102 protein-coding genes, 1 pseudogene and 1 riboswitch (2 of these 104 only partly in view) are annotated in these 114,236 nt (G+C 71.1%); of the genes and pseudogenes, 70 read left to right on the top strand and 33 right to left on the bottom strand.

Translation table 11 applies throughout. The features are described from left to right. The 9 genes from ACZ4Z4_RS15495 to ACZ4Z4_RS15455 all read left to right on the top strand — a co-directional run. On the top strand, nt 1-391 hold the 3' portion of the coding sequence (locus tag ACZ4Z4_RS15495; protein ID WP_362999325.1) for a YebC/PmpR family DNA-binding transcriptional regulator. 362 nt of this gene lie to the left of the window's left edge; only the last 391 of its 753 coding nucleotides appear in the window; its start codon lies off the left edge, out of view; its stop codon occupies nt 389-391. Between the two features lie 127 nt (nt 392-518). Beyond that, nucleotides 519-1,094 carry a crossover junction endodeoxyribonuclease RuvC gene (ruvC, locus tag ACZ4Z4_RS15490; RefSeq protein ID WP_468327116.1) on the top strand — a complete coding sequence of 192 codons (576 nt, stop codon included), beginning with the start codon at nt 519-521 and terminating at the stop codon, nt 1,092-1,094. Continuing rightward, nucleotides 1,091-1,702 (top strand): Holliday junction branch migration protein RuvA, encoded by a 612-nt coding sequence (ruvA, locus tag ACZ4Z4_RS15485; protein ID WP_362999323.1) that lies wholly within the window; start codon nt 1,091-1,093, stop codon nt 1,700-1,702. The genes ruvC and ruvA overlap by 4 nt, the downstream gene beginning before the upstream one ends. 74 nt (nt 1,703-1,776) lie before the next feature. After that, a complete protein-coding gene (gene ruvB, locus ACZ4Z4_RS15480) occupies nt 1,777-2,874 on the top strand; it encodes a Holliday junction branch migration DNA helicase RuvB (protein ID WP_468327114.1) in 1,098 nt (365 codons plus the stop codon). Nucleotides 2,875-3,070: 196 nt separating this feature from the next. Then, complete coding sequence (yajC, locus tag ACZ4Z4_RS15475) at nt 3,071-3,538, top strand: preprotein translocase subunit YajC (RefSeq protein WP_468327112.1); 468 nt, start codon at nt 3,071-3,073, stop codon at nt 3,536-3,538. Between the two features lie 164 nt (nt 3,539-3,702). Continuing rightward, the gene (secD, locus tag ACZ4Z4_RS15470) at nt 3,703-5,460 is read left to right on the top strand and encodes a protein translocase subunit SecD (RefSeq protein ID WP_468327110.1); all 1,758 of its coding nucleotides are present in this window, start codon (nt 3,703-3,705) and stop codon (nt 5,458-5,460) included. 1 nt (nt 5,461) lies between these two features. After that, nucleotides 5,462-6,586, top strand: coding sequence for a protein translocase subunit SecF (gene secF, locus ACZ4Z4_RS15465; protein ID WP_468327108.1), 1,125 nt, complete (start codon nt 5,462-5,464; stop codon nt 6,584-6,586). Continuing rightward, nucleotides 6,583-7,131, top strand: a complete 549-nt coding sequence (locus ACZ4Z4_RS15460) for an adenine phosphoribosyltransferase (RefSeq protein WP_468327106.1) — start codon at nt 6,583-6,585, stop codon at nt 7,129-7,131. Before secF ends, ACZ4Z4_RS15460 begins: the two co-directional genes overlap by 4 nt. A 227-nt stretch (nt 7,132-7,358) precedes the next feature. Further along, nucleotides 7,359-9,899 (top strand): RelA/SpoT family protein, encoded by a 2,541-nt coding sequence (locus ACZ4Z4_RS15455; RefSeq protein ID WP_398310860.1) that lies wholly within the window; start codon nt 7,359-7,361, stop codon nt 9,897-9,899. A gap of 69 nt (nt 9,900-9,968) precedes the next feature. Here ACZ4Z4_RS15455 and ACZ4Z4_RS15450 read toward each other — a convergent pair whose 3' ends face one another. Together ACZ4Z4_RS15450 and ACZ4Z4_RS15445 are read right to left on the bottom strand one after the other, a co-directional pair. Continuing rightward, complete coding sequence (locus ACZ4Z4_RS15450) at nt 9,969-11,201, bottom strand: DUF349 domain-containing protein (protein ID WP_468327104.1); 1,233 nt, start codon at nt 11,199-11,201, stop codon at nt 9,969-9,971. A gap of 134 nt (nt 11,202-11,335) precedes the next feature. Then, the gene (locus tag ACZ4Z4_RS15445) at nt 11,336-12,157 is read right to left on the bottom strand and encodes a peptidylprolyl isomerase (protein WP_468327102.1); all 822 of its coding nucleotides are present in this window, start codon (nt 12,155-12,157) and stop codon (nt 11,336-11,338) included. A gap of 168 nt (nt 12,158-12,325) precedes the next feature. Here ACZ4Z4_RS15445 and ACZ4Z4_RS15440 point away from each other — a divergent pair, with 168 nt between their 5' ends. The 5 genes from ACZ4Z4_RS15440 (at nt 12,326) to rpsD (ending at nt 17,466) form a co-directional block, all read left to right on the top strand. Then, entirely contained in the window at nt 12,326-13,039 is a 714-nt protein-coding gene (locus ACZ4Z4_RS15440; RefSeq protein WP_468327100.1) for an MBL fold metallo-hydrolase, read from the top strand. Between the two features lie 13 nt (nt 13,040-13,052). Continuing rightward, nucleotides 13,053-14,315, top strand: a complete 1,263-nt coding sequence (gene hisS, locus ACZ4Z4_RS15435) for a histidine--tRNA ligase (RefSeq protein ID WP_468327098.1) — start codon at nt 13,053-13,055, stop codon at nt 14,313-14,315. Nucleotides 14,316-14,445: 130 nt separating this feature from the next. Then, the gene (locus tag ACZ4Z4_RS15430) at nt 14,446-15,087 is read left to right on the top strand and encodes a vitamin K epoxide reductase family protein (RefSeq protein ID WP_468327096.1); all 642 of its coding nucleotides are present in this window, start codon (nt 14,446-14,448) and stop codon (nt 15,085-15,087) included. A 46-nt stretch (nt 15,088-15,133) separates the two neighbouring features. Beyond that, the gene (locus ACZ4Z4_RS15425; protein ID WP_468327094.1) at nt 15,134-16,495 is read left to right on the top strand and encodes a replication-associated recombination protein A; all 1,362 of its coding nucleotides are present in this window, start codon (nt 15,134-15,136) and stop codon (nt 16,493-16,495) included. Nucleotides 16,496-16,851: 356 nt separating this feature from the next. Further along, nucleotides 16,852-17,466 carry a 30S ribosomal protein S4 gene (gene rpsD / locus ACZ4Z4_RS15420; RefSeq protein ID WP_125511570.1) on the top strand — a complete coding sequence of 205 codons (615 nt, stop codon included), beginning with the start codon at nt 16,852-16,854 and terminating at the stop codon, nt 17,464-17,466. A gap of 22 nt (nt 17,467-17,488) precedes the next feature. Here rpsD and ACZ4Z4_RS15415 read toward each other — a convergent pair. Continuing rightward, a pseudogene (locus ACZ4Z4_RS15415) lies at nt 17,489-19,586 on the bottom strand (ATP-binding protein). Nucleotides 19,587-19,759: 173 nt separating this feature from the next. Here ACZ4Z4_RS15415 and ACZ4Z4_RS15410 point away from each other — a divergent pair. From ACZ4Z4_RS15410 to nusB, 14 genes are all read left to right on the top strand, one after another. Beyond that, on the top strand, nt 19,760-20,218 hold the full coding sequence (locus tag ACZ4Z4_RS15410) for a DUF948 domain-containing protein (protein ID WP_468327092.1): 459 nt from the start codon (nt 19,760-19,762) through the stop codon (nt 20,216-20,218). Nucleotides 20,219-20,225: 7 nt separating this feature from the next. After that, complete coding sequence (locus ACZ4Z4_RS15405; protein WP_468327090.1) at nt 20,226-20,558, top strand: DUF6167 family protein; 333 nt, start codon at nt 20,226-20,228, stop codon at nt 20,556-20,558. Next, complete coding sequence (alaS, locus tag ACZ4Z4_RS15400; protein WP_468327088.1) at nt 20,558-23,227, top strand: alanine--tRNA ligase; 2,670 nt, start codon at nt 20,558-20,560, stop codon at nt 23,225-23,227. The genes ACZ4Z4_RS15405 and alaS overlap by 1 nt, the downstream gene beginning before the upstream one ends. Beyond that, nucleotides 23,227-23,712 carry a Holliday junction resolvase RuvX gene (gene ruvX, locus ACZ4Z4_RS15395; protein ID WP_468327086.1) on the top strand — a complete coding sequence of 162 codons (486 nt, stop codon included), beginning with the start codon at nt 23,227-23,229 and terminating at the stop codon, nt 23,710-23,712. Before alaS ends, ruvX begins: the two co-directional genes overlap by 1 nt. Before the next feature lie 124 nt (nt 23,713-23,836). Beyond that, entirely contained in the window at nt 23,837-25,552 is a 1,716-nt protein-coding gene (mltG, locus tag ACZ4Z4_RS15390; protein ID WP_468327084.1) for an endolytic transglycosylase MltG, read from the top strand. Next, complete coding sequence (locus tag ACZ4Z4_RS15385; protein WP_468327082.1) at nt 25,549-26,379, top strand: shikimate dehydrogenase; 831 nt, start codon at nt 25,549-25,551, stop codon at nt 26,377-26,379. The genes mltG and ACZ4Z4_RS15385 overlap by 4 nt, the downstream gene beginning before the upstream one ends. A gap of 192 nt (nt 26,380-26,571) precedes the next feature. Continuing rightward, a complete protein-coding gene (gene aroC, locus ACZ4Z4_RS15380; protein WP_468327080.1) occupies nt 26,572-27,756 on the top strand; it encodes a chorismate synthase in 1,185 nt (394 codons plus the stop codon). A 29-nt stretch (nt 27,757-27,785) separates the two neighbouring features. Then, the gene (locus ACZ4Z4_RS15375) at nt 27,786-28,268 is read left to right on the top strand and encodes a shikimate kinase (protein ID WP_468327666.1); all 483 of its coding nucleotides are present in this window, start codon (nt 27,786-27,788) and stop codon (nt 28,266-28,268) included. Then, nucleotides 28,265-29,362: a 3-dehydroquinate synthase gene (aroB, locus tag ACZ4Z4_RS15370; protein ID WP_468327078.1), complete on the top strand. Its 1,098-nt coding sequence runs from the start codon at nt 28,265-28,267 to the stop codon at nt 29,360-29,362. Before ACZ4Z4_RS15375 ends, aroB begins: the two co-directional genes overlap by 4 nt. 151 nt (nt 29,363-29,513) lie before the next feature. Continuing rightward, nucleotides 29,514-30,473, top strand: a complete 960-nt coding sequence (locus ACZ4Z4_RS15365) for a Pro-rich N-terminal domain-containing protein (RefSeq protein WP_468327076.1) — start codon at nt 29,514-29,516, stop codon at nt 30,471-30,473. A 106-nt stretch (nt 30,474-30,579) separates the two neighbouring features. Next, nucleotides 30,580-31,053, top strand: coding sequence for an excalibur calcium-binding domain-containing protein (locus ACZ4Z4_RS15360; protein WP_468327074.1), 474 nt, complete (start codon nt 30,580-30,582; stop codon nt 31,051-31,053). Nucleotides 31,054-31,143: 90 nt separating this feature from the next. After that, complete coding sequence (locus tag ACZ4Z4_RS15355; protein WP_468327072.1) at nt 31,144-32,250, top strand: M24 family metallopeptidase; 1,107 nt, start codon at nt 31,144-31,146, stop codon at nt 32,248-32,250. Between the two features lie 57 nt (nt 32,251-32,307). Then, complete coding sequence (efp, locus tag ACZ4Z4_RS15350) at nt 32,308-32,874, top strand: elongation factor P (RefSeq protein WP_468327070.1); 567 nt, start codon at nt 32,308-32,310, stop codon at nt 32,872-32,874. 2 nt (nt 32,875-32,876) lie between these two features. Then, a complete protein-coding gene (gene nusB / locus ACZ4Z4_RS15345; protein ID WP_468327068.1) occupies nt 32,877-33,311 on the top strand; it encodes a transcription antitermination factor NusB in 435 nt (144 codons plus the stop codon). Nucleotides 33,312-33,501: 190 nt separating this feature from the next. Here nusB and bldD read toward each other — a convergent pair whose 3' ends face one another. Next, the gene (gene bldD / locus ACZ4Z4_RS15340) at nt 33,502-34,002 is read right to left on the bottom strand and encodes a transcriptional regulator BldD (protein ID WP_030787240.1); all 501 of its coding nucleotides are present in this window, start codon (nt 34,000-34,002) and stop codon (nt 33,502-33,504) included. Between the two features lie 224 nt (nt 34,003-34,226). On the opposite strand from bldD, the gene pyrR reads away from it, so the two are divergent. The 13 genes from pyrR to metK all read left to right on the top strand — a co-directional run bounded on the left by pyrR (nt 34,227) and on the right by metK (nt 48,593). Continuing rightward, on the top strand, nt 34,227-34,799 hold the full coding sequence (gene pyrR / locus ACZ4Z4_RS15335; RefSeq protein WP_468327066.1) for a bifunctional pyr operon transcriptional regulator/uracil phosphoribosyltransferase PyrR: 573 nt from the start codon (nt 34,227-34,229) through the stop codon (nt 34,797-34,799). A gap of 85 nt (nt 34,800-34,884) precedes the next feature. Then, nucleotides 34,885-35,871, top strand: coding sequence for an aspartate carbamoyltransferase catalytic subunit (locus tag ACZ4Z4_RS15330; protein WP_362994754.1), 987 nt, complete (start codon nt 34,885-34,887; stop codon nt 35,869-35,871). 5 nt (nt 35,872-35,876) lie between these two features. Beyond that, on the top strand, nt 35,877-37,163 hold the full coding sequence (locus ACZ4Z4_RS15325; RefSeq protein ID WP_468327065.1) for a dihydroorotase: 1,287 nt from the start codon (nt 35,877-35,879) through the stop codon (nt 37,161-37,163). Nucleotides 37,164-37,168: 5 nt separating this feature from the next. Then, nucleotides 37,169-37,768, top strand: coding sequence for a PH-like domain-containing protein (locus tag ACZ4Z4_RS15320; RefSeq protein WP_468327664.1), 600 nt, complete (start codon nt 37,169-37,171; stop codon nt 37,766-37,768). Further along, nucleotides 37,765-38,907 carry a glutamine-hydrolyzing carbamoyl-phosphate synthase small subunit gene (gene carA / locus ACZ4Z4_RS15315; RefSeq protein WP_468327063.1) on the top strand — a complete coding sequence of 381 codons (1,143 nt, stop codon included), beginning with the start codon at nt 37,765-37,767 and terminating at the stop codon, nt 38,905-38,907. Before ACZ4Z4_RS15320 ends, carA begins: the two co-directional genes overlap by 4 nt. Beyond that, nucleotides 38,900-42,208, top strand: coding sequence for a carbamoyl-phosphate synthase large subunit (gene carB, locus ACZ4Z4_RS15310; protein WP_468327061.1), 3,309 nt, complete (start codon nt 38,900-38,902; stop codon nt 42,206-42,208). Before carA ends, carB begins: the two co-directional genes overlap by 8 nt. A 55-nt stretch (nt 42,209-42,263) precedes the next feature. Then, on the top strand, nt 42,264-43,379 hold the full coding sequence (locus ACZ4Z4_RS15305; RefSeq protein ID WP_468327059.1) for a quinone-dependent dihydroorotate dehydrogenase: 1,116 nt from the start codon (nt 42,264-42,266) through the stop codon (nt 43,377-43,379). Next, entirely contained in the window at nt 43,376-44,221 is an 846-nt protein-coding gene (pyrF, locus tag ACZ4Z4_RS15300) for an orotidine-5'-phosphate decarboxylase (RefSeq protein ID WP_468327057.1), read from the top strand. The genes ACZ4Z4_RS15305 and pyrF overlap by 4 nt, the downstream gene beginning before the upstream one ends. A gap of 223 nt (nt 44,222-44,444) precedes the next feature. Then, nucleotides 44,445-44,771: an integration host factor gene (locus ACZ4Z4_RS15295; protein WP_055564204.1), complete on the top strand. Its 327-nt coding sequence runs from the start codon at nt 44,445-44,447 to the stop codon at nt 44,769-44,771. A 38-nt stretch (nt 44,772-44,809) separates the two neighbouring features. Beyond that, nucleotides 44,810-45,403: a guanylate kinase gene (gene gmk, locus ACZ4Z4_RS15290; RefSeq protein WP_468327056.1), complete on the top strand. Its 594-nt coding sequence runs from the start codon at nt 44,810-44,812 to the stop codon at nt 45,401-45,403. 52 nt (nt 45,404-45,455) lie between these two features. Beyond that, nucleotides 45,456-45,728, top strand: a complete 273-nt coding sequence (gene rpoZ / locus ACZ4Z4_RS15285; RefSeq protein WP_005319902.1) for a DNA-directed RNA polymerase subunit omega — start codon at nt 45,456-45,458, stop codon at nt 45,726-45,728. A 72-nt stretch (nt 45,729-45,800) separates the two neighbouring features. Continuing rightward, a complete protein-coding gene (gene coaBC / locus ACZ4Z4_RS15280; protein WP_468327054.1) occupies nt 45,801-47,057 on the top strand; it encodes a bifunctional phosphopantothenoylcysteine decarboxylase/phosphopantothenate--cysteine ligase CoaBC in 1,257 nt (418 codons plus the stop codon). Nucleotides 47,058-47,384: 327 nt separating this feature from the next. Then, nucleotides 47,385-48,593 (top strand): methionine adenosyltransferase, encoded by a 1,209-nt coding sequence (gene metK / locus ACZ4Z4_RS15275; protein WP_468327053.1) that lies wholly within the window; start codon nt 47,385-47,387, stop codon nt 48,591-48,593. A gap of 56 nt (nt 48,594-48,649) precedes the next feature. On the opposite strand, the gene ACZ4Z4_RS15270 is transcribed toward metK, so the two are convergent. From ACZ4Z4_RS15270 to ACZ4Z4_RS15255, 4 genes are read right to left on the bottom strand one after another with little or no spacing between them, the layout of a single operon-like run. Next, nucleotides 48,650-49,729: a hypothetical protein gene (locus ACZ4Z4_RS15270; RefSeq protein ID WP_468327051.1), complete on the bottom strand. Its 1,080-nt coding sequence runs from the start codon at nt 49,727-49,729 to the stop codon at nt 48,650-48,652. 41 nt (nt 49,730-49,770) lie between these two features. Beyond that, on the bottom strand, nt 49,771-51,720 hold the full coding sequence (locus tag ACZ4Z4_RS15265) for a hypothetical protein (RefSeq protein ID WP_468327049.1): 1,950 nt from the start codon (nt 51,718-51,720) through the stop codon (nt 49,771-49,773). Next, nucleotides 51,717-52,469, bottom strand: coding sequence for a TIR domain-containing protein (locus ACZ4Z4_RS15260; RefSeq protein ID WP_468327048.1), 753 nt, complete (start codon nt 52,467-52,469; stop codon nt 51,717-51,719). The genes ACZ4Z4_RS15265 and ACZ4Z4_RS15260 overlap by 4 nt, the downstream gene beginning before the upstream one ends. A 27-nt stretch (nt 52,470-52,496) precedes the next feature. Continuing rightward, complete coding sequence (locus tag ACZ4Z4_RS15255; RefSeq protein ID WP_468327047.1) at nt 52,497-53,771, bottom strand: helix-turn-helix domain-containing protein; 1,275 nt, start codon at nt 53,769-53,771, stop codon at nt 52,497-52,499. Between the two features lie 225 nt (nt 53,772-53,996). Between ACZ4Z4_RS15255 and ACZ4Z4_RS15250 the strand changes: the two genes are divergently transcribed. Next, the gene (locus ACZ4Z4_RS15250) at nt 53,997-56,192 is read left to right on the top strand and encodes a primosomal protein N' (RefSeq protein WP_468327046.1); all 2,196 of its coding nucleotides are present in this window, start codon (nt 53,997-53,999) and stop codon (nt 56,190-56,192) included. Between the two features lie 238 nt (nt 56,193-56,430). Here the strand turns inward: ACZ4Z4_RS15250 and ACZ4Z4_RS15245 are convergent, their stop codons facing one another. Further along, complete coding sequence (locus tag ACZ4Z4_RS15245) at nt 56,431-56,997, bottom strand: hypothetical protein (protein WP_468327044.1); 567 nt, start codon at nt 56,995-56,997, stop codon at nt 56,431-56,433. Nucleotides 56,998-57,361: 364 nt separating this feature from the next. Here ACZ4Z4_RS15245 and fmt point away from each other — a divergent pair, with 364 nt between their 5' ends. Both fmt and ACZ4Z4_RS15235 read left to right on the top strand, forming a co-directional pair. Further along, on the top strand, nt 57,362-58,306 hold the full coding sequence (gene fmt, locus ACZ4Z4_RS15240) for a methionyl-tRNA formyltransferase (protein WP_468327043.1): 945 nt from the start codon (nt 57,362-57,364) through the stop codon (nt 58,304-58,306). Nucleotides 58,307-58,340: 34 nt separating this feature from the next. Then, nucleotides 58,341-59,804 (top strand): RsmB/NOP family class I SAM-dependent RNA methyltransferase, encoded by a 1,464-nt coding sequence (locus tag ACZ4Z4_RS15235; RefSeq protein WP_468327042.1) that lies wholly within the window; start codon nt 58,341-58,343, stop codon nt 59,802-59,804. Between the two features lie 4 nt (nt 59,805-59,808). Here the strand turns inward: ACZ4Z4_RS15235 and ACZ4Z4_RS15230 are convergent, their stop codons facing one another. Then, on the bottom strand, nt 59,809-62,529 hold the full coding sequence (locus tag ACZ4Z4_RS15230; RefSeq protein ID WP_468327041.1) for an ATP-binding protein: 2,721 nt from the start codon (nt 62,527-62,529) through the stop codon (nt 59,809-59,811). Nucleotides 62,530-62,640: 111 nt separating this feature from the next. Further along, nucleotides 62,641-64,806, bottom strand: coding sequence for an MMPL family transporter (locus tag ACZ4Z4_RS15225; RefSeq protein WP_468327040.1), 2,166 nt, complete (start codon nt 64,804-64,806; stop codon nt 62,641-62,643). A 134-nt stretch (nt 64,807-64,940) separates the two neighbouring features. Between ACZ4Z4_RS15225 and rpe the strand changes: the two genes are divergently transcribed. The 5 genes from rpe to ACZ4Z4_RS15200 all read left to right on the top strand — a co-directional run bounded on the left by rpe (nt 64,941) and on the right by ACZ4Z4_RS15200 (nt 69,273). After that, nucleotides 64,941-65,627: a ribulose-phosphate 3-epimerase gene (gene rpe, locus ACZ4Z4_RS15220; protein ID WP_468327038.1), complete on the top strand. Its 687-nt coding sequence runs from the start codon at nt 64,941-64,943 to the stop codon at nt 65,625-65,627. A 78-nt stretch (nt 65,628-65,705) separates the two neighbouring features. Next, entirely contained in the window at nt 65,706-66,758 is a 1,053-nt protein-coding gene (locus tag ACZ4Z4_RS15215; protein WP_468327037.1) for a sugar-binding transcriptional regulator, read from the top strand. A gap of 98 nt (nt 66,759-66,856) precedes the next feature. Next, the gene (locus ACZ4Z4_RS15210) at nt 66,857-67,249 is read left to right on the top strand and encodes a guanyl-specific ribonuclease (protein WP_468327036.1); all 393 of its coding nucleotides are present in this window, start codon (nt 66,857-66,859) and stop codon (nt 67,247-67,249) included. Next, nucleotides 67,249-67,656 carry a barstar family protein gene (locus tag ACZ4Z4_RS15205; protein ID WP_468327034.1) on the top strand — a complete coding sequence of 136 codons (408 nt, stop codon included), beginning with the start codon at nt 67,249-67,251 and terminating at the stop codon, nt 67,654-67,656. Before ACZ4Z4_RS15210 ends, ACZ4Z4_RS15205 begins: the two co-directional genes overlap by 1 nt. A gap of 174 nt (nt 67,657-67,830) precedes the next feature. Continuing rightward, nucleotides 67,831-69,273: a GuaB1 family IMP dehydrogenase-related protein gene (locus ACZ4Z4_RS15200; RefSeq protein WP_468327032.1), complete on the top strand. Its 1,443-nt coding sequence runs from the start codon at nt 67,831-67,833 to the stop codon at nt 69,271-69,273. An 85-nt stretch (nt 69,274-69,358) separates the two neighbouring features. Here ACZ4Z4_RS15200 and ACZ4Z4_RS15195 read toward each other — a convergent pair whose 3' ends face one another. Then, nucleotides 69,359-70,171, bottom strand: coding sequence for an NAD(P)H-binding protein (locus tag ACZ4Z4_RS15195; RefSeq protein ID WP_468327031.1), 813 nt, complete (start codon nt 70,169-70,171; stop codon nt 69,359-69,361). A gap of 110 nt (nt 70,172-70,281) precedes the next feature. Between ACZ4Z4_RS15195 and ACZ4Z4_RS15190 the strand changes: the two genes are divergently transcribed. Beyond that, complete coding sequence (locus tag ACZ4Z4_RS15190; RefSeq protein ID WP_468327030.1) at nt 70,282-70,710, top strand: winged helix-turn-helix transcriptional regulator; 429 nt, start codon at nt 70,282-70,284, stop codon at nt 70,708-70,710. Here the strand turns inward: ACZ4Z4_RS15190 and ACZ4Z4_RS15185 are convergent. From ACZ4Z4_RS15185 to ACZ4Z4_RS15175, 3 genes are read right to left on the bottom strand one after another with little or no spacing between them, the layout of a single operon-like run. After that, on the bottom strand, nt 70,686-71,663 hold the full coding sequence (locus ACZ4Z4_RS15185; protein ID WP_468327028.1) for a GDSL-type esterase/lipase family protein: 978 nt from the start codon (nt 71,661-71,663) through the stop codon (nt 70,686-70,688). The two genes, ACZ4Z4_RS15190 and ACZ4Z4_RS15185, sit on opposite strands and share 25 nt — an antisense overlap. Beyond that, nucleotides 71,660-72,487: an SDR family NAD(P)-dependent oxidoreductase gene (locus ACZ4Z4_RS15180; RefSeq protein ID WP_468327026.1), complete on the bottom strand. Its 828-nt coding sequence runs from the start codon at nt 72,485-72,487 to the stop codon at nt 71,660-71,662. The genes ACZ4Z4_RS15185 and ACZ4Z4_RS15180 overlap by 4 nt, the downstream gene beginning before the upstream one ends. Beyond that, on the bottom strand, nt 72,484-73,599 hold the full coding sequence (locus tag ACZ4Z4_RS15175) for an LLM class flavin-dependent oxidoreductase (RefSeq protein ID WP_468327024.1): 1,116 nt from the start codon (nt 73,597-73,599) through the stop codon (nt 72,484-72,486). Before ACZ4Z4_RS15175 ends, ACZ4Z4_RS15180 begins: the two co-directional genes overlap by 4 nt. Before the next feature lie 310 nt (nt 73,600-73,909). Between ACZ4Z4_RS15175 and ACZ4Z4_RS15170 the strand changes: the two genes are divergently transcribed. The 4 genes from ACZ4Z4_RS15170 to ACZ4Z4_RS15155 all read left to right on the top strand — a co-directional run bounded on the left by ACZ4Z4_RS15170 (nt 73,910) and on the right by ACZ4Z4_RS15155 (nt 78,695). Then, entirely contained in the window at nt 73,910-75,379 is a 1,470-nt protein-coding gene (locus ACZ4Z4_RS15170; RefSeq protein WP_468327023.1) for an amino acid permease, read from the top strand. Nucleotides 75,380-75,389: 10 nt separating this feature from the next. Beyond that, complete coding sequence (locus ACZ4Z4_RS15165) at nt 75,390-75,845, top strand: Lrp/AsnC family transcriptional regulator (protein ID WP_268770070.1); 456 nt, start codon at nt 75,390-75,392, stop codon at nt 75,843-75,845. Nucleotides 75,846-76,153: 308 nt separating this feature from the next. Then, a complete protein-coding gene (locus ACZ4Z4_RS15160) occupies nt 76,154-76,942 on the top strand; it encodes a carbon-nitrogen hydrolase family protein (RefSeq protein WP_468327662.1) in 789 nt (262 codons plus the stop codon). A gap of 61 nt (nt 76,943-77,003) precedes the next feature. Continuing rightward, entirely contained in the window at nt 77,004-78,695 is a 1,692-nt protein-coding gene (locus tag ACZ4Z4_RS15155) for a flavin monoamine oxidase family protein (protein WP_468327021.1), read from the top strand. Between the two features lie 116 nt (nt 78,696-78,811). On the opposite strand, the gene ACZ4Z4_RS15150 is transcribed toward ACZ4Z4_RS15155, so the two are convergent. The 5 genes from ACZ4Z4_RS15150 to ACZ4Z4_RS15130 all read right to left on the bottom strand — a co-directional run bounded on the left by ACZ4Z4_RS15150 (nt 78,812) and on the right by ACZ4Z4_RS15130 (nt 84,609). After that, nucleotides 78,812-79,741 (bottom strand): LLM class F420-dependent oxidoreductase, encoded by a 930-nt coding sequence (locus ACZ4Z4_RS15150; protein ID WP_468327020.1) that lies wholly within the window; start codon nt 79,739-79,741, stop codon nt 78,812-78,814. Between the two features lie 48 nt (nt 79,742-79,789). After that, entirely contained in the window at nt 79,790-80,494 is a 705-nt protein-coding gene (locus tag ACZ4Z4_RS15145) for a DUF5995 family protein (RefSeq protein WP_468327018.1), read from the bottom strand. 35 nt (nt 80,495-80,529) lie between these two features. Further along, entirely contained in the window at nt 80,530-81,723 is a 1,194-nt protein-coding gene (locus ACZ4Z4_RS15140) for a Cmx/CmrA family chloramphenicol efflux MFS transporter (protein ID WP_468327016.1), read from the bottom strand. Nucleotides 81,724-81,922: 199 nt separating this feature from the next. Beyond that, nucleotides 81,923-83,302, bottom strand: a complete 1,380-nt coding sequence (locus ACZ4Z4_RS15135; protein ID WP_468327014.1) for a uracil-xanthine permease family protein — start codon at nt 83,300-83,302, stop codon at nt 81,923-81,925. Between the two features lie 98 nt (nt 83,303-83,400). Continuing rightward, the gene (locus ACZ4Z4_RS15130; RefSeq protein ID WP_468327012.1) at nt 83,401-84,609 is read right to left on the bottom strand and encodes an MFS transporter; all 1,209 of its coding nucleotides are present in this window, start codon (nt 84,607-84,609) and stop codon (nt 83,401-83,403) included. 98 nt (nt 84,610-84,707) lie between these two features. Between ACZ4Z4_RS15130 and ACZ4Z4_RS15125 the strand changes: the two genes are divergently transcribed. Further along, the gene (locus ACZ4Z4_RS15125) at nt 84,708-85,877 is read left to right on the top strand and encodes an ROK family transcriptional regulator (RefSeq protein WP_468327010.1); all 1,170 of its coding nucleotides are present in this window, start codon (nt 84,708-84,710) and stop codon (nt 85,875-85,877) included. Nucleotides 85,878-85,932: 55 nt separating this feature from the next. Here the strand turns inward: ACZ4Z4_RS15125 and ACZ4Z4_RS15120 are convergent, their stop codons facing one another. Together ACZ4Z4_RS15120 and ACZ4Z4_RS15115 are read right to left on the bottom strand one after the other, a co-directional pair. After that, nucleotides 85,933-86,823, bottom strand: coding sequence for an RNA polymerase sigma-70 factor (locus ACZ4Z4_RS15120; RefSeq protein WP_468327008.1), 891 nt, complete (start codon nt 86,821-86,823; stop codon nt 85,933-85,935). A gap of 44 nt (nt 86,824-86,867) precedes the next feature. After that, nucleotides 86,868-89,204 (bottom strand): chitinase C-terminal domain-containing protein, encoded by a 2,337-nt coding sequence (locus tag ACZ4Z4_RS15115; protein ID WP_468327006.1) that lies wholly within the window; start codon nt 89,202-89,204, stop codon nt 86,868-86,870. A 274-nt stretch (nt 89,205-89,478) separates the two neighbouring features. Beyond that, nucleotides 89,479-89,609, top strand: a riboswitch (FMN riboswitch). Nucleotides 89,610-89,819: 210 nt separating this feature from the next. On the opposite strand from ACZ4Z4_RS15115, the gene ribD reads away from it, so the two are divergent. The 10 genes from ribD (at nt 89,820) to ACZ4Z4_RS15065 (ending at nt 98,297) form a co-directional block, all read left to right on the top strand. Next, nucleotides 89,820-90,878: a bifunctional diaminohydroxyphosphoribosylaminopyrimidine deaminase/5-amino-6-(5-phosphoribosylamino)uracil reductase RibD gene (ribD, locus tag ACZ4Z4_RS15110; protein WP_468327661.1), complete on the top strand. Its 1,059-nt coding sequence runs from the start codon at nt 89,820-89,822 to the stop codon at nt 90,876-90,878. Nucleotide 90,879: 1 nt separating this feature from the next. Continuing rightward, nucleotides 90,880-91,500, top strand: a complete 621-nt coding sequence (locus ACZ4Z4_RS15105; protein WP_468327004.1) for a riboflavin synthase — start codon at nt 90,880-90,882, stop codon at nt 91,498-91,500. 56 nt (nt 91,501-91,556) lie between these two features. Then, nucleotides 91,557-92,144 (top strand): nicotinamide mononucleotide transporter family protein, encoded by a 588-nt coding sequence (locus ACZ4Z4_RS15100; RefSeq protein ID WP_468327659.1) that lies wholly within the window; start codon nt 91,557-91,559, stop codon nt 92,142-92,144. Continuing rightward, complete coding sequence (locus ACZ4Z4_RS15095) at nt 92,141-93,439, top strand: bifunctional 3,4-dihydroxy-2-butanone-4-phosphate synthase/GTP cyclohydrolase II (protein WP_468327002.1); 1,299 nt, start codon at nt 92,141-92,143, stop codon at nt 93,437-93,439. Before ACZ4Z4_RS15100 ends, ACZ4Z4_RS15095 begins: the two co-directional genes overlap by 4 nt. 27 nt (nt 93,440-93,466) lie before the next feature. After that, complete coding sequence (ribH, locus tag ACZ4Z4_RS15090; protein WP_223773483.1) at nt 93,467-93,952, top strand: 6,7-dimethyl-8-ribityllumazine synthase; 486 nt, start codon at nt 93,467-93,469, stop codon at nt 93,950-93,952. A gap of 35 nt (nt 93,953-93,987) precedes the next feature. Continuing rightward, nucleotides 93,988-94,260: a phosphoribosyl-ATP diphosphatase gene (locus ACZ4Z4_RS15085; protein ID WP_030951748.1), complete on the top strand. Its 273-nt coding sequence runs from the start codon at nt 93,988-93,990 to the stop codon at nt 94,258-94,260. Nucleotides 94,261-94,309: 49 nt separating this feature from the next. Beyond that, entirely contained in the window at nt 94,310-95,158 is an 849-nt protein-coding gene (gene hisG, locus ACZ4Z4_RS15080; RefSeq protein ID WP_468327000.1) for an ATP phosphoribosyltransferase, read from the top strand. A gap of 31 nt (nt 95,159-95,189) precedes the next feature. After that, entirely contained in the window at nt 95,190-95,657 is a 468-nt protein-coding gene (locus tag ACZ4Z4_RS15075) for a PH domain-containing protein (RefSeq protein WP_468326998.1), read from the top strand. 205 nt (nt 95,658-95,862) lie between these two features. Beyond that, complete coding sequence (locus ACZ4Z4_RS15070) at nt 95,863-97,206, top strand: hemolysin family protein (RefSeq protein ID WP_468326996.1); 1,344 nt, start codon at nt 95,863-95,865, stop codon at nt 97,204-97,206. After that, nucleotides 97,203-98,297: a hemolysin family protein gene (locus ACZ4Z4_RS15065; protein WP_468326994.1), complete on the top strand. Its 1,095-nt coding sequence runs from the start codon at nt 97,203-97,205 to the stop codon at nt 98,295-98,297. Before ACZ4Z4_RS15070 ends, ACZ4Z4_RS15065 begins: the two co-directional genes overlap by 4 nt. Before the next feature lie 37 nt (nt 98,298-98,334). On the opposite strand, the gene ACZ4Z4_RS15060 is transcribed toward ACZ4Z4_RS15065, so the two are convergent. After that, nucleotides 98,335-100,359, bottom strand: a complete 2,025-nt coding sequence (locus ACZ4Z4_RS15060) for an AAA family ATPase (protein ID WP_468326992.1) — start codon at nt 100,357-100,359, stop codon at nt 98,335-98,337. A gap of 507 nt (nt 100,360-100,866) precedes the next feature. After that, on the bottom strand, nt 100,867-101,475 hold the full coding sequence (locus ACZ4Z4_RS15055) for a uridine kinase family protein (RefSeq protein ID WP_468326990.1): 609 nt from the start codon (nt 101,473-101,475) through the stop codon (nt 100,867-100,869). A 322-nt stretch (nt 101,476-101,797) separates the two neighbouring features. Here ACZ4Z4_RS15055 and ACZ4Z4_RS15050 point away from each other — a divergent pair, with 322 nt between their 5' ends. Then, a complete protein-coding gene (locus ACZ4Z4_RS15050; RefSeq protein WP_468326989.1) occupies nt 101,798-103,162 on the top strand; it encodes a peptidase C39 family protein in 1,365 nt (454 codons plus the stop codon). A 26-nt stretch (nt 103,163-103,188) separates the two neighbouring features. On the opposite strand, the gene ACZ4Z4_RS15045 is transcribed toward ACZ4Z4_RS15050, so the two are convergent. The 4 genes from ACZ4Z4_RS15045 to ACZ4Z4_RS15030 all read right to left on the bottom strand — a co-directional run bounded on the left by ACZ4Z4_RS15045 (nt 103,189) and on the right by ACZ4Z4_RS15030 (nt 106,237). Next, complete coding sequence (locus ACZ4Z4_RS15045) at nt 103,189-103,746, bottom strand: MmyB family transcriptional regulator (protein ID WP_468326987.1); 558 nt, start codon at nt 103,744-103,746, stop codon at nt 103,189-103,191. 218 nt (nt 103,747-103,964) lie between these two features. Continuing rightward, nucleotides 103,965-104,150 (bottom strand): CsbD family protein, encoded by a 186-nt coding sequence (locus ACZ4Z4_RS15040; protein WP_468326986.1) that lies wholly within the window; start codon nt 104,148-104,150, stop codon nt 103,965-103,967. Between the two features lie 82 nt (nt 104,151-104,232). After that, the gene (locus ACZ4Z4_RS15035; protein WP_468326984.1) at nt 104,233-104,604 is read right to left on the bottom strand and encodes a hypothetical protein; all 372 of its coding nucleotides are present in this window, start codon (nt 104,602-104,604) and stop codon (nt 104,233-104,235) included. Between the two features lie 91 nt (nt 104,605-104,695). Beyond that, the gene (locus ACZ4Z4_RS15030) at nt 104,696-106,237 is read right to left on the bottom strand and encodes a M1 family metallopeptidase (RefSeq protein WP_468326982.1); all 1,542 of its coding nucleotides are present in this window, start codon (nt 106,235-106,237) and stop codon (nt 104,696-104,698) included. A gap of 221 nt (nt 106,238-106,458) precedes the next feature. Between ACZ4Z4_RS15030 and ACZ4Z4_RS15025 the strand changes: the two genes are divergently transcribed. After that, nucleotides 106,459-106,605: an SCO1431 family membrane protein gene (locus tag ACZ4Z4_RS15025; RefSeq protein WP_362994854.1), complete on the top strand. Its 147-nt coding sequence runs from the start codon at nt 106,459-106,461 to the stop codon at nt 106,603-106,605. Here the strand turns inward: ACZ4Z4_RS15025 and ACZ4Z4_RS15020 are convergent. The 3 genes from ACZ4Z4_RS15020 to ACZ4Z4_RS15010 are packed head-to-tail and all read right to left on the bottom strand — an operon-like array spanning nt 106,583 to nt 109,028. Beyond that, entirely contained in the window at nt 106,583-107,542 is a 960-nt protein-coding gene (locus tag ACZ4Z4_RS15020) for a hypothetical protein (protein ID WP_468326980.1), read from the bottom strand. The two genes, ACZ4Z4_RS15025 and ACZ4Z4_RS15020, sit on opposite strands and share 23 nt — an antisense overlap. After that, nucleotides 107,539-108,516: a DUF6114 domain-containing protein gene (locus tag ACZ4Z4_RS15015; RefSeq protein ID WP_468326979.1), complete on the bottom strand. Its 978-nt coding sequence runs from the start codon at nt 108,514-108,516 to the stop codon at nt 107,539-107,541. The genes ACZ4Z4_RS15020 and ACZ4Z4_RS15015 overlap by 4 nt, the downstream gene beginning before the upstream one ends. Further along, nucleotides 108,507-109,028 (bottom strand): DUF6230 family protein, encoded by a 522-nt coding sequence (locus ACZ4Z4_RS15010; RefSeq protein ID WP_468327657.1) that lies wholly within the window; start codon nt 109,026-109,028, stop codon nt 108,507-108,509. The genes ACZ4Z4_RS15015 and ACZ4Z4_RS15010 overlap by 10 nt, the downstream gene beginning before the upstream one ends. Before the next feature lie 232 nt (nt 109,029-109,260). Between ACZ4Z4_RS15010 and ACZ4Z4_RS15005 the strand changes: the two genes are divergently transcribed. Further along, a complete protein-coding gene (locus tag ACZ4Z4_RS15005) occupies nt 109,261-109,884 on the top strand; it encodes a TetR/AcrR family transcriptional regulator (RefSeq protein ID WP_468326977.1) in 624 nt (207 codons plus the stop codon). Nucleotides 109,885-109,950: 66 nt separating this feature from the next. On the opposite strand, the gene ACZ4Z4_RS15000 is transcribed toward ACZ4Z4_RS15005, so the two are convergent. Continuing rightward, nucleotides 109,951-111,213, bottom strand: coding sequence for a glycoside hydrolase family 18 protein (locus ACZ4Z4_RS15000; protein ID WP_468326975.1), 1,263 nt, complete (start codon nt 111,211-111,213; stop codon nt 109,951-109,953). A 348-nt stretch (nt 111,214-111,561) separates the two neighbouring features. Here ACZ4Z4_RS15000 and ACZ4Z4_RS14995 point away from each other — a divergent pair, with 348 nt between their 5' ends. Continuing rightward, complete coding sequence (locus ACZ4Z4_RS14995) at nt 111,562-112,734, top strand: acyl-CoA dehydrogenase family protein (RefSeq protein WP_468326974.1); 1,173 nt, start codon at nt 111,562-111,564, stop codon at nt 112,732-112,734. Here ACZ4Z4_RS14995 and ACZ4Z4_RS14990 read toward each other — a convergent pair. Continuing rightward, nucleotides 112,697-112,933, bottom strand: coding sequence for a hypothetical protein (locus ACZ4Z4_RS14990; RefSeq protein ID WP_468326972.1), 237 nt, complete (start codon nt 112,931-112,933; stop codon nt 112,697-112,699). The two genes, ACZ4Z4_RS14995 and ACZ4Z4_RS14990, sit on opposite strands and share 38 nt — an antisense overlap. A 484-nt stretch (nt 112,934-113,417) precedes the next feature. Between ACZ4Z4_RS14990 and ACZ4Z4_RS14985 the strand changes: the two genes are divergently transcribed. After that, nucleotides 113,418-114,236: the 5' portion of an Rv3169 family protein gene (locus ACZ4Z4_RS14985; RefSeq protein ID WP_468326970.1), read on the top strand. The gene runs 309 nt beyond the window's last position; 819 of the gene's 1,128 nt are visible here — the first part of the coding sequence; it begins with the start codon at nt 113,418-113,420; its stop codon lies off the right edge, out of view.

The following is a 114,236-nucleotide window of genomic DNA, read 5'->3' as shown; positions in this document are numbered from 1 at the left end:
CGGCGGCTCGATGGCCGACCCGGGCTCCGTGTCGTACCTCTTCAACCGCAAGGGCGTCGTCATCGTCCCCAAGGGCGAGCTGAGCGAGGACGACGTTCTCGGCGCCGTCCTCGACGCGGGCGCCGAGGAGGTCAACGACCTCGGCGAGACCTTCGAGGTGCTCAGCGAGGCCACCGACCTGGTCGCGGTCCGCACCGCGCTCCAGGAGGCCGGCATCGACTACGACTCGGCCGACGCCAACTTCGTCCCGACCATGCAGGTCGAGCTGGACGAGGACGGCGCCCGGAAGATCTTCAAGCTGATCGACGCCCTGGAGGACAGCGACGACGTGCAGAACGTCTTCGCCAACTTCGACGTCTCGGACGAGGTCATGGCGAAGGTCGACGCGTAAGCGGCACCTCGCGCAGTTCCCCGCGCCCCCATGGGGCGCGCCTGGGCCGACGGGACACGCCCCGTCGGCCCATCGCGTTGTCAGAGGGACCCGATAACCTGCACGGACAGGCAATGGGAGGGGCTACGTGCGCGTGTTGGGGGTCGACCCGGGACTCACCCGGTGCGGTGTCGGTGTCGTCGAGGGCGTCGCCGGACGGCCGTTGACCATGCGCGGTGTCGGGGTCGTGAGGACCCCGGCCGACGCGGAGCTCGGCCACCGCCTCGTCGCCATCGAGCAGGGCATCGAGCAGTGGCTCGACGAGCACAGCCCCGAAGTCCTCGCCGTGGAGCGCGTCTTCAGCCAGCACAATGTGCGCACGGTCATGGGCACCGCCCAGGCCAGCGCCGTCGCCATGCTCTGCGCCTCCCGCCGCGGCATCCCCGTCGCCCTGCACACCCCCAGCGAGGTCAAGGCCGCCGTCACCGGCAGCGGCCGCGCCGACAAGGCGCAGGTCGGGGCGATGGTCACCCGCCTCCTGCGGCTCGACGCACCGCCCAAGCCAGCGGACGCCGCCGACGCCCTCGCCCTCGCCATCTGCCACATCTGGCGCGCCCCCGCGCAGAACCGCCTGCAACAGGCCGTCGCCCAGAACCGGCTCCAGCAGGCCGCCGCCCAGCACGCCGCCAGGACCCCCGCACCCCAGAAAGGCCGTACCGCATGATCGCCTTCGTCAGCGGCCCCGTCGCCGCCCTCGCCCCCGATACCGCGGTGGTCGAGGTCGGCGGCATCGGCATGGCCGTCCAGTGCACGCCCAACACCCTCTCCACGCTCCGGGTGGGCCAGCAGACCAAGCTCGCCACCTCCCTGGTCGTCCGCGAGGACTCCCTCACCCTGTACGGCTTCGCGGACGACGACGAGCGCCAGACCTTCGAGCTGCTCCAGACCGCGAGCGGCGTCGGCCCGCGCCTCGCCCAGGCCATGCTCGCCGTGCACAGCCCCGACGCCCTGCGCCGCGCCGTCTCCACCGGCGACGAGAAGGCGCTCACCGCCGTCCCCGGCATCGGCAAGAAGGGCGCCCAGAAGCTCCTCCTGGAGTACAAGGACCGCCTCGGCGAGCCCCTCGGCACCGGCGGCCCGGCGATCGGCAAGGCCGTCACCGCGGGCTGGCGCGACCAGCTCCACGCAGCCCTCATCGGCCTCGGATACGCCACGCGCGAGGCCGACGAAGCCGTCGCCGCCGTCACCCCGCAGGCCGAGGCCACCGAGGGCACGCCCCAGGTCGGACAGCTCCTCAAGGCCGCACTCCAGACCCTGAACCGCACCCGCTAGCCCTGTCCGTACGCAGAGCCACATCCGTACGCACCCGACGGCCACCCCTAGAACCGCATCGCGAGGCACACCGCATGAACTGGGACGACACGACCGACGAAGCTGCCGGAGCGGCCGAGCGGCTCGTCGGGTCCGCCGCGGAGCGGCTGGTGGACTCCGGCGCCGACGGCGAGGACCAGGCGGTCGAGGCCGCACTGCGCCCCAAGGACCTGGGCGAGTTCATCGGGCAGGAGAAGGTCCGAGAGCAGCTCGACCTGGTCCTGCGGGCGGCACGCGCGCGTGGCGCCACCGCCGACCACGTGCTGCTCTCCGGCGCCCCCGGCCTCGGCAAGACCACCCTCTCGATGATCATCGCCGCCGAGATGGGCGCCCCCATCCGCATCACCAGCGGCCCCGCCATCCAGCACGCGGGCGACCTCGCCGCGATCCTCTCCTCCCTCCAGGAGGGCGAGGTCCTCTTCCTCGACGAGATCCACCGGATGTCGCGGCCCGCCGAGGAGATGCTCTACATGGCCATGGAGGACTTCCGCGTCGACGTCATCGTCGGCAAGGGCCCCGGCGCCACCGCCATCCCCCTCGAACTGCCGCCCTTCACCCTCGTCGGCGCCACCACGCGCGCGGGCCTGCTGCCGCCGCCGCTGCGCGACCGCTTCGGCTTCACCGCGCACATGGAGTTCTACGAACCCGCGGAGCTCGAGCGCGTCGTCCACCGCTCCGCCCAGCTCCTCGACGTGGAGATCGACCCGGCCGGCGCCGCCGAGATCGCGGGCCGCTCACGCGGCACGCCCCGTATCGCCAACCGCCTGCTGCGCCGCGTCCGGGACTACGCCCAGGTCAAGGCCGACGGCCGGATCGACCGCGAGATCGCCGGCGCGGCCCTCGCGGTCTACGAGGTGGACGGACGGGGCCTCGACCGCCTCGACCGGGCGGTCCTGGAAGCGCTGCTCAAGCTGTTCGGCGGCGGCCCCGTCGGCCTGTCGACGCTCGCGGTCGCGGTGGGGGAGGAGCGGGAGACGGTCGAGGAGGTGGCCGAGCCCTTCCTCGTACGCGAGGGACTGCTCGCCCGCACCCCGCGCGGCCGCGTCGCGACGCCCGCGGCCTGGGCGCACCTCGGCCTGGTGCCCCCGCGCCAGACGGGCGGAAAGGGACAACAGGACCTGTTCGGGGCGTGATGCCGGTGAGACGGCACCGCGGCCGGAGGACAACGGCGCGGATAGTCGACCCGTCAGGAACTGCGGTGCCATGCTGAGCGTTGTTCGTTAGGTGCGGACTCGCTTAGACTCCGCCGATGCCGCCCTTGTGGGCGGTGTGCCCACCCCCATCCCCATGGCCGCTCAACCGCGCGGTCCGCGAAGGAAACTCCGTCCCGTGAATATCGTGACCCTCCTCCCGTTCATCGTGCTCATCGGGGCCATGTTCCTGATGACCCGGTCTGCGAAGAAGAAGCAGCAGGCCGCCGCGCAGATGCGTAACGAGATGCAGCCCGGCACCGGCATCCGCACGATCGGTGGCATGTACGCCACCGTCAAGGAGGTTCACGACGAAGCCGTCCTCCTTGAGGTGGCTCCCGGTGTCCACGCGGTTTACGCGAAGAACTCGATCGGCGCCGTTCTCGCCGACGACGAGTACAACCGCATCGTGCACGGCACCGAGGACGACCTGAACGAGGACGACGACGCCCCCGTCGTTCCGGACGACGCCTCCTCCCTGACCGAGACCGACGAGCCCGCCGACGCCTCCGCCGACTCGCCCATCGACCTCGGCAAGAAGGACACGGCCGCCGGGGCCGACGACGCGCAGCCGAAGAAGACCGACGGCGAGTCCGACGCGAAGTAGCCACGGCCGGGGCCCGCGGGGCGCGCCGCTCGCGCGCCACGGGCCCCGGATCACGTGCATTTCGCGCCGAATCCCGACACCACTTCATGGCCGCCCGCCCGGGCCTCCCCGCACCGCAAGGGGGCAGACCGGACGCCGGGCGGTTGGACAGGGAGAACGAGAAGGTGGCAGCACCCAAGAAGGGCCGAAGGCAGAGCGCTCCGGGCAAGCCGGGACGCGCACTGGTCTTCATCCTGATCGCCCTCGTGGCGCTGACCGGGGGAATGTTCCTTTCGGGGCACACCACGCCCCGCCTGGGCATCGACCTCGCCGGCGGCACGAGCATCACGCTCGAGGCGAAGAACGAGCCCGGTCAGAAGAACGCGATCAACCAGACCAACATGAACACCGCGGTTGACATCATCAACAACCGTGTCAACGGCCTGGGTGTCTCCGAGGCCGAGGTTCAGACCCAGGGCGACAAGAACATCATTGTCAACATCCCCAAGGGTTCGAACGAGAAGCAGGCGCGTCAGCAGGTCGGCACGACCGCTCAGCTCTACTTCCGTCCGGTGATCACGCAGACCAGCGGCGCCCCGACGCCCGAGCCGTCCCCCAGCTCCTCCTCCGGGACGGACAAGGAGAAGGACAAGGACAAGGCGACGGACAAGGCCACCGACAAGGCGACCTCTCCCGCCGGCACCCCGTCGACCCAGGGCCGCGCCGTCAGCGAGGCCCTGAAGGCGGACCCGACGCCGTCGGACAAGGCCAAGGACGGTGACGACGGCAAGAAGCAGGACAAGACGCCGACTCCCGACCCGGCCACCGCCAAGCTCCAGGAGCAGTTCACCAAGCTGGACTGCACCGACAAGAAGGCCCGCGTCGAGGCCGGCCGGGGCATCAAGCCCTCCGAGCCGACCATCGCGTGCGGCAAGAGCCCCGACGGCAAGTCCTGGGACAAGTTCATCCTCGGCCCGGCCGAGGTGAACGGCAAGGACGTCAAGAAGGCTCAGGCGGTCATCAGGCCGGAGACCGGTTCCTGGGTCGTCAACATGGACTTCACCAAGGGCGGCTCGAAGAAGTTCTCCGCGGTCACCAGCAAGCTCTCGCAGCAGCAGCCCCCGCAGAACCAGTTCGCGATCGTCCTCGACGGTGACGTCGTCTCCGCCCCCAGCGTCAACACGACCCTGAGCGCCAACGCCGAGATCTCCGGCAGCTTCACCCAGCAGTCCGCGAAGGACCTGGCGAACGTCCTCTCGTACGGCGCGCTGCCGCTCACCTTCCACGAGCAGAGCGTCACCACGGTCAGCCCGGCCCTCGGTGGCGAGCAGCTGGAGGCGGGCCTCATCGCGGGCGCCATCGGCCTCGCGCTGGTCGTCATCTACCTGGTGGCCTACTACCGCGGCCTCTCGCTCATCGCCATCGCGAGCCTCGTGGTCTCCGCGGCGCTGACGTACACGATCATGACGCTGCTCGGCCCGACCATCAAGTTCGCGCTGAACCTGCCGGCCGTCTGCGGTGCGATCGTCGCGATCGGCATCACGGCGGACTCGTTCATCGTGTTCTTCGAGCGTGTACGGGACGAGATCCGCGAGGGCCGCACGCTGCGTCCCGCCGTCGAGCGGGGCTGGCCGCGCGCCCGGCGCACCATCCTGGTCTCCGACTTCGTGTCGTTCCTCGCCGCCGCCGTCCTCTTCGTCGTCACGGTCGGCAAGGTGCAGGGCTTCGCGTTCACGCTCGGCCTGACCACGCTGCTCGACGTCGTCGTCGTCTTCTTCTTCACGAAGCCGCTGATGACACTCATGGCCCGCAAGAAGTTCTTCGCCGATGGCCACAAGTGGTCCGGCCTCGACCCGGAGCGGCTCGGCGCCAAGCCCCCGCTGCGCCGGTCCCGCCGCGTCACCGCTCCCCCCGCCGGCCCTGTCGACCCGAAGGAGGCGTGAGATGTCGAAGCTCGGCAATCTCGGCGCCAGGCTCTACCGCGGTGAGGTCGGCTACGACTTCGTCGGCAAGCGCAAGATCTGGTACGGCATCTCGATACTGATCACCATCACGGCCATCGTCGGCCTGGCGGTGCGCGGCCTGAACATGGGCATCGAGTTCGAGGGCGGCGCCGTCTTCAACACCCCGAAGACGAGCGTCTCGGTCTCCCAGGCCGAGGAGGCCGCGGAGAAGGCGTCCGGCCACGACGCGATCGTCCAGAAGCTGGGCGACGACGCGATGCGCATCCAGATCGCGGGCGTGGACATCAAGAAGTCCGACCAGATCAAGCAGGCGCTCGCCGAGGATCTGGACGTCAAGGCCGGCGACATCAACGCCGACCTGGTGGGCCCGAGTTGGGGTGAGCAGATCGCCAACAAGGCCTGGCAGGGCCTGGCGATCTTCATGGTGCTCGTGGTGGTCTACCTGGCCATCGCCTTCGAGTGGCGCATGGCCCTCGCGGCGCTGATCGCGCTGATCCACGACATCACCATCACCGTGGGTGTGTACGCACTGGTCGGCTTCGAGGTCACACCGGGCACGGTGATCGGTCTGCTGACCATCCTCGGTTACTCGCTCTACGACACAGTGGTGGTCTTCGACAGCTTGAAGGAGCAGTCGAAGGACATCACCAAGCAGACGAGGTACACCTACAGCGAGCTCGCCAACCGCAGCATCAACGGCACGCTGGTGCGCTCGATCAACACCACGGTCGTCGCGCTGCTCCCGGTGGCGGGTCTGCTCTTCATCGGTGGCGGTGTCCTGGGCGCCGGCATGCTCAACGACATCTCGCTGTCTCTGTTCGTCGGCCTCGCGGCCGGCGCGTACTCCTCGATCTTCATCGCCACGCCGCTCGTCGCCGACTTCAAGGAGCGCGAGCCGCAGATGAAGGCCCTCAAGAAGCGGGTGCTCGCCAAGCGCGCGGCAGCTGCGGCCAAGGGGGAGTCCGCCGAGGCGCAGGAGCCTGCCGGTGACGAGGAGCCCCGGGACGCCGTGCTCGGTGAGGCCACCCCGGCCGTCGTCGGTCCCCGCACGCAGCCCGCGTCGCGCGGCCGCGGCAAGGGCCGTCCTTCCGGGAAGCGCCGATGACCGAGCTCGCAGGCGTCACGGAGCTGCTGCTCAGCCGCATCCGTGACGTTCCGGACTACCCGGTGCCGGGCGTGATGTTCAAGGACATCACGCCGCTGCTCGCCGACCCGGTGGCGTTCTCCGCGCTCACGGAGACGCTCGCCGACCTCAGCGTGCGGCACGGCGCCACGAAGATCGTCGGCCTGGAGGCCCGCGGCTTCATCCTCGGCGCCCCGGTCGCGGTCCGCGCCGGGCTCGGCTTCGTCCCCGTACGCAAGGCGGGCAAGCTCCCCGGAGCGACGCTGAAGCAGAGCTACGACCTGGAGTACGGCAGCGCTGAGATCGAGGTGCACGCCGAGGACCTGGACGCGGGCGACCGCGTCATGGTCATCGACGACGTCCTCGCCACCGGTGGCACCGCGGCGGCGTCGCTCGACCTGATCCGCCGCTCGGGCGCCGAGGTGGCCGGTGTCGCGGTCCTCATGGAGCTCGGCTTCCTCGACGGCCGCCGCAAGCTGGCGCAGGCCTTGGGCGGGGCACCGCTGGAGGCGCTGATCACCGTCTGACAGGCGGTCCGCAGGACGGCACGACGGGCGTTCCGGTACCCACCGGGGCGCCCGTCGTCGTCCCGGCCGGGCACCGCCCGGACAGCCCGGGAATCGGACCCACGCCTCGCGCGTTTCTCCAGTACAGAGCTGTCTCACCGGCCCAGGGCGAGCCATCGGTCCAGGATCGATACCATGGACTCTTCGGGGCCTGACCGGGGGACCCCGATCGCGCACAGGGAGCGCTCTTGCCAGACGAGTCCCAGCCACTCACCGCCGCCAAGGCCGCGCAGCAGGCCCAGCAGGCCTCGGCGGGGTCAGCCGCGCCCGCGAAGAAGGCAGAAGGCGGGCAGGGCGGCACGTCCGCGCAGCGCGCCCAGGCAGAGGTCGCCCGGGGCGACAAACCGGCCGAGCAGCCCCGCCCGAAGCCGCCCGCGGACCACCACCCGACGGCCCCCGCGATCCGGCCCGCCACCGGCCAGCCGGCGCGCACGGGCTCCTCCAACCGCGTCCGGGCCCGGCTCGCCCGGCTCGGCGTCCAGCGCTCGAACCCGTACAACCCGGTCCTTGAGCCCCTGCTGCGCATAGTGCGCAGCAACGACCCCAAGATCGAGACGTCCACGCTCCGCCAGATCGAGCGGGCCTACCAGGTCGCCGAGCGCTGGCACCGCGGCCAGAAGCGCAAGAGCGGCGACCCGTACATCACGCACCCGCTCGCCGTGACGACCATCCTCGCCGAGCTCGGCATGGACCCCGCCACCCTGATGGCCGGGCTCCTGCACGACACCGTCGAGGACACCGAGTACGGCCTGGACACCCTCAAGCGCGACTTCGGCGACCAGGTCGCGCTGCTCGTCGACGGCGTCACCAAGCTGGACAAGGTCAAGTTCGGCGAGGCCGCGCAGGCCGAGACCGTGCGCAAGATGGTCGTCGCCATGGCCAAGGACCCGCGCGTCCTGGTCATCAAGCTCGCCGACCGCCTGCACAACATGCGCACCATGCGGTACCTCAAGCGCGAGAAGCAGGAGAAGAAGGCCCGCGAGACCCTGGAGATCTACGCTCCGCTGGCGCACCGCCTGGGCATGAACACCATCAAGTGGGAGCTGGAGGACCTCGCCTTCGCGATCCTCTACCCCAAGATGTACGACGAGATCGTGCGCCTGGTCGCCGAGCGGGCCCCCAAGCGCGACGAGTACCTCGCCATAGTGACCGACGAGGTCCAGGCCGATCTCAGGTCCGCCCGCATCAAGGCCACCGTCACCGGCCGCCCGAAGCACTACTACAGCGTCTACCAGAAGATGATCGTCCGCGGCCGTGACTTCGCGGAGATCTACGACCTGGTGGGTATTCGTGTCCTGGTCGACACGGTCCGCGACTGTTACGCGGCCCTCGGCACCGTCCACGCGCGATGGAACCCGGTCCCCGGCCGGTTCAAGGACTACATCGCGATGCCGAAGTTCAACATGTACCAGTCGCTGCACACGACGGTCATCGGCCCCAACGGCAAGCCCGTCGAGCTCCAGATCCGTACGTTCGACATGCACCGCCGCGCCGAGTACGGCATCGCCGCGCACTGGAAGTACAAGCAGGAGGCCGTCGCCGGTGCCTCCAAGGTGCGCACCGACGTGCCGAGGAAGGCCGGCGGCAAGGACGACCACCTCAACGACATGGCGTGGCTGCGCCAGCTCCTCGACTGGCAGAAGGAGACCGAGGACCCCAGCGAGTTCCTGGAGTCCCTGCGCTTCGACCTGTCGCGCAACGAAGTCTTCGTGTTCACGCCGAAGGGCGACGTCATAGCGCTTCCGGCGGGCGCCACCCCCGTCGACTTCTCGTACGCGGTGCACACCGAGGTCGGCCACCGCACCATAGGGGCGCGGGTCAACGGCCGTCTCGTACCGCTCGAATCGACCCTGGACAACGGCGACCTGGTGGAGGTCTTCACCTCCAAGGCCGCGGGCGCGGGCCCGTCCCGCGACTGGCTCGGCTTCGTCAAGTCGCCGCGGGCGCGCAACAAGATCCGCGCGTGGTTCTCCAAGGAGCGCCGCGACGAGGCCATCGAGCAGGGCAAGGACGCCATCGCGCGCGCCATGCGCAAGCAGAACCTGCCGATCCAGCGGATCCTCACCGGCGACTCGCTGGTCACCCTCGCCCACGAGATGCGCTACCCCGACATCTCCTCGCTGTACGCGGCGATCGGTGAGGGCCACGTCACGGCGCAGTCCGTCGTGCAGAAGCTCGTCCAGGCGCTCGGCGGCGAGGAGGCGGCCAACGAGGACATCGCGGAGAGCGCGCCGCCCTCGCGCGGCCGCAGCAAGCGCCGCTCCAACGCCGACCCGGGCGTCGTCGTCAAGGGCGTCGAGGACGTGTGGGTGAAGCTGGCCCGCTGCTGCACGCCCGTCCCCGGCGACCCCATCATCGGCTTCGTCACGCGCGGCAGCGGGGTGTCGGTCCACCGCAGCGACTGCGTCAACGTGGACTCGCTCTCGCGTGAACCCGAGCGGATCCTCGAAGTCGAGTGGGCACCCACCCAGTCGTCGGTCTTCCTCGTCGCCATCCAGGTCGAGGCCCTGGACCGCTCGCGCCTCCTGTCGGACGTCACGCGCATCCTCTCGGACCAGCACGTGAACATCCTGTCGGCGGCCGTGCAGACCTCCCGCGACCGCGTCGCCACCTCCCGCTTCACCTTCGAGATGGGCGACCCCAAGCACCTCGGCCACGTGCTCAAGGCCGTCAGGGGCGTCGAGGGCGTGTACGACGTCTACCGGGTCACGTCGGCGCGCAGGCCGTAAACGGGGTACTACGTAGAGGGGCTCCCGCACGCGGTGTGCGGGAGCCCCTCTACGTAGAGTGCCGAAAACTCAGCCGCCGAACTCGTGCAGACCCTTCAAGGCCTGGTCGAGCAGCGCCTGACGGCCGTCGAGCTCCTTCTGGAGCTTGTCGGCCTTGGCGTTGTTGCCCGCCGCGCGGGCCTTCTCGATCTGCTCCGTCAGCTTGTCCACCGCCGCCTGCAACTGCCCCGTGAGACCCTCGGCACGGGCCCGCGCCTCCGGGTTCGTCCGGCGCCACTCGGCCTCCTCGGACTCCTGAAGCGCCCGCTCCACGGCGTGCATGCGGCCCTCGACCTTCGGGCGGGCGTCACGCGGGACGTGGCCGATGGCCTCCCAGCGCTCGTTGATGGCACGGAAGGCGGCACGGGCCGACTTCAGGTCCGTCACCGGGACGAGCTTCTCGGCCTCGGCGGCCAGCTCCTCCTTGAGCTTCAGGTTCTCACCTTGCTCCGCGTCGCGCTCCGCGAAGACCGCGCTGCGCGCCGCGAAGAAGACGTCCTGGGCGCCGCGGAAGCGGTTCCACAGATCGTCCTCGTGCTCGCGCTGGGCGCGGCCCGCTGCCTTCCAGTCGGCCATCAACTCGCGGTACCGCGCGGCCGTCGGGCCCCAGTCCGTCGAGCTCGACAGCGCCTCGGCCTCGGCGACCAGTGTCTCCTTGGCCTTGCGGGCCTCCTCGCGCTGCGCGTCCAGCGAGGCGAAGTGCGCCTTGCGGCGCTTGGAGAACGCCGAGCGCGCGTGCGAGAAGCGGTGCCACAGTTCGTCATCCGACTTGCGGTCGAGACGCGGCAGACCCTTCCAGGTGTCCACCAGGGCCCGCAGCCGCTCGCCGGCCGCCCGCCACTGCTCGCTGCGGGCCAGCTCCTCGGCCTCGACGACCAGGGCCTCCTTGGCGTGCCGCGCCTCGTCGGACTGCTTGGCCTTCTGCGCCTTGCGCTCCTCGCGGCGCGCCTCGACGGTCTCCACCAGCTTGTCGAGCCGCTTGCTCAGGGCGTCCAGATCACCGACCGCGTGCGCCTCGTCGACCTGCTGACGCAGGTGGTCGATGGCGGTCATCGCGTCCTTGGCCGACAGATCGGTCGTCTTCACCCGGCGCTCGAGAAGTCCGATCTCGACGACCAGACCGTCGTACTTGCGCTCGAAGTAGGCCAGGGCCTCGTCGGGAGATCCTGCCTGCCACGAACCGACCACTCGCTCGCCGCCGTCGGCCGTACGCACGTACACGGTCCCCGTCTCGTCGACGCGGCCCCACGGGTCGCTGCTCACAGCGCCTCCTCCACATGATGCCTGCGCAGGGCCTCGGGGCCCCCGGCATCGTCCACAGTTTCGTCACCGCCAACATAGGCGACCGGCGGGGCGGCTGTCCGCATCCCGCACGACCGAAGTTTGCCTGGCGGCGCTCAGGATTTGGTGACGGTGGCCTTGTCGATGACGACCGTCGCGTTCGGGGCGCCGTCGCCCTGCCCGCTGCTCTCGCCGGCGGCGGCGATCTTCTTCAGGACCTTCATCCCGGAATCGGAAATGGTCCCGAACGGTGTGTAGTCGGGCGGGAGCTGACTGTCCTGGTAGACGAGGAAGAACTGGCTGCCGCCGGTGTTCCTGCCCTTCTTCGCCCGGGCGTTGTACTGGTTCGCCATGGCGACCGTGCCGGCCGGATACACGTTGCCCTTGAGGCGCTTGTCCTTCAGGTTCTCGTCCGGGATCTTGTATCCGGGGCTGCCCTCCCCGGTCCCCTTCGGGTCGCCGCACTGGAGGACGTAGATGCCGCCGGTGGTCAGGCGGTGGCACTTGGTGTGGTCCAGGTAGCCCTTGTTCACCAGGAAGTTGAAGGAGTTGACGGTGCGCGGGGCCTTCGCCGCGTCCAGGTCGAGGCCGATGTCACCGCACGTCGTCCGCAGCTCCATCCGGTAGTCGGCGGACTTGTCGATGGTGAGCGCCGGCTCCTTCTCGAAGCTCAGCGGCTTCACCTTGCCGGGCGCCGCCTTCTCGCACGGGTCCTTGGGCGCGCTGCTCGCCTGTGCGTTCGCGTCGTCCTTCGTGTCGTCCCCGTCGAAGGCCCCGGCCGCGTACGACACGGCGCCACCGGCCACGACCACCGCGAGCGTCCCCGCGATCACCGCGTTGCGCGCCCGTACCCGGCGCCGTGCGGCCTCGCGCCGCTCCTGCTGCCGCCGGCGCTTCTCCCGCGCGAGCTGCTTGCGCCGCTGTTCCTGGCTGACCACCGGCTTTTCTCCCCTTCTCCCGCGCATGTCTCGTCATACGCTGCGTAGTGCCCCGTACCGTATATGGGTTACCTGTGGAATCGGCAGCGCCGGTAGGCTCTGATCTGCCGCGTTCTCCCGCCGGGGGCCCGCGGCTCCCTCCCGCCGGACGACGAATGAAGGACGATCGTGCTGATTGCCGGGTTCCCCGCCGGGGCCTGGGGCACCAACTGCTACGTGGTCGCCCCCGCCGCAGGCGAGGAGTGCGTGATCATCGACCCGGGCCACCAGGCCGCCCAGGGAGTCGAGGACGCACTCCAGAAGCATCGGCTCAAGCCCGTCGCGGTCATCCTCACGCACGGCCACATCGACCACGTCGCCTCGGTCGTCCCGGTCTGCGGGGCGCACGACGTGCCCGCGTGGATCCACCCCTCCGACCGGTACATGATGAGCGACCCCGAGAAGGCCCTCGGGCGCTCCATCGGGATGCCGCTCATGGGCGAGCTGACGGTGGGGGAGCCCGACGACCTGCGTGAGCTGTCCGACGGCGCCGGGCTGAAGCTGGCGGGTCTCGACTTCACCGTCGCGCACGCGCCGGGCCATACGAAGGGGTCGGTGACCTTCCAGATGCCCGAGACGGCCGAGGTCCCCTCGGTCTTCTTCTCGGGCGATCTGCTCTTCGCCGGCTCCATCGGACGCACCGACCTGCCCGGCGGCAGCCACACCGAGATCCTCCAGTCGCTGGCCCGCGTGTGCCTGCCGCTCGACGACTCGACCGTGGTGCTGTCCGGCCACGGCCCCCAGACATCCATCGGCCAGGAGCGCGCCACCAACCCGTATCTGCGGCAGGTGGCCGCCGGCCTGGGCGCGGACCCCACGTCCGCCCCGCGACGAGGAATGTGACGAGAGAAATTCCGTGAGCACCTTCAAGGCCCCCAAGGGCACGTACGACCTGCTTCCGCCGGACTCCGCGAAGTTCCTGGCGGTCCGCGAGGCCATCGCCGCGCCGCTGCGCAACTCCGGCTACGGCTACGTCGAGACGCCCGGCTTCGAGAACGTCGAGCTGTTCGCGCGCGGTGTCGGTGAGTCCACCGACATCGTCACCAAGGAGATGTACGCCTTCACCACCAAGGGCGGCGACGAGCTCGCGCTGCGCCCCGAGGGCACCGCGTCCGTGCTGCGCGCGGCCCTGGAGGGCAACCTCCACAAGGCGGGCAACCTGCCCGTCAAGCTCTGGTACTCGGGCTCCTACTACCGGTACGAGCGCCCCCAGAAGGGCCGCTACAGGCACTTCTCCCAGGTCGGTGCCGAGGCGATCGGCGCCGAGGACCCGGCGCTCGACGCCGAGCTGATCATCCTGGCCGACCAGGCGTACCGCGCCCTCGGCCTGCGGAACTTCCGCATCCTGCTGAACTCGCTCGGCGACAAGGAGTGCCGTCCCGTCTACCGCGCCGCGCTCCAGGAGTTCCTGCGCGGCCTGGACCTGGACGAGGAGACACGTCGACGTATCGACATCAACCCGCTGCGGGTCCTCGACGACAAGCGGGCGGACGTCCAGAAGCAGCTGGTGGGCGCGCCCTCCCTGCGTGACTACCTGTGCGACGCGTGCAAGACGTACCACGAGCAGGTCCGCGAGCTCATCACGGCGGCGGGCGTCGCCTTCGAGGACGACGAGAAGCTGGTCCGCGGCCTGGACTACTACACCCGCACGACCTTCGAGTTCGTCCACGACGGCCTCGGCTCGCAGTCCGCGGTCGGCGGCGGCGGACGCTACGACGGCCTCTCCGAGATGATCGGCGGCCCCTCGCTGCCGTCGGTCGGCTGGGCGCTCGGCGTGGACCGCACCGTGCTCGCCCTGGAGGCGGAGGGCGTCGAACTCGAACTGCCCGCGTCCACCAGCGTCTTCGCGGTACCGCTCGGCGAGGAGGCCCGCCGCGTCCTGTTCGCCAAGGTGACGGAGCTGCGCAGGGCCGGGGTCGCGGCGGACTTCTCGTACGGCGGGAAGGGCCTGAAGGGCGCGATGAAGAACGCCAACCGCTCGGGCGCGCGCTTCACCGTCGTCGCCGGTGAGCGTGACCTGGCCGAAGGCGTCGTCCAGCTCAAGGACATGGAGTCCGGCGAGCAGAGCGCCGTGGCGGTCGACGAGGTCGTCGCGGTGCTCACGGCGAAGCTGGCATAGCGCGCCGGCGAGGCACTTGTCCACGCGGGGTCCGGAAACGGACCCCGCGCTGCCGTTCCGGGGACGGACACACAGGTACGTACGGCACAATGTCCCTGCCCGCGGCCCCCACAAGCGACGGAACGGCGTGATGAGCAAAACGATGTCAGCGAAGGACGAGGCCTCCGACGAGCGGGAGCGCGCGCACGCTCCCGGCGCTGTCGGTGGCAGTCGCGCGCTCGCCCTGCTTCTGGTGATCACGGGCGCCGCCGGTCTGCTCGCCTCCTGGGTGATCACTCTCGACAAGTTCGAGCTCCTGAAGGACCCGAACTTCCAGCCGGGTTGCAGCATCAACCCCGTCGTCGCCTGCGGCAGCATCATGAAGAGCGAGCAGGCGGAGGCCTTCGGCTTCCCCAACCCGATGCTGGGCCTGGTCACCTACGCCATCGTCATCTGCGTCGGCATGAGCCTCCTCGCCGGGGCCCGCTTCCCGCGCTGGTACTGGCTCACGTTCAACGCGGGCGCGCTCTTCGGCGTCGGTTTCTGCACCTGGCTGATGATCCAGTCGCTCTACCACATCAACGCGCTCTGCCTCTGGTGCACCCTGGCCTGGATCGCCACGCTCCTGATGTTCTGGTACATCACGTCCTTCAACATCCGGGCCGGTTTCCTGCCCGCGCCGGGCTGGGCCAAGAGCTTCCTGGCCGACTTCACCTGGGCGCTGCCGGTGATGCACACCGGCGTCATCGCGATGCTGATCCTCACCCGCTGGGGCGCCGACCTCTGGGCCTGACCGGCGCCCGGAGGGATTGTCAGTGGGGTGACATAGGGTTCTCGACGTGGAGCCCGACCTGTTCACCGCCGCAGCCGAAGACCGCCAGGAGAAGGATCCGTCCAGCAGCCCCCTGGCCGTCCGGATGCGCCCCCGCACCCTCGACGAAGTCGTCGGCCAGCAGCATCTGCTGAAGCCGGGCTCGCCCCTGCGCCGCCTCGTCGGCGAGGGCGGCGGAGGCCCCGCCGGACCCTCGTCGGTCTTCCTGTGGGGCCCGCCCGGCATCGGCAAGACCACCCTCGCGTACGTGGTCTCGAAGGCCACGAACAAGCGCTTCGTCGAGCTCTCCGCGATCACCGCGGGCGTCAAGGAAGTCCGTGCCGTCATCGACGGTGCCCGCAGGGCGATGGGCGGCCACGGCAAGGAGACCGTCCTCTTCCTCGACGAGATCCACCGCTTCAGCAAGGCCCAGCAGGACTCCCTGCTGCCCGCCGTGGAGAACCGCTGGGTCACCCTCATCGCCGCGACCACCGAGAATCCGTACTTCTCGATCATCTCCCCCCTCCTCTCCCGCTCCCTGCTCCTCACCCTCGAACCCCTCACGGACGACGACCTGCGCGCCCTGCTCCGCCGGGCGCTCGTCGACGAGCGGGGCCTGGCCGGCGCGGTCGAGCTGCCCGCGGAGGCCGAGGAACACCTGCTGCGCATCGCCGGTGGCGACGCCCGCCGTGTGCTCACCGCCCTGGAGGCGGGCGCCGGGTCGGCGCTCGCCAAGGGGGAGCGGGAGATCACCCTCCAGACCCTGGAGGAGTCGGTCGACCGGGCCGCCGTGAAGTACGACAGGGACGGCGACCAGCACTACGACGTGGCGAGCGCCCTCATCAAGTCCATCCGCGGCTCGGACGTGGACGCCGCCCTGCACTATCTGGCCCGCATGATCGAGGCCGGCGAGGACCCCCGCTTCATCGCCCGGCGCCTGATGATCTCCGCAAGCGAGGACATCGGCCTCGCCGACCCGACCGCGCTGCCCACCGCCGTCGCCGCCGCCCAGGCCGTCGCCATGATCGGCTTCCCCGAGGCCGCCCTCACCCTCAGCCACGCCACGATCGCCCTCGCCCTCGCCCCGAAGTCGAACGCCGCGACGATCGCGATCCAGCAGGCCCAGGCCGACGTCCGCGGCGGCCTCGCCGGACCCGTCCCGCCCCACCTGCGCGACGGCCACTACAAGGGCGCGGCCAAGCTCGGCCACGCCCAGGGGTATGTGTACCCGCACGACGTCCCCGGCGGCATCGCCGCCCAGCAGTACGCGCCGGACACCATCGAGGGCAAGCGCTACTACCAGCCGACGAGGTACGGCGCGGAGGCGCGGTACGCCGACGTGGTCGAGCGCGTCCGCTCCCGCCTCAAGGGCGAGCAGCCCGAGGGCTGAGCCATCTCGCCGCACCCGGTATAGTTGTCCGGAGCGCTGCGTCCCGTGTCCGGTCTCGTACCGGCACCACCAGAACGGGACACCCAGCCGGAGCCCCACCGCCGCGAGGCCCACCGCCACGAGGCAAGGGGATCCAGGAGCGTCGCGCACCGTCGAAGGTGTCGCGGGCAGCCCACCACCACCCCGGAGTCCCGGGAATCGGTCGGTGGGCCACTCGCGTGCTGCACATTGTGCCCAGACCAGGGAGCGGCTGCCGGGCCCGTCCACCAGGACGAGCCGGGTTTCCCAGGCTGCGGATTGCGACCTCCCCTAACCACTGGTGAAGCCGATTTCACTTAGAACAGAGAGGTTGGTTCATGCCGAACCAGTCCCGCCCCAAGGTCAAGAAGTCGCGTGCCCTCGGCATCGCGCTGACCCCGAAGGCCGTCAAGTACTTCGAGGCCCGCCCCTACCCGCCGGGCGAGCACGGCCGTGGGCGCAAGCAGAACTCGGACTACAAGGTCCGTCTGCTCGAGAAGCAGCGGCTGCGTGCGCAGTACGACCTCTCCGAGCGTCAGCTCGTCCGTGCCTACGAGCGTGCGTCCAAGACGCAGCTCAAGACCGGTGAGGCCCTGGTCATCGAGCTGGAGCGTCGTCTCGACGCCCTGGTTCTGCGTTCGGGCATCGCCCGCACGATCTACCAGGCCCGCCAGATGGTCGTGCACGGCCACATCGAGGTCAACGGCGGCAAGGTCGACAAGCCGTCGTACCGCGTCCGTCCCGACGACGTCGTGATGGTCCGCGAGCGCAGCCGTGAGAAGCCGCTGTTCCAGGTCGCGCGCGAGGGTGGCTTCGCCCCCGACGGCGAGATCCCGCGCTACCTCCAGGTGAACCTGAAGGCCCTGGCCTTCCGCCTGGACCGCGACCCGAACCGCAAGGAGATCCCCGTGATCTGCGACGAGCAGCTCGTCGTCGAGTACTACGCCCGCTGACCCGGACGTAGCTCACCCTGCTTCAGCCCGTCGCCTCCCCGCCCTTCGTGGTGGGGGAGGCGGCGGGTTCGGTCGTTTCCGGGGCCGCCGCGCAGCGCCCGCGCCACCGCCGCCTCCAGACCGAGCGCCGTCCCCGCGCGCACGCACTCCTCGTACCGCTCGTCGCCGAGCGCCTCGCGGGCCTGCCGCTCACAGAGCACGTGCGGCCCGCCGAAATGGACCGAGCCGAACAGCGGCAGACCCACCGAACGCCAGATGCGGGACGCGGCGCCCTGGAGCACCGCCGCCTCCGCCGGATCGCCCTCCGCCACGGTGAACAGCGCGAGCAGCTCGATGGAGAGGACCGTGCCGAGCAGATCGTGGAAGCGGTGGTCGAGATCGAGCGACTCGGCGAGCAGCTCGCGCGCCGTCGCCGCCTCACCGCGGGTCCACGCCGCGTAGCCGAGGACATAGAGGGCGTACGCGAGGGTCCAGCGCTCGCCGTGGTCCTCGCAGACCCGGCGCACGTCCTCGCAGAGCTCCACCGCGGCGGCGAGCTCGCCGCGGAAGGCCAGCACCATGGCGAGCTCCGTCTGCCCCATCAGGACGTTGCTGTTGAGCTCGCCGATCTCCCGGTACCGCTCCAGCGCCGCGCGCAGCAGCGCCTCCGCGCGCGGCAGGTCGTCCGTGACCAGGGCCAGACAGCCGATGCGGTGCTCCGCGTACGCCGCGGCGATCGCGCTGCCCGTGTGGTGCGCGCCGTCACGGCACTCGTGCAGCGCGGCCAGCGCGGCGACCGCGTCACCTTGCAGCACCGCCACATAGCCGAGCACCCACAGCGCCTTGAGCCGCGACTCCTCGTGGCCTCCGTCGAGCTCCAGGGCGCGGTCCAGCCAGTGCCTGCCCTCCGTGAGCCGCCCGCAGCCGACCCAGTAGAACCACAGCGTCCCGGCGAGGTGCTGACCCAGGTGGGTCCCGTCCCGCTCGGTCAGGCAGAACTCCAACGCGGCCCGCAGATTGGGCAGTTCGGCGTCGACGAGAGCGGCGATCTCCTGCTGGCGCGGCGAGAACCAGTCCAGCTCGCACCAGGCGGCGAACCCCACGTACCAGTCGCGGTGCCTGCGCCGCAGCCGTGCGCCCTCGCCCGCCGCCTCCAGCCAGTCGGCGCCGTAGGCCCTGACCGTGTCGAGCATGCGGTAGCGCACACCCGAGGGCCCCTCCTCACGGGTGAGGACGGACTGCGCGAGGAGCTCGTCCAGTACGTCCAGCACATCGTCGGCGGGGAGCCCGTCCCCGGCGCAGACGTATTCGGCGGCCTCCAGGTCGAACTGTCCGGCGAACACCGAGAGGCGTGACCACAGCAGCCGCTCCCGCGGCGCGCACAGCTCGTGACTCCAGCCAATCGCGGTCCGCAGTGTCTGGTGACGCGCCGGGGTGTCGCGCCGGGCACCGGTGAGCAGCCGGAACCGGTCGTCGAGCCGGGTGAGGAGCTGCGCGGGCGAGAGCGCCCGCAGCCGTCCCGCGGCCAGCTCCACGGCGAGCGGGATGCCGTCGAGACGCCGGCACAGCTCCATGACGTCCGCGCGATTGCCGTCGTCGAGGACGAAACCGGGCAGGCCGGCCGCCGCACGGTCGGTGAAGAGCGCGGCCGCCTCCGGGCCCGGCATCGGCGCGAGCGGGAAGAGCCGCTCGCCCTCGGTCTCCAGCGGGCGACGCCCCACGGCGAGCACCCGCAGCCCGGGGCAGTGCACCAGCAGATCGCGCACCAGCGGGGCGCAGGCGTCGACGAGATGCTCGAAACCGTCGACGACGAGCAGCAGTTCCCGCTCCGCCAGGTGCCCGAGCAGCACCTGGCGCGGCGGCCTCTTCGTGTGGTCCGTCAGCTCCAGGGCCTCGACGACCGCGTGGTCGAGCAGGTCCGGGTCCCGCAGCGCCGTGAGATCCACCAGCCAGGCGCCGTCGCGCGGTCCGCTCCGCGCTGCGGCCCGCACGGCGAGACGGGACTTCCCGACCCCGCCGACGCCGGTGACCGTGACCAGCCGCCCGGCCTCCAACGCGGCCGCCAGCTCGGTGAGTTCGGCCTCGCGCCCGACGAAGGCGTTCAGTTCCAGGGGGAGATTGCCGGGCTGAGAAGGTCGCATGGGGCACGGAGCGTACCCAGTCGAATGCGCTCCGTACAAACAGACCGGACAACTCCTGGGCAGGCGGCGGGGAATGCGGTACGGAGCGACGCCACCGGCGCGATAGGGTCGGAGGACGACTTTTAGATGTCCAGGTACGAAGTTCAGGGACGAGATTCAGGGAGCGGTGCCAAGTGTCCGGTGGAGAGGTTGCCGGGATCCTGGTGGCCGTCTTCTGGGCGATCCTGGTCTCCTTCCTCGCGGTGGCACTGGCGAGGCTGGCCCAGACGCTCAGGGCGACCACCAAGCTCGTCGCGGACGTGACCGAGCAGGCGGTGCCCCTGCTGGCGGACGCCTCCACCGCGGTGCGCTCCGCGCAGACGCAGATCGACCGCGTCGACGCCATCGCCTCCGACGTCCAGGAGGTCACGTCGAACGCCTCGGCGCTCTCCACGACGGTCGCCTCCACCTTCGGCGGCCCGCTCGTCAAGGTGGCCGCGTTCGGTTACGGCGTGCGCCGGGCCATCAGCCGCAAGGCCGCCCCCGCGGCGGAGGAAATGCCCGCCAAGCCGTCCCGTCGTACGGTGATCGTGGGCCGAACCGTCCCGTCCGCACGGCGGACCAAGCGGGCCAACCGGAGTAAGAGGGACTGACGCAGCGATGTTCCGCCGTACGTTCTGGTTCACCGCGGGCGCAGCCGCCGGCGTGTGGGCCACCACCAAGGTCAACCGCAAGCTCAAGCAGCTGACCCCCGAGAGCCTCGCCGCGCAGGCCGCGAACAAGGCGATCGAGACGGGTCACCGCCTGAAGGACTTCGCGCTCGACATCCGCGACGGCATGGCCGAGCGTGAGGCCGAGCTGGACGAGGCGCTGGGGCTGCGGGACCACCCCGACGCCGAGCTGCCCCCGTCGCGCCGCTTCGCGGTCATCGAGAACCACATCAGCAACAAGAACCACACGAAGACGCAGTACAACTGGAATGAGGACCACTGATGGAGTCGGCTGAAATCCGCCGCCGCTGGCTGAGCTTCTTCGAGGAGCGCGGGCACACCGTCGTCCCTTCGGCGTCGCTCATCGCGGACGACCCGACTCTGCTGCTCGTCCCCGCGGGCATGGTGCCCTTCAAGCCCTACTTCCTGGGTGAGGTCAAGCCGCCCGCGCCGCGCGTCACCAGCGTGCAGAAGTGCGTGCGCACGCCCGACATCGAAGAGGTCGGCAAGACCACGCGCCACGGCACGTTCTTCCAGATGTGCGGCAACTTCTCCTTCGGCGACTACTTCAAGGAAGGCGCCATCACGCTCTCCTGGGAGCTGCTGACCAGCCCCGTGGAGAAGGGCGGCTTCGGCCTCGACCCCGAGCGGCTGTGGATCACGGTCTACCTCGACGACGACGAGGCCGAGCAGATCTGGCGCGAGAAGGTCGGCGTCCCGGCCGAGCGCATCCAGCGCCTGGGCAAGAAGGACAACTTCTGGTCCATGGGCGTGCCCGGACCCTGCGGCCCCTGCTCGGAGATCAACTACGACCGCGGCCCGGAGTTCGGCGTCGAGGGCGGCCCGGCCGTCAACGACGAGCGGTACGTGGAGATCTGGAACCTGGTCTTCATGCAGTACGAGCGCGGCGAGGGCACCTCGAAGGAGGACTTCGAGATCCTCGGCGAGCTGCCGACCAAGAACATCGACACCGGTCTCGGTCTCGAGCGTCTCGCCATGATCCTCCAGGGCGTACAGAACATGTACGAGACGGACACCCTGCGCGTCGTCATGGACAAGGCCACCGAGCTCACCGGCGTGCGCTACGGCGCGGAGCACGGCTCGGACGTCTCCCTGCGCGTGGTCGCCGACCACATCCGTACGTCCACGATGCTCATCGGCGACGGCGTCACCCCCGGCAACGAGGGCCGCGGCTACGTGCTGCGCCGCATCATGCGCCGCGCCATCCGCAACATGCGTCTGCTGGGCGCCACCGGCCCGGTCGTCAAGGACCTCGTCGACGTCGTGATCGAGACGATGGGGCAGCAGTACCCGGAGCTCGTCACCGACCGCAAGCGCATCGAGACCGTCGCCATCGCCGAAGAGGCCGCCTTCCTCAAGGCCATCAAGGGCGGCACCAACATCCTCGACACCGCCGTCACCGAGACCAAGGCCGCCGGCGGCAAGGTCCTCTCCGGCGACAAGGCGTTCCTGCTGCACGACACGTGGGGCTTCCCCATCGACCTCACCCTGGAGATGGCCGCCGAGCAGGGCCTGACCGTGGACGAGGACGGTTTCCGCCGCCTCATGAAGGAGCAGCGGGACCGCGCCAAGGCCGACGCCATGGCCAAGAAGACCGGCCACGCCGACCTGCACGCCTACCGCGAGATCGCCGACACCTCCGGCACCACCGACTTCACCGGCTACTCCCTCACGGAGAACGAGGCCCAGATCGTCGGCCTGCTGGTCAACGGTGTCTCCTCGCCCGCCGCCACCGAGGGCGACGAGGTCGAGATCGTCCTCGACCGCACCCCGTTCTACGCCGAGGGCGGCGGCCAGATCGGCGACACCGGCCGCATCCGCCTGGACAGCGGCGCGATCGTCGAGATCCGTGACGTGCAGAAGCCGGTGCCCGGCGTGCACGTCCACAAGGGTGTCGTCCAGGTCGGCGAGATCACCGTGGGCGCCCCGGTGTGGGCGTCGATCGACGCCCACCGCCGCCGCGCCATCGCCCGCGCCCACTCCGCCACGCACCTCACCCACCAGGCGCTGCGTGACGCGCTCGGCCCGACGGCCGCCCAGGCCGGTTCGGAGAACCAGCCCGGCCGCTTCCGCTTCGACTTCGGTTCGCCGTCCGCCGTGCCCACGGCCGTGATGACGGACGTAGAGCAGAAGATCAACTCGGTGCTCGCCAGGGAGCTGGACGTCCAGGCCGAGGTCATGTCGATCGACGACGCGAAGAAGCAGGGCGCCATCGCCGAGTTCGGCGAGAAGTACGGCGAGCGCGTGCGTGTCGTCACCATCGGCGACTTCTCCAAGGAGCTGTGCGGCGGCACGCACGTGCACAACACCGCCCAGCTGGGCCTGGTGAAGCTGCTCGGCGAATCCTCCATCGGCTCCGGTGTGCGCCGCATCGAGGCGCTGGTCGGCGTCGACGCGTACAACTTCCTCGCCAAGGAGCACACGGTCGTCGCCCAGCTCCAGGAGCTGGTCAAGGGCCGTCCCGAGGAGCTTCCCGAGAAGATCTCCGGCATGCTCGCCAAGCTGAAGGACGCCGAGAAGGAGATCGAGAAGTTCCGCGCGGAGAAGGTCCTCCAGGCCGCCGCCGGTCTCGTCGAGTCCGCCAAGGACGTGCGCGGTGTCGCCGTCGTCACCGGGCAGGTGCCGGACGGCACGGGCGCCGACGACCTGCGCAAGCTGGTCCTCGACGTGCGCGGCCGCATCCAGGGCGACCGCCCGGCCGTCGTCGCGCTCTTCGCCACGGCCAACGGCCGGCCGCTGACGGTCATCGCCACCAACGAAGCCGCCCGTGAGCGCGGCTTCAAGGCCGGCGACCTGGTCCGTACGGCCGCGAAGACCCTCGGCGGCGGTGGCGGCGGCAAGCCGGACGTCGCCCAGGGCGGCGGCCAGAACCCGGCCGCCATCGGCGACGCCATCGCGGCCGTCGAGCGCCTCGTCACCGAGACGGCCTGATGACCGAGCCTGTACCGGGCATGCGCCGGGGCCGCCGTCTCGCCATCGACGTCGGTGACGCCCGCATCGGGGTCGCCTCGTGCGACCCCGACGGGATCCTGGCCACGCCGGTGGAGACGGTGCCGGGACGCGACGTCCCGGCCGCCCAGCGCCGCTTGAAGCAGCTCGCCGACGAGTACGAGCCGATCGAGATCGTCGTCGGCCTCCCTCGCTCCCTCAACGGGGGCGAGGGCCCGGCGGCCGCCAAGGTCCGCGCGTTCACCCAGGACCTCGCCCGCATGGTCGCCCCCATTGCGGTGAGGCTCGTGGACGAGAGGATGACCACAGTGACGGCCGGTCAGGGACTGCGCGCCTCCGGCGTGAAGTCCAAAAAGGGCAGGTCTGTCATCGATCAGGCGGCGGCCGTGATCATCCTCCAGCAGGCCCTGGAGTCCGAACGGGCGTCAGGTAAAGCTCCCGGCGAGGGCGTCGAAGTGGTCATCTGATCGCGATACGGTAACGTTCCGCGCGATGCGGCGGCGTTCGAACAGCTGCCGCACAGCATCAAGAGGCGGAACGGTTGCCCGGCCATCCCGACGGCGGCCCCGCCTCGCGGCATGTAGGGGATCGATGACTGAGTATGGCCGGGGCCCAGGCTCCGAACCGTGGCATCCGGAGGACCCGTTGTACGGGGACAGCGGATGGGGAGGACAGCAGTCTTCGGGCGGCACGTCCACCTACGGCGGCCAGGGGCAGTACCACCCGCAGCAGCCGCACCAGCATCAGCAGCCGCACCAGCAGCAGCAGCCACACCAGCAGCAGCCGTCGCACGACTCCCAGTACGGCGGTGACTGGAGCACCGGACAGCAGCAGGCCTACGGGCAGCAACAGCAGTACGGCGGTGACACCGGCCACGGTTACGACGGCGGCCCCGCGCACGGCTACAACGGCGGCGACGGTGGCTGGGACACCGGCCAGCAGGGCCAGGTCCCGTACAGCGCCGACCCGATGGACCCCTACGGCGGCCAGCAGGCCGGCTACGGCTCGGAGAGCCACGACTACTACTCCACACCGGACGCGTACGCGCCGCCGGAGCCGCCCGGTCGCCGCCGCCCGGCCGCGCCCCCCGAGTCCGAGGCCGAATCCGAGACGGACTGGGATCCGGGCCCCGACCAGGGCGAGCACGCGTTCTTCGCGGGTGACGACGCCGAGGACGACGACGGGTCCGGCCGCCGGGGCGAGAGGCGGGGCGGCCGTGGCGGCAAGAAGCCCAAGAAGCGCCGCAACGGCTGCGCCTGTCTGGTCGTCACACTCGTCTTCGGCGGCGGCCTCGGCGGAGTCGGCTACTTCGGCTACCAGTTCTACCAGGATCGTTTCGGTACGGCGCCGGACTACGCGGGCGAGGGCTCGGGCACGGCCGTCGTCGAGATCCCCAAGGCCTCCAGCGGTTACGCGATCGGGCAGAAGCTCAAGGACGCGGGCGTCGTGAAGAGCGTCGACGCGTTCGTCTCGGCCCAGGGGCAGCACCAGCAGGGCAAGACCATCCAGTCGGGCGTCTACACGCTCAAGAAGCACATGTCCGCCAAGAGCGCCGTCGCCCTGATGCTCAACCCGAAGAGCCGCAGCAACCTCATCATTCCCGAGGGCCGGCGGAACGTATGGGTCTACGAACAGATCGACGACCGCCTCGACGTGGCCAAGGGCACCACGGAAAACGTGGCCAAGAAGGAATGGCGGAGCCTCGGCCTGCCTGCCTGGGCCAATACGAACAAGGACATCAAGGACCCCCTGGAAGGATTCCTCTATCCCTCCAGCTATCCGGTCGCCAAGGGCCAGAAGCCCGCGGACGTCCTCAAGAACATGGTCGCCCACGCGACGGAGAAGTACGACGAGCTCGGCCTCGCGTCGAAGGCCAAGGACCTGAACCTCAAGAGCCCGCTCGAACTCCTCACCGTGGCGAGCCTGGTCCAGGCCGAAGGCAAGTACAAGCACGACTTCGAGAAGGTCGCCACGGTCGTCTACAACCGCCTGAAGCCCAACAACACCGAGACGTACGGCCTGTTGGACTTCGACTCGACGGTGAACTACCTGCGCGGCAAGTCCGAGTTGGCGACGGGCTCGGTCGACGAGCTCCGCAGGCTCAAGGACCCGTACAACACCTACAAGATCAAGGGCCTGCCGCCCGGGCCGATCGGAAACCCGGGCGAGGTCGCACTCAATTCGGCACTGCATCCCGCCAAGGGCGACTGGTACTACTTCGTCTCCGTCAGCGAGGACAAGACGCTCTTCGCCGAGACGAACGAGGAACAGAACCGGAACCGCGAGAAATACCTGAAGGGGCAATGAGCGCGCAGAAGCGACGAGCCGGAGTCCTCGGCTCCCCGATCGCCCATTCACTCTCCCCGGTGCTGCACGGCGCGGCCTACCAGGAATTGGGCCTCAGTGACTGGACGTACGACCGTTTCGAGATCGACGAGGCGGCACTGCCCGAATTCGTCGAAAAACTCGGCCCCGAATGGGCCGGGCTGTCGCTGACCATGCCGTTGAAGCGGGCCATCATGCCGCTGCTCGACGAGGTCAGCGAGACCGCCATGTCCGTCGAGGCGGTGAACACGGTGGTGTTCGGCCCCGACGGGCGGCGCACCGGTGACAACACCGACATCCCCGGCATGGTCGCCGCGCTCCGTGAGCACGGCATCGAGCAGGTCGAGTCGGCCGCGATCCTCGGCGCGGGCGCCACCGCGTCGTCGGCGCTGGCCGCGCTCGCGCGGATCTGCACGGGCGAGGTCGTCGTCTACGTACGGAGTGATGCCCGCGCCGCCGAGATGCGGCAGTGGGGCGAGCGGCTTGACGTGGAGGTCAGGACCGAGGCGTGGGAGGACGCCCGCGAGGCGCTGACCGCCCCCCTGGTGATCGCCACGACTCCCGCGGGCACCACGGACGCGCTGGCCGCCCTCGTCCCCGAGAGGCCGGCCACCCTCTTCGACGTGCTGTACGACCCGTGGCCCACTGATCTCGCGGCGCGCTGGTCGGCGTACGGCGGCGCGGTCGTCAGCGGACTCGACCTGCTCGTGCACCAGGCCGTGCTCCAGGTCGAGCAGATGACGGGCCGCGCGCCCGCGCCGCTGGCCGCCATGCGCCAGGCGGGGGAGCGCGCGCTCGCCGCCCGGTAAATCCCTGGTCGCGCCGTGGTCGAGGCGCGGCCGAGGGGTGGCCGAGGGGTGGCCCAGGGCCGTCCGTCAGATGGACCGGACGGCAGGTCGCGCCTCAGGTCGTGGGAGGATCGGGGGTGGCGGGCCAGGGCCGCGCACCCGGCCGCGCCGTCGAAGACCGCAGTTCGAGGCGCGAGCATGAGGAGCACACCGTTGAGCAGGTTGCGTTGGCTGACCGCGGGGGAGTCGCACGGACCCGCGCTTGTCGCGACGTTGGAGGGTCTTCCCGCCGGCGTGCCGATCACGACGGAGATGGTGGCGGATCATCTGGCGCGGCGGCGGCTGGGGTATGGCCGTGGTGCGCGGATGAAGTTCGAGCGTGATGAGGTCACGTTCCTGGGTGGTGTGCGGCACGGGCTGAGCATGGGTTCGCCCATCGCGATCATGGTGGGCAATACGGAGTGGCCCAAGTGGGAGCAGGTCATGTCGGCCGATCCGGTGGATCCGGCGGTCCTGGCCGATCTGGCGCGGAACGCGCCGCTGACGCGGCCCCGGCCGGGGCATGCGGACCTGGCGGGCATGCAGAAGTACGGCTTCGACGAGGCGCGTCCGGTGCTGGAGCGTGCTTCGGCGCGGGAGACCGCGGCGCGGGTGGCGCTGGGTGCGGTGGCGCGTTCGTATGTGAGGGAGACGGCGGGGATCGAGATCGTCTCGCACGTCACGGAGCTGGCGGCGGCGAAGGCGCCCTACGGGGTGTACCCCACTCCTGCCGATGTGGAGAGGCTGGACGCGGATCCGGTGCGCTGTCTGGATGCGGATGCGTCGAAGGCGATGGTCGCGGAGATCGACCAGGCGCACAAGGACGGCGACACGCTGGGTGGTGTGGTCGAGGTCCTGGCGTACGGAGTGCCGGTGGGTCTGGGCTCGCACGTGCACTGGGACCGGCGGCTGGATGCGCGGCTGGCGGCGGCGCTGATGGGTATCCAGGCGATCAAGGGTGTGGAGGTCGGGGACGGCTTCGAGCTGGCGCGGGTGCCGGGTTCCAAGGCGCACGACGAGATCGTCACCACGGATGACGGCATCAAGCGCACGTCTGGCCGCTCGGGTGGTACCGAGGGTGGTCTGACCACCGGTGAGCTGCTGCGTGTACGTGCTGCGATGAAGCCGATCGCGACGGTGCCGCGTGCGTTGGCGACGATCGATGTGGCCACGGGTGAGGCGGCGAAGGCGCACCACCAGCGTTCCGATGTGTGTGCGGTGCCGGCGGCCGGCATTGTGGCCGAGGCCATGGTGGCGCTCGTCCTGGCCGACGCCGTTGCCGAGAAGTTCGGGGGCGACAGCGTGCCCGAGACGCGGCGCAACGTGCAGTCCTACCTCGACAACCTCCAGATCCGGTGAGCGGTCCGCAGATCGTCCTCGTCGGGCCCATGGGCGTGGGCAAGACGACGGTCGGTGAGCTGCTCGCCGAGCGGCTGGGTGTCACGTTCCGGGACACCGACGCCGACATCGTCGCCGCCCAGGGGCGGGAGATCTCCGACATCTTCGTCGACGAGGGCGAGCCGTACTTCCGCGGCCTGGAGAAAGCCGCAGTGGCGAGTGCCCTCGCGGAACACGACGGCGTCCTCGCCCTCGGCGGCGGCGCGATCCTCGACGGGACGACGCGCGCGCTCCTCGGCGCCCACCCCGTCGTCTACCTCTCGATGGACGTCGAGGAGGCCGTCAAGCGCACCGGCCTCAACCAGGCGCGCCCGCTGCTGGCCGTCAACCCGCGCAAGCAGTGGCGCGAGCTGATGGACGCCCGCCGTCAGCTGTACGCCGAAGTCGCCCGCGCGGTCGTCGCCACTGACGGCCGCACCCCCGATGAGGTCGCCCAGGCGGTCCTCGACGCACTGGAGTTGAAGGAAGCATGACGACGGAGCAGACCCCCACCCGTATCCAGGTCGGTGGCACCGCCGGCACGGATCCGTACGAGGTCCTGGTCGGTCGGCAGCTCCTCGGCGAGCTGCCCGGCCTCATCGGCGACCAGGCCAAGCGGGTCGCCGTGATCCACCCCGAGGCGCTCGCCGAGACCGGTGACGCGCTCCGCCAGGACCTCGCCGACCAGGGCTACGAGGCTGTCGCCATCCAGATCCCGAACGCCGAGGAGGCCAAGACGGCGGAGGTCGCGGCGTACTGCTGGAAGGCCCTCGGCCAATCCGGCTTCACGCGCAGCGACGTCATCGTCGGCGTCGGAGGCGGGGCCTCCACCGACCTCGCCGGGTTCGTGGCCGCGACCTGGCTGCGCGGGGTGCGGTGGATCGCCGTGCCGACCACGGTGCTCGGCATGGTGGACGCGGCGGTCGGCGGCAAGACCGGCATCAACACCGCCGAGGGCAAGAACCTGGTGGGCTCCTTCCACCCGCCGGCCGGGGTCCTCTGCGACCTGGCGGCGCTGGACTCGCTCCCCGTCAACGACTACGTCTCCGGGCTCGCGGAGATCATCAAGGCCGGTTTCATCGCCGACCCGGTGATCCTTGAGCTCATCGAGGCGGACCCGGAGGCGGCGCGTACGCCCGCGGGACCGCACACCGCCGAGCTCATCGAGCGCTCCATCAGGGTCAAGGCCGAGGTCGTCTCGGGCGACCTCAAGGAGGCGGGCCTGCGCGAGATCCTCAACTACGGTCACACCCTCGCGCACGCCATCGAGAAGAACGAGCGCTACAAGTGGCGGCACGGCGCCGCGGTCTCCGTCGGCATGCACTTCGCGGCCGAACTCGGCCGTCTGGCGGGCCGCCTCGACGACGCGACGGCCGACCGGCACCGCACGGTCCTCGAATCGGTCGGGCTGCCGCTGACCTACCGCTACGACCAGTGGCCCAAGCTCCTGGAGACCATGAAGGTCGACAAGAAGTCGCGCGGTGACCTGCTGCGCTTCATCGTCCTCGACGGACTCGGCAAGCCGACGGTCCTTGAGGGCCCCGACCCGGCCGTTCTCCTCGCCGCGTACGGCGAAGTGGGGCAGTAACCGGCGCTCCGTGGCCGCCGGATCCGGCCACGGGCACGTCTCGGCCTCCCCGGCCGTTCACACAACGGCGGCCGGGGACGGTACCGTTCGGTAACGGGCGGCCCGGCCGCCGCCCGACCAGCGTCAGTCGCACGAGACGGAGTGGCACCGGATGCAGCACGCAGTGGGATCTCCGCTGCCGCCGCCCCATCAGCCGGGGCACGGACCGGCCACCGGCTGGTCGCCGGCCGCACACCACCCGACCGCTCCGCCCCCCGGGGCGGCGCCGCACGGAGCGGTGCCTCCCGCGCCCGGCTTCACGGGCGGTCCCGTCCCGCCGTCCGCCCCGCACGCTCCGGGGCAGGCGCCGCAAGCCGCTCACGCTCCGGGACAGGCGCCGGTGCCGCACGCTCCGGTGGGCCCGCACGCGGCGCCCCAGCCCCCTCAGCACGGGCCGGGCCCGGTGCCCCCGCCGCCGGACGCCTCGGGGCAGACAGGGCACGTGCAACTGCCGCCGGGCGCCCCGGTGGCCATGCCGAGCCCTCCGCCGGGCACGGCGCAGAGCGACACCGGCGGCACGACACTCGCCGTGCTGCTCATCGGGCCCGCGGGCGCGGGCAAGACGAGCGTCGCGAAGTACTGGGCCGAGCACCGCCGGGTGCCCACCGCCCACATCAGCCTCGACGACGTCCGCGAATGGGTGCGCTCGGGGTTCGCCGACCCCCAGTCGGGGTGGAACGACCACTCCGAGGCGCAGTACCGCCTGGCCCGCCGCACCTGCGGCTTCGCCGCGCGGAACTTCCTGGCCAACGGCATCTCGTGCATCCTCGACGACGCCGTCTTCCCCGACCGCCCGGTCGTCGGCCTCGGCGGCTGGAAGCGGCACGTGGGCCCCGGCCTGCTGCCGGTCGTCCTCCTCCCGGGCCTGGAGATCGTCCTGGAGCGGAACGCCGAGCGCAGCGGCAATCGCCGCCTCTCCGACGAGGAAGTGGCCCGCATCCACGGCCGCATGGCCGGCTGGTACGGCTCAGGCCTGCCCATCATCGACAACTCCCAACTGGACGTCCCCGCCACGGCCCGCATCCTTGACGACGTCCTGTCCCGCGCCATCGCAAGCCCTCCGAAGTGGTAGCGCCCCCCTTCGGTCACAGTTGAGCCACCAAGCCTCCCCACCGCCTTCACGCCGTCCGAGGGCGGTACTACGGTCATGCCCCCGGAATGAGCCCGAAGGGCATGACATGAGCAATCCGTACGGCGCCCCACCCGATGTCCCCCGGCCCGCCCCGAAGTGGGCCCGGAAGCGATACGTGCTCCCTGCCCTCGTCCTCGCCCTGTTCGTGGGCGTCGGGATCGGGACCGGCGGGGACGACACCACCGGCGAGAAGAAGGCCGCCGCGGCACCGACCGTCACCGCGACCAGGACCGCGACCGCTACGGCGACGGTGACGAAGAGCCCCGAGGCCGGGCCGGCGCCGACCGTCACGGTCCGGTCGACGAAGACCGTCAAGGCGACCGCCACGGTCACGCGGGCTCCGGCGGCCGGCGGGTCCGACGACGGCGGCTCGGGTGGGTCCGGGGGCGGTGGCGGGGCCGTGTACTACGAGAACTGCTCCGCGGCCCGTGCCGCCGGTGCTGCTCCGGTGCGTCGGGGCGAGCCGGGCTACGGCAGGCACCTGGACCGGGACGGTGACGGGGTCGGCTGCGACAGCTGAGGGTCCGGTGGGGTGCGCGGGGGCGGTGCCCGCCGCCCGGTCGGACGCGTTCGTCGGGCCGTGTGGTGGTGGCGCTCTTAGGCTCGCCCCATGTCAGAGGTGTACGCGGTCCGCAGGGAGCGGGTTCGGGAGCGGTGTGCCGCCGGTGGTGGTGCGGCGGCTTTGGTCTCCCGGCCCGCCAATGTCCGCTATCTCGCCGGTGCGGCGCCCCGCGGCGCCGTGCTCCTCCTCGGTGCCGCCGAGGACGTGCTGCTGTGCGGGCGTCCACCCGGTGAGCGGCAGGACGAGGGGCGGCCCGACGAAGCGCTGAAGGTGCAGGTGCTGCCCGCGCCTGGTGCCGACCCGGCCGTCGCCGGAGCCGGTCTCGCGGCCGCCGCGGGCGTCGGGGCGCTGGCCGTCGAGGAGCACCACCTGACCGTCGCCCGGCACCGGGCGCTCGGTTCGGTCGCGCCCCGGCTGCGCCTGACGGATCTCGGAACGGCGGTCGAGCAGCTGCGTCTGGTCAAGGACGCCGACGAACTCTCCTGTCTGCGGATCGCCGCCGAGATCGCCGACCAGGCGCTGGGGGAGCTCCTTGAGTCCATTCTCGTGGGGCGCACGGAACGCCATCTGGCGCTGGAGCTGGAGCGGCGGCTCGTCGACCACGGCGCGGACGGCCCCGCCTTCCCGACCTCCGTGGCCACCGGCCCGAACTCCGGGAAGGGCGGCCACCGGCCCTCGGACCGGCGGGTGGAGGAGGGAGACTTCCTCTCCGTGTGCCTGGGGGCGACCTACCGCGGCTACTGCTGCGAGATCGGGCGTACGTTCGTCATCGGTACGTCGCCCGCCGACTGGCAGATCGAGCTGTACGACCTGGTCTTCGCCGCGCAACGGGCCGGCCGCGAGGCCCTCGTACCCGGTGCCGCCTGCCGCGACGTGGACCGCGCGGCACGCCACGTACTGGACTCCGCGGGCTATGCGGAAGCCCTTGCTCCGCTGACTGGACACGGTGTGGGGCTCGAAATCGACGAGGACCCTCAATTGGCGCCCGCGGCCATGGGTAAACTGGACGCTTGCGTGCCGGTCACCGTCGAACCGGGGGTTCACCTCCCTGGCCGGGGTGGTGTCCGGATCGATGACACGCTCGTCGTGCGCCCCGAGGCGGACGGCGGACCCGAGCTACTCACCATCACGACCAAGGAACTGCTCGCGCTCTAGCGCGCGTGCCCGCCCGGGGTCGTCCACCAGTCAGTCAGTGCAGGAGATTCCGCAACCGTGGCTTCCACGAACGACCTCAAGAACGGCATGGTGCTCAAGCTCGAAGGCGGCCAGCTCTGGTCCGTCGTCGAGTTCCAGCACGTCAAGCCCGGCAAGGGCCCGGCCTTCGTGCGCACCAAGCTCAAGAACGTGCTCTCCGGCAAGGTCGTCGACAAGACGTTCAACGCCGGCGTCAAGGTCGAGACGGCCACTGTCGACAAGCGCGACATGCAGTTCTCCTACATGGACGGCGAGTACTTCGTCTTCATGGACATGGAGACCTACGACCAGCTGCACATCGACAAGAAGGCCGTCGGCGACGCCGCCAACTTCCTGATCGAGGGCTTCACCGCCACCGTCGCGCAGCACGAGGGCGAGGTGCTCTTCGTCGAGCTGCCCGCCGCCGTCGAGCTCGTCATCCAGGAGACCGAGCCGGGCGTCCAGGGCGACCGCTCCACGGGCGGCACCAAGCCCGCCATCCTGGAGACCGGCCACCAGATCGCCGTGCCGCTCTTCATCACCACCGGCGAGAAGATCAAGGTCGACACCCGTACCAGCGACTACCTCGGCCGGGTGAACAGCTAACCGTGGCTGCTCGTAACACGGCCCGCAAGCGCGCCTTCCAGATCCTCTTCGAGGCAGACCAGCGCGGTACCGACGTCCTGACGGTCCTCGCGGACTGGGTGCGCCACTCGCGGTCCGACACCCGGCAGCCGCCGGTGAGCGAGTACACGATGGAGCTCGTCGAGGGGTACGCGACGCAGGAGCGCCGCATCGACGAACTCATCTCGCAGTACGCCGTCGGATGGACCCTGGACCGCATGCCGGTCGTCGACCGGAACATCGTGCGCCTCGGCGCCTACGAACTCGTATGGGTCGACGGGACGCCGGACGCCGTGGTGATCGACGAGGCGGTCGAGCTCGCCAAGGAGTTCTCCACGGACGAGTCGCCGTCCTTCATCAACGGACTGCTCGGACGCTTCAAGGACCTGAAGCCGTCCCTGCGCCGCGACGAGTCGTAAGCGTCGTCGTACGCCACCCGGAGGGCCCGCAGCAATACGCTGCGGGCCCTCCGGGTTTCCCGCGACAACCTCCGCGCGATAAATCCCTGGGTAAATCCGCGGGTAAAACAAGAAAAACCGCCGGGGTGGCCGCGGCCTTTCGGCTGCGGCCACCCCGGCGGCACGTTTCTGCTGATGTGTCGCGCGGCGGTCAGACCTCTTCGTGGGCGACGGCGCGACGCGCGTCCGCGTCCAGGACGCCCCAGCTGATCAGCTGCTCGGTCAGGACCGAGGGCGACTGGTCGTAGATGACGGCGAGGGTGCGCAGGTCGTCCTGGCGGATCGAGAGCACCTTGCCGTTGTAGTCACCGCGCTGGGACTGGATCGTGGCGGCATAGCGCTGCAACGGACCCGCCTTCTCCTGCGGGACGTGCGCGAGACGCTCCAGGTCGAGGACGAGCTTCGGCGGCGGCTCGGCGGCCCCACCGGGAGCCGTGCCGGGAAGAAGCTCCTGCACCGGGACGCCGTAGAAGTCCGCCAGCTCGGCGAGGCGCTGCACGGTCACGGCACGGTCGCCGCGCTCGTACGACCCCACGACGACCGCCTTCCAGCGTCCCTGGGACTTCTCCTCGACACCGTGGAGGGAAAGGCCCTGCTGGGTACGGATCGCGCGGAGCTTGGCCCCGAGCTGCTTGGCGTATTCGCTGGACATATAGCTCCCCGGACGCTGCGACATTATGCGGCTCCGCCGCGTGGCTGGTAACTCACTGTGAGGTTACGCAGCGTTACTTGCCTGCGTCAAGCCGAAAGGTCCTTACCGCCCCTTCGGTGGAGGCCGATGACGTGCACGGTGCCGGGTACTGGTAGCATGACTGGCGCAATTTCGACGTCCTTTAAGGTCCGTCCCGTGAGGCGGAGAAGGAGGTCCGTTTTCATATGGACACGCAGGACACCAAAGACTCCGCTGTCGCCCGCCCCGTACTCGAAGGGCCCGACATCGCGCGGGTACTGACCCGCATCGCCCACGAGATCGTCGAGCGCGCCAAGGGCGCAGACGACGTGGTCCTCCTCGGCATCCCCACTCGTGGCGTCTTCCTCGCCCGCAGGCTCGCCGAGAAGCTCGAAGGAATCACCGGCCGCACGATCCCGGTCGGCTCCCTCGACATCACCATGTACCGCGACGACCTGCGCATGCATCCGCCGCGCGCGCTGGCCCGCACCGAGATCCCCGGTGACGGCATCGACGGCCGCCTGGTCGTCCTCGTCGACGACGTGCTCTTCTCCGGCCGCACCATCCGCGCCGCCCTCGACGCGCTCAACGACATCGGCCGCCCCCGCGCGGTGCAGCTCGCCGTCCTCGTCGACCGCGGCCACCGCGAACTGCCCATCCGTGCCGACTACGTGGGCAAGAACCTCCCCACGTCGCTGCGGGAGACGGTCAAGGTGCAGCTCGCCGAGGAGGACGGCCGCGACGCCGTGCTGCTCGGCGCCAAGCCCGCCTCCGCGTAAGACCGGTTTCCTCCCTCACGGGCCCAGGGGCACACCCCTGTGCGCCCGCGTGCCCGCAGACCTCCACACACCGGAGTACACGCAGATGATGCGACACCTCATCTCGGCCGCCGACCTCTCCCGCGACGACGCCGTCCTCATCCTCGACACGGCCGAGGAGATGGCCCGGGTCGCCGACCGGCCCATCAAGAAACTGCCCGCCCTGCGCGGCCGCACCGTGGTCAACCTCTTCTTCGAGGACTCGACCCGGACCCGGATCTCCTTCGAGGCCGCCGAGAAGCGCCTCTCCGCCGACGTCATCAACTTCGCCGCCAAGGGCTCCAGCGTCTCCAAGGGCGAGTCCCTGAAGGACACCGCGCAGACCCTGGAGGCCATGGGCGTCGACGCCGTCGTCATCCGGCACGGCGCGTCCGGCGCGCCCTACCGCCTGGCCACGTCCGGCTGGATCGACGCCGCCGTCATCAACGCCGGCGACGGCACCCACCAGCACCCCACCCAGGCACTCCTCGACGCCTTCACCATGCGGCGCCGCCTCGTCGGACCCGACGCGGGCCTCGGCCAGGACCTGGCGGGCAAGCACATCACCATCGTCGGCGACGTCCTGCACAGCCGCGTCGCCCGCTCCAACGTCGACCTGCTGCACACCCTCGGCGCCGAGGTCACCCTCGTCGCCCCGCCCACCCTCGTGCCCGTCGGCGTCGAGCAGTGGCCCTGCGAGGTCAGCTACGACCTGGACCGGGTGCTGCCCAAGTCCGACGCCGTGATGATGCTGCGGGTGCAGCGCGAGCGCATGAACGCCGCGTTCTTCCCCACCGAGCGCGAGTACTCCCGCCGCTACGGCTTGGACGGCGAGCGCATGGCGAAGATGCCCGAGCACGCCATCGTCATGCACCCCGGCCCGATGGTCCGCGGCATGGAGATCACCGCCGAGGTCGCCGACTCCGACCGCTGCACGGTCGTCGAACAGGTCGCGAACGGCGTCTCCATCCGCATGGCCGTCCTCTATCTGCTGCTCGGCGGCAACGAGCCCGCCGTCACCCACACCCGCCCCACCGGTTCCGAGGAGAAGTAAGACCCATGAGCAAGATCCTGATCCGTGGTGCGAAGGTGCTCGGCGGCGAGGCGCAGGACGTCCTGATCGACGGCGAGACCATCGAGGCGGTCGGCGCCGGGCTCTCCGCCGAGGGTGCGACCGTCGTCGAGGCCGAGGGCAAGGTGCTGCTGCCGGGCTTGGTCGACCTGCACACCCACCTGCGCGAGCCCGGCCGCGAGGACTCCGAGACCGTCCTGACCGGCACCCGCGCCGCCGCCTCCGGCGGCTACACCGCCGTGTTCGCCATGGCCAACACCTTCCCCGTCGCCGACACCGCCGGCGTCGTCGAGCAGGTCTACCGCCTCGGCAAGGAGTCCGGCTACTGCGACGTGCAGCCCATCGGCGCCGTCACCGTCGGCCTGGAGGGCAAGAAGCTCGCCGAGCTCGGCGCCATGCACGAGTCCGCCGCCGGGGTCACCGTCTTCTCCGACGACGGCAAGTGCGTCGACGACGCCGTGATCATGCGCCGTGCCCTGGAGTACGTGAAGGCCTTCGGCGGCGTCGTCGCCCAGCATGCCCAGGAGCCGCGCCTGACCGAAGGCGCACAGATGAACGAGGGCGTCGTCTCCGCCGAGCTGGGCCTCGGCGGCTGGCCCGCCGTCGCCGAGGAGTCGATCATCGCGCGTGACGTGCTGCTCGCCGAGCACGTGGGCTCCCGGGTGCACATCTGCCACCTGTCGACCGCCGGATCCGTCGAGATCGTGCGCTGGGCCAAGTCCCGCGGCATCGACGTCACCGCCGAGGTCACCCCGCACCACCTCCTCCTCACGGATGAGCTGGTGCGCTCCTACAACCCCGTCTACAAGGTCAACCCGCCGCTGCGCACCGAGCGCGACGTCATGGCGCTGCGCGAGGCCCTCGCCGACGGCACCATCGACATCGTCGCCACCGACCATGCCCCGCACCCGCACGAGGACAAGGACTGCGAGTGGGCCGCGGCCGCCATGGGCATGGTCGGCCTGGAGACCGCGCTCTCCGTCGTCCAGCAGACGATGGTCGAGACCGGCCTGCTGACCTGGGAGGCCGTCGCCGACCGCATGTCCTTCGCGCCCGCGCGGATCGGCCGGGCGACCGGCCACGGACGCCCCGTCTCGGCAGGTGAGCCCGCGAACCTCGTCCTGGTCGACGCGGATTACCGTGGGGCAGTGGACCCCGCGGGCTTCGCCTCGCGCAGCCGCAACACCCCTTACGAGGGCCGTGAGCTGCCGGGCCGCGTCACGCACACGTGGCTCCGGGGTCGGGCCACGCTCGACGACGGGAAGCTCACGTGACATCTCTGCTGGAATCACCTCTGCTGGAACTGGCCGCCGAGAAGGAATCGGCGGAGGTGACCGACTGGGCCGCGCGCCTCGGCTGGGTCGTCGGCCTCCTGCTCTTCATCGCGCTCGTCTACTGGCTGATGCGCGAGGGCTGGAAGTGGCGCGGCACCCTCCAGGGCGACCTGCCGGAGCTCCCCGCCGCGCCGAGCGACCCGGGTCCGGCCAGACTTGAGCTGAGCGGCCGCTACCACGGCTCGACCACGGCCGGGCAGTGGCTCGACCGCATCGTGGCGCACGGCCTGGGCACCCGCAGCCGCGTCGAGCTGACGCTCACCGACGCGGGCCTGGACGTCGTACGCCCCGGCGCGACCGACTTCTTCATCCCGGTCGCACAGCTGCGCGAGGCCCGCCTCGACAAGGGCATCGCGGGCAAGGTCCTCACGGAGGGCGGTCTGCTGATCGTCACCTGGGAACACGGCGGGAAGCTGCTCGACTCCGGCTTCCGCTCGGACCAGGCGGCCGAGCACTCCGAGTGGGTCGAGGCGCTCAACGACTCGGTCGGTTCGCCCGACCACATGAACGACAAGAACAGCACTACGGAAGGCACCGCACGATGACGACCTCCACCAGGGGAGCCAGCAAGGTTCCCGCCGTACTCGTCCTGGAGGACGGCCGCACCTTCCGCGGTCGCGCCTACGGGGCCGTGGGGGAGACCTTCGGCGAAGCTGTGTTCTCCACCGGCATGACCGGCTACCAGGAGACCCTGACCGACCCCTCGTATGACCGCCAGATCGTGGTCGCCACCGCCCCGCAGATCGGCAACACGGGCTGGAACGACGAGGACGACGAGTCGGGCCGCATCTGGGTCTCCGGCTACGTGGTCCGCGACCCCGCCCGCATCCCCTCGAACTGGCGCGCAAAGCGCTCCCTCGACGACGAGCTGGCCGCCCAGAACGTCGTCGGCATCAGCGGCATCGACACCCGCGCCCTCACCCGCCACCTGCGCGAGAGCGGTTCCATGCGCTCCGGCATCTTCTCCGGCGAGACGCTGCCCGCCGACGCCGAGCTCGTCGAGCGCGTCAAGGCACAGCCCCAGATGAAGGGCGCGAGCCTGTACGAGGAGGTCGCCACCAAGGAGGCCTACGTCGTCCCGGCCGTCGGTGAGAAGAAGTTCACCGTCGCCGCCATCGACCTCGGCATCAAGGGCATGACCCCGCACCGGATGGCCGAGCGCGGCATCGAGGTGCACGTGCTGCCCGCCACGGCCACCGAGGAGGAGGTGTACGCCGTCGCGCCCGACGGAGTCTTCTTCTCCAACGGCCCCGGCGACCCCGCCACCGCCGAAGGCCCCGTCGCGCTGATGACCGCCGTCCTGAAGCGGAAGACGCCGCTCTTCGGCATCTGCTTCGGCAACCAGATCCTCGGCCGCGCCCTCGGCTTCGGCACGTACAAGCTGAAGTACGGCCACCGCGGCATCAACCAGCCGGTGCAGGACCGCACCACCGGCAAGGTCGAGGTCACCGCGCACAACCACGGCTTCGCCGTGGACGCGCCGCTCGACAAGGCCAGCGAGACCCCCTTCGGCCGCGCCGAGGTCTCCCACGTCTGCCTCAACGACAACGTCGTGGAAGGCCTCCAGCTGCTCGACCAGCCGGCCTTCTCCGTCCAGTACCACCCCGAAGCGGCCGCCGGCCCGCACGACGCCGCGTACCTCTTCGACCGCTTCGTATCTCTGATGGAGGGCCAGCGTGCCTAAGCGCTCCGATATCCAGTCCGTCCTGGTCATCGGCTCCGGCCCGATCGTCATCGGCCAGGCCGCGGAGTTCGACTACTCCGGAACCCAGGCGTGCCGCGTGCTCAAGGCCGAGGGCCTGCGCGTCATCCTCGTCAACTCCAACCCGGCGACGATCATGACCGACCCGGAGATCGCCGACGCCACGTACGTCGAGCCGATCACCCCCGAGTTCGTCGAGAAGATCATCGCCAAGGAGCGCCCCGACGCGCTCCTGCCGACGCTGGGCGGCCAGACGGCCCTCAACACGGCCATCTCCATGCACGAGCAGGGCGTCCTGGAGAAGTACGGCGTCGAACTCATCGGCGCCAACGTCGAAGCCATCAACAAGGGCGAGGACCGCGACCTCTTCAAGGGCGTCGTCGAAGAGGTCAAGAAGAAGATCGGGCACGGCGAGTCCGCCCGCTCGTACATCTGCCACTCCATGGACGACGTCCTCAAGGGCGTCGAGGAGCTCGGCGGCTACCCCGTCGTCGTCCGCCCCTCCTTCACCATGGGCGGCGCGGGATCCGGCTTCGCGCACGACGAGGAGGAGCTGCGCCGCATCGCCGGACAGGGCCTCACCCTCTCGCCGACCACCGAGGTGCTCCTGGAGGAGTCCATCCTCGGCTGGAAGGAGTACGAGCTGGAGCTGATGCGCGACAGGAACGACAACGTCGTGGTCGTCTGCTCCATCGAGAACTTCGACCCCATGGGCGTGCACACCGGTGACTCGGTCACCGTCGCCCCGGCGATGACGCTCACCGACCGCGAGTACCAGATCCTGCGGGACGTCGGCATCGCGATCATCCGCGAGGTCGGCGTCGACACCGGCGGCTGCAACATCCAGTTCGCGGTCAACCCCGAGGACGGCCGGGTCATCGTCATCGAGATGAACCCGCGCGTGTCGCGCTCCTCGGCCCTCGCGTCGAAGGCCACCGGCTTCCCGATCGCGAAGATCGCCGCCAAGCTGGCCGTCGGCTACACGCTGGACGAGATCCCGAACGACATCACCGAGAAGACCCCGGCCTCCTTCGAGCCGACCCTCGACTACGTCGTCGTCAAGGCCCCGCGGTTCGCCTTCGAGAAGTTCCCGAGCGCCGACTCCACCCTCACCACCACCATGAAGTCGGTCGGCGAGGCCATGGCCATCGGCCGCAACTTCACCGAGGCCCTCCAGAAGGCGCTGCGCTCGCTGGAGAAGAAGGGCTCCCAGTTCACCTTCGTGGGCGAGCCCGGCGACAAGAAGCAGCTCCTCGAACAGGCCGTCCGCCCCACCGACGGCCGCATCAACTCCGTCATGCAGGCCATCCGCGCGGGCGCCACCCCCGAGGAGGTCTTCGACGCCACGAAGATCGACCCGTGGTTCGTCGACCAGCTCTTCCTCATCAAGGAGCTCGCCGACGAGCTGGCCGCCGTCGAGCGCCTGGACGCCGGCCTGCTCGCCGAGGCCAAGCGGCACGGCTTCTCCGACGCCCAGATCGCCGAGATCCGCGGCCTGCGCGAGGACGTGGTGCGCGAGGTGCGCCAGGCCCTCGGTGTGCGCCCGGTCTACAAGACGGTCGACACCTGCGCCGCCGAGTTCGCCGCGAAGACGCCGTACTTCTACTCCTCGTACGACGAGGAGAGCGAGGTCGCCCCGCGCGAGAAGCCCGCGGTGATCATCCTCGGCTCGGGCCCGAACCGCATCGGCCAGGGCATCGAGTTCGACTACTCCTGCGTCCACGCCTCCTTCGCGCTCAGCGACGCGGGCTACGAGACCGTGATGGTCAACTGCAACCCCGAGACCGTCTCCACGGACTACGACACCTCCGACCGGCTCTACTTCGAGCCGCTCACCCTGGAGGACGTCCTGGAGATCGTCCACGCCGAGGCGCAGGCCGGGCCGATCGCGGGCGTCATCGTCCAGCTCGGCGGCCAGACCCCGCTGGGCCTCGCCCAGGCGCTCAAGGACAACGGCGTGCCGGTCGTCGGCACCTCGCCCGAGGCCATCCACGCCGCCGAGGACCGCGGCGCCTTCGGCCGCGTGCTCGCCGAGGCCGGGCTCCCCGCGCCGAAGCACGGCACCGCGACGACGTTCGCGGAGGCGAAGGCCATCGCCGACGAGATCGGCTACCCCGTCCTCGTCCGACCCTCGTACGTGCTCGGCGGGCGCGGCATGGAGATCGTCTACGACGAGACCCGCCTCTCCGCGTACATCGAGGAGTCGACCGAGATCAGCCCCACGCGGCCGGTGCTCGTCGACCGCTTCCTCGACGACGCCATCGAGATCGACGTCGACGCGCTCTACGACGGCGAGGAGCTCTACCTCGGCGGCGTCATGGAGCACATCGAGGAAGCCGGCATCCACTCCGGCGACTCGGCGTGCGCACTGCCCCCGATCACGCTCGGCGGCTTCGACATCAAGCGCCTGCGCGCCTCCACGGAGGGCATCGCCAAGGGCGTCGGCGTCCGCGGTCTGATCAACATCCAGTTCGCGATGGCCGGGGACATCCTCTACGTCCTGGAGGCCAACCCGCGCGCGTCGCGCACCGTCCCCTTCACCTCGAAGGCGACCGCGGTGCCGCTGGCCAAGGCCGCCGCGCGCATCTCGCTCGGCGCCACCGTCGCCGAGCTGCGCGCCGAGGGCATGCTGCCGGCCGTCGGTGACGGCGGGACGCTCCCCATGGACGCGCCGATCTCCGTCAAGGAGGCCGTCATGCCGTGGTCGCGCTTCCGCGACATCCACGGCCGCGGCGTCGACACCGTCCTCGGCCCGGAGATGCGCTCCACGGGCGAGGTCATGGGCATCGACTCGGTGTTCGGCACCGCGTACGCCAAGTCGCAGGCGGGCGCGTACGGCCCGCTGCCGACCAAGGGCCGCGCCTTCATCTCGGTGGCCAACCGCGACAAGCGCTCGATGATCTTCCCGGCGCGTGAGCTCGTCGCGCACGGCTTCGAGCTGCTCGCCACGTCCGGCACGGCCGAGGTGCTCAAGCGCAACGGCCTCAACGCCACGGTGGTGCGCAAGCAGTCCGAGGGCGAGGGCCCGAACGGCGAGAAGACCATCGTCCAGCTCATCCACGACGGCGGCGTCGACCTCATCGTCAACACCCCGTACGGCACCGGCGGCCGCCTCGACGGCTACGAGATCCGCACCGCCGCCGTGGCCCGCTCCGTGCCGTGCCTGACCACGGTCCAGGCGCTCGCCGCGGCCGTCCAGGGCATCGACGCGCTGGGCCGCGGTGACGTGGGCGTCCGGTCACTCCAGGAACACGCGGAACACCTGACCGCGACCCGCGACTAGCAGCCCTGAGGGGGACACCGGAAACGGTGTCCCCCTCTTCGTAAGGACACCGCACATGTACAAACTCTTCTTCGACCTCGTCTTCAAGCGCATGGACCCGGAGCGGGCCCACCACCTGGCCTTCCGCTGGATCCGCCTCGCGGCCCGCGTCCCCGTGCTGCGCACCTTCGTCGCGGCCGTCCTCGCGCCGCGCCACAAGGAGCTCCGCACCGAGGCCCTCGGGCTGCGGATGCACGGCCCCTTCGGGCTCGCGGCCGGCTTCGACAAGAACGCCGTCGCGATCGACGGCATGTCGATGCTCGGCTTCGACCACATCGAGATCGGCACGGTCACGGGCGAGCCGCAGCCCGGCAACCCCAAGAAGCGGCTCTTCCGCCTCGTCCAGGACCGCGCGCTGATCAACCGCATGGGCTTCAACAACGAAGGCTCGGCGGCCGTGGCGGCCCGTCTGGCGGCCCGCAGGGCGGTCTTCAAGACCGTCGTCGGCGTGAACATCGGCAAGACCAAGGTCGTCCCCGAGGAGGAGGCCGCCGCCGACTACGTGAAGTCGACCGAGCGGCTCGCCCGCCACGCCGACTACCTCGTGGTGAATGTCTCCTCGCCCAACACCCCGGGCCTGCGCAACCTCCAGGCCACCGAGTCGCTGCGGCCCCTCCTGACCGCCGTCCGCGAGGCCGCGGACCGCAGCGTCGAGGGCCGCCGCGTCCCGCTGCTCGTCAAGATCGCGCCGGATCTGGCCGACGAGGACATCGACGCCGTCGCCGACCTCGCCGTGGAGCTCGGCCTGGACGGCATCATCGCCACGAACACCACCATCGCGCGCGAGAGCCTCGGTCTGAAATCCGAACCCGCTCTCTACGGAGAGACCGGCGGCCTCTCCGGAGCGCCGTTGAAGGAGCGCTCCCTGGAGGTCCTGCGCCGCCTCTACGCGCGCGTGGGCGACCGGATCACGCTCGTGGGCGTCGGTGGCATCGAGAACGCCGAGGACGCCTGGCAGCGCATCCTCGCGGGCGCCACCCTGGTCCAGGGCTACAGCGCCTTCATCTACGAAGGGCCCTTCTGGGGCCGCGCGATCCACAAGGGCCTCGCCGCGCGCCTGCGGACGAGCCCCTACGCCACCCTCGCCGACGCCGTCGGCGCCGACGTCAGGAAGCCCGAGGTCACCGCATGAGCCCCCTGGAGCCCTTCGGCACGCGCCTGCGCCACGCCATGGACGAGCGCGGCCCCCTGTGCGTCGGCATCGACCCGCACGCCTCGCTGCTCACCGCGTGGGGCCTGAACGACGACATCGCGGGCCTGGAGCGGTTCACGCGGACCGTCGTGGAGGCGCTGGCCGGGACCGTCGCCGTCGTCAAGCCGCAGAGCGCGTTCTTCGAGCGCTTCGGCTCGCGCGGCATCGCCGTCCTGGAGAAGGCGGTCGAGGAGCTGCGGGCCGCGGGCACCCTGGTCGTCATGGACGCCAAGCGCGGTGACATCGGCTCGACCATGGCCGCGTACGCCGAGACCTTCCTGCGCAAGGACTCGCCGCTCTTCAGCGACGCGCTCACGGTCTCGCCCTACCTCGGATACGGCTCCCTGAAGCCGGCCGTCGACCTCGCCCGTGAGAACGGCGCCGGGCTCTTCGTGCTCGCCCTCACCTCCAACCCGGAGGGCGCCGAGGTGCAGCACGCGGTGCGCGAGGACGGCCGGACCGTCGCGGCCACCGTCCTCGGGCACCTCGCCGCGGAGAACGCGGGACAGACGCCCCTCGGGTCCTTCGGAGCGGTCGTCGGGGCGACGCTGGGCGACCTGTCGTCGTACGACCTCGGCATCAACGGCCCGCTGCTCGCCCCCGGCATCGGGGCACAGGGCGCGACCCCGGCCGACCTCCCCGGCGTCTTCGGCGAGGCCGTCCGCAACGTCGTGCCGAACGTCAGCCGGGGCGTGCTGCGGCACGGACCCGATGTCACGGCCCTGCGCGACTCCGCGGAGCGCTTCGCGGACGAGATCAGGACGGCGGTCGGAGCGGCCTGAGAGGGACCGGTGGCTCAAATCCGGGGAGAAATGCCCGATATGTACGGCTCGGCACAGGCTGACCAGGACTTTTCGTCTGTTCTCGCTGACTCCAGCGGCCATGGCCGCTAGTCTCCGACGAGAGCGAACGGGCAAGTGCGTTGCACGTTGCTCACCAGGTGTGGGGCGACTAGGTTCCTCACCGGTCCGTATCCGACAGTTCGACATCCGAGGTGACGTAGGCGTGGCTCTTCCGCCCCTTACCCCTGAACAGCGCGCAGCCGCGCTCGAAAAGGCCGCCGCGGCTCGCCGGGAGCGGGCCGAGGTCAAGAATCGACTCAAGCACTCCGGTGCCTCTCTCCACGAGGTCATCAAGCAGGGCCAGGAGAACGATGTCATCGGCAAGATGAAGGTCTCCGCCCTCCTGGAGTCCCTGCCTGGCGTGGGCAAGGTGCGCGCCAAGCAGATCATGGAGCGTCTTGGCATCTCCGAGAGCCGCCGTGTGCGCGGTCTCGGTTCCAACCAGATCGCGTCGCTCGAGCGCGAGTTCGGTGGCGGTGCCGCGGGCTGATGTTCTCAGGCACTCCTGAGAACCTGGATAATCGCTGCATGGCTGCAACATCCCGGGGGACGACCCCCGCGCCCCCGGACGTACGTCCGCGGCTGACCGTGCTCTCCGGCCCCTCCGGGGTCGGCAAGAGCACGGTCGTCGCTCATATGCGCAAGGAACACCCCGAGGTCTGGCTCTCGGTCTCCGCCACCACCCGCAAGCCGCGGCCCGGTGAGAAGCACGGTGTCCAGTACTTCTTCGTCTCCGACGAGGAGATGGACAAGCTCATCGCCAACGGCGAGCTCCTGGAGTGGGCCGAGTTCGCGGGCAACCGCTACGGCACACCGCGGCACGCCGTGCTCGAACGCCTGGAGGCGGGCGAGCCCGTCCTCCTGGAGATCGACCTCCAGGGCGCGCGCCTGGTGCGCGAATCGATGCCCGAGGCGCAGCTGGTCTTCCTCGCCCCGCCGAGCTGGGAGGAGCTGGTCCGCCGGCTCACCGGCCGCGGGACCGAGGCGCCCGAGGTGATCGAGCGCAGGCTCGGCGCCGCCAAAGTGGAGCTGGCCGCGGAGGCCGAGTTCGACACGACCCTGGTCAACACCTCGGTCGAGGACGTGGCTCGTGAGCTGCTAGCCTTGATGAAGGTTCTTTGATCTTTACCCCTGTCTTGACCCTTCTGGTCTTGACCCCATCGGAAGGCGAAGAGTGTCCTCTTCCATCACCGCGCCCGAGGGCATCATCAACCCGCCGATTGATGAGCTGCTCGAAGCCACCGACTCGAAGTACAGCCTCGTGATCTACGCCGCCAAGCGCGCGCGCCAGATCAACGCGTACTACTCGCAGCTCGGTGAGGGCCTCCTGGAGTACGTCGGCCCCCTGGTGGACACCCACGTCCACGAGAAGCCGCTCTCGATCGCGCTCCGCGAGATCAACGCGGGCCTGCTGACGTCCGAGGCCATCGAGGGCCCGGCTCAGTAAGCGGTCCGTACTTTCGAGGTTCGTACCTTCACGACAGGCCCGGCAGCACGACTGCCGGGCCTGTGGTGTGTCATGGAGCAGTACGCATCCGAGTGCGTTTCCGAGCGCGGGGAGACAGAGGCAGTGGCCGAGAAGCCGAAGGTAGTCCTGGGGGTCAGCGGTGGCATCGCCGCCTACAAGGCGTGCGAGCTGCTGCGGCGGCTTACCGAGTCGGGCCATGACGTGCGCGTCGTGCCCACCGCGTCGGCGCTGCACTTCGTCGGCGCCGCGACGTGGTCCGCGCTCTCCGGCAACCCCGTCTCGACCGAGGTCTGGTCCGACGTCCACGAGGTGCCGCACGTCCGCATCGGACAGCACGCCGACCTCGTGATCGTCGCCCCCGCCACCGCCGACATGCTCGCCAAGGCGGCCCACGGCCTCGCCGACGACCTGCTCACCAACACGCTCCTCACCGCCCGCTGTCCGGTGGTCTTCGCCCCGGCCATGCACACGGAGATGTGGGAGCACCCGGCCACCCAGGAGAACGTGGCCACGCTGCGCCGCCGCGGCGCGCTGGTCGTCGAGCCCGCCGTCGGGCGCCTCACCGGCGTCGACACCGGCAAGGGCCGCTTCCCCGACCCCGTCGAGCTCTTCGAAGTCGTACGCCGCGTCCTCGCGCGCAAGGACCTGTCCCAGGACCTTGCCGGGCGCCACGTCGTCGTGAGCGCCGGCGGCACCCGCGAACCGCTCGACCCCGTCCGCTTCCTGGGCAACCGCTCCTCGGGCAAGCAGGGCTACGCGCTCGCCCGCAGCGCGGCGGCGCGCGGCGCCCGCGTCACGCTGATCGCGGCCAACGTGGCGCTGCCCGACCCGGCGGGCGTGGACGTCGTGCCGGTCGGCACCGCCGTGCAGCTGCGCGAGGCCGTCCTGAAGGCCGCGCCCGACGCCGACGCCGTCGTGATGGCGGCCGCCGTGGCCGACTTCCGCCCCGAGACGTACGCGACCGGGAAGATCAAGAAGAAGGACGGCCAGGAACCGGCGCCGATCGCCCTGGTCCGCAACCCCGACATCCTCGCGGAGATCGCGGGGGACAGGCCCCGCCCCGGCCAGGTGATCGTCGGCTTCGCCGCGGAGACGGACGACGTCCTGGCCAACGGCCGCGCCAAGCTCGCCCGCAAGGGCTGCGACCTGCTGGTCGTCAACGAGGTCGGCGAGAGCAAGACGTTCGGCGCCGAGGAGAACGAGGCCGTCGTGCTCGGTGCCGACGGCAGCGAGACGCCGGTGCCCCACGGCCCCAAGGAAGCCCTCGCGGACACGGTCTGGGACCTGGTGGCGCAGCGACTGCGGTGACAGCTCTCCGCATTCCCGTTTCGCCTCTTGGCGGAACTCGGCCACATTCCGACGTCTCTCTTGACGAGGTCTCGGCAGGCAGGGCTCAATGTCACCTTCGCCCCATCGGGCGCCTCAAACCCGGGGAAAACGGGCGCGAGGCCGCCGGGTGGAGGACGATCGTCGTACCGCGCAAGACAGTGCCGCAGGTCACAGGCCTCCCAAGTGGCGAGACATGTGGACCGGCGGCCGAGTGTGACCGATAAACTGGTCTCGGACGACGCCGGGCGCAGCTCCCGGCCGTCCACCAATGATCAGCCAGCAGCCGCTGCAACCACAGGGAGCGATGTGTCCCGGCGCCTCTTCACCTCGGAGTCTGTGACCGAGGGTCACCCCGACAAGATCGCTGACCAGATCAGCGACACCATTCTCGACGCGCTTCTGCGGGAGGACCCCACCTCCCGCGTCGCCGTGGAGACGCTGATCACCACCGGCCTCGTCCACGTGGCCGGCGAGGTCACGACGAAGGCGTACGCGCCGATCGCGCAGCTCGTGCGCGACAAGATCCTCGAGATCGGCTACGACTCCTCGAAGAAGGGCTTCGACGGCGCCTCCTGTGGCGTCTCGGTGTCCATCGGCTCGCAGTCCCCCGACATCGCGCAGGGCGTCGACACGGCGTACGAGCAGCGCGTCGAGGGCGATGAGGACGAGCTGGACAAGCAGGGCGCGGGCGACCAGGGCCTGATGTTCGGCTACGCCTGCGACGAGACCCCGGAGCTCATGCCGCTCCCGATCCACCTCGCGCACCGCCTCTCGCGGCGCCTGTCCGAGGTGCGCAAGAACGGCACGATCCCCTACCTGCGCCCCGACGGCAAGACCCAGGTCACCATCGAGTACGACGGCGACAAGGCCGTCCGCCTCGACACGGTCGTGGTCTCCTCGCAGCACGCGAGCGACATCGACCTGGACTCGCTGCTCGCTCCCGACATCCGGGAGTTCGTGGTCGAGCCCGAGCTGAAGGCCCTCCTGGAGGACGGCATCAAGCTGGAGACCGAGGGCTACCGCCTGCTGGTCAACCCCACCGGCCGCTTCGAGATCGGCGGCCCGATGGGCGACGCCGGCCTCACCGGCCGCAAGATCATCATCGACACGTACGGCGGCATGGCCCGCCACGGCGGCGGCGCCTTCTCCGGCAAGGACCCGTCCAAGGTGGACCGCTCCGCGGCGTACGCGATGCGCTGGGTCGCCAAGAACGTCGTCGCGGCCGGCCTCGCGGCCCGCTGTGAGGTCCAGGTCGCGTACGCCATCGGCAAGGCCGAGCCCGTCGGTCTCTTCGTCGAGACCTTCGGCACGGCCACGATCGACACGGACAAGATCGAGACGGCCATCGGCGAGGTCTTCGACCTGCGCCCGGCCGCGATCATCCGCGACCTCGACCTGCTCCGCCCGATCTACTCGCAGACCGCCGCGTACGGCCACTTCGGCCGGGCGATCCCCGACTTCACGTGGGAGCGGACGGACCGCGTGGAGGCGTTGCGGAAGGCGGCGGGGCTCTAGTTTCACCGCTGATTTTTTCGAGGCCCGGCCCTGTTTTGGGGCCGGGCCTTGGTGTATCAGGACCCACTTTCCGGGGGAGGGGCTTCACCAGCGTCGGGTTGTTGGGGGGACCTGAATCGCCGCCTGACGTCATCGACGACATCCTGCTTGCCGTGGGCTCGCGCCAGATTGATGAACCGTTGTGTGAAAAGCTCCAGTTCCTCGTCGTCCTCGGAGAAGCCGAACCAGGAGAGCAGGGAGTCCAGCGGGGAATCCGGGGCTTCGTCGTCGGGCAGCACCGACCAGCTGATGTCGGACTTCGGGGCCCATGCCGATGTCGCACGGGCGTCTTCGTCCGGTCCGGCGGCTGCGAATGACGGCGTGGTCGGCTGCACCACATGTTCGAAGGCGGGGGCGACACGTTCGTTGTTGGCCGCAGCTGACAGACGTGCGAGGAGCCCGATGCGATCGACAGCCCCTTCGACCTTCTCTTCATTCCGGGCGAGCCACCACACCACCGCACTTCCGGTGTCCTTCAGGACGTCATCGCCCAGATAGGCTCGTTTGCTCCGCTCGTAGTTGCGCTCGTGCTCCCAGACATCCTCGTCCTTGCGGACGTTGGAGAGCTTGACGAGACGCTCTCGGTCGATGTCCGGAAGCTGAAGCGAGACATCGTGTGCCATCGCCAGAACGCGACCCGTGGCGTCGGCTCGCATGGTGCCGAGGGCTCCGTCCAGTTGATGCTGCACAAACGCGGCCTGATGGGGCGGCTGTTGCGTCGTCAACACCCTCGCGCGCTGCAGCACGGCATCGACTGCCAGTCCCGCCGGGTTGATGTGCGGGGCTGCGTCGGGTGCGTCCAGTAGTGTCCAGCGCACGGTGGCGGAGAAGGAGAAATCGTAGTCTGCGAGGGAGCTCGGCAACGCCACGTACGTGACCCGCTGCTCCTGGCGCTGCGGAGCCGGCAGAGGTACATCGGGATCCGGAGGTGGGTACGGAACGGACGGGCCTGCCCCCTGCCCCAGGACTTTGTGCGTCACGAGTGCGATGACGAGGAGCAGTGCAGCCATGGCAGGCCAGGCCCATGTCGACCACTCGGCGCTGAGCCCGAGTATGACAAGGATCAGTCCTAGAATGACGGTGACGAAAGCGGTCATTGTCTTCTGACCAGAACTCACGGTGGCCCCCGATTTCAGTGTCAGGCGGTGTGGCTGTAGGGCTCGAGACCCTGAGCGGTATCGATCTTCAGGAGTAGATCGGAGACGGTCTCCCGGCGGCCTGCCGTCTTGTCGGCCTCCGCTCGAGACCAGTCGACGGCGAGCCGGTACAGGCGTCCCGAGATGCGCGCATTCGCCGCTGATGCCGTCGCGAGTACATTCAGCACCGGATCGCGATAGCGGACGTCGCCGCATGCGTCGAACCAATGGATGGTTCGGGAGGTCCAGTAGTCGGTCGGGCGGCTCAGCACACCCGCCCAGCAAGAGACCAGGCTGCTGCGCACCGTTCGGGATCGGATGAGACGGATGGGGTCGGCGAGGATCAGGAACAAGTCGAAATCGACGTCCCAGTAGCCTTGCGCTATGCCGCTGCCCAAGCGGTCCAGCATGCGTCGGTAGAGCCTGTTGTCCGTTCTGGCCAGTTCGACCACCGCACGGCGAGCATTTTCTCCCAAAGGCCCCGAGGTCCGCCGGGCCAAGTGATGCAGACGAACGAGCGCTTGGTCCGGGTGAGAGCGAGCCATGGCTTCGGAGCACACCAGGATGAGCACGCGTCGAAGCCCTGCACTTGTTGTCGTGTCCTTCGACCAGTCGTAGATCTGCTGCCGGAAGAACCGGCCGTGCTGGTCGTCGGCGAGGCCGAGAGCGAGTATCTGCGAGGCGTCCGGCAACAGCTCCGCCCGTGCGGTGGGAAGTGTCCATTGCTTCGCCAGCCATGCCAGATCCTCAGGCCGATTCGTTCGCAAGCTCTGTTCGGAGTACCTGGAGACCGCGTCGCTCCGCTCGGGCTGGGCGGTCCCGGCCTGCGTGAGGCAGGCACTGAACCAGTCGCGCAACTGCCGATGGATATCCGGCAGGAACGTCCAGAAATGATTCCGGACGGCTTGGTCGTATCCCTGGATCCGGAACTGGACGTGCCCGGTGGGCAGAATTTCGGCACCGATCGTGGAGAGCTCGGCATGGAGGTCGCTGTGCTCCAGCCGCGGAGTGGTGTCCGGTGGATGGCCAAGAGCCTTCAGGAGGCCGTTCACTGCTCGGAGGACCGTACTGGGAGCGGTGCCGTGGAACATGGCGAGGGAGAGCAGCAGCGCTCTTCTGCGTCCGTTCTGCTCCGCAGCAATATCTGCCGCGACTCGGACGGAGTGGTCCGCGACCACGGCAAGAGATTTCGCGAGCCAGTGTGGATAGCCCTCCTCTGCGCCACCGGCGTCCCGGAAGCGCCTGATGCGATCGGCCAGAGCGGCCACGTCACGCAGCGGGGCTCGCGCCAGGCGAGCTGCCAGCTCCGGGCTGCTCAGTTCGTCTGCCGGAGGCGTGATGCCTTCGCAGCGCAGATGGCGGACGAACAAGCGCTGTGCGGATGGACGGCCGATGTCCACGGTGAGATGGCGCAGGTCATCCCGAAGGAGATAGCTGAGGTGATGGGGCAGTACCACGACAAGGTGCGCGCTTTGTCGAACGAGGTGGCTACGGAAGTCGGAGAATTCCTCCTGTATAGCCAGGTACCGGGATTCATCCACCTCGGACAGGTCGAGGAGAAGTCGGTCACCGGCGCTGATGTCACGCACGTCGAGAGGTGAGGTGGTCGTGTCGTCCGAGGTGTCGGGGAGTTCATGGAGGCTGCCTACGACATCGGACAGTTCGTGGAGCAGCATCAAGGCCGCGGAGCGTCGACCGCTGCCGGGCAGTCCATTGAGCAGCACCGTGCATGTGTCGTCGAGGACTTGCCGTGCTTGCTGCAGACGGGGAGGAGGAACGAAGCGTCGTTGCAGATGTTCACGGTCGGCGTGTGCGATCGCGAGGGGGCGGCGACTGGCCTGCTCTCGCAGTCGAGAAGCGGCGGCTTGAACGTAGACGTTGTACTGGGGGCCTTCTCCGCTGTGCACAGCGCTACGGGCCTCGTTGATGTACGAACCCGTGGTTTCGTTCACCGCTCGTCGTCCCTCCCTCGACGGCGAGAAGAGAAGCGCTGTCGTACGTCCCCGCTGTTGTCACCGGAAATGAAGTTGGTGCCATCACCAGTGATGCGGGGGCCGTCGTACTGGTCGCCGCTTCCGGTGTGCAGAGGACCGTGTGCCTCGTTCACGAAGCTCCCCACGGAACCACCGACCTGGCCGACGCCGCCGGCCTGGTGGTCCGTGCGGACCGTGCTGCCCGGCGCAGGTTCCGCGGGTGCGTCCGCTGGGTTCTGGCTGTCCAGCCTGGCGAGCGCGGGTACCTGCCGCACCAGACGATCACCGAGCCGGGCCAAGTCCTCGTCCTTGCTGTGCAACTCCACCCGCGCGTACTGGTGCTCCGCCAGTTCCCGCAACGATGTGGGAAGGCGACTCGCATCGAGCTGCTCCACGCGTCGACCGATGAAGAGCGGGACGACCAGCGCGCCTGCGTTCAACGCAGCTTCGATCTCCCGTCGCACCCAGTCCTTCGGATTGGCGAGGGCCCTTCTGGTGGGCCGTTGCTGGTCCGGCGCGTCGAGCCAGTGCTCGTCGATCAGTGCCAGCAGGACGTGACAATGTTGTGCGGCCCGGATGAGATCCTCTGCGTAGTTACGGCCGGGGTCGAGAGACTTCCTGGCGAGGAAAATGCTGTCGGCGCCGAACCGGGCGGACAGCGCGGCATCGCACATGTACCCGACTTCCTTACCGCCCTGCGTGCGGTAGTTGATGAAGACTTCATGCATGGTTGGTCCTCTCTACGCTGCGGTGGATCAGGTGATTGCGGCGAGTTCTGGAGCGAGGGAACGGACCGCGGAGTTGCCGGGATGGCGACGAAGAATGTGCGAGAGCCGACGGAGGTCGGCCGCGATGGTCGCTGAGTGGGTGAGCCGGACCGAGGGAAGAACGTCTCGTGTCACCGTGCATGCCTGCTCTATGTCACCTGAGGCGGCATGCGCGAGCGCCCGTCGAATGCCATAGCGGGCTCGCGTACGGAAGGCACGCTCGGAAATTCGGTCTGTTTCTTTGTCCAGCAGTGCGGCAGCCTGTCGTGGGCGGCCGAGGTCGTACAGGCACCAGCCTCTGAACATCGAGACCACATCCGGCACGTGTGAAGCCCCGAGAATCGGTCGGCCTGGTTCAGCGGTGTCCCGCGCCAGGAGCTCGCGTGCCAGGTCGAGGCTGCGCATGCACGTGTCGTAGTCGCCGTCCACCGCTGCGCTCTGCGCGAGGTGCTGGGCAGCGAGTCCACGGATGCGGAAGGACGCGTCGCAATGGAGCGCATGCTCGGCGAGCTGTATCGCGTGTGCTATGTCCCCTCGGTACAGACTGATCAGCGAATGTCGGACGTGCGCGTAGGCGGCGAGCCCTTTGTCCGCTCCGGCTTCAGCTAGCTGGACCGCGCGCTCGGTCCACCAGAGTGCTGCCGTGTCGTCGCCGGACTCCTGCGCCATCCACCCCACGTACTCGGCGTAACGTGACGCGAGCAGGAGAAGCTCGCGGCGCGTACGGGGGCCGGCGTGAGTGGCGAGCTGTTCCAGGCTGTGTGTCTGCGCGATGAGTGGAGCGAGCACGCTGCCCGGGCCGGAGGCCTGCCCCAGGCGGCGGAACTGATCGAAGAGCAGGCGCGAAGCGTCCAGCGCGGCCGATGTTCCCGCATCGGAGGGCGACGGTGTGCATGCGTCGCTCATGTTCATGAGCAGTGCGGAGGCGCCGACGGCGAAGATACTTCGACGTTTCACGGGCTGGAACGAACTGGATCCGTCCTTGCTCAGATGCATTAACCACACCTCATCGTCGTGACCGGGGCCGGGGAGTGGTGCAGGTGTCCGTTGAGCGGGTACGAGTCGGGCGAGGGCGCCTTTGGCCGCGAGCTGGGTGTCACAGAGCCGGGCCAGTTCGGGGGTGGGGCGCTTGATGCCGCGCTCCACTTTGCTGAGCTGACTCTTGCTGTAGTGCACACGTCGCCCCAATTGTTCGAGGGACAGGCCGGCGGCCAGGCGCCTGCGGCGTAGTTCCTTTCCGAAGGCGTTCGGTTCCTCCAGCACTGCGACCTCCGTCACTCCCGGCCGATGGTCGTTGAGCGCCGCGAATCAGCGTGCGACTGCCGACAAGGCCGAGCAAGGTGGATGGTGTGGTTTCCCGTTTCCTCATTCGGAGGGAAGCCGACCGGGTTCAGGCTGTCCAGGAAGGGAAACCGGCCACGACCATGGCTGTCGTACCCGTCTCCGGTACGTGCGGCGCTGTCAGTCCGGTCTGGTAGGAATGCAGCTGTGAGCAGGGAGAACGAAGGGTCCGGGGTGGGGGGAGGCGAGGAGCCGGAGCAGCTTGCGCTCATTCGGGAGTCGGTGCGCAAGGCCAAGGTGCCGCGGGCCAAGCCGCGGACGTGGCGGGGGGCCGCGCTGGCCAAGGAGCTGCCGGTCGCGCGGGTGCTCGTCGACAAGGGCGTGCTCCATCTCGACCGGTACTTCGATTACGCCGTGCCCGAGGAGCTGGCTGACGCGGCGCAGCCCGGGGTGCGGGTGCGGGTGCGGTTCGGGGCCGGCGCGCGGAACGTGCGGGACGGGCGGCGCGAGGGCGGCGGCCTCATCGACGGGTTCATCGTCGAGCGGCGCGCCGAGACCGAGTACAGGGGGCCGTTGGCCGCGCTCGCCCAGGTGGTGTCGCCCGAGCCCGTGCTCTCGTCCGGGCTGCTCGATCTGGCGCGGGCCGTCGCCGACCGGTATGCGGGCAGCCTCGCCGACGTGTTGCAGCTTGCGGTTCCGCCGCGGCACGCGCGGGCCGAGTCGCGGGTCTCGCCCGCGCCTCCTGCTCCGCCGGCCGCCCCCGACGCGGGGAGCTGGCGGCGGTACGGACACGGGCCCGAATTCCTGCGGGCCCTGGCCACGGGTGGCGCGCCGCGCGCCGTGTGGACCGCTCTGCCGGGGCCGCGGTGGGCCGAGGAGATCGCCCGCGCCGTGCAGGCCACGCTCGCCTCGGGGCGCGGCGCGCTCGTCGTCGTACCGACCGGGCGGCCCGCCGCGCGCGTGGACGCCGCGCTCACCGGACTGCTCGGTCCCGGGCAGCACGCGCTGCTGACCGCGGACGCCGGGCAGGAGCGGCGGTATCAGGAGTGGCTCTCCGTGCGGCGCGGGGCCGTGCGGGCCGTCGTCGGGACGCGGGCCGCCATGTTCGCGCCCGTGCGGGACCTGGGGCTCGTCGTCATATGGGACGACGGGGACTCCAACCACAGCGAGGACCGTGCGCCCTTCCCGCATGTGCGGGAGGTTCTGGAGCTTCGGGCCGCGCGGGACAAGTGCGGGTTTCTGCTGGGGAGTTGGAGCTGCACGGTGGAGGCGGCGCAGCTCGTCGAGAGCGGGTGGGCCGCGCCGCTCGTCGCCGACCGCGAGCAGGTGCGGGGGGCCGCCCCGCTCGTCCGGACCGTCGGCGACGGCGACCTGGCGCGGGACGAGGCGGCGCGGGCCGCGCGGTTGCCCTCGCTGGCGTGGCAGATCGCGCGGGAGGGGCTGAAGCACGGTCCCGTCCTGGTACAGGTGCCGCGCCGCGGCTATGTGCCGCGGCTCGCCTGCGAGCGGTGCCGTGAGCCCGCGCGCTGCCGGCGGTGCGCCGGGCCCCTGGAGGCGCAGGAGAGCGGGGCCGCCCTGCGGTGCGGCTGGTGCGGGGTGGAGGAAGCCGCCTGGCACTGCGAGGCCTGCGGCGGATTCCGGCTGCGGGCGCAGGTCGTCGGGGCGCGCCGGACCGCCGAGGAGCTGGGGCGGGCGTTCCCCGCGGTGCCGGTGCGGACGTCGGGCCGGGAGCAGGTCCTCGACACGGTGCCTGACGCGCCCGCGCTCGTGGTCAGTACGCCGGGGGCGGAGCCCGTCGCCGAGGGGGGTTACGCGGCCGCGCTGCTGCTCGACGGGTGGGCGATGCTGGGGCGGCCCGACCTGCGGGCGGGCGAGGACGCGCTGCGCCGGTGGATCGGGGCCTCCTCGCTCGTCCGGCCGCAGGGCGCGGGCGGCACGGTGGTGGTGGTCGCCGAGCCGACGCTGCGGCCCGTGCAGGCGCTGGTGCGGTGGGATCCCGTGGGGCATGCGGTGCGGGAGCTCGCCGAGCGGGCCGAGCTCGGGTTTCCGCCGGTGTCGCGGATGGCGTCGGTCTCCGGACCGCCCGAGGCGCTCACGGAGTTCCTGTCCGCCGCCGACCTGCCGCCGGACGCGGTGGTGTTGGGGCCTGTTCCGATGTGGGACGGGGGGCCCGCCGCGGGATCAGGGGGTCCCGGGGGCGCCCGTCGGGGTGCGGGTGCGGGGGCGGCCGGTGGAGAGGCGTGGGAGCGGGCGCTGATCCGGGTGCCGCCCGGCAGCGGCTCTGCTCTCGCCGCCTCCTTGAAGGTGGCGCAGGCCGCGCGGATGGCCCGGGGGGCCAAGGGGGCTCGGGAGGCGGGGGGCGAGGCGGTGCGGGTTCGGGTGGATCCGCTGGACATCGGGTAAGCGGGGCTGCCAGGTCCGGTGGCCTTGCCTGGGCATTCGGTGAGCGTGGCTCGGCGGCGGGTGGGCTTGTCTGGGCATCCGGTGAGCGTGGCTCGGCGTCGGGTGGGCTCGCCGCGAGCTTCGGGTGGGCTTGCTCGGACCCGGGCAGTGTGGGCGGGCGAATCACGGTGCAGCGCTGCCCCCTCGCCCTTGGCGGAGGGGCGAGGGGGCAGCGCTCGCGGGAGGGGGGCGGTGTGCGTCAGCCGTTGCGCGGGCCGGGGAAAGCGGTCGGCCTGGGCTCGTCGCGGAGTGTGGGGCTGCCCGCCGTGGGCTGCGTCGGCATCGCGCGGGCGGCGGGGACGGACGGCAGCGGGACGCCGACCGGGAGCGGCCGCGTGGCCGTGGACGTCACCGTGGACGTCACGGCCGGCGCCGGGGTCTCCGCGGCGCGCTCCGCCTCGGCCGCCGCCTGCGTGGTGGCCCGCCGCGCGCCGTACCGGCGGTGGACCGCCTGCTTGGTGACGCCGAGGGCCGAGCCCACCGCGTCCCACGAGAAACCGAGCGAACGGTCGAAGTCCACCGCCGCGGTGACCAGCGTCTCGACACTGTCCCGCAATTCCTGGGCGAGGCGGACGGTCGGGGCGGGAGCCCGCCCGTACACGACGAAGCCCGCGGAGGGGCTGGAGCGGCGCGGGCGGTAGACGTTGCCGAGCTGGGCGGTCAGGGTGCGCAGTGCATCCACCTGCCGGCGGACCCGCTCGATGTCCCGTACCAGAAGGTGCAGGCTGGCCCGTGCCTGGGCGTCGTGCGTTGCGTGGTCGGCCATGAACAAGCCTCTCGAACCGGCGTTGAAAAGGATCGGGCCACATCGGTGGCCCGTTGTGGTCAACTCTTTCTTGACCAACGCGCTAGCTCGTGTGGGGTCACGGTGCAGGGGCGTATGCGCATATGCACGGGGCGCGCGATGCTTCGTACGCCCCCAAGGCCGTCAACAGCGGTCCTCGACAGCGGTCCTCGACAGCGGTCCTCGACGACAGTCTTCGACGGCGGTCCTCCGCAAGACCGCCCGCGGCGGGTTCCCGGAGCGCCCATAGGCCGGAGCGGCCCACGGACCGGAGCGGCCCATAGACTGGTGCGCTGCCGTCGCCCCACCCTTGACCCCCTTGACCAGAGATCCGAGGTACCCCGCAGTGAAGCTCGTCTTCGCAGGCACTCCCGAGGTCGCCGTCCCCGCCCTGGACGCCCTGATCGCCTCCGACCGGCACGAGGTGGCCGCCGTCGTGACCCGCCCGGACGCGCCCGCGGGCCGCGGCCGCAGGCTGGTGGCGAGCCCGGTCGCGGAGCGCGCGGAGGAGGTCGGCATCGAGGTGCTCAAGCCCGCGAAGCCGCGCGACGAGGAGTTCCTGGCGCGGCTGCGGGAGATCGGCCCCGACTGCTGCCCCGTCGTCGCCTACGGCGCGCTGCTGCCCAAGGTCGCCCTGGACATCCCCGCCCACGGCTGGGTCAACCTGCACTTCTCGCTGCTGCCCGCCTGGCGCGGCGCCGCACCGGTGCAGCACGCGGTGCTGGCGGGCGACGAGATCACCGGTGCCTCCACCTTCCTGATCGAACAGGGCCTCGACTCCGGTCCGGTGTACGGGACGGTCACCGAAGAGGTGCGGCCCACCGACACCAGCGGCGACCTGCTCACCCGGCTCGCCTTCGCGGGCTCGGGGCTGCTCGTCGCGACCATGGACGGCATCGAGGACGGCAGCCTGAAGGCGGTGCCGCAGCCCGCCGACGGTGTCACCCTCGCCCCCAAGCTCACGGTCGAGGACGCGCAGGTGGACTGGGCGGCGCCCGCGCTGCGGGTGGACCGGGTCGTCCGCGGCTGCACCCCCGCGCCCGGCGCCTGGACCGTGTTCCGCGGCGAGCGGCTGAAGATCATCCAGGCCGCGCAGGTCCCGGACCGCACGGATCTCGCGCCCGGTGAGCTGTCGGCCGCCAAGAACAACGTGTACGTGGGCTCCGGATCGCACGCCGTCGAGCTGCTCTGGGTCCAGCCGCAGGGCAAGAAGCCGATGCGCGGCGCGGACTGGGCGCGCGGGGTGCGGATCGCCTCCGGCGAGCGGGTGGGCGCGGGCGACGTAGGCTAGGTGGGTTCGACCCGTACCAGCAGCGGAGCACCTTGTGAACGACCAGCCGAACCGGCGACCCCGTAACCCGGCAGGCAGGCCGGGCAAGTCCGGTAAGCCGGGAAAGCCCTACCGCCGTCCGCAGAAGGACCCGGTCCGCATCCTCGCCTTCGAGGCGCTGCGGGCCGTCGACGAGCGCGACGCCTACGCGAACCTCGTCCTGCCGCCCCTGCTGCGCAAGGCCAGGGAGAAGGACGAGAACTTCGCCGCGCGGGACGCGGCGCTCGCCACCGAGCTGGTCTACGGCACGCTGCGCAGGCAGGGGACGTACGACGCGATCGTGGCGGCCTGCATCGACCGGCCGCTGCGCGAGGTCGACCCGCCGGTCCTCGACGTGCTCAACCTCGGCGTGCACCAGCTGCTCGGCACGCGCATCCCGACGCACGCCGCCGTCTCCGCCTCCGTGGAGCTGGCGCGCGTCGTCCTCGGGGACGGGCGGGCCAAGTTCGTCAACGCCGTGCTGCGCAAGGTCGCGCAGCACGATCTCGACGCCTGGGTGGAGAAGGTCGCGCCGCCCTACGACGAGGACGCCGAGGAGCACCTCGCCGTCGTCCACTCGCACCCCCGCTGGGTCGTCTCGGCGCTGTGGGACGCGCTCGGCGGCGGCCGCGCCGGCATCGAGGACCTGCTGGAGGCGGACAACGAACGGCCCGAGGTGACGCTCGTGGCGCGGCCCGGCCGCACCACCGCCGACGACCTCCTCGACTCCGTCGGTGAGGACTCCGCGCTGCCGGGGCGCTGGTCGCCGTATGCCGTGCGGCTCAGCGAGGGCGGCGAACCTGGCTCGCTGGAGGCGGTGCGCGAGGGGCGCGCGGGCGTGCAGGACGAGGGCAGCCAGCTGGTCGCGCTCGCGCTGGCGAACGCGCCGCTCGACGGCTCCGACGGGAAGTGGCTCGACGGCTGCGCGGGCCCCGGCGGCAAGGCGGCCATGCTCGCCGGGCTCGCCGCCCAGCGCGGTGCCGTGCTGCTCGCCTCCGAGAAGCAGCCGCACCGGGCCGGTCTCGTCGCGCAGGCGCTCGACGGCAACCCCGGCCCCTACCAGGTCATCGCGGCCGACGGGACCCGCCCGCCGTGGCGGCCCGGCACCTTCGACCGCGTCCTGATGGACGTGCCCTGCACGGGACTCGGCGCGCTGCGCCGCCGCCCCGAGGCCCGCTGGCGCCGCCGCCCGCAGGACCTGGACGGCTTCGCCCCGCTCCAACGCGGGCTGCTGCGCACGGCGTTGGAGTCCGTCCGTGTCGGCGGTGTCGTCGGCTACGCCACGTGCTCGCCGCACCTCGCCGAGACGCGGGCCGTCGTGGACGACGTCCTCAAGCAGACCGGCGGCGCCGAACTCATCGACGCACGGCCGCTGCTGCCGGGCGTGCCGGCGCTGGGGGACGGGCCCGACGTGCAGTTGTGGCCGCATCTGCACGGGACGGACGCGATGTATCTGGCGCTGATCCGGCGGACCGCCTGACGGGTCAGTCCGGGGCGGAGGGCTCCGGGGTCGGCAGCCCTTCTCTGCCGAGCCAGTCGCGGGTGTAGGTGTAGAGGCCGGGGTCCTGCTGCTCCTTGGCCAGGCGCAGGGCCCGTGCCGCGGCCAGGTGCGCCGCCTCGCTCCGGCCGGCCTCGCGCAGGGCCAGTGTGTGGAGCAGGGCCGCGGAGATCTCGGCGTGCTCGTCGTCCGCGGTGCTCGCCAGCCGGAGCGCCCGGTGGGCGACCGTGACGGCCCGCTCGGGGCGGTGCAGGGCGAGCAGTGCGTAGATGAGCAGTTCCCGTGCCCGGCCCGCGGAGTGCCCTGCGTCCTCTTCGTCGAGGACGGCCACGGCGCGTTCGGCCGTGGCGGCGGCTTCCTCGTGCTCGCCGAGGCCGAAATGGGCCAGGGACAGGCTGACGAGGGTGAGCCCCAGGGCTTTTCCGTCGGCCGGCTCGTGCTCCTCGCGCAGTTGCAGGGCGCTGCGGTGGTGCTCCCGCGCCGCCGCGTACTCGCCGGCTTCGTAGAGCTCGCTGCCGGTCCTGTCGAGCCTCGCCGCCCGCGCGGTGGCGCTGCCCAGGTGCCGTCCGGCCTCCAGGGACACCTGCTGGCGGGCCCGTCGGGCGTTCTGCTGGGCGCGGTCCGCCGCGATGTCGTTCGCGAGCTCGGCCACCATGTCGAACATCTCCCGGCGGACCGGCGACCGCGGGCCGACGGACTCGTCCAGGGCCTTCAGCGCCTCGAACGCCCGGGTGACCGATCTGGCGGCGGCGGGGCGGCGTCCCAGCCGCAGGCGTTCCCTGCCCAGCATGATCCAGGACAGTGTGTGCAGATGGGCGTCGCGGTGGGTGTCGCTGATGCGGACGGCCGTCAGGAGGGCCTGGACGCCCGTCGAGCCGTCCGTCCGTGTCGCGGCCGCCGCCCTGGCGATCTCGTGGAGCAGGGGGACGGCGGAGAGCTCGGCCTCCGACCGCAGCGAACGGGCGTGGTCGCGCACGGCTTTGAGGAGGCTTTCCAGCGTCGGGCTCTCGGGGCGGCGGTCGCGTGCGGACGGCGCCGCGCGGAGGTCGAGCAGCCGCCGCAGGCCCGGCGGTCGCACGGCCCCGTCCGGCTCGTCGGCGTCGTCCTGCGGGCTCAGGCCCTCCCGTACGTCCGGGCCGCTCGACGCCCCCGCCAGCGCCCCCAGCGTCCACGCCACGCCCGTCAGCGCCCATGTGCCGCTCTCCGCGTCCTCGGCCCCGGTGGAGACCCGCACGATCCTGCGGCAGGTTTCGAGCAGCTCCGCGGTCTGGTCCCGGTATCCGTACAGCCTGACCAGCGCCTCCAGCATCCGCAGGGCCTCGCCCGTGTAGTCGAACGTCAGCCCCATCGCTATCGCGGCCTGCACGTTCAGCTGCTCCTGGTCGAACCAGGCGAGGGCCTGCCGTACGGCGTCGGAGTCCTCGGCCGGGTCGCGGCGGGCGTCGCGCAGGACGTCCCCGGCCTGCCCGCTCTCGTGCGCGTACGCGGTCAGCAGCCGCCCGGCGGGCTCCGCCTGGCTGTCGCCGTGCTTGCCGAGGTGTTCGATGGCGTACGCGCGGATCAGGTCGTGCTGGCGCCATCTGCCGGGGCCCGCCTGTTCGATCACATGGGCGCGACCCAGCTCGTGCAGGAGCGGCCTCGCGTCGCGCGGGGCCACGTCCAGCAGGTGCGCGGCGGTCCTGACGCCGAAGTGCGGTCCTGGGTTGATCGGCAGGAGACGGAAGAGGCGGGCCTGGTCCTTGGTCAGGCGCCGGTAGGACAGGTCGAACGCGGCGCGTACCGCTCGCTCTCCGTCGTTCAGGAGGTCGAGCCTGTTGCGCGCCCGCGCCAGGTCCTCGGCGAGCTCGGTCGGGGTGAGGCCGGGGTCGCGGGCCAGCAGGGCCGTGACGATGTGCAGGGCAAGGGGGAGGTGGCCGCAGAGTTCGCACAGGCGGTCCGTGCCCTCCGGGTCGTCGCGCAGGCGGGTGTCCTGGGCCGACAGGAGGTCCAGCTGGTCACCGATCAGGGACGCGGAGTCGCCCGACGCGAGCGTCCCGAGGTCGAGGGTGCGCGAGCCCCGCGCCGCCAGGGTGTGGCGTGAGGTCACCACCACGCGGTGCTTGCGGGAGCGGGGGAGCAGCCCGGCGATCTGGTCGGTGGTGGAGGCGTTGTCCAGGACGAGCAGGACCGGGCGGTCCCCGGCGGCCAGGTCCGCGAGGAAACGGTGGTACTGCGCCGCCTGCACCTGCGGTACCGCGTCGAGCGGGCCTTCCCGGCCCAGGGCGTGGAGCACGGGCGCGTACACCTGGTGGGGCAGGATGCGGTTGTCCGGGTCGGGTGCGTAGCCGTTGAGGTCCACGAAGACGGCGCCGCCCCGGAACCAGCCGCGGCTCACCGCCTCGGCGGCGCCCACCCGGGCGAGCGCCGTCTTGCCGATGCCGGCGAGTCCGGCCACCGCCGAGACGACGACCATGCCGGAGGTGGCCGTGTCGGGGGCCAGGATCGCGAGGACGGCGTCCACCTCGGCGTCGCGCCCGACGAAGACCTCGGCCACCGTCTCCGCCGTCGGCAGGACCGGCTCCACGAGGACGGCCGTCTCCGTGGCCCCCCGGTGGTGGTGCACCTCGTGGACGGTCAGGTCGCGGCCGGCCTGGAGGGTCCTGCCGCCCGTGGCCGCGGAGGCGCTCTGACGGACGGCCGGCTGCTCCGGCCCCCGTGCCGACGTCACTGGCGGCCCACCTGCCTCACCCCCGTGTCACACCTGCCCCGCTGCCTTCGGCAGGATAGGCCGCGGCCGCCCGCCGGGGCAGTGGAAGGGCGCAACCCGCCTCAATGGCAGTCAGTTGCGCGGGAGTTGGGTCGCCTCACCGGTGGTCTCCGCGGGCGGCCCGGCCGGCTCCGGTCGCCGAGCCAGTGGATGTGGCCACCACACCTTCGGCCCGACGTCCAGGAACAGTGACGTGACGAGGATCGACCGTACGACGAAGGTGTCGAGCAGGACGCCGAGTGCCACCGCGAAGCCGATCTCGGCGAACGCGACCATCGGGAGCGTGCCGAGTGCGGCGAACGTGCCCGCGAGGACCAGGCCCGCCGAGGTGATCACCGCGCCGGTCGCGGCGAGGCCCGTCAGGACGCCCGCGCGGGTGCCCTGGTGGCCCGCCTCCTCGCGGATGCGGGTCGACAGGAAGATGTTGTAGTCGATGCCGAGCGCCACCAGGAACACGAAGACGAAGAGCGGGAAGTCGGTCGGCTCGCCCGCGTAGTCGAAGAGGTGGCGGAAGGCGAGCGCGCTCAGGCCGAGGGCCGTCGCGAAGGACAGGACCACCGTCGCGATCAGGAGGAGTGGCGCCACCACCGCGCGCAGCAGCACGGCGAGGATCAGCAGGACCACGACCAGGACCAGCGGGATGATCAGCTTGTTGTCGTGGGCCGTGGCGCGGTCCATGTCGAGCAGGGCCGCCGTGCCGCCGCCCACCCGCGCGTCCGCGTCCGGGACGGCGTGGACGGCGTCGCGCACCCGCTCCACGGTCCGCTTGGCGGCCGCGCTGTCGGTCGGGTCGGCCGCCGTCGCCTCGAACAGCACCTTGCCGTCGTGCTCGGCCTTGGTCCCCGGCGGGCGGACGACGCTGTCGGGCACCACGCCCCGGGTCTCACGGATGGCCTCGGCGACGTCGTCGCCCCGCGCCGCGTCCGCCACGATGACCAGCGGGTCGCCGGAGCCCGCGGGGAAGTACCTCGCCTGCACCTCCTGGCCGGTGATCGAGTCCGGCTTGTCGGTGAACGAGTCGGCGTTGCTGAGGCCCTCGGCCCGCAGTTGCAGCAGTCCGAGTGAGAGCAGGGCGAGGGCCGCCGCCGTGACGCCCCAGATCAGCCGCGGGCGGCGGTCGATGCGCCGGCCCGTGCGGGCCCACACGCCGCGCTCGGTCGGCTCGGGGGAGCCGACGTGCGGCACCAGCGGCCAGAAGAGCCACCGCCCGCAGATGACGAGGAGGGCGGGGAAGAGCGACAGCATCGCCAGGAGGCCCACCGTGACGCCGATCGCGGCGACCGGGCCGAGGCCGCTCGTCGAGTTCATCTCGGCGGCGAGCAGCACGAGCATGCTCAGGACGACGGTCGCGCCCGACGCGATGACCGCGGGTCCGGCCCGGTGCAGGGCGAGCGCCATCGCCTCGTGGCGGTCCTCGTGGCGGCGGAGTTCTTCGCGATAGCGAGCGACCAGAAGCAGCGCGTAGTCGGTCCCCGCGCCGAAGACGAGGACCGTCAGAATGCCCGCGCTCTGGCCATTGACGGTCAGGTCCGCGTGCTCGGCCAGGAGATAGATGAAGGCCTGGGCCGTGAACAGCGCGGTGATCACGGCGAGCAGCGGGACGAGGAGCAGCGTCGGGCTGCGGTAGGTGAAGAGCAGGATCACGACGACGATGCCCGCCGCCGCGAGCAGCAGCGTCGAGTCGATGCCCTCGAAGGCCTCGGCTGAGTCCGCGGCCGTGCCACCAGGACCTGTGACGTGCACGGCGAGGCCGTCCCCGCCGTCGCCGACCCGCTCCCGGACGTCGTCGACGGCCGGGCCGATGCGCTCCCAGCCCTCGGCGTCCATGGTGACCGGGACGAACACCTGGGCCGCTTCGGCGCCCGACTTCTTGTCGTAGACGGGGCCGCGGGTCTCGGCGCCCCGCGTCCCGTGGTCGCGCAGCGCCTTCGCCTGCCGTACGTCCTCGGCGATCCGTGCGCGGTCCGCCGCGGTGAGGCCGCCTTCGCGGGCGTACACGACGATGACGGGGATCACCTCGGGCCTGAAGTCGGCGGAGACGTCCAGGACTTGGGTGGATTCCGCGGAGCCGGGCAGCCAGGACTCCGCGTCGTTCTCCTGGGCGTCGGTGAGCTTCTGGGCGAGGGGCGCGGCGACGATCAGCACCACCAGCCAGAACAGCACCACCAGCCACTTGGTGCGCCGCCCGCACACCAGCCACGCGACCCCGCGCCGCTCCTGCCGCCGTCCGTCCGCCATGGCTTCCCCCCGCTCGCCGTGCGCGGTGCCGCTGGACCGCCCAGCATGACACTCGGCGGGTGCGCGCGGGAGCCGGTGTGCCCATGCGGTGGACTGCGGTCAGCGGCGTGCGCCGGACATGGCAGGCTTGGGGCATGGCCGTGCAGATCAACCCCAGCATCCTGTCCGCGGACTTCGCCCGTCTTGCCGAGGAGGCAAAGGCCGTCGAAGGCGCCGACTGGCTCCACGTCGACGTGATGGACAACCACTTCGTCCCGAACCTGACCCTCGGTGTGCCGGTCGTAGAGTCCCTGGCCCGTGCGACGGACACGCCCCTGGACTGCCATCTGATGATCGAGGACCCCGATCGCTGGGCGCCGCAGTACGTCGAGGCGGGTGCCGGATCGGTCACCTTCCACGCGGAGGCCGCGGCCGCGCCGGTCCGGCTCGCCCGCGAGATCCGCGCGAAGGGCGCCCGCGCCTCCATGGCGCTGAAGCCGGCGACGCCGATCGAGCCGTTCGAGGACCTGCTCCCCGAGCTCGACATGCTGCTGATCATGACGGTCGAGCCGGGCTTCGGCGGCCAGGCGTTCCTGGACATCATGCTGCCCAAGATCCGCCGCACGCGTGAGCTCATCGCCAAGCACGGCCTGGAGATGTGGCTTCAGGTCGACGGCGGTGTCTCGGCCGAGACCATCGAGCGCTGCGCCGAGGCCGGCGCCGATGTCTTCGTCGCGGGCTCGGCCGTCTACGGCGCCAAGGATCCGGCGGAAGCGGTACGTTCATTGCGCACCCAAGCGCAGGCAAAGACCGCGTCAAGCGGTTGGGCGTGCGACCACTGAGCCAAGGGAACGTGAACGCAGTCCCTCAGGGCTGATCGACTAAGCCGGATCTGCAAGGATGAACGGCGAACCCAGTTTGTGAACAGCAGTGAGGAGAGCGCCGTGTCGGCCATGTCGGCGGGTCGGTCAGCCATGCGGATGGGACCCGCGGAGCTGGTGCAGGCGGCGGCCATGGCCCGCCGCTTCTACCTCGAGGGCAAGTCCAAGATCCAGATCGCCGAGGAGTTCGGCGTCAGCCGCTTCAAGGTGGCCCGGGTCCTGGAGACCGCCCTTGAGCGGGATCTCGTACGCATCGAGATCCGGGTCCCAGCGGAACTGGACGCCGAGCGCTCGGACGCGCTGCGCGCCCGATACGGCCTTCGGCACGCCGTCGTCGTGGAGTCCCCTGCGCCGACCGACGAGATCGAGGACTCGCCCGACCCCGAGAACCTCGGCGAGGTCGCGGCGGACCTGCTCGGCGAGCTCGTCAATGAGGGCGACGTCCTCGGCCTCGCCTGGGGCCGCTCCACCATCCACATGGCGGCCGCGCTCGACCAGCTGCCGCCGTGCACGGTCGTGCAGCTGACGGGGGTGTACGACGCGGGGACCGCGGAGCGCGGCTCCGTCGAGGCCGTCCGCCGCGCCGCCCAGGTGTCCGGCGGCGAGGCCCACCCCATCTACGCGCCGATGCTGCTGCCCGACCCCGCCACCGCGGCGGCGCTGCGCAACCAGACCGGTATCGCCCGCGCCTTCGAGTACTTCGACAAGGTCACGGTCGCCTGTGTCTCCATCGGCTCCTGGGAGCCGGGCATCTCCACCGTCCACGACATGCTCAGCGACGAGGAGCGCGCGCATTACGCTTCGCTGGGAGTCGCCGCGGAGATGTCTGCCCACCTCTTCGACGCCGAGGGGCGTCGGGTCGGGCGGGACCTCGGGGAGCGGTGCATCACCGTCGAGGCGGATCGGCTCCGGCGGATTCCGGAAGTCGTCGCCATCGCCGGCGGGCAGCGGAAGGCTGCCGCCATTGACGCGGTGCTGCGGTCCGGGCTCGTCACCAGTCTGGTGACGGACACGGCTGCGGCCGACCAGCTGCTGGTGGCTGGGCCCGCGCCCCGTCCCGCGCTCAACCGGGCGGACCCGGACGGCAGCTGAGTCTCTGCGGGTCGTGGGGGCTGGGCGCGCCCGCGCGGCGGAGCCGCATATGACACAGCCCCGCGCCCCTTAAGGGGCGCTGTGGCAAGGTCGGACGCATGGTGACCCGGTTTGTACCTCGCGTGTTGGGGGCGGTGCTGCTCTGTCTCGCCGTTCTGGTGGCCGGGTGCTCCTCCGGCGACCCCGGAAGGGACGCCCCCGCCTGGGCCCGCGGTATGGCCACCATCCAGGCGGACCGGCTGCCCGCCGAGGCGCGGGAGACGTTGCGCCTCATCGACGACGGGGGCCCCTTCCCGTACGAGAAGGACGGCGCCGTCTTCGGCAACTTCGAGCGGGAGCTGCCGCACCGCAAGCGCGGCTACTACCGCGAGTACACCGTCCGCACCCCCGGCGAGCGCGACCGCGGGGCCCGGCGGATCGTCACCGGCCGCGGGGGCGAGATCTACTACACCGACGACCACTACGCGTCCTTCGAGGCGGTGCTGAGGTAATGGCCGACGACACAGGCATGCACAATCCGCTCGCGCCCGTGCTCGACGCGGCACGCGGCGCGGGCTGGACCACCGCGACGCTCTCCCTGGCGGGGGTGACGGACAAGGCCGCGTTCATGGAGCGCTGCGCCCGCGCTCTCGGCCTGCCCGACTGGTTCGGGCACAACTGGGACGCCCTCGCCGACTGCCTCACCGACCTGTCGTGGGCGCCCGCCGCACGGGGACGGCTGCTCGTCGTCTCCGGCTGGCAGGAGTACGCGCGGGGCGCGCCGGGGGAGTGGCGGATCGCGCAGGAGGTGTTCTCCTCGGCGGTCGAGCACTGGCGGGAGGCGGAGACCGGTCTGGAGATCGTCCTCGCGCTCGGCCCCGCGCCCGGCCCCGCCGCCACGGAGCGTGCCGTGCCCTGAACGGGCTGTTCCGCTTCGGGGCCGTTCTTGGATGATCGGACCACCGCCCGTACGGCCCCACTGGGTGATCGTCCCAGGCGGCACACCCCGGTCGGCATGGGAGAATGAAGTACGTGCTTTTCCCTCGGCCTAACTGTCCGGGGGCCACCTCTGATCGACTGGGATGAGCAGCACGTGCGCTTCCTCAATGACATCCAGCCTGCGTACGACCTGACGTACGACGACGTCTTCATGGTCCCGAGGCGCTCCGCCGTCGGCTCCCGCCAGGGCGTGGACCTCACCTCCCCCGACGGCACCGGCACCACGATTCCGCTGGTCGTCGCCAACATGACCGCGATCGCCGGCCGGCGCATGGCCGAGACCGTCGCCCGCCGCGGCGGCCTCGTCGTCATCCCGCAGGACATCCCGATGGAGGTCGTCACCGACGTCATCTCCTGGGTCAAGACGCGCCACCACGTCCTGGACACCCCGATCGTCCTGGCCCCGACGCAGACCGTCGCGGACGCGCTGGCGCTCCTGCCCAAGCGCGCGCACAACGCGGGCGTCGTCGTCGACGCCGACGACAAGCCCGTCGGCGTCGTCACCGACACCGACCTGAGCGGCGTCGACCGCTTCACGCAGCTCTCCGAGGTCATGTCCAGGGACCTGCTGCTCCTGGACGCCGACATCGACCCGCGCGACGCGTTCAACAAGCTGGACCACGCCAACCGCCGGTACGCCCCGGCCGTGGACAAGGACGGCCGCCTCGCGGGCATCCTCACCCGCACGGGCGCCCTCCGCGCGACGCTCTACACCCCCGCCGTCGACGCCAAGGGCGGCCTGCGCATCGCCGCCGCCGTCGGCATCAACGGCGACGTGGCGGGCAAGGCCAAGCAGCTCCTCGACGCCGGTGTCGACACGCTCGTCGTCGACACCGCGCACGGCCACCAGGAGTCGATGATCGCCGCGGTGAAGGCCGTGCGCGCGCTCGACCCGCGGGTGCCGATCGTCGCGGGCAACATCGTCGCCGCCGAGGGCGTGCGCGACCTCATCGAGGCCGGCGCCGACATCATCAAGGTGGGTGTCGGTCCCGGCGCCATGTGCACCACGCGCATGATGACCGGCGTCGGCCGCCCGCAGTTCTCCGCGGTGCTCGAATGCGCCGCTGAGGCCAAGAAGTTCGGCAAGCACGTCTGGGCCGACGGCGGTGTCCGCCACCCGCGCGACGTCGCCATGGCGCTCGCCGCCGGCGCCTCGAACGTCATGATCGGCTCCTGGTTCGCGGGTACGTACGAGTCGCCGGGCGACCTCCAGCACGACGCGCAGGGCCGCGCGTACAAGGAGTCCTTCGGCATGGCCTCCGCCCGCGCGGTGCGCAACCGCACGTCCGAGGAGTCGGCGTACGACCGCGCCCGCAAGGCGCTCTTCGAGGAGGGCATCTCGACCTCCCGCATGTTCCTCGACCCGACCCGGCCGGGCGTCGAGGACCTGATCGACTCGATCATCGCGGGCGTCCGCTCCTCCTGCACGTACGCGGGCGCGGCCTCCCTGGAGGAATTCGCCGAGAAGGCCACGGTCGGCATCCAGAGCGCCGCGGGCTACGCCGAGGGCAAGCCGCTGCACGCCAGCTGGAGCTAGCCGCTCCGCGGGGAGCTGCGACCTTCGGCCGCGGGTCGACCGCGGCTGGTCGCGCAGTTCCCCGCGCCCCCGACGGGGCGTCTGGTCAGCCCCTTACCGCTGCCCTGTACGCCTCGACGGCCGGGCGGGGCGCTCTGCCCAGCAGGGTTCGGAGCGCGCCCCGGCCCTCGACCCCTGTGCCGTCCAGGAAGCCGCCCGCTATCGCCGCGTACGTGCTCATGAGCATCGGCACCTGGAAGGACAGCGCCTGACCGGCGGTGATGAGCGCCTCGCGGGTCGCGGCGAGTGTGCCCGGTTCGTACGAGCCGCCGACCGCGGCGGCCAGCTCGGCGCCGCCCAGGGCGTGCTCGCCGACCAGTTCGTAGGTGCGGCCCCGGTGGCGGGCCGGGTCCGTCGCCACCCGCACCGCCACCTCGGCCAGGTCCTCGCGCGCCACGGCGGCGAGGCGGCCCGCCCCCAGCGGCGCGGCGATGGTCCCGTCGGGCCCCGGTGCCGCGACGGCGGCGAGGAACTCCGCGTACAGGCCGTTGCGGAGCACTGTCCAGTGCAGCGAGGAGCCGCGCAGTCTGCGCTCGGTCCAGCGGTGGGCGAGCGCGTACGTCAGATGATCGCCGTCGCCGCTGAGGCTGGTGTAGACGAGGTGGCCGACGCCCGCCTTCTCGGCGGCGGAGATCACGGCTTCGTGGCGGGCGACGACCACGTCGTCCTCGGCGGCGCCCGCGGAGATGACGAGGAGGGTGTCGACGCCGGTGAAGTCCAGCGACGCCGGCTCGTCGAAGTCGACGCGGCGCCCGCCGGGCGCGGGGCTGCGGCTGCCGATGACGACGTCGTCGCGGTCCGCGAGGCGGGCGGTGATGAGCGAGCCGAGTGCGCCGGTGGCGCCGGTGATCATGAGCATGGGAAGGTCCCCCGTAATGAGTGGTTGTGCCCGCTGTCCGGGCGGGGCCCGGTGACCGGGCCTGTGACCATGGTGAGCCGCGCGACGCGGGCGCATAAGGAGGCACTTTCATGTCAGCAGGGCACACGGCGGTAACCACCCCGCCGGCAGGCTCGGCCCCCGCCGAGCCCGTCATCAGCTGTGAGACCCCGCAGGACGAGTGCGGGGTGCGGGACGTCCTCGACCGGCTCGGCGACAAGTGGTCCGTGTACGTGGTGGTCGAGCTCGCCTCGGGCGTCCTGAGGTTCAAGGAGTTGCAGCGCCGGATCCACGGTGGCATCTCGCAGCGCATGCTCACCCTCACCGTGCGCCGCCTGGAGCGCGACGGCCTGGTCAAGCGGACCGTGTACCCGACGATTCCGCCGCAGGTCGAGTACGAGCTGACCGCGATGGGCCACAGCCTCACCCACCTCGTCAAGGCGCTCGCCGACTGGTCCATCGACCACCGGCCCGCCATCGCCGCCGCCCGCGAGGCCTACGACGAAGCGGCCCGCGGCTGAGAGCCGGTGGCGCGACCCTTCCGCACCGCCGCCACCACCGCCTCCGCGAGGACGCGGTGGCCCGCGTCGCCCGGGTGCACCCCGTCCACCAGGTGCCCGGCGTCCAGCAGCGTGCCGCCCGGCAGCAGTTCCGTCCCCGCGTCCAGGGCCGCCCGCTCCACGGCGGTCCGCAGGTCCCGGAGCGTGGCGCCGAGCGCGTTCGGCACCGCCTCGGCGTCCGGGCGGACCACGGGGGAGACGACCAGGACGGGGATGTCCGGGTGGCCCCGGCGCACCAGGTCGACGAACGCCCGGACCGTCTCGTACAGCAGCCTCGCCGAATGCGGCACCCGTGACCAGCAGTTGGTGCCGAGGGCGAGTGTGATCAGGTCGGCGTCCAGTGAGGCGATCTGCTCGGCCGACGCCAGTTCCCCGCGTGCGGCGCCCGCGTAGCCGAGGTTCACCGTCTCCACGCCGAGGGCCCGCCCCGCGAGCGCGGGCCACGCGAGGTGGGGCCGCGTGACCGACCAGCCCTCCGCGATCGAGTCGCCGTGGACGAGCCAGCGCGGCCGGCGGGCGGCGGGTGTCAGGGTGCCGTCCACCGGGCGTATGCCGTGCAGCACGGGCCGCAGAATTTCCGGCAGGTGCAGTGTGTACGCGCCGTCGGGGGCGGGGAGCCGGATCAGCGCCCGGTGCTCGCTGGGGGAGGCGGGGGTGTCGACGGCCTCCTCGCCGGCGAGGAGCGTGAACAGCGCGGGCGCGGCGCGGTGCGCGTCCGCTCCCGTGGGAGGCGACGCGGTGTACGCCACCTCCACGGCGCTCACTCCGCGCGCCGTGAACTCCAGCCGCACCCCGGCGGGCAGGCCCGCACGGTCCCACGTGTCGCCGGGCAGCCGCTCCCGGTCGGCCGGGTCGGCGCGCACCACCCGGCCGTCCCCGGTCCACCAGGGCGCGCCCCGCACGAACTCCCTCATCGCGCGTCGCCGATCGTCGGATACGGGAACTTCACGCCGACCCCGCCGTCCACGACGAGCGTCTGCCCGGTGACGTACGACGAGAGCGGCGAGGCGAGGAACAGCAGGGCCGAGGCGATGTCCGAGGGCTCGGCGACGCGGCCGAGCGGCGCGTTGCGGGCGTTGCGCCCGCGCCCCTCGGCGCCGACCAGGGCGGCCACGCGCGGGGTCCAGACGACGCCGGGCGCCACCGCGTTCACCCGCACGCCACGTGGGCCGTACTCCACCGCGGCCGAGCGGACCAGGGAGACCAGGCCCGCCTTGGCCGCGCCGTACGCGGCGTGCAGGGGCGCCGCCGTGAGACCCGACACCGACGCCACGAAGACCATCGCGCCGCCGCCTCCCTCGGCGAGGGCCTCGCCGCCGTACCGCACGGCCAGCCAGGCGTGCCGCAGGACCATCGAGAAGTGCCAGTCCCACCCCTCGTCGTCCAGGTCGGCCAGGGGCGAGTAGCGGGCCATGCCGACGATGTCGACGACGCCGCCGACCGTCCCCCACTCCCGGCGCGCGCACGCGAAGAGGTCCCGCACGTCCTCGCGCCGGGTCACGTCGGCGACGTAGGGCACCCCGCCCGTCTCGGCGGCCACCGCCTCCGCCCGCGCCTTGTCGACGTCCACGCACAGCACCCGCGCGCCCGCCGCCGTCAGCGCGTGCGCGGTCTGGCGGCCGATGCCGTTGCCCGCGCCGAGGACGACGAACGCGCGGCCGTCCAGGCGGTGCAGGGCGGCGTAGTCGGGGACGGGGGAGGTGTCCGTGGGTTCCGCGGGTTCCGCGGGTTCCGTCATGCGGGCGTCCCCCTCGGCACGTACGACGCCAGCTCCGGGATGACTTCCTTGCCGAGGATCTCGATCGTCCGCAGGATCTCGCGGTGTTCCAGATAGCCCCACTGGACATAGCAGATGAGCTGGTCGATGCCGAGATCGGCGTAGCGCTTCGCCTTGCGGACGATGGTCTCCGCGTCGCCGATGAGGATCATGTCCCCGGCGTCGAACTCCTCGACGGGCACACTGCCCTCGATGATCGGCGTGAGGAACGGGAAGGTCCGCTCGCGTTCCTCGGCGTTCAGGTGCGGCAGCTCCCAGTCGAGCGTGAACTCGGCGAGGTTGCGGTACCACCACGCGACGGAGTCCCAGACGCGCTGGGAGGGCCGGTCCGCCGCGTGCACGAGGGTGTACGCGCTGACGCGGTCCGTGGTCACGTCCGTGATCGGGGACGGGGTGCGCGCCGCCTTCCGGTACGCCGCGACCTGGCGCGCCATCGCCTCCAGCGGCTGCATGATCGAGAAGGAGAGCAGCCCGAGACCCGCCGCGCCCGCGACCTCCGCCGAGCCGGGCGACGTGGCGGCCATCCAGCACGGCGGGTGCGGGTCCTGGACGGGCTTGGGGGTGACCATCCGCCGGGGGAAGCTGAAGCGCTCCGACTCGTACGAGAAGTACTCCTCGCGCCACATGCCCGTGACGATCTCGATCGCCTCGCGCCAGTCGGCGCGCGAGTGCTCCCTGTCGACGCCGAAGGCCGTCTGCTCCATGGGGGTCGAACGGCCCGTGCCCCACTCCACGCGGCCCTCGGAGAGCACGTCGACCGCGGCGACCTTCTCCGCGATCCGCTGCGGCGGCGTGAAGCCGAAGGGGGTGAGTGTGACGCCGAAGCCGAGGCGGATGCGCTCCGTCAGCGCCGCGAGGTGGCCGAGCAGGACCTCCGGCGCGGGGCAGTGCGAGCGGCCCTCGCGGAAGTGGTGCTCGACCGCCCACACGGTGCGGAAGCCCATCCGGTCGGCGAGCCGGATCTGCTCGACGGCCTCGCGGTAGGCGCGCTGCTCGGCGGCGCGCTGGCCGTGCGGATGGGGCGCGTGCCACGGTTTCGGTACGTCGATCTCGTACAGGACGTCGAGGTCCATGCCGTGCCTCCGTCTCGGGCGAGAGGCGTGCACGATGCGGCAGATCTGACGAAGTGTCAACAGCGCTCGGAGGAGTGTGGCACGCAACGGACGAAACGGACTGCGCAACGAAGAGACGCATATGACGGAAGTGCGCAATGATCGTCCGCCGGTACGCAAGGTTGCTGCATTACGGTCGGGAACCGTGGACTCTAGAGTCAGGCCCTGAACGTGGTGTGGCGGGGACTGCCTGCTCGGTGGTTCCCGTCGCCAAGCGCGGGTGCCCCAGGCCCCTCGCCGCCCTGACCGGCAGCGATGAAGGAGCCAGCGCGTGCTCGACCAAGGCGCACCCCCGCAGAACCGCCCAAGCCCCCCGGGCACCCCCGGCCTCGGCAGCCGGCTCATGCGCCGCAAGCCGGTCGAAGCCCTGGTCGAGGAGGGTGGCCAGGGTGAGGGAGGCTCGCTCAGGCGCTCCCTCGGCATGTGGCAGCTGACCATGATCAGCATCGGTGCCACCCTCGGCACCGGCATCTTCGTCGTCCTCGGCGAGAGCGTCCCCAAGGCCGGGCCCGCCGTCACCATCTCCTTCGTGATCGCCGGCCTCACCGCCCTCTTCTCGGCCCTCTCCTACGCCGAGCTGGCGGGCTCCATCCCGGTCGCGGGCTCCTCCTACTCGTACGCGTACGCAACGATGGGCGAACTCATCGCCTGGGTGTGCGGCTGGTGCCTCGTCCTGGAGTACGGCGTGTCCGTGGCCGCCGTCGCGGTCGGCTGGGGCGAATACCTCAACGAACTCCTCGACGGCACGATCGGCGTCACCATCCCCGACGCGCTCTCCGCGGCGCCCGGCGAGGTCGACGGCGCGATCATCAACCTGCCCGGCCTGATCGTCGTGCTGCTCGCCATGGTCTTCCTGCTCGGCGGCGCCAAGGAGTCGGCGACGGCCAACACGATCATGGTCATCGTGAAGATCGCCGCGCTCGTGCTCTTCTGCACCATCGGCTTCATGGGCTTCAAGTCCGGCAACTACTCGGACTTCATGCCGCTCGGCACGGCCGGCGTCAGCGCCGCCGCCGCGAGCCTCTTCTTCTCGTACATCGGCTTCGACGCCGCCTCCACCGCGGGTGAGGAAGCGAAGAACCCGCAGCGCGACCTGCCCCGCGCGATCATGCTCTCCCTGGTCATCGTCACGGCGCTCTACGTACTGGTCGCCGCCGTCGCCGTCGGTGCCTGGAACTGGAAGGACTTCGAGGGCTCCGAGGCCACGCTCGCCGCGATCATGAACGACGTCAGCGGCCAGAGCTTCTGGGGCACGACGCTCGCCGCGGGCGCCGTCATCTCCATCGCGTCCGTCGTGCTCACCGTGCTCTACGGCCAGACCCGTGTGCTCTTCGCCATGTCCCGCGACGGCCTCGTCCCCAAGGCGTTCGGCAGGGTCAGCAAGAAGACCGGCACGCCCCGCGTGAACACGGTCATCGTGTCGCTCTTCTGCGGCGCGCTCGCCTCCGTCATCCCGCTCGGCAAGCTCGTCGACGCCACCAGCATCGGCACGCTCTTCGCCTTCGGCCTGGTCAACATCGCCGTGATCGTGCTGCGCCGGACCCGCCCGGACATGCCGCGCACCTTCCGGGTGCCGCTCGGCTGGCTCTTCCCCGTGCTGGGCTTCGGCTTCTGCGCGTACAACATGTTCAGCCTCGACTCCACCACCTGGACGGTCTTCGGTGTCTGGATGGTCGTCGGCCTCGTGTTCTACTTCCTGTACGGCATGAGCCGCTCCCGATTGGCCACAGCAGAGAAGTGATCCACCCCCCGTGCGACTGAACGATCTCGACGAACGCATCGTGCACGCCCTCGCCGAGGACGCCCGCCGCTCCTACGCCGACATCGGCCAGCTGGTCGGACTCTCCGCGCCCGCCGTGAAGCGGCGCGTGGACCGGCTGCGGGCGACGGGCGCCATCACCGGCTTCACGGTGCGGGTGGACCCCGCGGCGCTCGGGTGGGAGACCGAGGGGTTCATCGAGATCTACTGTCGCCGGAACACCTCGCCGGAGGCGATTCAGCGGGGGCTTGAGCGATATCCCGAGATTTCGTCCGCGTCCACCGTCACGGGGGACGCGGACGCGATCGTTCAGGTCTTCGCTGCCGATATGCGGCACTTTGAGCGGGTGCTTGAGCGGATTGCGGGGGAGCCGTTCGTGGAGCGGACGAAGTCTGTGCTGGTGCTTTCGCCGCTGATGCGGAGGTTTTCTTCGGGGTCTCCGGCTTAGTTCTTTGGCTGCGGGGCGGGTGTGGGTTGCGGTTTTTGCGCAGTTCCCCGCGCCCCTAAATTGCCCTCCGCTCCGTTTTCGGGTGCGGGTGGGTTGTGGCTTGGCGCGCAGTTCCCCGCGCCCCTGACGGGGCGCCCCTCACGGTGCCTCCGGCTTGTGCAACGAATCGTTGTTTTGGGGGGCTCAGGCGCAACGGATGTCGCAGCTGTGCGCAACGGACGTGCCTTGTCCGGGGGTGGTTGACGACCGTACCGTCTTATCGGTCCCGCCTTCCCCTTCGTACCCTTTGAGGTTCCGCCATGCCTGCGCTGCGCACCGCCCTGCTCCAGAGCTCCGGGCAGCTTGGATCCGTCGCCGAGAACCTCGCGGCGCTGGACGGCGCGGCGGGCCGTGCCGCCGCGGCGGGTGCCGGGCTGCTCATCGCGCCCGAGCTGTTCCTCACCGGGTACGCCATCGGTGATGACATCGCCCGGTTGGCCGAATCCGTCGACGGGGAGTCCGCGAAGGCCGTAGCCGGGATCGCGGCGCGCCACGAGGTCGGCGTCGCCTACGGGTATCCGGAGCGCGAGGGCGATGTCGTCTACAACTCCGTCCAGCTGGTCGGCCCGGACGGGGTCCGCCTCGCGAACTACCGCAAGACCCACCTCTTCGGCGGCTTCGAGCGCGACGCCTTCACCCCCGGTGAACAGGCCGTCGTCCAGGCCGAGTTGGGCGGCGTACGGGTCGGCCTGATGATCTGCTACGACGTGGAGTTCCCGGAGAACGTCCGCGCGCACGCGCTCGCCGGCACCGACCTCCTCGTCGTCCCGACCGCGCAGATGCACCCCTTCCAGTTCGTCGCCGAGTCCGTCGTGCCGGTGCGCGCCTTCGAGAACCAGATGTACGTCGCGTACGTCAACCGGGTCGGGCCCGAGGGGGAGTTCGAGTTCGTCGGGCTCTCCACGCTGGCCGGGCCCGACGGCGTGGCGCGGGCCCGCGCGGGCCGCGGCGAGGAGCTCGTCTTCGGTGACGTCGACCCGGAGTTCCTGAGCGCCTCCCGCGAGAACAACCCGTACCTGCGCGACCGCCGCCCCGGTCTGTACGCGTCCCTCGTCTGAGCCTCCCCACCGCAGCCCCGCAGCCTTCTGCTTCAGTTCCCCCGCAAGGAGTCCGTACCCCATGACGTCCACGGTGCCCACCGCCATCCAGCACACCGACGCGCAGCCGCCGATCACCATGTTCGGTCCGGACTTCCCCTACGCCTACGACGACTTCCTCGCCCACCCGGCGGGCCTCGGCCAGATACCCGCGACCGAGCACGGCACCGAGGTCGCCGTCATCGGCGGCGGTCTCTCCGGCATCGTCGCCGCGTACGAGCTGATGAAGATGGGCCTCAAGCCCGTCGTCTACGAGGCCGACCAGATCGGCGGCCGGCTGCGGACCGTCGGTTTCGAGGGGTGCGACGGCGACCTCACCGCCGAGATGGGCGCGATGCGCTTCCCGCCGTCCTCGACGGCCCTCCAGCACTACATCGACCTGGTCGGCCTGAAGACCAGGGCGTTCCCCAACCCCCTCGCCGAGTCGACGCCCTCCACGGTCGTGGACCTCAAGGGCGAGTCGCACTACGCCGAGACCGTGGAGGACCTGCCGCAGGTCTACCGCGACGTGGCCAAGGCGTGGGCCGACTGCCTGGAGGAGGGCGCGGACTTCTCCGACATGAACCGCGCCCTGCGCGAGCGCGACGTGCCGAAGATCCGCGAGATCTGGTCGAAGCTCGTCGAGAAGCTCGACAACCAGACCTTCTACGGCTTCCTCTGCGACTCCGAGGCCTTCAAGTCCTTCCGGCACCGCGAGATCTTCGGCCAGGTCGGCTTCGGCACGGGCGGCTGGGACACCGACTTCCCCAACTCCATCCTGGAGATCCTGCGCGTCGTCTACACCGAGGCCGACGACCACCACCGCGGCATCGTCGGCGGCAGCCAGCAGCTGCCGCTGCGCCTGTGGGAGCGCGAGCCGCAGAAGATCGTGCACTGGGAGCCGGGCACGTCCCTGTCCTCGCTGCACGAGGGCACCCCCAAGCCGGCCGTCACACGCCTGAACCGCACCGCCGGCAACCGGATCACCGTCACCGACGCCTCCGGTGACATCCGCACCTATCAGGCGGCGATCTTCACCGCCCAGTCGTGGATGCTGCTCTCGAAGATCGAGTGCGACGACTCGCTCTTCCCCATCGACCACTGGACGGCGATGGAGCGCACCCACTACATGGAGTCGTCGAAGCTGTTCGTGCCGGTGGACCGGCCGTTCTGGCTCGACAAGGACGAGGAGACCGGGCGTGACGTCATGTCGATGACGCTCACCGACCGGATGACGCGCGGTACCTACCTGCTCGACGACGGGCCGGACAAGCCCGCCGTCATCTGCCTCTCCTACACGTGGTGCGACGACAGCCTGAAGTGGCTGCCGCTGTCGGCGAACGAGCGCATGGAGGTCATGCTCAAGTCGCTCGGCGAGATCTACCCGAAGGTCGACATCCGGAAGCACATCATCGGCAACCCGGTGACCGTGTCCTGGGAGAACGAGCCCTACTTCATGGGCGCCTTCAAGGCCAACCTGCCGGGCCACTACCGCTACCAGCGGCGCCTGTTCACCCACTTCATGCAGGAGTCGCTGCCCGAGGACAAGCGGGGCATCTTCCTCGCCGGGGACGACATCTCGTGGACGGCCGGCTGGGCCGAGGGGGCGATTCAGACCGCGCTCAACGCGGTGTGGGGTGTGATGCACCACTTCGGTGGGGCGACCGATGCGAGCAATCCCGGGCCCGGGGATGTGTACGACGAGATTGCTCCCGTCGAGCTGCCTGAGGACTGATAGCGCCGTTTCGGGTGGGGTGCGTGGGGAGCTGCCGGGCCGTTGTGGCTGGTCGCGCAGTTCCCCGCGCCCCTGAGGCTGCGCCCCTGCGGGGCGCGCCCCCTCCCGGGCGTGGTCTAGACCCCGGCCGACCTCGCCGCCTCGTACACCTGCGCCGCCAGGTCCTTGAGCTCCTGTGCGTCGCGCGCGGAGCCGCCGAGGTCGATCAGGATCTCGTCGATGCCCACCGCGGCGTGCGCCGCGAGGTCCTCGACGATCTGGTCGACGTTACCGCGGAAGGGGGCGCGGTCCGGGCCGTCGTACGCCTTGCGTGTGCAGCGCGTGTTGGCCCGCAGCACGCTCTGGATCGGCCGCTCGCGGCCCCGCTCCGCGGCCGCCTGGCGCACCGTGGCCCACTGTTCGGCGAGCGCGTCGGCGCCCGTCGCCACCGGCATCCAGCCGTCGGCGCGGTCCACCAGTCTGCGCAGCGCGCGCGGGCTGTTGGCGGGCAGCAGGATCGGGATCGGCCGGGCGGGCTTGGGGCCCACCACGGACGGCGCGATGGTGGTCAGCTCCCCTTCGTACGCCACCGGGTCCGGGCCCCAGACCGCGTGGCAGACGTCGATCAGCTCGTCCAGGACCCTGCCGCGCTGCTTGAACGGGGCCACCGAGGCGGCCGCGTACTCGTCGTGGGACCAGCCCGTGCCGAGGCCCGCGACGACCCGGCCGCCGCTCGCCGCGTCCAACGAGGCCAGCGAGCGGGCGAGTTGGAACGGGATGTGCAGCGGGGCGACGAGCACGCTGGTGCCGAGGCGGGCGCGCTCCGTGGCCGCAGCGGCGAGCGTCAGGGTGATCAGGGGATCGGCGACCGAGCGGTAGGTGTCCGGCCAGGGGCGGCCCGGGATGCCGAAGAGGCCCTGCGTGGCGGGTTCGGGGTAGAGGACGCGCTCGTAGACCCAGAGGCTTTCGTAGCCGATGTCCTCGGCGGCCTGGGCGACCGCGGGGACGTCACGCCCGATGGTGTACTGCCGGCCCTGCGGAAGACTCAGTCCGAGTCGCGTCGCCATCGCGGTGCTCCTTCGCGTCGGGGTCAGAGCATTCAACGTACAACGACCTCAGTCGGGAAGGGGCGTCAACAGGATGCGTCCCACCAACCCCACGGCCCCGTCGAGGCGCTCCACGAACTCCTCGGCGACAGCGGGCAGTTCACGCAGCGCCCACAGGGCACGTGCCGACGCCCACGCGCCGTCCCTGGCGCGCTCCAGACTCCAGGAACCGGCCAGATGCGTCAGCGGGTCGGCGACCTGGAGCAGGTCGGGGCCGGGCATCAGCTCTTCGCGAATGCGCTCCTCCAGCGACGCGAGGACATCGCCCACGCGGTCGAACTCGTCCTCCAGATCGGCCGGTTCGCAGCCCAGTGTGCGACAGCTGTCGACGAGGGCGAGCGCCAGGTCGTGCCCGATGTGCGCGTTGATGCCCGCGAGCGCGAATTGCAGCGGGCTGACGCCCGGATGCCGGCGGTACTGGAACAGCGGGCGCCAGCAGGCGGGCGGGCGGTGCCCGGCGGCCGCCGCGTCGACGGCCGCCAGATAGCGTTCGGCGAAGCGGACGGCGAGCGTCAGCGCGGCACGGGCGTTCGCGAACGCGCCGCCGTCGAGGCGCCGGCCGACCTCCTCGGTCACCGAGAGGTAGACGCGGTTGAAGACGGCGACCCCGTCGCGCGGCGGCCAGTCGGCGCCGAGCGCACGCATCCGTGCCGCCACGGCGTCGACTCCGAAAGCCGGTGCCCTGAACTGTGCGAACCGCTCCAACTGCGCCATGGGGGCAGGGTCCCAGCCCCGGGCGCGCCCGGGCGTCAGCGCACCGGCTGCTTCCCCGAAACGAGGGAACGGCCACCGCGCGGGGCCTGACGGTTCAGGCCGGCCGCGACGCCCCCGACGACCAGGGCCGCCGCCACCAGGAGCGCGCTGAGCCAGAGCGGCGAGCGGTAGCCGAGCCCCGCGGAGATCGCGATCCCGCCGAGCCACGGGCCGAGGGCGCCGCCCACGTTGAACGCGGCCGTGGCGAACCCGCCCGCGAGGTGCGGCGCGTCGGTCGCCTCGTACAGCGCCCGCGCGATGAGCGTGGACCCGACGCCGAACGACAGCGCGCCCTGCACGAGGACCAGCACGACCGCCGCCACCGGGTTCGCGGCGGTCACCGCGAGGAGGACCCAGCCGGCGAGCAGCGCGAGCGAGCCCCACACCAGTACCGGCACGGGCCGTACGTCGGCGACGCGGCCGCCCACGGTGACGCCGACGAAGGAGCCGATGCCGAACAGCGCGAGCACCACGGGGACCCGGCCGGAGCCGAGCCCGGTCACCTCGGTGACCAGCGGTGCGAGGTAGGTGAACGTGCAGAACGTCGCGCCGTTCACCAGCGCCCCGAGCAGCAGCGTCACCAGCAGCCGCGGGCGGCGCAGCGCGCGCAGCTCACCGAGCGCGCCCGGCCCCGCGGTGTCCGGCGCACCGGCGGGCACGGCCCGCGCGATGGCGAGGACGGCGGGCAGGGAGATCAGGGCCACGGCCCAGAACGCCGAGCGCCAGCCCCAGACCTCGCCGAGCAGCGCGCCCGCGGGCACGCCCGCGACGCAGGCGAGGGTGACGCCGCCGAGCAGCGCGGAGGTCGCGCGTCCCTTGGCGTCCGGCTCGACCAGGTCGGTGGCGGTCACCAGGGCGACCGCGAGGAACCCGGCGTTGGCGAGGGCTCCCACCACGCGCGTCGCGAGCAGCACGGTGAAGCTCGTGGTGAGCGCCCCGGCGACATGGACGAGGAGGAAGGTGACGAGGAAGACGAGGAGCGCGCTCCGGCGCGAGAAGCGGCGGCTCAGGGCGGCCATCAGCGGCGCGCCGACGATCATTCCCACGGCGAACGCCGAGGTCAGATGGCCCGCCGACGGAATGGAGACGTCCAGGTCCGCGGCGATGTCCGAGACAAGGCCGGAGAGCATGAACTCGGAGGTGCCTTGCGCGAACACGGCGAGTCCGAGGAGGTACAGGGAAAAGGGCACAGCGAGACTCCGCAACCACACGGTGGAGATCGAAAGGATCAGGGCGCGGGCCGGTGATCCGGTGGCGGAGCGCGCGGGGTCGGCGCGTCAGCGCGACAGCACGAGAAGCCACCGGACGACCGGTGGCGGGAGTCTGTCGGACTCGGGGCTGGACATGGTGCGCACCTTAATCAGGCGGCACGCACCACGTCCAACGCATTCAGCGCTGCTCTTCGTCGTACGTCGACGTGCCCGCGTCGAGGAGCGGTTCCTGCGTCTTGAGGTGCTCGGGGGCGAAGGCGCGCAGCACGTGGTAGCCCGTGATGACGACGATCGTGCCGAGCGCGATGCCGCTCAGCTCGAAGTTGTCGCTGATCTTCAGGGAGACACCGCCGACGCCGATGATGATGCCCGCGGCGGCCGGCACGAGGTTCAGCGGATTGCGCAGGTCGACCTTGGCGTTGATCCAGATCTGCGCGCCGAGCAGGCCGATCATGCCGTACAGGATGACGGTGATGCCGCCGAGCACGCCGCCGGGGATCGCGGCCACGACGGCGCCGAACTTGGGGCAGAGCCCGAAGAGCAGGGCGAAGCACGCCGCCGCCCAGTACGCGGCCGTGGAGTAGACGCGGGTCGCGGCCATCACGCCGATGTTCTCGGAGTACGTCGTGTTGGGCGGGCCGCCGACCGCGGTGGAGAGCATGGAGGCGGCGCCGTCGGCGGAGATCGCCGTGCCGAGCTTGTCGTCGAGGTTGTCGCCGGTCATCTCGCCGACGGCCTTCACGTGGCCCGCGTTCTCCGCGATGAGCGCGATGACGACGGGCAGCGCCACGAGGATCGCCGACCACTCGAAGCCCGGCGCGTGGAAGGACGGCAGACCGATCCAGTCGGCCTTCCCTACGCCGGACAGGTCGAGGCGCCAGTGGTCGACGACCTTGCCGGAGCCGTCCGCCGAGTGGATCTTGCCGAAGACCTGGTCGAAGACCCAGGAGATGCCGTAACCGAAGATCAGGCCCAGGAAGATCGCGACGCGCGACCAGAAGCCGCGCAGGCACACCACGGCCAATCCGGTGAACAGCATCACCAGGAGCGCCGTCCACTGGTCCTGCGGCCAGTACGTCGACGCGGTGACCGGCGCCAGGTTGAAGCCGATCAGCATGACGACCGCGCCGGTCACGATGGGCGGCATCGCGGCGTGGATGATCCGCGCCCCGAACTTCTGCACCGCGAGCCCCACCAGGAACAGCGCGGCGCCGACCACGAGGACCGCGCCGGTCACCGTCGCGCTGGAGCCGCCCTGCGCCCGGATGACGGCGGCGACGCCCACGAAGGAGAGCGAGCAGCCCAGATAGCTGGGGACCCGGCCGCGCGTGGCGAGCAGGAAGATGACGGTCGCGACGCCCGACATCATGATGGCCAGATTCGGATCGAGACCCATGAGGACGGGTGCTACGAAAGACGCCCCGAACATGGCCACCACGTGCTGCGCCCCGAGCCCGAAGGTGCGGGGCCAGGAGAGGCGCTCGTCGGGCCGGACGACGGCGCCGGGAGCGGGGGTGCGGCCGTCGCCGTGAAGTTTCCAGCGCACGCCGAGATCCATGGTGAGTGTCGCTTTCTGTGCGCCGGGCCGGGCCGTGCCAGTGGTCCGTCTTCCAGTGGTGCGTGGCCCGAAATGATCGACGCCATGTTAATGCGACGTCAGTGCGACTTCTCTCCGGTCGGCTGCGGGCTCCCCGCCCCGGCCGCCTTCCGGCCGTCCGTGCGCAGCACGCCCGCGAAGACCACCAGCCCGAAGGCGAGCAGCGTCACCAGGCCGAACGAGGTCACGAGGCTCGTCGCGTCCGCGAGACCGCCGATCGCCGAGGGGGCGATCAGGCCCGAGGTGTACGTGATGGTGGCGACACCCGCGATGGCCTGGCTCGGGTTCGGACCGCTGCGCCCGGCGGCGGCGAAGGCGAGCGGCACCACCACCGCGATGCCGAGGCCGAGCAGCGCGAAGCCGCCCATGGCCATGACCGGATGGGAGGCCAGCACCACGAGCAGTCCGCCGAGCACCGCGAGGACACCGCCCGCCCGCACCGTGCGCACCGCGCCGAACCGGTCGACCACCGCGTCGCCCGCGAGCCGCGCGATCGCCATGGTGAGCGTGAAGCCGGTGGTCGAGGCGGCGGCGACGCCGGCCGACGTGTCCAGGACGTCCCGCAGATAGACCGCCGACCAGTCCAGGCTCGCGCCCTCGGCGAAGACCGCGCAGAAGCCGACGGCGCCGATGAGCAGCGCCGACTTGGGCGGCAGCGAGAACCGCGGCGGTGCCTCCTCCTCCGGTTCCGCCTGTACGTCGAGCACCCACTGGCAGGCCACCAGGCCGAGCGCGGTGAGCGCGGCGGCGGCGAGGGCGTGGTGCAGGCGGGCGTCGGAGCCCAGGTGTGCGGCGACGGTGCCGGCCGCCGAGCCGATCAGGGCGCCGACGCTCCACATGCCGTGCAGACCGGACATGATCGACTTGCGCATGCGGGTCTCGGTCTCGACACCGAGGGCGTTCATCACCACGTCCGACATGCCGGAGGAGGCGCCGTACACGAAGAGCGCCACGCAGAGCGTGAGCAGGTTCGGCGCCAGAGAGGGCAGGATCAGGGCGAGCGTCCACAGGGCGAGCAGGCCGCGCAGGGCGGGCCGGGCGCCGAAGCGGTGGCTGATCCGGCTCGCGAGAGGCATCGCGACGGAGGCGCCGATCGCGGGGAAGGCCAGGGCGAGGCCGAGCATGCCCGCGCTGACGTCGGCGTGCTCCTGGATCCAGGGCACCCGGGTCGCGAAGGATCCCGCGACCGCGCCGTGCACGCAGAAGACGGCCGCCACGGCGAGCCGCGCCCGCTTCAACCGGCGTTTGTCGTCGACCACTTCACTCATGCCGTTCCGTCCCTCCCGAGCGCCGCACCGATACGGCGACGTAAACTATCAGGAACCCTGCCTGATAAATAGAAGACTTTCTGTGGGAGGATCCGGTCATGCCTGTCTCGCCTGCCTCACCGAGGACCGCCCGGGCCATCAACGACCGGCTCGCCCTGGGCCTCCTACAGCGCGAAGGGCCCCTGACCGCGAACCAGCTGAAGCAGCTCACCGGCCTGTCGAGGCCCTCGGTGGCCGACCTCGTCGAGCGGCTCCAGGGCTCCGGGCTCATCACCGTCGTCGGGGAGGCGGGTGCCCAGCGGCGCGGCCCGAACGCCCGGCTCTACGGCATAGTCGCCGACCGGGCCCACCTCGCCGCCCTCGACGTGCGCACCGACAGCGTCTCCGTCGTCGTCACCGATCTGCTCGGCGCGGTGCTCGCCGAGGCCTCCGCACCGATCGGCGGCGACACGGAGACCGCCCTCGGGCGCGTCCTCGACCTGGTCGGGCGCACGGTGCGCGAGGGCGGCGTCCAGCGGCTGCACACCGTCGGCATCGGCGCCCCCGGCCTCATCGACCCCGCCACCGGCGACCTGCACGACACGACGTCGCTGCCCGCCTGGCACCGCCGTCTCGCCGGGAGCCTCCAGGAGCGGCTCGGCGCCCGCGTCCTGGTGGAGAACGAGACCAACCTCGCGGCCCGCGCCGAGCGCCGCGACGGCGCCGCGCACGACCGGGACACCTTCGTGCTGCTCTGGCTCGGCGACGGCGTCGGCGCCGCCGTCGTGCTCGACGGCGCGCTGCGCAGGGGCGCGTCGGGCGGCACCGGCGAGATCGGCTTCCTGCCGGTGCCGGGCACGGGCTCCCTGCCGTCGGCCACCGGCTGCGAGGGCGGCTTCCACTCGCTGGTCTGCGCCGCCGCGCTGTGCGAACTCGGCGCGGCGCACGGTCTCCTGCGGACCGGCATGTCGGCCGCCGACGTGGTGCGGCACGCGGTCGGCTCCGGCGAGGACGCCTTCCTGGAGGCCGTCGCCGACCGGATCGCCGTCGGCACCGCGGCGATGGCCGCGATCCTCGACCCCGGCTGCGTCGTCCTGGGCGGCGAGGTGGGCCGCGCGGGCGGCGCCGCGCTCGCCGCCCGCGTCGAGGACCGCGTCACCGCCATGTCGCCCCTGCGCACCGAGGTCCGCGCGAGCGCGCTCGGCGGCGCCGCGGTGCTGCGCGGCGCGCTGCTCGCCGCGCGGGACGCGGCGCAGGACGAGCTGTTCGGGCCGCCGGCGGGCCACTGAGGCGGCCGCGGCGGGCCACTGAGGCGGCCGGGGCTCCGGGGGCGCTCCGCGGCCGTCAGGCGGCCGTCAGCTGGCGTTCCACGAACCGCAGCTTGTCCGGATTGACGACCGACCGCACGCCGGTGACCAGCCCGTCGCCCCCTTCGAACGCGGCGACGGCCGTCAGGTGGCCCGCCGCGCGCACGACCAGCGCGGGGGCGCCGTTGACCTCGGCGTACGACACCTCGTCGGGCGCGAAGTCCGCCATGACGCCGACCAGGAAACGCAGTACGTTGTCGCGCCCGAGGACGGGGGTGCGGGTCGCGGCGGCCTTGCCGCCGCCGTCGCCCCACCACGTCACGTCCCTGGCCAGTATCTTCTCCAGGCCCGCGACGTCGCCCTCACGGGCCGCCGCCACGAACGACTCCACGAACGTCTGCCGCAGCTCGTGCCCCGGCTCGAAGCGGGACCGCGCGTCGGCGACCGCCCGCACCGCCCTGCGGTACAACTGACGGCAGTTGGCCTCGCTGGCGTCGAGGACGCGGGCGATCTCCTGGTGGCTGTACGCGAACGCCTCGCGCAGCACGTACACGGCACGCTCCCTGGGCGTGAGCCGCTCCAGGAGGACGAGCAGCGCCATCGAGACCGCCTCCCGCTGCTCGGCGGACTCCAGCGGTCCGAGGGTGCCGCCGGAGGTGATCACCGGCTCCGGCAGCCAGGTCCCCACGTACTGCTCGCGCCGGGCGCGGGCCGAGGTCAGCCTGGTCAGGCAGAGGTTCGTGACGGTCTTGGCCAGCCAGGCCGCCGGCTGCGCGATGTCTTCGCGCCGGGTGCCGCTCCAGCGCAGATACGCGTCCTGCACGGCGTCCTCCGCCTCCTGCGCGGAGCCGAGTATGCGGTAGGCCAGGCCGAACATCCGGGGGCGGTGGGACTCGAACTCCTCGGCCAGTGCCGCTGCGGTGCTCACGCCCACAGGGTGTCAAATCCCCGGGGCGTGAGCACGCGCGACGGTCAGCAGGCGCCGAGATCCTGCCAGACCCCCCACTCGCCGCCGGCGCCGGGCTCATCGCCCTTCGTCCACCACTTGGCCTTCCAGGTGTGGGACTTGTGGGACACGCTCGTCCCGCTGCCGTACTCGGCGGACGCGCTCCACGCGGGCGCGGTGCACTTGCCCGGCGCCGGCGGGTCCGTCGGGCCCGGCGGGTCGGTCGGTCCGGTGCCGCCTCCCGGCTCGACGAGCGTGGTGCCGCGCGCCAGGTCACCGGCGAGCGCGTACGTCGTGCCGCTGATGTTCACCGTCCAGTTCCACGGCGTGGAGACCGGCAGGTAGTAGTTGAAGGACAGGTCCACGGAGGCGCCGGGCGCGAGGGACTGCCAGGCCGGGAGCTTCAGCGAGACCCGGTGGAAGTCGCCCTTCAGGCCGCCGACGTTGCTGCCCGTGTGGTCGCTGCTGATCACCTTCGTACCGAAGCCGGACTGGTCCGACGCGTTGCCCGGGGCCGCGGTGGAGTAGTCGAACTGGAACTCCGTGCCGCCCGGCAGCGCCGTCTTCGTGTTGTTGGTGATCTTCACCTTGGGCGTGATCGGGTAGTTGGAGTCGCCCAGCTTGAAGTCCCCGAACTCCACGCCGATGTCGACGGCCTTGGTGGGCAGCTCCTTGTTCGAGACCTTCGCGCCGTACGGCTTGGCGGCCTTGAACTTGTCGTACATCAGCGAGGTCAGCGTGTCGCCGATCTCGTACTGGCCCTTGGCCGCGTTCCAGTCGTAGTCACCGGCCATCTCCCAGACCATTGTGCCGCCGATGCCCCGGTCGACCACGTAGTCGGCCTTCTTCGCCACCGACTCCTCGTCCTCCGTGGAGAGGAAGACCTTCTTGTCCGCGTTCCACAGCCAGGGCGCGACCAGCGAGGAGCTGTACTTGCGGGCGTACCTGCCGGTGAGCTTGGTGTCCTTCGGGAAGCCGTACTGGGTGACGTAGTCGCCGACGATCCCCTTCTCCAGGTTCTTGGCGTGCCACATCGGGTTGGAGCCCGCGGGGGACTCCTTGCCGTTGTCGTCCTTGTCGTGCCAGAGGTTGTCGATGCCGACCGCGCCGTCACCGCACTTGGTCAGGCCCGATCCTGCCGGACAGCTGGTCGCCGCGGCCTTGCCCCACAGTCCGTCGGTGCCGCCCTGCACGTTCTTGTGGCCGCGGGTGTAGTACGGCAGGCCGATGTTGATGCGCCCGGCGGGCATCGAGCCGCGGAAGTAGTGGTAGGCCCAGTCGGTGTTCAGATAGCCGATGCCGCCGTACTGCTGGCTTCCGTAGACGTTCGCCGCCGCCAGCTCCGCGTCCTTGCCGTCGTCGAAGAGCGCGGCGTTGGGGCCCACGTACTCGTTCCAGGCGCCGTGCAGGTCGTACGACATGATGTTGACGTAGTCGAGGTACTTCTGGACCTGGAAGGTCTCCATGCCGCGCAGCAGATAGCCGGAGGAGGGGGCCGCCACCGTCAGCATGTAGTGCTTGCCGTCGGCCGCGCCCGCCTTGTCGAGCTTCTCGCGCAGGGACTTCATCAGCGCCGCGTAGCCCTTGACGAGGCCGCCGCGGCGGGCGTTGGAGATCGAGTAGTCGAGCGGGTTGCCCGCGTCCTTCATCGTGGTCGGGTACTCGTAGTCGATGTCGACGCCGTTGAAGCCGTACTTCTTGATGAAGGAGACGGCGGAGTCCGCGAAGGTGTCGATGCCCGCGTGGTTCACCGAGCCGTCCGCGTTGGTGGCCATCGAGTAGAAGCCGCCGGAGTTCACGCGCTTGCCGTCGTCCCCGAAGTAGCCGCCGGTCTCGGCCCAGCCGCCCACCGAGATGAGCGTCTTGACGTTCGGGTGCTTCTTCTTGAACTTGTTCAGCAGGTTGAAGTGGCCCTTGTAGGGCAGCGCCGGGTCCATCTCGGCGCCCGCGACGTCCGGCCAGGTCATGCCGGTGGCGGGGTTCGTGTCGCTGTCGGAGCCGACGGAGAGCTTGTTGTCCTTGTTGACGTGCCCGAAGGCGTAGTTGACGTGGGTGACCTTCTCCCACGGGATGTCCTTGGCGAGATAGGCGGGCTCACCGTTCTTGCCGGTGCGCCAGCCGGTGAAGTAGCCGATGACGCGCCGCTGGTGGTCGGCGCCCATCTTCTCGCGGCCTTCGCTGTCGTAGACGGAGCAGTAGGGGACGTCGACGCCGGACGTCTTGTAGAGGCCGTCGGGGCGACAGGAAGCGTCGTCGGCGGCCGCGGCCTGTGTGGCGCCGCCGGAGACCAGACCGATCAGCAGGCCGGCGACGGCCGCGCCGGACGCGAGCAGCGTGGGTCTCGCACGGATGAGGGACGGCAAGGGGGACCTCCTGGGGCGGTCGCACGCGGGTGCGGGGCGAAGACGGGGCGGAACAACACAGCGGGTGAATCGTTCTGGGGCCCCGGTGTGCGCACACCGTCGGCTCCGGCTCCTCGGAGGTGACGCAGAGATTAAAAGGACTAGACCAGTGCGTCAATAGGTCTGGACCAAGTTGGTTGAACGTGATGGTGAACGGTGATGTTGTGAGCCAGCCCACAGCGGGTGACCCGTATGGCCCGCAACCAGCCATGGCACACTGGCCTCGTACCAGAAGCAGCGCACTCCGGGGTCGGTGTAATTCCGAACCGGCGGTTACAGTCCGCGACCCGGCCACCTCCAGTGGCCGGTTGACCAGGTGAAATTCCTGGACCGACGGTGAAAGTCCGGATGGGAGGCAGTGCGCGGCGGGCGGGCATCCGTGCACGCCGCCGTCATGGCTCGTTCCTGGCTCCGGCCAGGGACGGTTCCTGGGTTTTCCCGGGGACAGATGTCATCCGGCGCAGGCGTTCCCAGGTGTCGCTGTCCGTACGTTCTGTCGTCATCGACAGGCCCCGGAGTCCGTGCCCGAAGAGGCAGGAGGACCCGGTGGCCACCGCCGTAGCCGAAACAGCCGCCATGCGGCGCGCCATCACGCTGGCCGCCCGCGGCCTCGGCTCCACCAGCCCCAACCCCGTCGTCGGCTGCGTCGTCCTCGACGCCGCGGGCGACACCGTCGGCGAGGGCTGGCACCAGCGCGCGGGCGGCCCGCACGCCGAGATCCACGCCCTGCGCGCGGCGGGCGACAGAGCCCGTGGCGCCACCGCCGTCGTCACCCTCGAACCCTGCAACCACACCGGCCGCACCGGCCCCTGCGCGCAGGCCCTCATCGACGCCGGAATCGCCCGCGTCGTCTACGCCGTCGGCGACCCGAACCCCACCGCGACCGGCGGCGCGCACACCCTGCGAGCGGCCGGTATCCCGGTGGAACAGGGCCTGTTGGAGGCCGAGGCCGCCGAGGTCAACGCCGCCTGGCTGACCTCCGTGCGCCTCGGCCGCCCCCACGTCACCTGGAAGTACGCCGCCACGCTCGACGGCCGCACCGCCGCCGCCGACGGCACCAGCCGCTGGATCACCTCCGCCGAGTCCCGCGCCGACGTGCACCGGCTGCGCGCCGAGTGCGACGCCGTCGTCGTCGGCTCGGGCACCCAGCGCGCCGACGACCCGCACCTCGCCGTGCGGGGCATCGAGGGGGCCGTGCAGCCGCTGCGGGTCGTCGTCGACACGAACGGCACCGCCGTCACGCCGGGCGCCCGCGTCCTGGACGACGCGGCACCGACCCTGATCGCCGTCGCCGACGACGCCGCCCCCGCGTACGACGCCGAGGACACCGTCCGGCTCCCGCGCGCGGAAGGCGGGTTGGACATCCAAACCCTCCTGGACGTGCTCCACGCGCGTGGCGTGCGGTCCGTCCTCCTCGAAGGCGGCCCGACACTCGCCGGCGCCTTCGTGGCCGCCGGCTGCGTCGACCGCGTCGTCGGCTACCTCGCCCCCGTCCTGCTCGGCGCCGGCCCCGCCGCCCTGACCGGCGGCGGAATCACCACCATCACCGAAGCGTTGCGGCTCGACGTGAGCGAGACCGTCCGTATCGGCCCCGACCTGCGCATCACCGCGACCCTCGTAGCGAAGGAGCACTGAAGTGTTCACCGGAATCGTCGAAGAGCTGGGCGAGATCACCGCCGTCGAGAACCTCCCCGACGCCTCCCGCTTCCGCCTGCGCGGCCCCGTGGTCACCGAGGGCGCCAAGCACGGCGACTCCATCGCGGTCAACGGCGTCTGTCTGACGGTCGTGGAGCACGAGGGCGACGAGTTCACCGCCGACGTCATGGCGGAGACCCTGAACCGCTCCAGCCTCGGCGCGCTCACGGTCCGCTCCCGCGTCAACCTGGAGCGCCCCACCGCGGTCGGCGCCCGCCTCGGCGGACACATCGTGCAGGGGCACGTCGACGGGACCGGCGAGATCGTCGAGCGCAAGCCGTCCGACAACTGGGAGATCGTCAAGGTCTCGCTCCCGGCCGGCCTCTCCCGCTACGTCGTGGAGAAGGGCTCCATCACGGTCGACGGCGTCAGCCTCACCGTGGTCGACGCGGGCCCCGACTACTTCACCATCAGCCTCATCCCCACCACCCTCGCGCTGACCACGCTCGGCATCAAGCAGCCCGGCGACCCGGTCAACCTTGAGGTCGACGTCATCGCCAAGTACGTCGAGCGCCTGCTCGGCGACCGCGTTCAAGTGCCCGCTCAGGAGGCCACCAAGTGAACTGGCTCAACTCCGAAGCCTTCACGGCCTTCGACCAGCACATCCTCTGGTCCGACATGATCGGCAACACCGTCGGCCTCATCGCCCTCGCGCTCGGCTGGCGGCGCTCCATATGGACCTGGCCCGCCCAGTTCCTGTCCGGCGTCATCCTCGTCGCCGCGTACGCCTCCGCGCAGCTCTCCGGCGGCGTCGGCAAGCAGCTCCTCGTCATCGGCGTCGCGCTGTGGGGCTGGCGGCAGTGGACCCGCGGCAGGCAGCAGGCGCAGGACGGCTCCATCGCCATCCGCTTCGCCACCTGGAAGGAGCGGGGCATCCTGCTCGCGGGCACCGCGGTCGGCACGCTCGCCGTCGGCGCCCTGTTCAGCGCCGTTCCCGACCTGTCCTGGAACCCCTGGCCCGACGCCTACATCTTCGTCGGCACCCTCGCCGCGATGGTCGCCCAGGCCCGCGGACTCGTCGAGTTCTGGTTCGCCTGGCTGCTCGTCGACGTGGTCGGCGTGCCGCTCGCCTTCAGCAGCGGCCTCGCCTTCTCCGGACTCGTGTACGTCGTCTACCTCGCCCTCGTCCTCTGGGGCATGCGCGACTGGTGGCTGCGCTCCCGCACGGCCGCCTCGCAGCCCGTCATGGAAGGAGCCCCGGCATGACTGTGGCACCGGTCTGGCACGGCACCGCCGGCAACGAAGACCCCCTGGACCTCTCCCTCGACCCCGTCGAGCAGGCCGTCCGCGACATCGCGGCGGGCCGCCCCGTCGTGGTCGTCGACGACGAGGACCGCGAGAACGAGGGCGACCTCGTCGTCGCCGCCGAGATGGCGACCCCCGAGATCGTCGCCTTCATGATGAGCGAGTGCCGCGGTCTGATCTGCGCGCCCATGGAGGCCGAGGAGCTCGACCGGCTCCGGCTCCCGCAGATGGTCGAGCACAACACCGAGTCGATGAGCACGGCCTTCACCGTCTCCGTCGACGCGAGTGCCGCGCACGGCGTCACCACCGGCATCTCCGCCGCCGACCGCGCCACCACGCTCCAGCTCCTGGCGGGCGGCGCCGCCACCGCCGACGACTTCGTGCGCCCCGGGCACATCTTCCCGCTGCGCGCCAAGTCCGGCGGCGTGCTCGCCCGCGACGGCCACACCGAGGCCGCCGTCGACCTCGCCCGCCTCGCGGGACTGCGCCCCGCGGGCGCCATCGTGGAGATCGCGGGCGAGGACGGGAAGATGCTCCGGCTCCCCGAGCTGGTCCCCTTCGCCCGCAAGCACGGCCTGACGATCATCTCCATCGAGGACCTCATCGCCTACCGCCGCTCCGCGGAGCCCACCGTCCGCCGCGAGGCCGTGGTCGGCCTGCCCACCGCCTTCGGCGACTTCACGGCGTACGGCTACCGCTCCACCGTCGACGGGGTCGAACACGTCGCCCTCGTCCACGGCGACATCGGCGACGGCGAGGACGTCCTCGCCCGCCTCCACTCCGAGTGCCTCACCGGCGACGTCTTCCACTCCCTGCGCTGCGACTGCGGCCCGCAGCTGGAAGCCTCCATGCGACGCATCACGGAAGAGGGCCGCGGCGTCGTCGTCTACCTGCGCGGCCACGAGGGACGCGGCATCGGCCTGCTCTCCAAGCTGCGCGCGTACGCCCTCCAGGAACAGGGCAGCGACACCCTCGACGCCAACCTGGAGCTCGGCCTGCCCGCCGACGCCCGGGACTACGGCGCGGGCGCGCAGATCCTGCGCGACCTCGGGGTACGCGGGGTGCGGCTGATGACCAACAACCCCGACAAGACCGACGCGGTCCTGCGGCACGGCCTGAAGGTCACCGGGCGCGAGCCCATGCCCGTCGAGGCCGGCGAACACAATCTTCGGTACCTGCGCACCAAGCGGGACCGGATGGGGCACGACCTGCCCTGGCTGGACGCCACCGACGTGTCCGCCTGCGGCAATCAGTAACTTCGAGAACACCTTGAGGAGAAGCACGTGAGCGGCAAGGGTGCACCCGAACTGAGCGTGAAGAACTGCGGCGACCTGCGGGTCGCGGTGATCGCCGCGCAGTGGCACGAGAAGGTCATGGACGGCCTCGTCGACGGCGCCCTGCGCGCCCTGAACGAACTCGGCATCAGCGAGCCGACGGTGCTGCGCGTCCCCGGCAGCTTCGAGCTGCCCGTCGTCGCCAAGGTCCTCGCCGGACGCGGCTACGACGCGATCGTCGCGCTCGGCGTCGTCATCCGCGGCGGCACCCCGCACTTCGAGTACGTGTGCCAGGGCGTCACCCAGGGACTCACCCAGGTCTCCGTCGACACCGGCGTCCCGGTCGGCTTCGGCGTACTGACCTGCGACACCGAGGAGCAGGCCCTGGACCGCGCGGGCATCGAGGGCTCCAGCGAGGACAAGGGCCACGAAGCGGTCACCGCGGCCGTCGCCACCGCGACCACGCTGCGCACCGTCTCCGAACCCTGGCGCTGAGGGGGACCGTCCGGCCGCGTAGAGTGGCGACCATCATGTCCAAGAAGACTTTCGAGGAGCTCTTCACCGAGCTCCAGCACAAGGCCGCCAACGGCGACCCCGCGACCTCCCGCACCGCCGAGCTGGTCGACAAGGGCGTCCATGCCATCGGCAAGAAGGTCGTCGAGGAGGCCGCCGAGGTCTGGATGGCCGCCGAGTACGAGGGCAAGGAAGCCGCCGCCGAGGAGATCTCGCAGCTCCTGTACCACGTACAGGTGATGATGGTCGCCCGCGGCATCTCCCTCGACGACGTCTACGCCCACCTCTGAGCCGCACGCTCACCCCACCCCGTATCCACCAGACAAGGAAGCTGACCTCATGCTGCGCATCGCCGTCCCCAACAAGGGTTCACTGTCCGGACCTGCGTCGGCGATGCTCCATGAGGCCGGCTACCAGCAGCGCAAGGAGTCGAAGGAGCTCGTCCTCGTCGACCCCGACAACGAGGTCGAGTTCTTCTACCTGCGCCCCAAGGACATCGCGATCTACGTCTCGGCGGGCCGGCTCGACATCGGCATCACCGGCGAGGACCTGCTGATCGACTCCGGCGCCGACGCCGAGGCGATCCTGCCGCTCGGCTTCGCCCGCTCCACCTTCCGCTTCGCCGCGAAGCCGGGTACGGCGAGCGACATCAAGGACCTCGCGGGCAAGACCGTCGCGACCTCCTACGAGGGCATCGTCGCCAAGCACCTCGCCGAGCAGGGCGTCGCCGCCTCCGTCGTCCACCTGGACGGCGCCGTCGAGACCGCCATCGAGCTGGGCGTCGCCCAGGTCATCGCGGACGTCGTCGAGACCGGCACCTCCCTGCGCAACGCCGGCCTGGAGGTCTTCGGCGACCCGATCATGAAGTCCGAGGCGGTCGTCATCCGCCGCACCGGCGCCGACACGGACAACCCGAAGGTGCAGCAGTTCCTGCGCCGCCTCCAGGGCGTCCTCGTCGCCAGGTCGTACGTGATGATGGACTACGACTGCCGCGCCGAGCACCTGGAGCAGGCCGTCGCCCTCACCCCGGGCCTGGAGTCGCCGACGATCTCCCCGCTGCACAACGAGGGCTGGGTGGCCGTCCGCTCCATGGTCCCCGCCAAGGAGGCCCAGTGGATCATGGACGACCTGTACGCCATCGGCGCGCGGGCCATCCTGACCACCGCCATCCACGCCTGCCGCCTCTGACCGGCCCCCGACCCGGTAGGAGCACCGCCCCATGTCCGAAAGCCCCGCCACCCCCGTCAGCCCTGACCTCCCCGCCCTGCCCGTCACCTTCCGGCCGACGCGGACCCGGGCCGTCCTGCTCACCGCGGGCGCCACGATCTTCGTGGTGATCACGGCGATCGCCTTCCTGCTGCCCAAGCTCGGCCCGGGGGAGCGGACCAGCTTCGTCTTCACCGGCGCGCTCCTGCTCGGCGTGCTCGTGCTGCTCAGCAGGCCCAAGGTCGTCGCCGACGACTCCGGCGTGACCGTCGTCAACATCGCGACGAGCCGCCGCCTTGCGTGGGCCGAGATCGTGCAGGTCAACCTCCGCCCCGGCGACCCGTGGGTGTTCCTCAACCTCAGCGACGGCACCAGCCTGCCCGCCCTCGGCATCCAGCCGGGCATCGGCAGGCAGCAGGCCGTCACCGACGCCCGCAGCCTGCGCGCACTCGCCGAGGCCCGGACGGCTCGCGAGAACTAGGCTCTGGACGTTCCGCGCCCGGTCTTGATTAATCTGTTGGCGGGGCGTGCGTGAGCGCCGCCCCGCTCCTGACGGGCCCGCCCGGCTCCCAGGGGCTCCTGCTATCCGAGGAGTGACTGACTCCGGCGATGGACGGATCGTCCTGTAGTACCTGCGCCGCCCCCTCCCCGCACACCGGGACCGGCACGACCGGAGAGGCGGCGGCATGACAGTGCCCCTGCTGCTTCTCGGGGCGGCATTCCTGCTGATTCTCGCCAACGGCTTCTTCGTGGCGGCCGAGTTCGGCCTCGTCACCGTCGAGCGGCCGGACGCGGAGAAGGCCGCGGCCGACGGCGACCGAAGGGCCGCGACGGTCGTCAGCGCCCTCAAGGAGCTGTCCTTCCAGCTCTCCGGCACCCAGCTCGGCATCACCATCACCTCGCTCGTCGTCGGCATGCTCGCCGAACCGGCCCTCGCGCACCTGCTCGCGGGCCCCTTCACGGCGGTCGGCGTCCCCGAAGGTGCCGTGGGCGGTGTCTCCGTGGTGGTCGGCATGCTGCTCGCCTCCGCCGTACAGATGGTGATCGGCGAGCTGGTGCCCAAGAACTGGGCGGTCTCCAGGCCGCTTCAGGTCGCGCGGTTCGTCGCGGGCCCGCAGCACGTGTTCGCGCGGCTCTTCCGGCCCGTGATCGCCCTCCTGAACGCCGTGGCCAACCGGCTGGTGCGCGCCCTCGGCGTCGAGCCCGCCGAAGAGCTGGCGTCCGCCCGCACCCCCGGCGAACTGGTCTCCCTGGCCCGGCACTCGGCGCAGGCCGGTGCCCTGGAGCAGGACACCGCCGACCTGTTCGTCCGCACCCTCTCCCTCGGGGAGCTGACCGCGCAGCACGTCATGACGCCCCGCGTGAAGGTCAGCGCGCTTCAGTCGTCGGCGACCGCCGAGGACGTGGTCAACCTGACCCGCGCCACCGGCCTGTCCCGCTTCCCGGTCTACGACGAGCGGATCGACGAGGTCGTCGGCATGGTCCACCTCAAGGACGCCCTCGCGGTGCCCGCCCACGCACGCCTGAGGACGCCCGTGGGCCGCATCGCGAAGTCCCCGCTGCTCGTCCCCGAGACGCTGCCCGTGCAGCCCCTCCTGGAGCGGCTGCGCAGCGAGCAGCCCATCGCCGTCGTCGTCGACGAGTACGGCGGCACGGCGGGCGTCGTCACCCTGGAGGACATCGTCGAGGAACTCGTCGGCGAGGTCCGCGACGAGCACGACCTCCTCGACCTGCCCGAGCTCTGCGCGGCACCGGCCGAGGACGGCAGGCCCGCCTGGGACGCCGACGGCGGCTGCCGCGTCGACACGCTCCGGCGCATCGGGCTCACCGTGCCCGAAGGCCCGTACGAGACCGTCGCCGGCCTCGTCGCGGATCTGCTCGGCCGCATCCCGGCCCCCGGTGACCGGGCCGAACTCCCGGGCTGGCGGCTCTCGGTGCGCCAGGTCGGCCACTACCGCGCCGAGCGGGTCAGGATCGCACGGACGGCGGACGCCCCGGTGTCCGCGGCTCCCGCGGAGGCACTGCGATGAGCCTGCTGCAACTCCTCTTCGCCGTCCTGCTCGTGCTCGCCAACGGCTTCTTCGTGGGCGCCGAGTTCGCGCTCGTGTCCGTGCGCCGCAGCCAGATCGAGCCCCTGGACACCAAGCGGTCCCGTCAGGTCCTGTACGGCCTCGAACATCTGCCGCAGATGATGGCGGCCGCCCAGTTCGGCATCACCGTCTGCTCGCTGACGCTCGGCGCGGTCGCCGAGCCGACGGTCGCCCACCTCCTGGAGCCGGTCTTCGAGGCGGTCCACCTGCCTGAGGGCATGATCCACCCCCTCGGCTACGTGATCGCGCTCGCCGTCGTCGTCTTCCTCCACCTCGTCATCGGCGAGATGGTCCCGAAGAACCTCGCGATGGCGGCCCCCGAGAAGACCGCCCTCTGGTTCAGCCCGGGCCTGGTCGCCTTCGCGCGGCTCTGCCGGCCGGTGACCGTGGCGCTCGGGGCGTGCTCCCGGGTCGTGCTGCGGCTCTTCGGGGTGGAGCCGAAGGACGAGGTCGAGGCGGTGTTCACCAGCGTGCAGCTGGGCCGCCTCGTGGAGGACTCCGGCCAGGCGGGGCTCCTCGACCCCGTCGAGCAGGAGCGTCTGGAGGACGCCCTGGAGCTGGGCTCGCGCCCGGTCACCGACGTCCTGCTCGACCGGGCGTCCCTGGTGACCGTGGGCCCCTCGGTCACCCCGGCCCGCGTCATCGAGCTCACCGGGCGCACCGGCTACTCCCGCTTCCCGGTCCGCGCGGAGAACGGCGCCTTCATGGGCTACCTCCACGTCAAGGACGTCCTGGACCTGGAGGAGACCGACCGCGCCGTGCCGCAGCAGGTCTGGCGCCCGATGACCACGCTGCGGTCCGAACTGCCGCTGGACGACGCCCTGACCGTGATGCGCCGCGCCGCGACACACCTGGCGCAGGTCGCCGACGCGTCCGGCAAGGTGCTGGGCCTGGTCGCCCTGGAGGACGTCCTGGAAATGCTGGTCGGCGAGGTCCGTGACCCGGCGCACCGGGTCACGGTGCAGAGGACGCCGCCACAGGACGCCGGGGACGCCAGGGACTCCGCGCTCGCGGGCAGCCGCGTGGGCTGAGCTTCACGGGCTGTGTGGCGGGGCGCCCCGGGGATTGTCAGATCCCCGGGGCGTCCTGCGGTCCCCGCCCCGAGAGCACTTCGCCGTACGCCTGCATCAGGTCGGGCAGCCGCAGGGTCGACAGGTCGGCGCGCCCCGGTTCGCCGGGGTAGCCGGAGAGCCGCAGGTCGCGGTAGGCGCAGCTCTTCTCGTACAGCGTGCGCAGGAAGCGGCCGTTGCCCAGCTCGTCGATCCAGGCCTGCTCGACGACGTGCCCGCTGATGGAGCGCAGCTCTTCGAGCGCCTCCTCGTCCCACACGTCGCCGTTGTCGGCGGCGAGGACCTCGCCGATGGCGGTGAGTTCGAGGGGGCGGTACGAGGGGAAGTCGACGCGGGTCGTGAAGCGCGAGGACAGGCCGGGGTTGGCGGCCAGGAGCCGGTCCATGCCCTCCGGGTAGCCCGCGAGGATGACGACGAGGTGATCGCGGTTGTCCTCGGCGCGCTTGAGGAGGACCTGAAGGGCCTCGTCTCCGTAGGCGTCGCCCTTGCCGTAGCCGGAGTTGGAGAGGGAGTAGGCCTCGTCGACGAAGAGGACTCCGCCGATCGCAGAGTCGATCAGTTCGTTGGCCTTCACGGCGGTCTGGCCCAGGTACTCGCCGACCAGGTCGGCGCGTTGCGCCTCCACCAGGTGGTCGCCGCCGAGCAGGCCGAGCGCGTAGAAGACGCGGCCGAGGATGCGGGCCACGGTGGTCTTGCCGGTGCCCGAGGGGCCCGAGAAGACGAAGTGTCGTTTCGGCGGCTGCACCGGCAGCCCCTGAGCGGCCCGCAGGCGTGCCATGTTCAGCTGTGCGGAGAGCGCCTTGACCTGCCGCTTCACCGGTTCCAGACCCACCATGCCCTCCAGTTCGGAGAGCGCGGCCTCCAGGAGGGCGGGGTCGGTGGGGCCCGGGGGCAGCTGCGCGGGGCCCGCCTTGATGGGGATGATCGCCTTCTCGCGGACGGTGTCGGCCTCGGCGGGGACGGAGGGGCCGGTGGGGCCAGTGGGGCCAGTGGGGCCACTGGGACCGCCGGGACTGTTGAGACCACTGGGACCACTGGGGCTGTTGAGACTGCCGGGGCCACCGGGGCTGGTGGGGACGCCGGAGCCACTGGGACCCTTGGTGGTCGAGGAGCCGCCGCCCGACGGCAGCTCCGGGTCGGTGACCTTCACGTCACGCCCCTCCGTGCCGAAGAGCACGTCGATGCCGTCCGGCCCCTCCAGCACGTCCTGTCCCGCCCCGGTCAGGCTGATCGCGGCGAGGTCGGCCGCCTCGTCGTACCCGTCGCCCTCGGAGATCGCCGCGAGCCGCGCCGAGGTGTCCATGAAGGAGGCGTCGACCCGGTGCACCGCCCGGTACAGCGGCAGGGCCGCCGCCGAGCGTCCCGTGCCCTCGTGCGCGCGGGCCAGCCAGTAGCGCAGCTCCTTGCGCTGCGGCTGTTCGCTGCGGCAGCGCATGAGGGCGGCGGACAGCAGCGGCTCCGCCTGGCCGTACGCCTCCAGGCGGACCCGGGCCATGCCGCCGAAGAGCCCGGCCTCGATGCCCAGCATCGGGTCGTCGATCAGCGGGTCCGTGTGGCGCACCAACTGCTCCCAGTCCTTGACCAGATAGGAGCGGCAGGCGTGCAGGAAGCGCACCTGCGGATCCGCGTCGACGGGCGGCAGGCCCGCCAACGCCCGGTCGAGCTCCGGGACATGGCGGCCGTCGAGCCAGTGCGAGGCGTGCGCGAGCAGCAGGTCACGGGAGCTCTCCAGGACGGGCTGCACCCACCAGCCCAGCCAGTACCAGGAGTTGAGGGCGCGCGCGTGCCGGGTGCGCTGCTCCCCGAACCGCTCCCGGTGCTGGAACATCCGCAGTAACGCCGTCGTCGTGTCGATGCGCAGCGCGTGCAGGCCGAGCCAGCCGTCGGCCATCCCGGGGTCCATCCGCACCGCCGTCCGGAATTCCTCCTCCGCCTGCGGATAGGCGCCCATGGTGTAGGCGTCGACGCCCCTCAGCCAGGCGAGGTCGGCCGGGGCGGGTGAGCCCACCGCGTCGAAGTCCATCAGGTCCCCCACAAACCGTGCCCCCGTTTGCGTACCGCCGGACCGGTGCCCGCCGGCGACTGCGCTGAACCATCGCGCTGAACCACTGCCTGAACCACTGTGCTGCGGACGGGAGTTGATTCGATGCGCAGAGCGGCCGTCCGAAAAGGCGCACCGATATGCATCGTACCTGCGGGGGAGCGGTGTGCCGTAGGGTGCCGCATCGGCGGATCGGCCGGAAAGGGCCGATGGTGAATGGCCCGATGGTGACCGAGGGTGAGCGGATGGCGGCACGCGGCGGTCGGAAATCGGGCTCCGGAGGCAGAACGAAGCCCCCGATCACGGGGGAACAACCGGGGGCTTCGCGTCTGCGGGCGGTGTCGCAACACCGCACATTCAGAACGTAAGTCCTGTAAGGGCCCTGGGTCAAGCATAGTTGGGGCACTGGCGAAAACTCGTGAGGCCAACTGGAAGTATTTTTCCGGAGGTTCAGCGGACCGCCCACGCTCCTTCACTCTGCGTGACTACTCAGGCCTTCGTACGTGTCACACCCGGCCCTTGAAGTACCTCGTATCCCTCTGGGCGCTGTCGTACCAAAAAGTGTGCGAAGGGTCTGGAGGGGTCCACGGTGAAATGCCGGCGTTCCTCGGGCTCCCAGCCGTCCCAGAAATCACTCTGGGCCGCCCCGTCCCGTCGGCGGCCCCGCTGCCATGCCTCCTCGCGCGCCACATCCATCCACAGCACCGCGGCGAGGTGCGGCCGCAGCGCCCGGCGGCCCGCCCCGACGCCCTCGACGATCACCACGGGCGCGGGCGGCAGAGGCGTGTCGGCGGGGCCGAAGCGGTGCTCGTGCCAGTCGTACGTCGCGTAGTGCGCCGTCTCGCCGCGGGAGAGCGGTCCGAGGACCTGCCGCCGGAGCCGCTCCGTCCAGTCGAAGAGCTCCGTGTGGCTCGCGATGTCGTCGAGCCGCAGCACGGGCGCGCCGCCGAACGCCTCGGCGAGGCGTCGGGCGAACGTCGACTTTCCGGAGCCGGCGTGCCCGTCCACGGCGATCAGCCGGACGGGGCCACAGGAGGGCGGCAGGTGTCGCAGGGTGTCGGCGAGGCGGGGGAGCGGGGTGGGCGGGTGTCCGGTCATCAGGGGTAAGGGTACGACCGCGGAAGGATGTGTTCCGCGCGCCGTCGCAGGTCATGCCATTGGTTGAGGCCAATATTGTTGCGCGCGACAGTGCCCGAAGCGCTGGCAGAAGTCGGCCGGGACCGGCCATAGTTGGCCCACTTCCGTGCATCTGTCCGACCCTTCCGGATCCCGCCGGAAACCATGTCGACTGGGGGTCCCACCCATGGACCGAGCAGACCGAGCACATCAGGCAGACCGAGCACACCAGGTAGACCCAGCAGACCGAGCCGAGCGGCCCGACAAGACGGGCGGTGCGGGCGCAGGCGGGCGTGGCGACGGGATGTCGCGGAGATCCGTGCTCGCCACCGCCGCCACCAGCGCCGCCCTGGCGGCCCTCGCCGCGACCGCCACGCCCGCCGTGGCCGCGGGCCCGGCAGCGGCCCGGGGGCGCGCCCCACGCGCGGACCGCTTCGTGGACAACCGTTTCTGGAGCTCGTCGAAGGACTGGCGCACCGGCACCGCGGAGGGCACGGCCCCCGTCACCGGCGCCCGCCCCGGCCTGCGCATCGCGGAGCCCGTGGGCCGCACCGAGTACGCCGACCCGCACACCGGCAGGACCACCACCTACGAGTACGCCCGGTGGACCTCCCCCACACACCGCTCCACGGTCCCCGCCACCGAGCTCATCGCGTCCTGGAACGCCCACACGCCCGCCGGGACCTGGCTCCAGGTCGAGCTGCGGGGCACGTACTCCGACGGGACGCAGTCGCCCTGGTACGTGATGGGCCGCTGGGCCTCGGGCGACGACGCGGAGGCCGACATCCGGCGGACCTCGGTCGACGACCAGACCGACGACAAGTCGACCGTCTGGACGGACACGCTCTCCGTGGACGACACGGCGGGCGGGCTGCGCGTCGTCTCGTACCAGCTGCGCCTGACGCTCCACCGCAAGCCGGGCGCCACCGCGACCCCCACGGTCTGGCGGCTCGGCGCGATGGCCTCCGCGGTCCCCGACCGCTTCACGGTCCCCGCGTCGCAGCCGGGCCTCGCCAAGGAGCTGACGGTCCCGCGCTACTCGCAGGACATCCACAAGGGCCAGTATCCGGAGTACGACAACGGAGGCGAGGCCTGGTGCAGCCCGACCTCCTCGCAGATGATCATCGAGTACTGGGGGCGCAGGCCGACGGCCGAGGACCTGGCCTGGGTCGATCCCTCCTACGCCGACCCGCAGGTCTGCCACGCGGCCCGCTACACGTTCGACTACCAGTACAACGGCTGCGGCAACTGGCCCTTCAACGCCGCCTACGCGTCGACGTACAAGGATCTCCAGGGCGTGGTGACCCGGCTCGCCTCGCTGACGGAGCTGGAGTCGCTGATCGCCGCGGGCATCCCGGCCATAACGTCCCAGTCGTTCCTCCGGGAGGAGCTGACGGGTGCGGGCTACGGCACGGCGGGCCACCTCATGACCGTCATCGGCTTCACGGCGGACGGCGACGTGATCGCCAACGACCCGGCATCGCCCAGCAACCCGGAGGTGCGCCGCGTCTACAAGAGGCGCGAGTGGGAGAACATCTGGCTGCGGACGAAGCGCTACAACTCCACCGGGAAGGTCGTGTCGGGCACGGGAGGCGTCTGTTACCTGTACTTCCCGACGACACTGACCGCGCGGCAGCGGGGCGCGCTGGCCGCGGTCGGAATCCGCTGATCCGCTGATCCGCTGATCCGTCGGCCTCAGCGGGCGTGCGTACTGAGCGGCGGCGGCTGATGGGGGCGGACCGCGCCCGGCCGGTACTGCATCATCACGAACAGGGCGTCCGTCTCCGGCAGCGGGCTGGCGGCGGACGCGATCACCCAGCCCGGCCCCTTCACGGCGTGGTTGACCTGGCGCACGGCACCGTCCGGGTGCAGGGGGTGGGAGCTCGCGGTCGCCAGATAGATGGGGCCCGCGAGCGGATCGCGCCGGACGTCGTCCGCCAGGTCGATGAGCGTGGGGTCGGTGGGGTGGTTCGTGACGGCCCGCCGGAGCGCGGGGCAGGCGCCGCGCGCCCAGTCCTCGGCCCAGTTGAGCAGGACGTCGTGCCGGGCCTGATCGTCGAGGAGCATCCACCGCATGATGTTGGCCGGCGGCCGGCCGGCCGGGAAGAGGGCTCTGAACTCGTCGTTGCAGGCGAGCACGTTCCAGTGCTCGTCGGCGATGTAGGCCATCGAGCCCGTGACGCCCTCGACGACCGCCCGCCAGGCGGCGCCCAACGGCGTCCGGCCCGCCAAGTCCTGCCCGTCCGGCTGCACTTGCCCGTCCCCTTCACGTCGCCCGCAGGTCGGCACCAGCGCGATCACAGCGTGTGCCACCAGCCTAGCCAGCGTGCGCGGACGGACACACCTGGCCCTACCGCGACTCCAGGGGATGTGGATCCCACCTGAGTCCCCCCTGTAGGAGAGAGGGGGGGCGAGGTGGTCGGCGACGCGCGTGTGCCCGCCCCCGCGCGGGGACGGGCACACGCGTCGGCTCAGCGGTCCTCGCGCAACGAGTCGCGCATGCCCTCGGCCTTCGCGCGCATGTCGTCGGCGGCTCCCTTCGCCTTGCCCTTGGCCTGATCGGTCTTGCCCTCGGCCGCCATGCGGTCGTTGCCGGTGGCCTTGCCCGCCATCTCTTTGGCCTTGCCCTTTGCCTTCTTCATGGCGCTGTCGCCCATGACGGCTCCTCTTGGTCGGGGATGCCCCCACGCTAAGAGGAGCGGAGGAAAGGTGCATCTCGGGCGGAGCGGGCGCGCTCGGTCAGTTCAGCGGGGCGCTGGTCTCGTAGTAGAACGTCATCCGGGGCCAGCCGCGGGACGTGGCGATCTCGTTGAAGGCGTTCACGATCTCCATCGGGGTGATCTGCTTCGCCGCGGGAGTGTTCTCGACCCGCAGGTTGAACGAGAAGTCCATCATCGCGTCGATGTCGCCGATGCTGACGTTGCCCGCGAACTTCTGCCCGTTCGGTACGTCGGCGTCCGACGTCGGCGTGGCCGCGGTGGCCGAGGCCGCCTGGGCGGTCGCCGCCGAGTCGGCCTCGGCGGCGCCGGCGGGCCCCGCGCCCGCCAAGGCCGCTCCCGCGGCGGCGCTGCTCGAGTAGCCCAGTAGCGCGCGTCTGGAAACTCCGGTCATGTGTGTTCCCCTCCCATGATTTTCTGGATCTCCCCCCTGGAGATCGACCGCGAGCATAAGGGCGGAAGGAGCGCCTCAGTACTGAATGGGATCATCCGCTTGTTGCCGGGTCCACGACCCAGTCCGGGTGCCCCGGCATCGGCGGAGTCTTGGAGCCGTACAGCCAGGGGTGCAGGAACCCCTCCAGGTCCTCGCCCGCGACCTTCGAAGCCAGGTCGACGAAGTCCCGCGTGCTCGCCGCGCGCCCCGCGAAACCGCTCACCCAGGCGCGCTCGATCTTCTGGAACGTCGCGTCGCCGACCTGCTCGCGCAGCGCGTAGAGGACCAGGGCCGAGCCGTCGTACCGCATGCGCTTGAACAGGTTCGGCTCGGTCGGCTCGGCGGGCGCGCCGAAGTCGCGGCGCCAGATGTCGTGGTTGCGGTAAGCGGTCTTCATGGCGGCCTCGAAGCTGTCCCCGCCATGCTGCTCGGAGTACTCCCTCTCGTAGAAGCGGGCGTGCCCCTCGCTCACCCACAGGTCGGACCAGCTCTTGAGGGCCACGCTGTCGCCGAACCACTGGTGGGCCAGCTCGTGCACCATGTTCCGCTCGGCGTCGACCCGGGTGCCGAGCAGGTCCGCCTTCGGGATGAGCGACAGGGTCTGGGTCTCCAGGGCCACGCCGAGGTCGGTGTCGCCGACCAGCAGGCCGTAGCGGTCGAAGGGGTAGGGGCCGAGCTTCTCCTGAAGCCACGTGAGGTGGTCCGGGGTGAGTGCGCGGTACGCGGCCGTCGGCTCGACCAGCTCGTCCGGGACGACGTCGCGCAGCGGAAGACCGCCGGGCCCCTCGCTGTCGACCAGCCGGAACTTGCCGACGGCCAGCTGCACCAGCTGGGTGGAGAGGGGCTGTTCGGAATCGTACGTCCAGCGGACCCGGCCGTCGGGGCGCTCGGTGCGCGAGACCAGCCTGCCGTTGGCGACGGCCGTGCGGTCGCTCGGTGTGGTGATGCGGAAGGTGATCGGCGCGCGCCGGCTCGGATGGTCGTTGGCCGGGAAGATCAGCCGGGCGCCGTTCGGCTGCGGATAGACCACCGTGCCGTCGGGCGTGGGGATCCAGCCGTAGTCCTCGATCGCGTCGTCGCGGTGCCGGGTCTGCGTCGGGTCGGCGGTGTAGGTGACCTTGACCGTGAAGGAACTACCCTTCGCGAGCGGGGACTTGGGGGTGACCGTGAGCTCGTCGCCCGCGCGCGAGGCGGCCGCCGCCGAGCCGTTCACGGTGACCTTGTGCAGGGTGTTGCCGCCGAAGTCGAGATTGAAGCGGGACAGCGCCTGGGTGGACCGGGCCCTGATCGTCGTCGTCGCCTCGAAGGGCGTCTTCGGGGCCTGCCAGTCGAAGTCCAGGTAGTAGCGCTCCACCTGGTATCCGCCGTTCCCGTCCAGCGGGAACATCGGGTCCCCGAGACCGGGCGCGCCCGGCGACGGCTTCCCGGCGGCGACCGATGCGGCCTGGGCGACCGATGCGGCCTGTGAGATCGGTGCGGCCTGTGTCACAGGTGCGGTGAGGGCGGCCGCGGCGGTGATCGCGGCCGCGAGGGCGAGCCGGCCCCTGCGGCGCGGGCGGGACGTCGTCCGGTTCGTGCTCCGGTTCGTGCTCATCGGAAACCTCTCGGTCGTACGGTGCACGGGCGGACGGACGGGGAGACAACCCGGCCGTCCGGGGTTAGACGCGCGACGTGACGTCCGAGTTGTGGGGTGACCAAGGTCTCGCCCGCAAAAGGGCTTCCGGCTGGCAAGGTGGAGGGGGTCCCGTGGGGGTGCAGGCACTGCCCGGGACCTTGTGGGGGAGTACTGCCATACGACACGTCAGTGAGAACGACATGACCGCGACCTCTGCCACCGCCGTCCGCGCGAAGGCCCGCACCGGCGGCCCCGACGAAGACGGGCCCACCCTCCTGGAGCACCTCGCCGGCTGGACCCTCGTCGTCGTCCTCGCGATGCTCGTCACCCAGACCGGTCTGCTGTGACGCCACCCTCACGGCCGCCCGGGCCCCCGTTCTCCCGGCCGCCCGGGCCTTCGCTCCCCTGACCGCCGGCCTCGTCGAGGCCGGCCCGCCAGTGCCGCCCCGGCACGCCCACCAGGCCGTACAGCCACCGCACCGGCGAGCGCCGGTGCAGCAGTGTGACGCCCGCCACGACCGCGAACAGCGGCAGGCCGAGCCACCCGCCGACGAGGCGCACCAGCACGCTCGCGAGGACCGCGCCCACGAAGGGCAGACCGTAGACCCCGGCCGCCGCGATGGCGATGGCCAGGAGCCTCGGCACCTTGCGGTCCTCGTCGGCGCCCGGCAGCGACCAGCCCTCCATGAGCCAGCCGATCTCGGTCACCAGCATGGTGCCGATCACCGCGGCGCCGAACAGCAGCAGCGCCAGGAACGTCCCGGACGTCAGGAAGTCCAGCACGTGGTTGACGACGCTGTCCCGCCCCCAGTCGGCGAAATCCTCGGCGCCGGGTGAGAAGAGGCGCTCGTAACCCCTGCCGTCCCACCCGTGGACCAACGTCCCGAACAGCAGGAAGTATCCGCCGACGCACTGGAGGTACGCCCAGTAGCCGGCCCCCACGAGCACCAGCCCCTGCGCCACCAGGAACCCGAGGATCGCGGCCACCGGGATGCCGCCCGCGTAGAACAGCACGAACCCCGCCCACACGCCTTCGTGGCCGTCCGCCACGTGCATGGTCGACCAGGAGGGGTTCTGCCAGAGCAGGAAGAGCCCCGTCGGCACCATCAGGACGGCGGCGAAGAGCGCGGTGAGCGCCAGATAGGGATTGGCGGCCCGGCTGCGCGTGCGCGGGCCCTCGCCCGCGTTGATCCGCTCCCACACCTGGAGCTGCCGCCCGGCCGAGAGGGCGAACGTGGCGCCGGCCGCGTACGCCCAGAACAGCGCCGCCTGGATCTGGATCATGCCGTGGCCCTCAGCGAGAGGCCGCCCGCCACGATCGAGTCCGAGGTGACCAGGGCCTGCTCGGCGCTCACGTCCGTCATGAAGATGAACGGCGGCACGACGGGCGGCACCGGCAGCTTGTCGGGCGTGAAGGTGAGGCAGAGGATGCCCTCCAGGCACCCCTTGAACTTGGTCAGGTAGAGGGTGACCCGGCCGCTGAGGTCCAACGTGTCGGCGCCCAGGGCGAGTTCGCGCCCACCGTCCCGCGTCCTGAGCCGGTAGTCCGTGAGCGAGGCGGCCTTCATCCGCAGCACCATGACCTTCAACGGCCCGTCCGCGGTCGGGATCTCGCGGACACCCGCGAGGATGAAGCCCTCGGGAGCGAAGAGCGTGGTGGTGATGGTGGGCGGGGTCCTGGCCGCCACGATCGACTCCGCGGGGGCCGCCTTCGCCGGGCTCCCGTTCACGATGCCCGCGACGATCACCACGGGCAGCAGCACCCCGAGCGTCCGGGTGCCCTGTCCGTCCCGCACCTTCGGGCGCGCCGGATCCTCCTCGGCGTCCTCCGGCACCGGCGTCCAGCCGAACCCCATGGCGCTGCCCGCGATGCCCAGCAGCATGCCGACGAGGAACCCGCCGAGGTTGGTCGCCGCGAACGAGAGCACCGAGAGGATCAGCGCGTTGACGCTCACATAGTGGTGTGTGTGGGGCAGCAGCCACAGGAAGAGCCCCGCCACGACCAGCGCGATCCCGATGCCGAGCGCCGCGATCCCGCCGAGGCCGAGACTGACGAGCACGGTCAGCGGCGAGAGCGGGATCAGGAGCAGTTCGGCGCCGCCGAGGATCAGCAGCAGCCCGCCCCAGAACGGCCGGGTGCGCCGCCATCTGCGGACGACCCGGCGCTGGTCGGGCCACGGCAGCCGCCGGTCGAGCCAGCCGCCGCCGTCGCCGCGGAAGGGTCTGACGCCACCCCTGCCGCCGCCGGTCAGAAGCACTTCTTGCCGCCGAGGCTGACGTCGACCCGCATGCCCTTGAGCCGGAAGTTGCCGCCGGTCGCCGACCAGGCGTTCGACTTCACCCCGGAGACGGTGATGTCACCGGCCTGCAAACCGAACTTGCCCCGCTCGCCCTTGATGCCGGGGACCTGGTCGAGCGTCGAGGCGTCCCGGCCGATCTGCGCGGTGCCGAAGCGGGCGTCGCCGGTCAGGTCCTCGCCGTCGATGATGAGGTTGCTCGCGGTGACGTTCCCCGCGTCGCCGCCCGCGGTCAGCTTGAAGACGACGTTGCCGAGGGGGGTCTTGACCTCGGCGGCCTGGCAGATGTCGGAGAGGGTCGCGTCACCGATCCCGAGGAGCGCCACCGGGTGCCCCTTGCCGTCGATGTCCCGGTCCGTCTGTACGTACGAGGACAGGCCCTGGCTGGTCAGTTTGCCGGACGACACCTGGAAGCTGGTGCCGGAGACCGCGAAGGACGCGGCGAGCGCGCCCTCGGCCATCACGGAGGCCATCACACCGACGGCCAGGACGGCCGGCAGGGCCACCACGGCCGTCTTCTTCCAGGAGGTTCTGCCCTCGCGTAACGCGGTGCGGCTTGCGTTCACTGTTTCCTCCCGTACGTCGTTCCGCGTGCGTAGGCGTGCGTAAGGGGAGTGCGTGGGGCCGCCGGGAGCCGGACCGGCGGACGGCAGTGGTCTGCCATACTGCGGACGATCCCGAGGCAGTTGGAGACTAGGGCCGAAATTGAATAATAGTCAACAGCGCGGAACGGACCGCTCGGCGGCGCGTCGTGCCGAACTTCTCGCCATCGGACGCAAGTTGTTCGCCGACACGTCCTACGACGCCCTGTCCATGGACGACATCGCGAGACAGGCGGGCGTCGCCAAGGGCCTGATCTACTACTACTTCAAGTCGAAGCGCGGCTACTACCTGGCGATCATCGAGGAGTCCGTCGCGGACCTCGTCGCGCGCGCGGGACGCCACGACGACCTGCCGCCCGTGGAGCGGGTGCAGCGCACCGTCGACGGCTATCTGCGCTACGCCGAGCACCACCAGGCGGCGTACCGCACGATCATCAGCGGCGGCGTCGGCTTCGACGCCGAGGTGCACGCCATACGCGACGGCGTCCGCGAGGCGCTGATCGGGACGATCGCCGAGGGTGCGTACGGCCGCAAGGACATCCCGCAGCTGGCGCGCACGGCCCTGCTCGGCTGGCTGTGCAGCGTGGAGGGGATCACCCTCGACTGGATCGGCCGCCGGGGTCTGTCGCGCGAGACGGTCGGTGCGCTCCTGGTGCGGACGCTCGGGGACACGCTGCGGGTCATCGAGGACTTCGAGCCGTCGTACCCGGCGCCGGCGCGCCCCTGAGCGCGGGCACGCGCGAGGGGCGGGAGCCCGCCGGCTCCCGCCCCTCGGCAGAACTGCTGTGTCAGGTCAGTTGATGGCCTTGATCAGCTCACCGTTGGCCGTGTCTCCGCTGAGCTCCCAGAAGAAGGTGCCGCCGAGACCCTGCTGGTTCTTGTAGTTCATCTTGCCCGCGATGGTCGCCGGGGTGTCGTAGCTCCACCAGTTGTTCCCGCAGTGCGCGTACGCGGTCCCGCCGACCGTGCCGTTGGCCGGGCACTTGGTCTTCAGTTCCTTGTAGTCGTCGATGCCCTGCTCGTACTTGCCCGCGGCCGGTCCTGTCGCGGTGCCGCCGGGCGCCTTCTGCGTGACGCCCGTCCAGCCGCGGCCGTAGAAGCCGAGGCCGAGCAGCAGCTTCTGGGACGGCACCCCGAGCGCCTTCAGCTTCTTGATGGTGGCGTCGGAGTGGTAGTCGGCCTTGGGGATGCCGGTGTAGGAGGTCAGCGGCGAGTGCGGGGCGGTCGGGCCCTTCGCGTCCCAGGCGCCGAAGTAGTCGTACGTCATGGGGTTGTACCAGTCGACGTACTGGGCCGCGCCCGCGTAGTCGGCCGCGTCGATCTTGCCGCCCGCCGAGGCGTCCGCCGGGATCGCCGCGGTGACCAGGTTGTTGCTGCCGAACTTCGCACGGACCGCCGACATCAGGTTCTTGTACGCCGCGCGCCCGCTCGTGTCGCAGGTCAGGCCGCAGGCGTTGGGGTACTCCCAGTCGATGTCGATGCCGTCGAAGACATCGGCCCACTTGGAGTTCTCGACCAGGTCGTAGCAGGACTGGGCGAAGGCCGCGGGGTTCTTCGCCGCCTCGGTGAACCCGCCCGACCAGGTCCAGCCGCCGAACGACCAGAGGACCTTGAGGTTCGGGTGCTTCTTCTTCAGCTTGCGCAGCTGGTTGAAGTTGCCGCGCAGCGGCTGGTCCCAGGTGTCGGCCACGCCGTCCACGGACTGGTCGGCGGTGTAGGCCTTGTCGGTCGCCGCGTAGGCGTCGCCCATCGTGCACTTGCCGCCCTGGACGTTGCCGAAGGCGTAGTTGATGTGCGTGAGCTTGTTGGCCGAGCCGGACGTCTCGACGTTCTTGACGTGGTAGTTCCGGCCGTAGACACCCCACTCGGTGAAGTATCCGACGACCTTGGAGCCGGCGGCGGCCCGCTGCTCGGTGCTCTTCGTGCTCGTGGTGCCCTTGTCGGGCTCGGCGGCGGCGCTGCCCGCCCCGGCCAGCAGGCCCGCGCCGAGGACGGCGCAACAGGTGGTGGCGATGAGCGCGCGGAGGGAGGCGCGAGGGGAGTGCGGTCTGAGCATCGTGTCTCCTCGTGGGGGGAGGCCGGGAGGGGGAAGTGGTGCCGTGGACCTGCGCGTGCGACTTGGCATGAACGCGTTAAGTCGTTGAAAGAAACAGTAGGAGGACTAGACCAGTGCGGTCAATGGTTCGGACCAATCCGGGCCGTGGTGGTGATCTTCGGCTATGTTTTGAGTAAGCGGTCGTTAACTAGTGACGGGCTGCCGTGGATCGGGCATACTCAACGCGCCACAGCCGCTGGTCAGCTGCTTCCGCGACCCGGAAACAGACCCCGGCTCGGCATCGTTTCCCGGCGGCGCCGCCCCACCCAGCGCGGGCGTCCGCCGCAGCCCCACAGGGAGGAGAGCGTCATGCCCGACCACATCACGCAGTCGGTGGAGCGTCAGCTGCCCACGGATGAGGCCAGGGATCTGCTCTCGCTGGTCCGGGACATCGCCCAGCGCGAGATCGCCCCGAGGGCGGCCGAGGAGGAGGACGCCGGGCGCTTTCCCCGTGAGGTCTTCACGCTGCTCTCCGAGTCCGGCCTGCTCGGGCTGGCGTACGACTCGGAGTTCGGCGGCGGCGACCAGCCGTACGAGGTCTACCTCCAGGTCCTGGAAGAGCTCGCCGCCGCACGGCTGACCGTCGGCCTCGGCGTCAGCGTCCACTCCCTGTCCTGCCACGCGCTCGCCGGTTACGGCACCAAGGAGCAGCAGGCCGACCACCTGCCCGCCATGCTCGGCGGCGGCCTGCTCGGCGCGTACTGCCTCTCGGAGCCGGCGTCCGGATCCGACGCGGCGTCGCTGCGCACCAAGGCCGTCAGGGACGGCGACGACTGGGTCATCACCGGCACCAAGGCCTGGATCACGCACGGCGGCGTCGCCGACTTCTACACCGTGCTCGCCCGCACGGGCGGCGAGGGCGCCCGTGGCGTCACCGCCTTCCTGGTGCCGGGCGACGCCGAGGGGCTGAGCGCCGCGGCGCCCGAGAAGAAGATGGGCATGAGGGGCTCGCCCACCGCCCAGATCCACTTCGACGGGGTGCGCGTCGCCGACTCCCGCCGCATCGGCGACGAGGGCCAGGGCTTCGCCATCGCGCTCTCCGCGCTCGACTCGGGGCGGCTCGGCATCGCGGCCTGCGCCATCGGCGTGGCCCAGGCGGCGCTCGACGAGGCCGTCGTGTACGCCACCCAGCGCCGGCAGTTCGGCAGGCCCATCGCGGACTTCCAGGGGCTGCGCTTCATGCTCGCGGACATGGCGACGCAGATCGAGGCGGGCCGGGCGCTCTATCTCGCCGCGGCCAGGCTCCGCGACACGGGGCGGCCGTTCGCCAAGCAGGCGGCCATGGCCAAGCTGCTGTGCACGGACGCCGCGATGAAGGTGACGACGGACGCCGTGCAGGTCCTCGGGGGATACGGTTACACCGCGGACTTCCCCGTGGAGCGCCTCATGCGCGAGGCCAAGGTGCTTCAGATCGTCGAGGGCACCAATCAGATCCAGCGCATGGTCATCGCGCGTCACCTCGCGGGTCCCGACTCGCGCTGAACTGACCGCGGTGCACGGGCGGCGCCAGGAGCCGGGCCCACTCCGGGTCGTGGCGCCCGGGCAGCGTCCGGCCGCGGTCGGCCCAGTGGTGGAGCAGGGCGCGGTAGATCGGCGGATCCTGGTAGTGCGGCTCCGGGAAGTGCGGTGGCTGGTAGGGCTGGTACGTCTGCCCGTACGGCTGGTGCGGCTGCGGGTACACGTGCTGCTGTGGCTGGGGTGGCCCCGGTGGCTGGGGTGACGACGGGTACGGCGCCTGGTGCTGCGAGGGATCCGGAGCCCGTCGGGGAACCGATTCTGCGGCGGACAGCGTCACCAGGGTGCGCCGCCGTCGACCGCTGGGAAGGTGCGTCGAGCCTGCCTCCGCACCCGTTTCCATAGGGGTCATACCAGGGCAACGCGCACTGTCGCGGCGAAGTCACCGCTCGGGCGAATAGGGCGTCTGTTCAGGGCGTGCCCGTGGGGGGCGGGGGGACTCGGGCAGGTGTGCGACCCGGGGCCGGCGAAGGGTTCGGCGCGTGTATGGCTCCGCCTCGTGAACGGCTCGGCACACGTATGGCTCCGTCCCGCGAAGGGCCCGGCACGTGTATGGCTCCGTCCCGCGAACTGACGTACCGTCAACTCCGCGCCGGAGGGCCCACCGCCTCCCGCCACCCTGAACTGCCGTGCGACCAGGGAGGTTTGCCGTGGCAGACGACCGTCCGGTCCCGCTCGACGAGTACCCCGTCCACCAGGTTCCCCTGTCGATGAAGCACGTCGCGACGGGCGACCGCAACGCCTACGACCGGTGCATCTTCCACCTCTTCGACCACCGGGGCCGCGCCCTGCTCATCCTCGGGCTCGGCGTCTACCCGAACACCGGTGTCATCGACGCGTACGCGACCCTGCGCACAGGGGACACGCTCCACGCCGTACGCGCCAGTGACGCGCTCGGCGAGGACCGCATGAACCTCCGCGTCGGCCCGCTGGACATCACCGTCGACGAACCGCTCCGCCGCCTCCGTCTGCGGTGCGCCGCCGACCCCGACGACCCCGCGTCGCTCTCGTACGACCTCACCTGGACCGCCGACTTCCCCGCCCTGTGGGAGCCGCACCACGTCCAGCGCCGAGGCGACCGGCTCACCCTCGAAGGGCGCCGCTTCGTGCAGGCGGGCCGGCCCGCCGGGGTGATCCGCGCGGGCGGCGAGGAGATCGTCGTCACGGCGGGGGAGTGGACCGCCACCCGCGACCGCAGCTGGGGTGTGCGGCCCCTCCCCGGCGAGGAAAGCGGGCGGCTGGAGGAGGAGTTCGCCACCGAGGGCTTCCACTGGATCTGGTGCCCGGTCCGCTTCGACGACCGCTTCCTCATGGTCATCTCCCAGGAGAACGCGGACGGTTACCGCACCCTCAACGACGCCACCCTCGTCCGCCCGGACATGCCGGACCGCCAACTCGGCTGGCCCCAGGCCGACATCACCTACCGCTCCGGCACCCGCCACCCCGAAAGCGCCGTCATCCACCTCACC

This window comes from Streptomyces sp. NPDC030245 (assembly GCF_055572995.1).
Note: the sequence above shows the minus strand (reverse complement) of the source record. Positions and strands in the feature narration are given on the sequence as shown.

Bases quoted from the DNA above. Each gene is read 5' to 3' on its own strand.
- ACZ4Z4_RS15190 (WP_468327030.1), top strand. From the start codon at position 70,282: ATGTCAGCAGGGCACACGGCGGTAACCACCCCGCCGGCAGGCTCGGCC.
- ruvX (WP_468327086.1), top strand. From the start codon at position 23,227: ATGACCGAGCCTGTACCGGGCATGCGCCGGGGCCGCCGTCTCGCCATC.
- ACZ4Z4_RS15070 (WP_468326996.1), top strand. From the start codon at position 95,863: ATGACAGTGCCCCTGCTGCTTCTCGGGGCGGCATTCCTGCTGATTCTC.
- rpsD (WP_125511570.1), top strand. From the start codon at position 16,852: ATGCCGAACCAGTCCCGCCCCAAGGTCAAGAAGTCGCGTGCCCTCGGC.
- alaS (WP_468327088.1), top strand. From the start codon at position 20,558: ATGGAGTCGGCTGAAATCCGCCGCCGCTGGCTGAGCTTCTTCGAGGAG.
- ACZ4Z4_RS15430 (WP_468327096.1), top strand. From the start codon at position 14,446: ATGAGCAAAACGATGTCAGCGAAGGACGAGGCCTCCGACGAGCGGGAG.
- ACZ4Z4_RS14995 (WP_468326974.1), top strand. From the start codon at position 111,562: ATGCCCGACCACATCACGCAGTCGGTGGAGCGTCAGCTGCCCACGGAT.
- ACZ4Z4_RS15095 (WP_468327002.1), top strand. From the start codon at position 92,141: ATGACTGTGGCACCGGTCTGGCACGGCACCGCCGGCAACGAAGACCCC.
- ACZ4Z4_RS15085 (WP_030951748.1), top strand. From the start codon at position 93,988: ATGTCCAAGAAGACTTTCGAGGAGCTCTTCACCGAGCTCCAGCACAAG.
- secF (WP_468327108.1), top strand. From the start codon at position 5,462: ATGTCGAAGCTCGGCAATCTCGGCGCCAGGCTCTACCGCGGTGAGGTC.
- ACZ4Z4_RS15405 (WP_468327090.1), top strand. From the start codon at position 20,226: ATGTTCCGCCGTACGTTCTGGTTCACCGCGGGCGCAGCCGCCGGCGTG.
- mltG (WP_468327084.1), top strand. From the start codon at position 23,837: ATGACTGAGTATGGCCGGGGCCCAGGCTCCGAACCGTGGCATCCGGAG.
- ACZ4Z4_RS15205 (WP_468327034.1), top strand. From the start codon at position 67,249: ATGGCCGACGACACAGGCATGCACAATCCGCTCGCGCCCGTGCTCGAC.
- aroB (WP_468327078.1), top strand. From the start codon at position 28,265: ATGACGACGGAGCAGACCCCCACCCGTATCCAGGTCGGTGGCACCGCC.
- ACZ4Z4_RS15030 (WP_468326982.1), bottom strand. From the start codon at position 106,237: ATGAGCACGAACCGGAGCACGAACCGGACGACGTCCCGCCCGCGCCGC.
- ACZ4Z4_RS15245 (WP_468327044.1), bottom strand. From the start codon at position 56,997: ATGGCCGACCACGCAACGCACGACGCCCAGGCACGGGCCAGCCTGCAC.
- ACZ4Z4_RS15195 (WP_468327031.1), bottom strand. From the start codon at position 70,171: ATGCTCATGATCACCGGCGCCACCGGCGCACTCGGCTCGCTCATCACC.
- ACZ4Z4_RS15210 (WP_468327036.1), top strand. From the start codon at position 66,857: ATGGTGACCCGGTTTGTACCTCGCGTGTTGGGGGCGGTGCTGCTCTGT.
- ACZ4Z4_RS15075 (WP_468326998.1), top strand. From the start codon at position 95,190: ATGTCCGAAAGCCCCGCCACCCCCGTCAGCCCTGACCTCCCCGCCCTG.
- ruvA (WP_362999323.1), top strand. From the start codon at position 1,091: ATGATCGCCTTCGTCAGCGGCCCCGTCGCCGCCCTCGCCCCCGATACC.
- ACZ4Z4_RS15000 (WP_468326975.1), bottom strand. From the start codon at position 111,213: ATGCTCAGACCGCACTCCCCTCGCGCCTCCCTCCGCGCGCTCATCGCC.
- ACZ4Z4_RS15360 (WP_468327074.1), top strand. From the start codon at position 30,580: ATGAGCAATCCGTACGGCGCCCCACCCGATGTCCCCCGGCCCGCCCCG.
- ruvB (WP_468327114.1), top strand. From the start codon at position 1,777: ATGAACTGGGACGACACGACCGACGAAGCTGCCGGAGCGGCCGAGCGG.
- ACZ4Z4_RS15355 (WP_468327072.1), top strand. From the start codon at position 31,144: ATGTCAGAGGTGTACGCGGTCCGCAGGGAGCGGGTTCGGGAGCGGTGT.
- hisG (WP_468327000.1), top strand. From the start codon at position 94,310: ATGCTGCGCATCGCCGTCCCCAACAAGGGTTCACTGTCCGGACCTGCG.
- ACZ4Z4_RS15330 (WP_362994754.1), top strand. From the start codon at position 34,885: ATGATGCGACACCTCATCTCGGCCGCCGACCTCTCCCGCGACGACGCC.
- ACZ4Z4_RS15040 (WP_468326986.1), bottom strand. From the start codon at position 104,150: ATGGGCGACAGCGCCATGAAGAAGGCAAAGGGCAAGGCCAAAGAGATG.
- ACZ4Z4_RS15050 (WP_468326989.1), top strand. From the start codon at position 101,798: ATGTCGCGGAGATCCGTGCTCGCCACCGCCGCCACCAGCGCCGCCCTG.
- ACZ4Z4_RS15155 (WP_468327021.1), top strand. From the start codon at position 77,004: ATGACGTCCACGGTGCCCACCGCCATCCAGCACACCGACGCGCAGCCG.
- ACZ4Z4_RS15225 (WP_468327040.1), bottom strand. From the start codon at position 64,806: ATGGCGGACGGACGGCGGCAGGAGCGGCGCGGGGTCGCGTGGCTGGTG.
- coaBC (WP_468327054.1), top strand. From the start codon at position 45,801: ATGGAGCAGTACGCATCCGAGTGCGTTTCCGAGCGCGGGGAGACAGAG.
- ACZ4Z4_RS15180 (WP_468327026.1), bottom strand. From the start codon at position 72,487: ATGACGGAACCCGCGGAACCCGCGGAACCCACGGACACCTCCCCCGTC.
- ACZ4Z4_RS15375 (WP_468327666.1), top strand. From the start codon at position 27,786: ATGGGCGTGGGCAAGACGACGGTCGGTGAGCTGCTCGCCGAGCGGCTG.
- ACZ4Z4_RS15065 (WP_468326994.1), top strand. From the start codon at position 97,203: ATGAGCCTGCTGCAACTCCTCTTCGCCGTCCTGCTCGTGCTCGCCAAC.
- ACZ4Z4_RS15305 (WP_468327059.1), top strand. From the start codon at position 42,264: ATGTACAAACTCTTCTTCGACCTCGTCTTCAAGCGCATGGACCCGGAG.
- ACZ4Z4_RS15185 (WP_468327028.1), bottom strand. From the start codon at position 71,663: ATGAGGGAGTTCGTGCGGGGCGCGCCCTGGTGGACCGGGGACGGCCGG.
- ACZ4Z4_RS15020 (WP_468326980.1), bottom strand. From the start codon at position 107,542: ATGATCCAGATCCAGGCGGCGCTGTTCTGGGCGTACGCGGCCGGCGCC.
- pyrF (WP_468327057.1), top strand. From the start codon at position 43,376: ATGAGCCCCCTGGAGCCCTTCGGCACGCGCCTGCGCCACGCCATGGAC.
- ACZ4Z4_RS15175 (WP_468327024.1), bottom strand. From the start codon at position 73,599: ATGGACCTCGACGTCCTGTACGAGATCGACGTACCGAAACCGTGGCAC.
- ACZ4Z4_RS15145 (WP_468327018.1), bottom strand. From the start codon at position 80,494: ATGGCGCAGTTGGAGCGGTTCGCACAGTTCAGGGCACCGGCTTTCGGA.
- ACZ4Z4_RS15130 (WP_468327012.1), bottom strand. From the start codon at position 84,609: ATGAGTGAAGTGGTCGACGACAAACGCCGGTTGAAGCGGGCGCGGCTC.
- ACZ4Z4_RS15150 (WP_468327020.1), bottom strand. From the start codon at position 79,741: ATGGCGACGCGACTCGGACTGAGTCTTCCGCAGGGCCGGCAGTACACC.
- bldD (WP_030787240.1), bottom strand. From the start codon at position 34,002: ATGTCCAGCGAATACGCCAAGCAGCTCGGGGCCAAGCTCCGCGCGATC.
- gmk (WP_468327056.1), top strand. From the start codon at position 44,810: ATGGCTGCAACATCCCGGGGGACGACCCCCGCGCCCCCGGACGTACGT.
- ACZ4Z4_RS15270 (WP_468327051.1), bottom strand. From the start codon at position 49,729: ATGACCGCTTTCGTCACCGTCATTCTAGGACTGATCCTTGTCATACTC.
- ACZ4Z4_RS15125 (WP_468327010.1), top strand. From the start codon at position 84,708: ATGCCTGTCTCGCCTGCCTCACCGAGGACCGCCCGGGCCATCAACGAC.
- ACZ4Z4_RS15460 (WP_468327106.1), top strand. From the start codon at position 6,583: ATGACCGAGCTCGCAGGCGTCACGGAGCTGCTGCTCAGCCGCATCCGT.
- ACZ4Z4_RS15100 (WP_468327659.1), top strand. From the start codon at position 91,557: ATGATCGGCAACACCGTCGGCCTCATCGCCCTCGCGCTCGGCTGGCGG.
- carA (WP_468327063.1), top strand. From the start codon at position 37,765: ATGACGACCTCCACCAGGGGAGCCAGCAAGGTTCCCGCCGTACTCGTC.
- ACZ4Z4_RS15365 (WP_468327076.1), top strand. From the start codon at position 29,514: ATGCAGCACGCAGTGGGATCTCCGCTGCCGCCGCCCCATCAGCCGGGG.
- pyrR (WP_468327066.1), top strand. From the start codon at position 34,227: ATGGACACGCAGGACACCAAAGACTCCGCTGTCGCCCGCCCCGTACTC.
- rpe (WP_468327038.1), top strand. From the start codon at position 64,941: ATGGCCGTGCAGATCAACCCCAGCATCCTGTCCGCGGACTTCGCCCGT.
- ACZ4Z4_RS15035 (WP_468326984.1), bottom strand. From the start codon at position 104,604: ATGACCGGAGTTTCCAGACGCGCGCTACTGGGCTACTCGAGCAGCGCC.
- ACZ4Z4_RS15025 (WP_362994854.1), top strand. From the start codon at position 106,459: ATGACCGCGACCTCTGCCACCGCCGTCCGCGCGAAGGCCCGCACCGGC.
- ACZ4Z4_RS15010 (WP_468327657.1), bottom strand. From the start codon at position 109,028: ATGGCCTCCGTGATGGCCGAGGGCGCGCTCGCCGCGTCCTTCGCGGTC.
- ACZ4Z4_RS15385 (WP_468327082.1), top strand. From the start codon at position 25,549: ATGAGCGCGCAGAAGCGACGAGCCGGAGTCCTCGGCTCCCCGATCGCC.
- ACZ4Z4_RS15260 (WP_468327048.1), bottom strand. From the start codon at position 52,469: ATGCATGAAGTCTTCATCAACTACCGCACGCAGGGCGGTAAGGAAGTC.
- ACZ4Z4_RS15135 (WP_468327014.1), bottom strand. From the start codon at position 83,302: ATGGATCTCGGCGTGCGCTGGAAACTTCACGGCGACGGCCGCACCCCC.
- ribD (WP_468327661.1), top strand. From the start codon at position 89,820: ATGCGGCGCGCCATCACGCTGGCCGCCCGCGGCCTCGGCTCCACCAGC.
- ACZ4Z4_RS15325 (WP_468327065.1), top strand. From the start codon at position 35,877: ATGAGCAAGATCCTGATCCGTGGTGCGAAGGTGCTCGGCGGCGAGGCG.
- ACZ4Z4_RS15055 (WP_468326990.1), bottom strand. From the start codon at position 101,475: ATGACCGGACACCCGCCCACCCCGCTCCCCCGCCTCGCCGACACCCTG.
- ACZ4Z4_RS15060 (WP_468326992.1), bottom strand. From the start codon at position 100,359: ATGGACTTCGACGCGGTGGGCTCACCCGCCCCGGCCGACCTCGCCTGG.